The sequence below is a fragment of the Streptomyces sp. NPDC093546 genome, assembly GCF_044765045.1.
Taxonomy (GTDB): Bacteria; Actinomycetota; Actinomycetes; order Streptomycetales; family Streptomycetaceae; genus Streptomyces.
Window position 1 is genome coordinate 1 of sequence record NZ_JBIWJG010000015.1, and the last position, 115,343, is coordinate 115,343.

The window sequence follows — 115,343 nt, forward strand, 5'->3', positions numbered from 1 at the left end:
TCGAGGGGGTGTTTCGGGAGCGGACCGGTGGGCGTGGGGTGGATGTGGTGTTGAACGCGTTGGCTGGTGAGTTTGTGGATGCGTCGGCCCGGTTGTTGGTGCCGGGGGGCCGGTTTGTGGAGATGGGTAAGGCGGATGTGCGTGATCCCGGGTCCATGGACGGGTGTGTGTATCGGGCGTTTGATTTGGGGGAGGCGGGGCCGGATCGGATCGGGGAGATCCTGGATGAGGTGTTGAGGTTGTTCGCCCAGGGTGTGTTCGTGTTGCCGCCGGTGCGGGTGTTTGATGTGCGGCGGGTGGTGGATGCGTTTCGGTTTGTGAGTCAGGCGCGTCATGTGGGCAAGGTCGTGTTGTCGGTGCCGCGGGGGTGGGATCGGGCGGGCACGGTGCTGGTCACGGGAGGGACCGGCGCGCTCGGCGCCCTCACCGCCCGCCACCTCGTCCTCGAACACGGTGCGCGTCGGCTTCTCCTGCTGAGCCGCCGCGGCCCCGCTGCCCCCGGCGCCGCCGAGCTGGTGGCGGACCTGCGGGCGGCGGGAGCCGACGCCGAGATCGTGGCCTGCGACATCACCGACCCCGTGGCTCTGGCCGACGCGGTGCGCGGCCGGCGGATCTCCTCCGTGTTCCACGTCGCGGGCGTCCTGGACGACGGCGTGGCCACCGCCCTCACCCCCGACCGCGTCGCCCCCGTGCTCGCGGCCAAGGTCACCGCGGCCCGGCATCTGCACGAACTGCTTCCCGACGTCGAGGAGTTCGTCCTCTACTCGTCCGTCTCCGCGGCGCTGGGCAGTCCGGGACAAGGCAACTACGCGGCGGCCAACGCCTACCTGGACGCGCTCGCCCGCCACCGGCACGTCCGCGGTCTGCCCGCCCTCTCCCTCGCCTGGGGGCCGTGGGACGTGGGCGCCGGCATGACCGGCACCCTCGCCGACGGGGACCGGGACCGCGCAGCTCGTTCCGGCCTCCCGGTGACCACCGCCGAGGACGGGACGGCCCTGCTCGACGCGGCGCTGGCCGGGGCCGACCCCGCCGTGCTGCCGGGCGCCGTGGACATCACCGGGTTCACCGGCCGGCCGGACGTGCCGCACCTGCTGCGCGGCCTGGTGCGGGGGCCGCGGCGCACCGCGGCCGCCCCGGCCGGGGAGACCGGCTTCGCCGACCGGCTGCGGGCCCTGCCGGCGGACGAACGCGCCCGGGTGCTGCTGGAGCGGGTACGGGCGGAGGCGGCCGCCGTGCTCGGGTTCGCCGCGACGGCCGTGGAGTTGGACCGCCCCTTCAAGGACCTCGGCTTCGACTCGCTCACCGCGGTGGAACTGCGCAACCGGCTCGGTGCGGTCACCGGTGTCAGGCTGCCCGCCACCCTGATCTTCGATTACCCCACCCCCGAGGCGCTCGCCGAGCGGCTCGGCACCGAACTGGTGCCACCCGCACCGGGAGCGGCAGAGGCGCTGATGGCGGGCCTCGACGAGCTGGAGGCGTCGCCCCACGAGCTGTCCGCGGGCGACCGGTCCCGGCTGCGGGTCCGGCTGAGCGCCCTCCTCGCGCGGTGGGCCGACGATCACGCCGGCCCGGACCCGGACGACGACGAGGGCCAGGACGCCGACCTGCGGGCCGCCACCGAGGAGGACATCTTCGCCCTCATCGACAACGAACTGGAGAGCCCGTGACGGTTCTGCGAAGAGATCGCACCCGCGAACGCAACAACACCCCTAGAGGGGCGCGTTCCCGTGATTAGGGGGTGTTGACGACGGACCGGTGCGGGGACCATCGGAGGAGCCGGCCGAGCTGAGCCCCTCAGCATCCCCCACTCGGTACGCGCGCGGACGCAGACCGCCGTATTCCGGCCTGTCGAGTGAGCGAACTCGCCCGCCCGACAGGTTCGTTGGCAGGATGGCCAGCAGGACCGAGAGGCCCGCACCCCGATGGGCCGCCCTGTGTCTCACGTAGAAGGAATGCGGTGGACGACGTAACTCAGCACACGACCATGACGGACACGACCGGCAAGGACTCCGGGAGAGCCGAACCCGCGTTCCGCCTCGAGGGCCTGCACAAGGTGTTCGGGGACTACACAGCGGCGGATCACGTGAACATCACCGTGCGGCCCGGCTCCTTCTACGGACTCGTCGGACCGAACGGCGCGGGCAAGACCACCACCCTCTCGATGGCCGTCGGCCTCCTCAGGCCCGACGCCGGCACGGCCAAGGTCCACGGCGTCGACATCTGGGAGGAGCCGCTGAAGGCCCGCCGCCTGCTGGGCGTCCTGCCCGACGGGCTGGCCATGCCCGAGCGGCTCACCGGCCGTGAACTGCTGACGTATCTCGGCCAATTGCACGGACTCGACGCCGACGAGGTGGACCGCCGCGCCGACGAGCTGCTCGCCGTCATGGAGCTCGACGGTTCCGCCGAACGCACCCTGGTGGTGGACTACTCCACCGGTATGCGCAAGAAGGTCGGCCTGGCCACCGCCCTGCTGCACGCCCCCCGAATGCTGGTGCTCGACGAGCCCTTCGAGGCGGTCGACCCGGTCTCCGCCGCCACCATCAAGCAGATCCTGCGGCGGTTCGTCGACCGCGGCGGTTCGGTGCTGATCTCCAGCCACGTCATGGCACTGGTCGAAGAGCTGTGCGACACCGTCGGGGTGATGGCCCGGGGCCGCGTCGTCGCGGAGGGGCCGCTGGACGACGTGCGCGGCGGCCGCTCGCTCGAGGAGACCTTCGTCGACCTGGTCGGCGTGACCATCGGCGGCGGGGAGGGACTGTCGTGGTTGGCGTCCTGATCCGCATGAAACTGGCCGTGCTGCGCCACAGCACGTCCGACTCCAAAATGGCCCTCAGCGGCCTCGGGTGGGCCACCGGCATCTGCCTCGCCGTCACCACCGTCATCCTGGCCTTCCTCGACTTCTCCCAACCGCGGATGCTGATGGACGTGCTCGCGGTCACCTTCGCGCTGTGGGCGCTGGGCTGGATCGTCGGCCCCATCTTCGCGGGCGAACCCGCCCTCAACGGCGAGCACTTCCACCGCCAGCCCATCCCGCGCCGCACCCTGACCATGGGCCTGCTCGCCGCCGCGCTGGTCGCCGTCACCACCGCGATCACCGTGCTGGCGTTCGGCGCGATGATCGCCTTCGCGGCCCGCCTGAGCTGGCAGGCCGTCGTGGTGTCGGTCCCCGCCGTGGTGCTGCTCCTGCTGCTCGTGGTCCTGCTGTCCCGGGTGGTCACCCTGCTGTTCCGCGCCCTGGCCCGCTCCCGTATCGGCGGCGCCATCACCGCGACCGTCACCGCCGCGATCGTCTCGCTGTGCTCCTTCTCCTGGGTCCTGATGATCGGGATCTACCTGCTGCTGGAGTACGGCTTCCCGCCCGCCTTCTCCACCGTGGTGCGGTCGCTGCCCTCCAGCTGGGGACTGCTCGCCGTCGAGGCGGCGGGCCGCGGCGACTGGCTGTGGGCGGTGGGGCCGCTGGTCGCGCTGGCCGTGCTGGTGGCGGCGCTGTTCGCCGCGTGGAGCGCGCTCCTGGGGCCGCAGCGGCTGGCCCGCCCGGTCGTCCGCGGCTCCTCCGCACGCGAGGCCGTACGGCGTCGCCCGCTGTTCCGCGGCGACGTGGGGGCGATCTGCCTCAAGGAGCTGCGCACCTGGTGGCGCGACCCGATGCGTACGCAGAGCATCGTGCTCGGCCCGGCCTTCGCGGTCATCACCGCGCTGTTCCCGCTGATCTTCGACTTCACCGCCGCGTTCCCGTTCGTCGGCGCCGCCGGCGCGCTGATGGCCGCGGCGACCTGCGCCAACCTCTACGGGCAGGACGGCACCGCGCTCTGGCTGACCCTGACGGTGCCCGGGAAGGAGAAGGCCGACGTCCGCGCACGCCAGCTCGCCTGGCTGATCGTCTTCGGCCCGCTCACGCTGCTGCTGACGCTCGCCGGATCGCTCGTGCACGGCGACCCCGCCCTGGTGCCGTGGGCGCTCGCGGGCAACCTCGCGGCGCTCGGCGGCGGCTCCGGCCTGCTGATCTGGGCCTCCGTCGCGGTCCTGGTGCCCGGCCCCGACCCGCACAAGAGCAAGAACTCGCCGATGGACCACGGAGACGTCACGGGACAGTCGTTCCTGATGTTCTTCCTGGTCGCCCTGGCGATGTGCCCCGCGCTCGGGGTCGCCTGGGCCGGCCACGCGCTGGAGCAGCCCGCGCTGCTGTGGGCGAGCCTCCCGGTCGCCCTCCTCACGGGTGTGCTCAGCCATGTGCTGCTCGGCTCGGTGGCGGCGAAGAAGCTTCGGGACAAGGGCCCGGAACTGCTGCACCTGATGCGCTCGGGCGCCCCCACGTCGGCCAGTGCCGGCGAGGAGGAAGCCGGCAAGTCCCCGTTCGAAACGATGTCCGCCTCACGCCAGACCCTCATGTGGACGGCCATGGCCGTCGGCATCGTCGGCCTGCTCCCGCAAGGACTGGTGGCAATGGGCATCAAACTCAGCGGCTCCCCGGACAAGGTCTGGTTCCTCGCGCTGCACGTCTCCGACCCGTGGCAGTGGCCCGTGATCGCCGCCATGGTCATGATCGGCCTCGCGGGCTTCTGGTCCGCCTACTGGCTCTACCGCGCCGAGAAGAGCCGGCTCCAGGCCGCCGACGCGTGAGCCGCGCCGCCCGTGCCGCGCACCCCTGAGTCGGCCGTGCCGCCGCCCCCTGGCCAGGTGGTTTAGGGGCGGCGGCACGGAGGCTAGGGGTTGGCCGCCCGTCGGGCCCTGGCTAGCGTCCGGAGTGCTTCAGTCGAGGAAGCAGCCGGACCACACGGCGGACGCGTCCGCGCCCGCCCCGGCCGTCGGCCGGACTCGGTTCCGGTGAAACTCGCGACGTCGAGTGATTCGGGGCATTCATGTCGGATACGTACACCGGTGGTTCCGAGGCCGTGGCGATCATCGGGTACGCGTGCAGGCTGCCCGGCGCACCCGGACCGGCACCGCTGTGGGAGCTGCTCGCCGCGGGCGCCGACGCGATCACCGAGACCCCCGCCGACCGCGCGCGCGTCCCCGGAGTCCCGCGCGGCGGATTCGTCGAGCACGTCGCCGACTTCGACGCCGCCTTCTTCGGCATCTCCCCCCGCGAGGCCGCCGCCAACGACCCGCAGCAGCGCCTCGCCCTCGAACTCGCCTGGGAGGCCCTGGAGGACGCCCGGCGCGTCCCCGCCGGTCTGAGCGGCAGCCGCACCGGAGTCTTCCTCGGCGCGATCTGGGACGACTACGCGACCCTCCTGCACCGCGAGGGCGACGCCGGCATCGACCGGTACTCCATGCCCGGCCTGCAGCGCGGTGTCATCGCCAACCGCGTGTCGTACACGCTCGGCGTGCACGGCCCCAGCCTCACCGTGGACGCCGGCCAGTCCTCCTCCCTGGTCTCCGTCCACCTCGCCTGCGAAAGCCTGGCGCGCGGCGAGTCCGACCTCGCCCTCGCCGGCGGCGTCAGCCTCATCCTGGCCCCCGACAGCACCGTCGCCGCGCTGCGCTTCGGCGGACTCTCCCCGGACGGCCGCTGCTTCACCTTCGACGAACGCGCCAACGGATTCGTACGCGGCGAGGGCGGCGCCGTCGTCGTCCTCAAGCCGCTGGCCCGGGCCCTCGCCGACGGCGACCGCGTCCACGCGGTCATCCACGGCAGTGCCGTCAACAACGATGGCGGCGGCCCCAGCCTCACCGCGCCCAGCGCCGCGGCCCAGGAAGCCGTCCTGCGCACCGCCCACGCCCGCGCGGGGATCGCCCCGGACGCGCTCGGCTACGTCGAACTGCACGGCACCGGCACCCCGGTCGGCGACCCCGTCGAAGCCGCGGCCCTCGGCGCGGCCCTCGGCGCCGCGCGCACCGCGCCGCTGCCCGTCGGCTCGGTGAAGACCAACATCGGTCACCTGGAGGGCGCCGCCGGCATCGCGGGCCTGCTGAAGGCCGTGCTCGTGGTCGAGCGGGGCATCGTGCCGCCGAGCCTCAACTTCCGGTCCGCACCGGCCGGCATCCCCCTGGAGCGGCTGAACCTGCGGGTGCAGACCGAGACCGGCGCCCTGGGAGGCGAGGGCTTCGCCGGAGTCAGCTCGTTCGGCATGGGCGGCACCAACTGCCACCTGGTACTGGGCCCGGCGCCCGCCCCCACGGCCCGTACGACGGCCCGTACGGCCGACCCGGAGGCCCGTACGGCGGCCAGTACGGTGCCCGCCCCGGCTCCGGGCGCCGGCGGGAACGGGCTGCCCACGCCGGTCGTGGTCTCCGGCCACACCGCGCAGGCGCTGCGGGCTCAGGCCGCCCGGCTGCGGGACGCGGTGCAGGAAGCGGACCTGGCCGTGGCGGACGTGGCACACTCGCTGGCCACCACCCGCACCCGCTTCGCACGGACCGCCGTGCTCCTCGCCGAGGACCGCGAGCAGTTGCTCGCACAGCTCGGCGCGGTGGCCGCGGGACTGCCGGCGCCGGGCGTCAGCGAGGCCACCGCGCGCACCGGACGGCTGGCCATGCTCTTCTCGGGGCAGGGCTCCCAATGGCCCGCCATGGCCGCCGGACTCCTCGACGCCGACGAGGTGTTCACCCGTACCATCCACGCCTGCGAGGAGGCACTCGCCCCGCACACGGACTTCTCCCTGACGGACGTCCTGCGCGGCGCCGAGGGCGCCCCCACGCTGGAGCGGGTCGACGTGGTGCAGCCCGCGCTCTTCGCCGTGATGGTGGCCCTGGCCGAGACCTGGCGGTCGCTGGGTGTCGAGCCCGACGCCGTCGCCGGGCACTCCCAGGGCGAGATCGCCGCGGCCTGCGTGGCGGGCGCGTTGTCGCTGGAGGACGCGGCCGCGGTGGTCGCGCTGCGCAGCCGGGCCCTGCGCGCCCTGACCGGGCAGGGCGGGATGCTGTCCGTGCAGGCCGGGGCGGCCCGGGTCCGCCCGTGGCTGGACGAGGCGCCCACCCTCTCGCTCGCCGCCGACAACGGGCCGGCCGCGATCGTGGTGTCGGGGCCCGACGGCGCCCTCGACGACTTCGCGGCACGCTGCGCGTCACATGGCGTCGGGACCAGGCGGATACCGGTGGACTACGCCTCGCACTCGGCGCACGTCGAACGGATCCACGACGAGCTGATGACGGCACTGGCCGGCATCCGACCCCGCACGTCCGAGGTTCCGTTCCTGTCCACCGTCACCGGCGAGTGGACGGACACGGCCGGCCTGGACGCCGCGTACTGGTACCGGAACCTGCGCTCCACCGTCGAGTTCTCCGCCGCGGTCCGGCGCCTGGCCGAGGACGACTTCCGCTTCCTCGTCGAGGTCACCCCGCACCCGGTCCTGGTGCCCGCCGTACGTGACACCCTGGCCGAACTGGACGTACCCGGCACCGCGGTCGTCGGCTCCCTGCGGCGCGGCGAGGGGGGCCTGACCCGGCTGCTCGGCTCGGCCGCCGAACTGCTCGCCCACGGCCGCGACGTCCGCCTGCCCGCCCCGCCCGGCGAGGTCGTGGACCTGCCCACGTACTCCTTCCAGCGCGAACGCCACTGGCGGCCCGGCACGGCCGCCGCGCAGTGGAGCGGCTCCGGCGAGCCCGCTCCGAACACCGCGGCACCGGACACCGTCGGCCCGGAGACCGTCGCCGACCGGGACGACCCGCTCCGCCAGCACCTGCGCGCCGCCTCCCCGCAGTCCGCCCGCGGCACGGTGCTGGAACTCGTCCGGGCCCACGCCGCCGTGGTCGGCGGGTTCACCGCGGCCGCGGACGTGGACCCGGAACTGACCTTCAAGGCCCTGGGGCTCGCCTCCCTGACCCTGGTCGAACTGCGGGACCGGCTCGCCGCCGCCACCGGCCTCAGCCTGCCGCCCACGTACCTCTTCGACCGCCCCACCCCCGCCGCGGTCGCCCGTCACCTGTGCGACGCGCTGCGCGGTGAGGACACCGACGGTCCGCCGCTCGGCACGGCCCCCGCGGAGCACGCGCACCCCGGCGAACCCGTCGCCATCGTCGCCATGGCCTGCCGTTTCCCCGGCGGCATCGACTCGCCCGCGGCGCTGTGGGACGTGCTGAGCGAGGGCCGCGACGTGCTCGGCCCCCTCCCCGCGGACCGGGGCTGGCAGCCGTCCCTGGACGCACTGGACACCGAACTTCCCGCAGCCGGCGGGTTCCTGGACGACATCGCGGGCTTCGACGCCGGACTCTTCGGCATCTCGCCGCGCGAAGCCGTCGCCATGGACCCGCAGCAGCGGCTGCTCCTGGAGACCTCCTGGGAGGCCCTGGAGCGGCTCGGCACCGACCCGGCCGGGCTGCGCGGCAGCCGCACCGGCGTCTTCATCGGCGCCACCGCGCAGGACTACGGCCCCCGGATGCACGAGCCCGCCGAGGGCTCCGAGGGCTACCTGCTGACCGGCTCGACCGCGAGCGTCGCCTCCGGCCGCATCGCCTACACCTTCGGGTTCGACGGCCCGGCGGTGACCGTGGACACGGCGTGTTCGTCCTCCCTGGTGGCGCTGCACCTGGCCGCGCAGGCGCTGCGCGCGGGGGAGTGTTCCACGGCTCTCGCGGGCGGCGTCACCCTGATGGCCACGCCCGGCGTCCTCGCCGAGTTCGCACGGCAGGGCGGCCTCTCGCCCGACGGCCGCTGCAAGGCGTTCGGCGCGGAGGCCGACGGCACCGGCTGGTCCGAGGGCGCGGGCGTGCTGGTCCTGCGCCGCCTGTCCGACGCGCTGGCCGACGGGCAGCCCGTCCTGGCCGTGGTACGGGGCTCCGCGGTCAACTCCGACGGTGCGTCCAACGGGCTGACCGCCCCCAACGGCCTGGCGCAGCAACGCGTCATCCGGGCGGCGCTGACGTCCGCGGGGCTGGCGCCCTCCGACGTGGACCTGGTCGAGGCGCACGGCACGGGGACGCGGCTGGGCGACCCGATCGAGGCGCAGGCGCTGCTCGCGACGTACGGCCAGGGCAGGGACGCCGACAGCCCGCTGTGGCTGGGGTCGGTGAAGTCGAACATCGGGCACACCCAGGCCGCGGCCGGTGTCGCCGGCGTCATCAAGGCCGTCATGGCGCTGCGGCACGGCGTACTGCCCCGCACCCTGCACGCCGACGAGCCGTCACCGCACGTCGACTGGTCGTCAGGCGCGGTGCGGCTGCTCACCGAGAACGTCACCCTGCCCCCCGCGGACCGGCCGCACCGGGCCGCCGTGTCGTCGTTCGGGATCAGCGGCACCAACGCCCACGCGGTCCTCGAGGCGGCACCCGAACCGGCCGCCCGGGAGGAGGAGGGGCCGACACCCGGCCCGGAGCTCCCGGAGCTCCCCGTGCTCCTCTCCGGGCGCGGCGACGAGGCGCTGCGCGCCCAGGCCGCCCGGCTGCGGGCCTTCCTGGACGCCGACCCGTCCGTACCGGTGGCCGCGATCGCGCGGTCGTCGGCCACGACCCGTTTCTCCCTGGATCGCCGCGCGGCCGTGTTCGCCGCCGACCGTGAGGAACTGGCGGCCCGCCTCGACGCGCTGGCGGAGGGCCGCGACGCGGCGGGCGTGCTCCGTGGCGTTGCGGCGTCCGGCCGTACGGGATTCCTGTTCTCGGGTCAGGGTGCGCAGCGGGTGGGGATGGGCCGTGGGCTGTACGAGGTGTTCCCGGTGTTCGCGGAGGCGTTCGACGCGGTGTGTGCGCGGGTGGATCTGGAACGGCCGTTGAGGGAGGTGGTGTTCGGGGAGGACGCCGGGATTCTGGACCGGACCGTGTACGCGCAGCCTGCGCTGTTCGCGGTCGAGGTGGCGTTGTTCCGGCTGGTGGAGTCCTGGGGTGTGGTCCCGGATGTGCTGGTGGGTCACTCGATCGGTGAGCTGGCTGCCGCGCATGTGGCCGGGGTGCTGTCGCTGGACGACGCGTGTGCTCTGGTGTCGGCGCGTGGTCGGTTGATGGACGGGCTGCCGTCGGGTGGCGCGATGCTGGCCGTGGAGACGGCCGAGGGCGGGCTTGAGCTGCCCGAGGGCATGGACCTCGCGGCGGTCAACGGACCCACCTCCCTGACCCTTTCCGGTGATGCCGATGCGATCGCGGGCCTGGAGGAGCAGCTCCGTGCGGAGGGGCGCCGGGTCAAGCGGCTGGCCGTCTCGCATGCGTTCCATTCGCGTCTGATGGAGCCGATGCTGGCCGAGTTTGCGGCGGTCGCGAAGTCGTTGACGTACCACGCTCCGACCATCCCGGTGGTCACCACGGCGCCGGGGGAACTGGCGACCCCGGAGTACTGGGTGGGTCAGATCCGCGAGCCCGTCCGGTTCGCCGACGCGGTGTCCTCGCTCGCTGATGTGCGGGTCTTCCTCGAACTCGGCCCGGACGCCACCCTGTCCGCCCTCGTCCCGCACATCGTCGAGAACGCGACCGCCGTGCCGCTGCTCCGCCGCGACCAGGGCGATGCCGGGTCGGCGCTCACCGCCGCCGCCGCGCTGTGGACCTGGGGCGTGGCCCCGGACTGGGCAGCGGTCGCCGGCCAGGGCGGCCCCCGCCCCGTAGAGCTGCCCTCCTACGCCTTCCAGCGCACCCGCTACTGGACGTCTCAGACGCCCTCCACCACCGCACTGGCCGGCGCCGGTCTGGCCGTGGCCGGTCACCCGTTGCTGGGGGCCGTGGTGCCGCTCGCCGGCGACGGCGGGCAGATCTGGACCGGTGTCATCGGCCTCGCCACCCATCCCTGGCTGGCCGACCACGTCGTCCACGGCCGGGTTGTGCTACCCGGCACCGCCCTCGTCGATCTCGCCCTGCACGCGGGAAGCCGGACCGGGCTGCCGGGGCTCGCCGAGCTGATCGTCAGCGAGCCCCTGGTCCTGCCCGAACACGGCGGCACCCAGCTCCAGATGACGGTGGCCGGGCACACCGTCGAGATCCACAGCCGCCCCGACGGCGACACCGGGGCACCCTGGACCACCCACGCCGTCGGCACCCTGGAGCCCGTCCGCCCGACCCAGGCGACCACCGGAACCGGCGACACCTGGCCACCCGCGGGCACGGCCGCCTCACCGGAGTACGACGTCCTCGCGGCGTCCGGGCTCTCCTACGGTCCCGCCTTCCAGGGCCTGCGCGCAGCCTGGCGCGACGGCGACACCGTGCTCGCGGAGGTCGAGCTGCCCGAAGGGCCGCAGGCCACGCTGTACGACGCCGCGCTGCACGCGCTCGGTGCCGCCGGCCTGCTCCGCGAGGACGGCACCGCCCTTCTGCCGTTCGCCTGGTCCGGTGTGACCCGGCACGCCGACGGCGCCACCGCGCTGCGCGTCACGCTGACCCGGCGCGGTCCCGACGAGTACGCGGTGCGCCTCGCCGATCCCGCGGGCGCGCCCGTGCTGACGGTGCGGTCGCTCGCTTTCCGGCCCGTGACCGCCGACCGGTTGGGTGCCGGTGCCGCGCCCACGGGCGTCCTCTACGGAGTCGACTGGACCCCTGCCGGCGACGGGGAGCGCGACGTGCCGCTCGCGGCCGTACCCGTGGGCACCACCGAACTGTTCGACACGGTCACCGCGGTGACCGGCCTCCGCGGCCCGGACGCCCTGGCGGCGGCGGGAGCCGTGCCCGGCACCGTCCTCGCCTGCGTAGGCACCGGCCCGGAGCCGCTCGCGGCCGGCGCCGCCCTCGCGCGGCGCACGTACGACACGGTCACCGCCGTCCTCGGCCTGCTCCGCGACTGGGCGGACGACGCGCGTTCCGCCGACAGCCGGCTGGTCGTCGTCACCCGGAACGCCGTCGCCACCGGAGACGGCGAGACGGTCGACCCGGCCGCCGCCGCGGTCTGGGGCCTGGTGCGGTCCGCGCAGACCGAACACCCCGGCCGATTCGGCCTGGTGGACCTGGACGGTACGGCCGCGTCGGCCTCGGCGCTGGCCACGGGCCTGCCCGGTGACACCCCCCAGACCGCCTTCCGCTCCGGCACCCCGCTGGCCCCGCGCGCGACCCGGCTGCGGGCCGGCACCACCCCGCTGTGGGGCCCGCACGACACCGTACTGATCACCGGCGGCACCGGGGCGCTCGGCGCCCGCGTCGCGCGCCACCTGGCCGCCGCACACGGGGTCACGGGCCTCGTCCTGCTCAGCCGGCGCGGCCCCGAGGCGCCGGGCGCCACGGAGCTGGCCGCCGAACTGACCGCCCAGGGCGTCACCGTGGCGGTCGTCGCCGGTGACGCCGCCGACCGGCGCGACCTCGACCGGGTGTTCGCCGACCACCCCGTCACCTCCGTCGTCCACACCGCAGGCGTCCTCGACGACGGCCTGCTCACCTCGCTCACCCCCGAACGCGTGGCAGCGGTGCTGCGCCCCAAGGCCGAGGCGGCCGCTCTCCTCGACGAGGCGACCAGAGATCCCGGCCTGGCCTCCTTCGTGCTGTTCTCGTCCGTGGCCGCCTCCTTCGGCACCGCCGGCCAGGCGTCCTACGCCGCCGCCAACGCCTTCCTCGACGGCCTCGCCGCCCGCCGCCGTGCCGAGGGCCTGCCCGCCGTCGCCGTGGGCTGGGGGCTGTGGGGCGGAGCCGGGGGCATGGCCGACGGACTCGGAGCGGCGGACCGCGCACGCTTCGCCGCGCTGGGCGGCGCCCTCGACCCGGACCAGGGTGTACGGCTGCTCGACGCGGCCGCGACCACCGGGCCCGCGCACGTCCTGGCCATGGCCGCCGAGCCCACTCCCGAAGGGTCCGCGCCTCCGCTGCTGCGGCACCTGGCGCGCCCCGTGCTCCGCTCGGCCGCAGCCCGCGCGGCCGGCCTGGCTACGGCCGCCGACGGCCTCGCCGCGCTGCCGGAGCCCGAGCGGACGCGTGCCGTCGAGGAGTTGGTACGGACGACGGTCGCGGCCGTGCTGGGCCACTCCTCCGGTACGCGCGTGGATGCCGACCGGACCTTCAAGGACCTCGGATTCGACTCCCTCACCGGCGTCGAGCTGCGCAACCGGCTCGCCGCCGCCACCGGGCTGCGGCTGGCCGCCACCCTCGTCTTCTCCCACCCCAGCCCCGCCGCGCTCACGGCCCACCTCCGCGAGGAGCTGAGCGGAGCCGCCGACGTCACCGCCGCGCCGCGCCCCCGGCGTACCGCCGTGACGGACGAGCCGATCGCCGTCGTCGCGATGAGCTGCCGCTACCCGGGCGGTGTGGACAGCCCCGAGGAACTCTGGCGCATGGTCCGGGAGGGACGCGAGGGCATCACCGGCTTCCCCACCGATCGCGGCTGGGACCTCGCGCGCCTCCACGACCCCGACCCGTCCCGCCCCGGCACCACCTATGCGCGGCACGGTGGCTTCCTGCACGACGCCGCCGCCTTCGACGCCGGGCTCTTCGGCGTCTCCCCGCGCGAGGCCCTGGCCATGGACCCGCAGCAGCGGCTGATGCTGGAGCTGTCCTGGGAGGCCTTCGAGCGGGCCGGCATCGACCCGGCCCGTCTGCGCGGCAGTGACACCGGCGTCTTCGCCGGCGTCATGTACCACGACTACGCCGCTGCCGCCGAGACTCTGCCCGAAACCGAGGGCTACCGGGCCACCGGTGGCGCGGGGAGCGTGGTGTCCGGCCGGATCGCGTACACGTACGGGCTCGAGGGCCCGGCCGTCACCGTGGACACGGCGTGCTCGTCGTCCCTGGTCGCCCTGCACCTGGCCGCCCGGTCGCTGCGGGCGGGCGAGTGCTCGATGGCCCTCGTCGGAGGCGTCACCGTGATGTCCACACCCGGCGTCTTCGTGGACTTCAGCAAGCAGCGGGGGCTCGCGCCCGACGGCCGCTGCAAGTCCTTCTCGGCGGAAGCGGACGGCACGGGCTGGTCCGAGGGAGCCGGTGTGCTGCTGGTGGAGCGGCTCTCCGACGCCCGGCGCAACGGGCACAAGGTGCTGGCGGTCGTGCGCGGCAGCGCGGTCAACCAGGACGGCGCGTCCAACGGCCTCACCGCGCCCCACGGCCCCTCCCAGGAGCGCGTCATCAAGGCGGCGCTCGCCGATGCGGGCCTGCACCCCTCCGACGTGGACATGGTGGAGGCGCACGGTACGGGCACCAAGCTCGGCGACCCGGTCGAGGCGGAGGCGCTGCTGGCGACCTACGGTCGCGGCCGCGACCCTGAACTTCCACTGTGGCTGGGGTCGTTGAAGTCCAACATCGGGCACACCCAGGCGGCGGCCGGCGTAGGCGGCATCATCAAGACGGTGATGGCGCTGCGGCACGGCGTGCTGCCCCGCACCCTGCACGCGGGCGTGCCCTCGCCGCACGTGGACTGGTCGGCGGGCGCCGTGGAACTGCTCACCGAGGAGCGGCCCTGGCCGGCGACCGGGCGGCCCCGGCGCGCGGCGGTCTCGTCGTTCGGGATCAGCGGCACCAACGCGCACACCATGATCGAGCAGGCACCGGACGAGCCCGTCGCCGACCACCCGCTGCCCCAGGTGCCGGACACGCTCGTGCCCTGGGTGCTCAGCGGCGCCTCACCGGAGGGCCTGCGCGCCCAGGCGGCCCGACTGCGCGCCGCGGCGGCGGCCGAGAAGCCCGCTGACGTCGGGCTCTCGCTGGTGACCCGGCGTGCGGCGCTGGAGCACCGGGCGGTCGTCCTGGGGACGGGAAGCGAAGAACTCCTGCGGGAACTCGACGCGCTCGCGGCGGGGCGCGGAAACGCGCCGAGCGGCGTCGCGGCGTCCGGCCGTACGGGATTCCTGTTCTCGGGTCAGGGTGCGCAGCGGGTCGGGATGGGGCGTGAGCTGTACGAGGCGTTCCCGGTGTTCGCGGGGGCGTTCGACGCGGTGTGCACGCGGGTGGATCTCGAACGGCCGTTGCGGGACGTCGTGTTCGGCGAGGACGCGGAGCTTCTGGCGCGTACCGCGTACACGCAGCCTGCGCTGTTCGCGGTCGAGGTGGCGCTGTTCCGGCTGGTGGAGTCCTGGGGTGTGGTCCCGGATGTCCTGGTGGGTCACTCGATCGGTGAGCTGGCGGCCGCGCACTGCGCGGGTGTTCTGTCGCTGGACGACGCGTGTGCTCTGGTGTCGGCGCGTGGGCGGTTGATGGACGCGTTGCCGGCGGGTGGCGCGATGCTGGCCGTCGAAGCGGCTGAGGGTGAGCTGGAGCTGCCCGAGGGCGTGGACCTCGCGGCGGTCAACGGACCCATCTCGGTGACGGTTTCCGGTGATGCCGATGCGATCGCGGGCCTGGAGGAGCGGCTGCGCTCCGAGGGCGTACGGGTCAAGCGGCTCACGGTCTCGCATGCGTTCCACTCGCGTCTGATGGAGCCGATGCTGGCCGAGTTCGCGGCGGTCGCGAAGTCGTTGACGTACCACGCTCCGACCATCCCGGTGGTTACCACCGCGCCCGGGGACCTGGCGACCCCGGAGTACTGGGTGGGGCAGATCCGTGAACCCGTCCGGTTCGCCGAGGCGATCGCCTCCCTCACCGACACCCGGACCTTCCTAGAACTCGGCCCGGACGCCACCCTGTCCGCCCTCGTCCCGCACATCGTCGAGGACGCGACCGCCGTCCCCGCCCTGCGCCCCGGTCACGACGAGCACGGCACACTGCTGCGAGCCGTCGCCGCGACGTACGTACGCGGCACCGACGTCGCCTGGGAGAGGTACTTCGCGCCGCTCGGGGGCCGTCCTGTCGAGCTGCCGACGTACGCCTTCCAGCACGAGCGCTACTGGCCCGACGCCGTGGCCGACGTCGGCGTCACGGCCGCCCGCGACCAGGCCGAGGCCGGCTTCTGGACGGCCGTCGCCGGGCGGGACGTCGAGCGGCTCGCCGACACCCTGGGCCTGCCCGACGACGAGGCGCGGCGCGGCCTGGCCGGCCTGATGCCGCATCTCTCGTCCTGGCATGACCGCCGGCGAACCGAGGCGACCGTCGGTTCCTGGTACCACCGGACGGTCTGGCGGCCCGTCGCCCCGGCGCCCGCCGTACTCGACGGCGTATGGCTCCTCGTCGGCACGGAGGCCACGGAGGCCACGGACGTCACCAGGGACGGCACGGGCAGCACGGGCGGCATGCACGGCACGGGCGCGGAGATCGCCGACGCGCTGCGGCGCGGCGGAGCCACCGTCCTCGGCCTGCCGCACCCCGGCGACGACCGGGCCGCTCTCGCCGAGCGGCTGCGCTCGTACGGAGAACTGGCGGGCGTCGTCTCGTTGCTGGGAACGGACACGGAGGCCCTGCACGAGGGTGCCGCCCTCAGCCGCGGGCTCGCCGCCACGCTCCTGCTCACCCAGGCCTGCGCCGACGCCGACGTCCCACTGTGGGCCCTCACCCGGGGAGCGGTCTCGACCGGCCGTGCCGACGGCCCGCCCGACCCGGCCCAGGCGCAGATCTGGGGTTTCGGCCGGGTCGCCGCACTGGAACTGCCCCACGTCTGGGGCGGGCTGCTCGATCTGCCCGAGACCCTCGACGCCCGTGCCGGGAACCGGCTGTGCGCCGTACTCGCCGCCGGGAGGGCACGCGACGGGGGCGGCGACGTGGAGGACCAGGTGGCGGTCCGGGCCGACGGCGTCTACGCGCGCCGGCTCGTCACCGCCGTGCCGCCGCCCCTCGCCGTGGCCCCCGGGCCGCGCACCGGTGGCACCGTGCTGGTCACCGGCGGCACCGGCGCGCTCGGCGCCCAGGTGGCCCGTCTGCTCGCCGCGCGCGGCCACACCCGGCTGCTGCTCGTCGGCAGGCGGGGACCCGAGGCGCCCGGCGCCGCCGAGCTGGTCGCCGAACTGGCGGCAGCGGGCACCGCCGCGACGGCCGTGGCGTGCGACATCGCCGACCGCGACGCGCTCGCCGCGCTGCTCGCCGGCATGCCGGAACAGCATCCGCTCACCGCCGTCGTCCACGCGGCCGGTGTGCTGGACGACGGGGTGCTCGACGGCCTGACCCCGGACCGCTTCGAGCAGGTGCTCCGGTCCAAGACCCTGGCCGCCGAGAACCTCGACGCCCTCTCGCGTGGCCTGACGCTCGACGCCTTCGTCCTCTTCTCGTCCTTCACCGGCGCCGTCGGCACGGCGGGCCAGGCCAACTACGCCGCCGCCAACGCACACCTCGACGCCCTCGCCGAGCGCCGCCGTGCCCAGGGACTGCCCGCCACGTCGATCGGCTGGGGGCCGTGGGCCGAGACCGGCATGGCCGAGGACGAGGCCCTCACGCAGCGGCTGCGCCGCTCCGGCCTCACGCCCCTGTCCCCGGACCTCGCCGTCACCGTCCTCGGCCGGACGCTCGACGGCACGGACGCGGGCGGCGACGGGTCGGCCGGCGCCGCCGGCGCGGCCGTCGTCGTCGCGGACGTCGACTGGGAGCGGTTCGGGTCCGGGTTCACCGCGGCGCGACCGGGCCGGCTGCTCCGCGAACTCGTGCCCGCCGGACCGCCGGACGGCACCGAGGACCCGAACGGAGCGGGCGACCTCGCCGCACGCCTCGCCGCCGCCGGTGAGGGCGAGCGGCGCCGGATCACCGAGGACCTGGTGCGCACCCTGGCCGCCTTCGTGCTCGGCCACGGTACGGCGGCCACCGTCGCGCCCGACAAGGCCTTCCGCGACCTCGGCTTCGACTCGCTCACCGCCGTCGAACTGCGCAACGCCCTGCGGGCCGCCACCGGGCTCCCGCTCCCGGCGGGCCTGATCTTCGACCACCCGACACCGGCCGCCCTCGCCGCGCGGCTGCGCGCCGAACTGACCGGCGCGGCCGAGGCCGCCGCCCCCGCCGCGTCCGCTGTGTCCGCCGTTCCCTCCGCGTCCGTCGCGGCCGACGACCCCATCGCCATCGTCGCGATGGGCTGCCGGTTCCCCGGCGCGGCCACCCCGGAGGAATTCTGGGACCTGCTGGCCGACGGCCTCGACCTGGTGGGCGACTTCCCCGCGGACCGCGGCTGGGACTTGCGCGACGCCCCCGACTTCGCCCGCCGCGGCGCCTTCCTGCCCGACGCCGCCGATTTCGACGCGGACCTGTTCGGCGTCTCCCCGCGTGAGGCACTGGCGATGGACCCGCAGCAGAGGTTGATGCTGGAGACCTCCTGGGAGACCTTCGAGCGGGCCGGCCTCGACCCCGCCTCCCTCAAGGGCAGGCGCATCGGCGTCTTCGCGGGTACCAACGGACAGGACTACGCCGGTCTGTTCCCGGCCGTCGGGTCCGGCCTGGAGGGCCACGTGGCCACCGGCAGCGCCGCCAGCGTGCTGTCCGGCCGGGTCTCCTACACGTACGGTCTCGAGGGACCGGCGATCACGGTGGACACGGCGTGTTCGTCGTCGCTGGTCGCCCTGCACCTGGCGGCGCAGTCGCTGCGGTCGGGGGAGTGCTCGATGGCGCTCGCGGGCGGCGTCACGGTCATGGCCGGGCCCCTCGCGTTCCTCGAATTCGCCCACCAGCGAGGCCTGGCGGCCGACGGCCGCTGCAAGGCGTTCGGCGCGGAGGCCGACGGCACCGGCTGGGGCGAGGGCGTCGGCCTCGTGCTGCTGGAGCGGCTCTCGGAGGCGCGGGCCAACGGCCGCCGCGTGCTTGGCATCCTGCGGGGCAGCGCGGTCAACCAGGACGGCGCGTCCAACGGCCTCACCGCCCCCAACGGCCCCGCGCAGCAGAGGGTGATCCGCGCCGCGCTGGCCTCGGCCAGACTGTGGCCGTCGGAGGTGGACGCGGTCGAGGCGCACGGTACGGGCACCAAGCTCGGCGACCCGATCGAGGCGGAGGCGCTGCTCGCCACGTACGGCAAGGACCGTACCGAACCCCTCTACCTGGGCTCGGTGAAGTCCAACATCGGGCACACCCAGGCGGCGGCGGGCATCGCCGGCGTCATCAAGATGCTGCTGGCGATGCACCACGGCGTGCTGCCCCGTACGCTGCACGCGGCCGAGCCGTCACCGGCCGTCGACTGGAACACGGGCGGCCTGCGGCTGCTCACCGAGACGACCCCGTGGACGCCTCGGGCCGGCCGGCCGCGGCGGGCGGCCGTCTCCTCCTTCGGGATCAGCGGCACGAACGCCCACGTCGTCCTGGAGCAGGCCGAGCAGGCCGATGTCGCCGTGCCCCCGGCGCCCCCTCAGCGCTCCGTGCTGCCCTGGGCCTTCTCGGCCCACTCCGGCGCGGCACTGCGCGCTCGGGCGGAGGCGCTCAGGACGCTGTGCGAGACGCCCGGCGTACCCTCCGCCGCGACGGGCCGGGCGCTCGCCACCACGAGCCTCGGGCAGGCGCACCGCGCCGTCGTGCTCGCCGAGGACATCGCCGGCTACTCCGCCGGGCTGACGGCACTGACGGCGGACGAACCGGCCGCCGGGACCATCCGGGGGGCGGTACGCGAGGGGCGGACCGGGTTCCTGTTCTCGGGTCAGGGTGCGCAGCGGGTCGGGATGGGGCGTGAGCTGTACGACGCCTTCCCCGTCTTCGCGGACGCGTTCGACGACGTCTGCGCACGGGTGGATCTCGAACGGCCGTTGCGTGAGGTCGCGTTCGGCGAGGACGCCGGGCTTCTGGACCGGACCGTGTACGCGCAGGCCGGGTTGTTCGCGGTCGAGGTGGCGCTGTACCGGCTGGTGGAGTCCTGGGGTGTGGTCCCGGACGTGCTGGTGGGGCATTCGATCGGCGAGTTGGCGGCCGCGCACGTGGCCGGGGTGCTGTCGCTGGATGACGCCTGTGCGCTCGTTTCCGCACGCGGTCGGTTGATGGACGGGCTGCCGTCGGGCGGTGCGATGCTGGCCGTCGAGGCGGCCGAGGACGAGCTGGAGCTGCCCGAGGGCGTGGACCTCGCGGCCGTCAACGGGCCTGCTTCGGTGACCGTTTCCGGTGTCGCCGATGCGATCGGCGTACTGGAGGAGCGGCTGCGTTCCGAGGGCGTACGGGTCAAGCGGCTCACGGTCTCGCACGCCTTCCACTCGCACTTGATGGAGCCGATGCTGGCCGACTTCGCGGCGGTCGCGAAGTCGCTGACGTACCACTCTCCGACCATCCCCCTAGTCACCACCGCGCCGGGCGACCTGGCGACCCCGGAGTACTGGATCGGCCAGATCCGCGAGCCCGTCCGCTTCGCCGACGCGATCGCCTCCCTCACCACCGAGCACACCCGCTTCGTGGAACTCGGCCCCGACGGCACCCTCAGCGCGCTCGTCCCCGGTGCCGTACCCGTGCTGCGCCGCAGCCGCCCCGAGACGGAGTCCCTGTTCGCCGCCCTGGCCCGGCTGTGGGTCGAGGGCACGGCGGTGGACCTGGCGGCGGCGTTCCCCGAGGCACCGCCCGTCACCCTGCCGCCCTACCCCTTCCAGCGCACCCGCTTCTGGCCGCAGGCCGCACCGGCGGCACACCGCACCGCTTCCGGTGAGGTACGGGGCGAGGGACCGGGTGAGGGACGGTACGAGGTGACCTGGGTGTCCATGGCCGAAGGAACCGCCCGGCCGACCGGTACGTGGCTCCTGGTCACGCCGCCGGGCGGCGACGACCGCGGAGACGTGGACACCGACCCGGTGGGTCGTGCGCTGCAGCGTGCCGGCGCCCGTGTCGTCGCCGTCCCCGGCGGCACCGACCGTGCCGCCCTCGCGGCCCGGCTGCGCGCCGCGACGGAAGAGACCATGCCAGCCGGTGTGCTGGCCCTGCCGCCCGGCGCGGGCGGCCTGCCCTCCGTGGTGGCACTCGTGCAGGCGCTCGACGACGCCGGTGTGCCGGGTCCGCTGTGGTGCGCCACCCAGGGCGCGGTACGGGCCTCCACGGACGACCCCGGGCCCGACCCGGACCAGGCGGCCGTCTGGGGCTTCGGCCGGGTCGCGGCCCTGGAGACGCCCCGCACCTGGGGCGGGCTGGTCGACCTGCCCACCGAGTGGGACGACCGGACCGGCGTACGGCTGGCCGCGCTGCTCGGCGGCGACCGGTCCGAGGACCAGGTCGCGATCCGTCGGACCGGTGTCCTCGGCAGGCGCCTCGTCGAGGGCGCCCCCGGGCGCGGGGACCGTACGGCCGACGGATGGCGGCCGACGGGCACGGTGCTGGTCACCGGCGGCACCGGCGCCCTCGGAGCGCACACCGCCCGCCGGCTCGCCCGGCAAGGCGCCCCGCACGTGCTGCTCGTCGGGCGCCGGGGCCCGGACGCGCCCGGAGCCGGCGAACTGGCCGCCGAACTGACCGCGCTCGGCAGCCGTGTCACCCTCGCCGCCTGCGATGTCTCCGACCGCGCCGCGCTCGCGGAGCTGCTCGCGGGCATACCGGAGGAACTGCCGCTCACCGGCATAGTCCACGCTGCCGGGACGGTGGACGACGGCGTGATCGGCTCACTCAGCCCCGACGGGGTCGCCGAGCTGCTGCACACGCGCCTGGCCGCCGTCCGCCACCTCGACGAGCTGACCGTTGCTCAACCACTCGACCACTTCGTGCTGTTCACCTCCTTCGCCGGTGTCGTCGGCAACCTCGGGCAGGCCGCCTACGCCGCGGGCAACGCCGCGCTGGACGCCTTCGCCCAGCGGCGCCGCGCGGCCGGGCGCCCCACCACGGCCCTCGCGTGGGGCCCGTGGGCGGGAGCGGGCGTGGGCGCGGGCGCGGCGGCGGGCGAGCAGCAGCGGCGCACCGGAGTGACACCCCTGTCCCCGGATGCGGCCCTCCTGGCGTTCGACGAGGCCCTCGCCGAGGACCGGACGACGGTCTGCGTGGCCGGCATCGACTGGAGCCGCTTCGGTCCCGTGATCGAGGCCGGGCGCGGCGGGCGGCTGCTCGATCTGCTGCCCGCCGCACCCCGGCCCGCGCCGCCCGTCCCCGACGGGAACGAGAACCGGCGCGGGCCGGGGCAGGGGCCGGACCTGGCCGAACGGCTCGCCCGGGCGCCGCAGGCGGAACAGGAGCGCATCCTGCTCGACCTGGTCGTCTCCCGGACCGCCACCGCACTCGGCCACCGCACCCCGGCCGCCATCGACCCGGACCGGCAGTTCCGCGACCTGGGCACCGACTCGGTGATGGCCGTCGAGCTGCGCAACCTGCTCGACGCCGCCACCGGACAGTCCCTGCCCGCGACCCTGGCGTTCGACCACCCGACCCCCGCGGCCCTCGCCGCGCACCTGCGCGGGCTCCTCGTCGGCGGCCCGGACCCGGCCACCGACGCCGCGAGTACGGAGAGTGCGGTCGCCCGCCTGGAGAGGCTCGAGGCCGAGCTCGCCGCGACCCCACCCGACGCCGAGGAGACGGCCGTGCTGCTCGCCCGGCTGCGCGACCTCACCGACCGGCTCCGCACCGCGACGGCCGCACCCCCGGCCCACTCCGGGCCCAAGGGCGGGGACGGCGAGATCGATCTGGAGTCGGCGACCGCGTCCGACCTCTTCGACCTGATCCACAAAGAATTCGGCAAGTCCTGATGACACGTACGGTCCCGCCTGCTGGGAGTCACACTGATGGCGAATGAAGAGAAGCTGCTCGATCACCTGAAGTTCGTCACGGGTGAACTCCGGCAGGCGCACCAGCGACTGCGCGAACAGGAGGAGCGGGATTCCGAGCCCATCGCCATCGTGGCCATGGCCTGCCGGTTCCCCGGCGGCGTCCGCACCCCGGAACAGCTGTGGGAGCTGGTCACCGAGGGCCGTGACGCGATCGGACCCTTCCCGGCCGACCGGGGCTGGGACCTGGACGCGCTGCTCGACCCCGACCCCGAGCGGTCCGGCGGCAGCTACGCCCACGAGGGCGGATTCCTGCACGACGCGGCCGAGTTCGACGCCGGGCTGTTCGAGATCTCGCCGCGCGAGGCCGTCGCCATGGACCCGCAGCAGCGGCTGCTCCTGGAGACCTCCTGGGAGGTCTTCGAGCGCGCGGGCATCGACCCGAAGTCGCTGCGCGGCAGCCGGGTCGGCGTGTTCGCCGCCACCAACGGCCAGGACTACGCCACCGCGCTCGCCGCCGACCCGGCGGCAGCCGAGGGCTACCTCGCCACCGGCGCCGTCGCGAGCGTGCTGTCCGGCCGTCTCTCGTACGCCTTCGGCCTCGAAGGCCCCGCCCTCACCGTGGACACCGCGTGCTCGGCGTCCTTGGTGGCGCTGCACCTCGCGGTGCAGTCGCTGCGCAGGGGCGAGTGCACCATGGCGCTGGCGGGCGGCGTCACGGTGATGGCCACGCCTGCCGCCTTCGTCGAGTTCAGCCGTCAGCGGGGGCTGGCGGCCGACGGCCGGTGCAAGGCGTTCGGCGACGGCGCGGACGGCACCGGCTGGGGCGAGGGCGTCGGCGTGCTGCTGGTGGAACGGCTCTCGGACGCCGTGCGCAACGGCCACGACGTGCTGGCCGTGGTGCGCGGCTCGGCCGTCAACCAGGACGGCGCGTCCAACGGCCTGACCGCTCCCAACGGCCCCTCCCAGCAGCGGGTCATCCGCGATGCGCTGACCTCGGCGGGGCTGGCGCCCTCCGATGTGGACCTGGTCGAGGCGCACGGTACGGGGACGCGGCTGGGCGACCCGATCGAGGCGCAGGCGCTGCTCGCGACGTACGGCCAGGGCAGGGACGCCGACAGCCCGCTGTGGCTGGGGTCGGTGAAGTCGAACATCGGGCACACCCAGGCCGCGGCCGGTGTCGCCGGCGTCATCAAGGCCGTCATGGCGCTGCGGCACGGCGTACTGCCCCGCACCCTGCACGCCGACGAGCCCACCCGGCAGGTGGACTGGTCGGCCGGTGCCGTCCGGCTGCTCGCCGAGAACCGTCCCTGGTCCGGCCCCGACCGGACCAGGCGCGCCGCCGTCTCCTCGTTCGGGGTCAGCGGCACCAACGCGCACACGGTGCTGGAGCAGGCCCCCGAACCCGGCCCCGCGTCCGAGGAGGCCCCGGCCACGCCGTCGCCCACGGCCGCCGAACCGCCCCTGATCCCGCTCCCGCTCTCCGCCCGCACCCCGCGCGCCCTGCGCGAGCAGGCGGCTGGTCTCCGCGCGCACCTCACCGAGCAGCCCGAGGCACGCCTGGCCGACCTCGGCTACTCGCTGGCCACCACCCGCGCGTCGCTCGCCTCGCGGGCCGTGGTGCTGGCGGCGGGCCGTGACGACGCCCTGCGCGCCCTCGCCGGGCTCGCCGAGGGCACGGTCCCTCTGGAGGCGGAGTCCGGCATGGCGGCCCCTGGCCGTACGGCATTCCTGTTCTCCGGTCAGGGTGCGCAGCGGATCGGGATGGGGCGTGGGCTGTACGAGGCGTTCCCGGTGTTCGCGGAGGCGTTCGACGCGGTGTGTGCGCGGGTGGACCTCGAACGGCCGCTGCGCGACGTCGTGTTCGGGGAGGACGCCGGGATTCTGGACCGGACCGTGTACGCGCAGCCTGCGCTGTTCGCGGTCGAGGTGGCGTTGTTCCGGCTGGTGGAGTCCTGGGGTGTGGTCCCGGACGTGCTGGTGGGCCATTCGATCGGTGAGCTGGCTGCCGCGCATGTGGCCGGGGTGCTGTCGCTGGACGACGCGTGTGCTCTGGTGTCGGCGCGTGGTCGGTTGATGGACGGGCTGCCGTCGGGTGGTGCGATGCTGGCCGTGGAGGCGGCCGCGGAGGGGCTTGAGCTGCCCGAGGGCGTGGACCTCGCGGCGGTCAACGGGCCGACCTCCCTGACCGTTTCCGGTGACGCGGACGCGATAGCGGTACTGGAGGGGCGGCTCCGAGCCCGGGGCGTACGGGTGAAGCGGCTCACGGTCTCGCATGCGTTCCATTCGCGTCTGATGGAGCCGATGCTCGACGTGTTCGCGGCGGTCGCGGAGTCGTTGACGTACCACGCTCCGACCATCCCCGTCGTCACCACCGCGCCGGGGGAGATGACCACCCCCGCCTACTGGGTCGGCCAGATCCGTGAACCCGTCCGCTTCGCCGACGCCGTGCGCCGGGCCCACGATTCGGGTGTCACCCGCTTCCTCGAACTCGGCCCCGACGGCACCCTTTCCGCCCTCGTCACCGGCATCGTCGACGACGCGACGGCCCTCTCCACCCTGCGCTCCGGCCGGGACGAGGCCGCGTCGTTGCTGCACGGCATCGCGCGTGCCCACGTGCAGGGCGCCCCAGTCAACTGGGCGGCGCCGCTCGCCGCGGCGGGTGCCGGGCGCGTGGAACTGCCCACGTACCCGTTCGAGCGGCAGGCGTACTGGCCGAGCGCCCGGATCGGTTCCGGGGACCTGACGTCCGCCGGGCTCGGCGCGGCCGGTCACCCGCTGCTGGGCGCCGCCGTGTCACTGGCCGCAGGCGGAGGGGTACTGCTCACCGGTCGGCTCACCGCCGCCACGCACGGCTGGCTCACCGACCACACGATCCACGGCAGTGTGCTCGTGCCGGGCGCCGCGTTCGTCGAACTCGCCTGGCAGGCAGGGGAGTACGTCGGCTGCGGGACCGTGGAGGACCTCACCCTCTCCGTACCGCTCGTGCTGCCCGCACGCGGCGGTGTGCAGATCCAGGTCAGTGCCGGGGCGGAGAACGAGGACGGCACCCGCCGCCTGGAGATCCACTCGCGTATCGACGACGAGGAGGAGTGGACCCGCAACGCCGTCGGTGTTATCGCCGCCTCCGCCGCCGACCCGGTCGGCGCTGTGCAGGTGTGGCCGCCGGAGGCCGAGCCGGTGGACCTCGACGGCTTCTACGGGCGGGCCGCCGGGGCCGGATTCGCGTACGGTCCCGTCTTCCAGGGCCTGAAGGCCGCTTGGCGGGCGGGCGACGAGCTGTACGCCGAGGTGGAGTTGCCCGACATCGCCCACCGCGAGGCGGGCCGCTGCGGACTGCACCCCGCCCTGCTCGACGCGGCGCTGCACCTGACCGGCCTCGACCCGGAGCGGGCCGGGCTGCCCTTCGCGTGGGAGGGCGCCACCCTGCACGCGACCGGGGCCACCAGGGCCCGTGTCCACCTGGCACCCGCCGGGTCGGACGCCTGGACGCTGCGGGTCACCGACCCCGAGGGCGGCCCCGTCGCCACCGTCGAGTCGCTCACCCTGCGGGCCGCGACCGCCGTCGGCCCGCGCCACGATGACGCGCTCTTCACCCTCGACTGGACACTCGTACCCGTCGTACCTGTCGTACCCACGCCGGACCGGCGGCCCTCGCTCGCCACGGCCGCCGACGGACCCGGCACCTTCCTGGCCGGCTTCTCCGGCGCCGCACCCGACGTCGTCGCATGGCCCGTGGCCGGTGCGGACGGCGACACCGACACCGACACCGACACCGACGCCGACACCGCCGTCGCCGAGGTCCTGGCCGGCCTCCAGGCGTGGCTGGCCGACGAACGGTTCGCCGCGTCCCGTCTGGTGCTGGTCACCCGCTCCGCCGTGGCCGCCGCGACCGGTGACGACGTCACCGGTCTGTCCGGCGCGGCCGTCGGCGGACTCGTGCGCTCCGCGCAGGCCGAGCATCCCGACCGGTTCGTGCTCCTCGACATCGATACCGACATCGACACCGACACCGACACCGACAACGTCCTCGACGACGACCTGCTCGCCGTGCTCGCGAAGGGCGACGAGCCCTGGCTCGCCCTGCGCAACGGCACCCTGTACGCCCCCCGGCTGGCCCGCGCGTCGGCATCCGGCGCCCTCGCCGTGCCCGACGCGGAAGCCTGGCGGCTCACCGCCGACCGCGCCTCCGGTTCCCTGCGCGACCTGGCCCTCACCCCCGCTCCCGAGACGACCGCGGAACTGGCGCCGGGCGAGGTGAGGATCGCGGTCCGTGCGGCCGGGGTCAACTTCCGCGACGTACTGATCGCGCTCGGGCAGTACCCGGACCCCTCGGCGCTGATGGGGTCGGAGGGGGCCGGGGTCGTGGTCGAGGTCGGCTCCGACGTCGCGGACCTCGCGCCGGGCGACCGCGTCTTCGGCCTGTTCGCGGGCGGCTTCGGGCCGCTGGCGGTGGTGGACCGGCGGATGGTGGCGCCGATGCCGCGGGAGTGGACCTTCACGGACGCGGCCACGGTGCCGATGGCCTTCCTGACGGCGTACTACGCGCTGGTGGACCTGGCAGGACTGGCATCCGGCGAGTCGGTGCTGGTCCACGCCGCCGCCGGCGGCGTCGGCATGGCGGCCGTGCAGATCGCCCGGCACCTGGGCGCGGACGTGTACGGGACGGCCTCGCCCGCGAAGTGGGCGGCGACCGGCCTGGACGCCGCACATCTCGCCTCGTCGCGTGACCTGGGGTTCGAGGCGGCCTTCGCCGAGCGCACCGCAGGGCGGGGGGTGGACGTCGTCCTCAACGCGCTGGCCGCCGAGTTCGTCGACGCCTCGGCACGGCTGCTGGCCCCCGGCGGCCGTTTCGTGGAGATGGGCAAGGCGGACCTGCGCGACCCGGATGCGTTCGGCGACCGGACGTACCGCGCCTTCGACCTCGGCGAGGCGGGACCGGACCGGCTCCAGGAGATGCTGCGAGAGGTCCTGGAGCTGTTCCGCACGGGCACGCTCACACTGTTGCCCGCGCGGACCTGGGACGTCCGGCAGGCGCAAGAGGTCTTCCGGTACGTCGGCGCCGGCCGGCACGTCGGCAAGAACGTCCTGACGCTGCCGCGCGCCCTCGACCCGGACGGCACGGTCCTGGTCACCGGCGGCACCGGTGTGCTCGGACAGCGGCTGGCCCGTCACCTGGTCGAGCACCGGGGCGTACGGCACCTGGTGCTCGTGAGCCGCAGCGGCCCCGACGCGCCGGGTGCCCGGGACCTCGCGGAGCAACTGGGCGCGCTCGGCGCGCGGGTACGCATCGCGGCATGCGACGTCACCGACCGGGAGGCGCTCGCCGCGCTCCTGGACACCCTCCCCGCCCAGCATCCGCTGACCGGTGTCGTGCACGCCGCCGGCGTCGCCGACGACGGCGTCATCGAGGCACTGACGCCCGAGCGGATCACCGGCGTGCTGCGCCCCAAGGCCCGCGCCGCGCTCCACCTGCACGAGCTGACCGCCGGCCACGACCTGGCGCTGTTCACCCTCTACGCCTCGGCATCCTCGGCCTTCGGCTCCCCGGGCCAGGCCAACTACGCCGCAGCCAACGCCTTCCTGGAAGCGCTGGCCCAGCACCGCCGTACCCGGGGACTCGCCGCGACCGCGCTCGGCTGGGGCCTGTGGGCCGAGGAGAGCGCCATCAGCGGCGGCCTCGACGCCACCGGTGTCGCCCGCGCGACCCGCGTCGGCGGCGCCCTCTCCACCGACGAAGGGCTCGCCCTCTTCGACGCCGCCCACGGCACCGGTCTGCCGTACCTGCTCCCCCTGCGCTTCGACCTGTCCACCGCCCGGACGCTGCGGCCCGTGCCCGCCCTGCTGCGTGGCCTGGTACGCGCCCCCGCGCGCCGCATCGCCGGTACGGTCACCGGCGGTTCGGGGCTCGCCGAACGCCTCACCGCGCTCCCCGCAGCCGAACAGCACAGCCTGCTCACCGGCCTGGTGCGTGCCGAGGCGGCCGCCGTCCTCGGGCACTCCGGCGTCGATTCGGTGGCCCCCGACCGGGTGTTCAAGGAACTCGGCTTCGACTCGCTGACCTCCGTCGAACTGCGCAACCGTGTCAACGCGGCCACCGGGCTGCGCCTGCCCGCCGGCCTCGTCTTCGACTTCCCCACCCCGGCCGCCCTCGCCGCCCACCTGCGGGAACTGCTCGCCGGCGGTGGAGCCGCCCCCGTCGCCGCCACCGCGACCGCGGCTCCCGCCGACGAACCCATCGCCGTCGTCGGGATGGCCTGCCGCTTCCCCGGCGGTGTGCGCTCGCCCGAGGACCTGTGGCGGCTGGTCTCCGAAGGCGGCGACGCCACCGGGCCGTTCCCCACCGACCGGGGCTGGGAACTGGAGACGCTGTACGACCCGGACCCCGACCGCGTCGGCACCACCTACACCCGCACCGGCGGATTCCTGTCCGACGCCGCCGAGTTCGACGCGGGCCTCTTCGACATCTCGCCGCGCGAGGCGCTGGCGATGGACCCGCAGCAGCGGCTGCTCCTGGAGACCTCCTGGGAGACCTTCGAACACGCGGGCATCGATCCGCACGTGCTGCGCGGCAGCCAGGCGGGCGTCTTCGTCGGAGCCGCCTCGTCCGGCTACGGCGTGGGCGTACGCCTGCCCGAGGGCGTCGAGGGCCACTTCCTCACCGGCAGCTCCACCAGCGTCGCCTCCGGGCGCCTCGCGTACACGTACGGTCTTGAGGGCCCGGCCGTCACCGTCGACACGGCGTGCTCGTCGTCGCTGGTCGCCCTGCACCTGGCCGTGCAGTCGCTGCGCAGCGGCGAGTGCACCATGGCGCTGGCCGGCGGCGTGAGCCTGATGGCGACACCGGCGATCTTCACCGAATTCTCCCGCCAGCGCGGTCTGTCCGCCGACGGACGGTGCAAGTCCTTCTCGGCGGACGCGGACGGCACCGGCTGGTCCGAGGGCGTCGGCATGCTGCTCGTGGAGCGGCTCTCCGACGCCGTCCGCAACGGGCACAAGGTACTGGCCGTGGTGCGCGGCTCGGCCGTCAACCAGGACGGCGCGTCCAACGGCCTCACCGCTCCCAACGGCCCCTCCCAGCAGCGGGTCATCCGCGATGCGCTGACCTCGGCGGGGCTGGCGCCCTCCGACGTGGACGCGGTGGAGGCGCACGGTACGGGCACCCGGCTGGGCGACCCCATCGAGGCGGAGGCGCTGCTCGCCACGTACGGGCAGGGCCGGGACCCGGAACGGCCCCTGTGGATCGGCTCGTTGAAGTCCAACATCGGGCACACCCAGGCCGCCGCGGGCGTCGGCGGCATCATCAAGACGATCGAGGCGCTGCGTCACGGCGAACTGCCCCGGACCCTGCACGTGGACGAACCGACACCACACGTGGACTGGTCGCCCGGCACGGTCGCCCTGCTCACCGAGGCACACCCCTGGCCGTCGGCCGGGCGGCCCCGGCGCGCAGGCGTCTCCTCCTTCGGCGTGAGCGGCACCAACGCGCACGTCATCATCGAGCAGGCGCCCGACCGGCCGGAGCCGTCGGCACCGCCCGCCGTGCCCGATCCGGCGCACCCGGTGCCGGTGAGGGTGTCCGCGCGCTCCGTACCCGCACTCAGAGGCCAGGCGGCCCGGCTGCTCGACCTGCTGGAGCGCGACGAGACACTGCGCCCCGTCGACCTGGCCCGCTCCCTGGCCGTGTCCCGGCCCGCCCTGGACCACCGCGCCACGCTGGTGGCCGCCGACCGCGCGGAACTCGTCGCAGAGCTGACAGCGCTGGCTGCGGGCTGCGAGGCGCCGACGGACGCCGTACGCGGTGGACGCACGGGGTTCCTGTTCAGCGGGCAGGGTGCGCAGCGGGTCGGGATGGGGCGTGGGCTGTACGAGGCGTTCCCGGTGTTCGTGGAGGCGTTCGACGCGGTGTGTGCGCGGGTGGACCTGGAACGGCCGCTGCGAGATGTGGTGTTCGGGGAGGACGTAGAGCTTCTGGCGCGTACGGCGTACGCGCAGCCTGCGCTGTTCGCGGTCGAGGTGGCGCTGTTCCGGCTGGTGGAGTCCTGGGGTGTGGTCCCGGATGTCCTGGTGGGCCATTCGATCGGTGAGCTGGCTGCCGCGCACGTGGCGGGTGTTCTGTCGCTGGATGACGCCTGTGCTCTGGTGTCGGCGCGTGGTCGGTTGATGGACGCGTTGCCGTCGGGTGGTGCGATGCTGGCCGTGGAGGCGGCCGAGGAGGGGCTTGAGCTGCCCGAGGGCGTGGACCTCGCGGCCGTCAACGGGCCCACCTCCCTGACCGTTTCCGGTGACGCGGACGCGATAGCGGTACTGGAGGGGCGGCTCCGAGCCCGGGGCGTACGGGTGAAGCGGCTCACGGTCTCGCACGCGTTCCATTCGCGTCTGATGGAGCCGATGCTCGACGCGTTCGCGGCGGTCGCGAAGTCGTTGACGTACCACGCTCCGACCATCCCCGTCGTCACCACCGCGCCGGGGGAGCTGACCACCCCCGCCTACTGGGTCGGCCAGATCCGCGAGCCCGTCCGGTTCGCCGACGCGATCGCCTCCCTCACCACCGAGCACACCCGCTTCCTCGAACTCGGGCCCGACGGGGTGCTGTCCGCCCTCGTTCCGCACGTCGTCGAGGACGCGATCACCGTCCCGGCCCTGCGCTCCGGCCACGACGAGGCGGCGAGCCTGCTGCGCGCCGTCGCCCGACTGCACAGCCACGGTGCACCCGTCGACCTCACCTGCCTCACCGAAGGCGGGCGGCTGGTCGAGCTGCCCTCGTACGCCTTCCAGCGTGAGCGCTACTGGCTCGACGCCACGCCCGCCCGCGCCACGAGCGAGGCGACCGGCGAGGCGGAGGAGCGGTTCTGGGACGCGGTCGACGCGGCCGACCGGGGCGCGGTCGCCGCCGCGCTCGATCTGGACGACGACGACACGGGCCTCGACACCGTGCTGCCCGCCCTCACCGCCTGGCGCCGGGAGAGCCGCAAGCGCTCCGTGGTGGACTCCTGGCGGTACCGCACCGCCTGGACGCCGCTGGAGAGCGGGCCCGAGGCCGCGCTCACCGGAACCTGGCTGCTCGTCGGTGAGCCCCACCCCGACGTGGCCGACGCGCTGCGCGCCGCCGGCGCCGACGTCGTCGAGTGCGCGCCCTCCGACGTCCGTCCCGAGCTGCTCCTCGCGGACGACCTGGCCGGAATCCTAGCCCTGCGTCCCGAGCCGGGCGGCCTGCTCGCCCTGCTCCATGCCCTCGACCGGGCCGGCTCCACGGTGCGCTGCTGGGCCGCCACCCGGGGCGCCGTCTCCACCGGCCGCCTCGACCCGCTCACCGACCCCGCCGCCGCCCGGATCTGGGGACTGGGCCGGGCCGCCGCGCTGGAACACCCCGACCGCTGGGGCGGACTCCTCGACCTTCCCGAGACGCTGGACCGCCGGGCGGGCGCCCGGTTGGCCGCCGTCCTGGCCGGCATCGGCGCCGAGGACCAGCTCGCGATCCGCGACACCGGCGTCTTCGCCCGCCGACTGCGCCACGCCGCGCCCGAGCCCGCCGCCGCGCCCTGGCGGCCGGACGGCACCGTCCTCATCACCGGCGGCACCGGCGCCCTGGGCTCCCACCTCGCCCGTACGCTCGCGGCGCGCGGCACCCCGCACCTGATCCTGACCGGTCGCCGGGGGCCCGACGCCCCCGGCGCGGCCGACCTCGTGGAGGAGCTGACCCGGTCGGGCGCCACCGTCTCGGTGGTGGCCTGCGACGCCGCCGACCGTGACGCGCTCGCCGCCGTGCTCGCCGACGTACCCGCCGCTCACCCGCTCACCGCGGTGGTGCACGCGGCGGGCGTCGCCGACGACACGGCCCTCACGGAGCTGACCGAAGAGCGCCTCGACGCCGTGCTGCGCGCCAAGGCCGACGCCGCCGACGTCCTCGAGGACCTCACCAGCGGACTCGGCTCGCTCACCGCGTTCGTCACCTACGCGTCCATCGCCGGCGTCTGGGGCAGCGGCGGGCAGGCCGCGTACGCCGCGGCCAATGCCCACCTCGACGCGCTGGCCGAGCGCCGCCGCGCCGCCGGGCTGCCCGCCACCTCGGTGGCCTGGGGTCCCTGGGCCGAGGCCGGCATGGCCGCCGGCGACGAGGCGGTCGCCCACCTGCGCCGTCGCGGGCTGCGACCGCTCGACCCCGAGCTGGCCGTCACCGCCCTGGACCGGGCCGTCGCCTCAGGTGACGCGTGCGTGACCGTCGCCGACGTGGAGTGGGAGCGGTTCGCCGCCACCTTCACCGCCACCCGGCCGAGCTCCCTGCTGACGGAGCTCCCCGAGGTGGGGGACACCGCCACCGCTCCCGCGCCCGCGGCCGGTGCGGCCCTGCGCGACCGGCTCACCGCGCTGCCCGCCGCCGAGCGGGAGCGGGTCCTGCTCGACCTCGTGACCACGACCGTCGCCGGAGTCCTGGGGCACCGTGACCGCGCCGCGGTCGATCCGGCGGCGGCCTTCCGCGACCTCGGCCTCGACTCGCTGACCGCCGTCGAACTGCGCGACCGGCTCGCCGCGGCCACCGGCCTGCCGCTGCCCGCAGCCCTGGCCTTCGACCACCCCACCGCGCTGCTGCTCGCCGCCCACGTCCGTGGCGAGCTGCTCGGCGGCACGGACACGGCACCGGCCCACGGCACCACCGGGGCCGTCACCGTCACCACCGACGAGCCCCTCGCCATCGTCGCCATGGGCACCCGGCTGCCCGGCGGCGTCCGCTCGCCCGAGGACCTGTGGCAGCTGGTCGCCCAGGGCGGCGACGGCATCTCCGGTTTCCCGACCGACCGCGGCTGGCAGCTGGACGGCCTCGGCCACACGACCGAGGGCGGGTTCCTGTACGACGCCGCCGAGTTCGACGCCGAGCTCTTCGGCATCTCGCCGCGCGAGGCGCTGGCGATGGACCCGCAGCAGCGGCTGCTGCTGGAGACCTCGTGGGAGACGTTCGAACGGGCCGGCATCGACCCGACCTCGTTGCGCGGCAGCCGCGCCGGCGTCTTCGTCGGCGCCTCCCACAGCGGATACGGCACCGGCGCCGGAACCACCCCGCCCGAGGAGGTCGGCGGGCACCTGCTCACCGGCACCTCCAACAGCGTGCTCTCCGGGCGCCTCGCGTACACGTACGGGCTTGAGGGCCCGGCGCTCACCGTGGACACCGCCTGCTCGTCGTCGCTGGTCGCGCTCCACCTGGCCGCACGGGCACTGCGCACCGGCGAGTGCGACCTGGCCGTGGTGGGCGGCGTCGCCGTCATGCCCACACAGGCGGGCTTCAGCGAGTTCGCCAAGCAGGACGGCCTCGCGGCAGACGGGCGCTGCAAGTCCTTCGCGTCCGCGGCCGACGGCACCGGCTGGTCCGAGGGCGTCGCGGTCCTCCTGGTGGAGCGGCTCTCCGACGCCGTGCGCCACGGCCACGAGGTCCTGGCCCTGGTGCGCGGCTCGGCCGTCAACTCCGACGGCGCCTCCAACGGGCTCACCGCGCCCAACGGCCCCGCGCAGCAGCGGGTGATCCGGGCCGCGCTGGCGTCGGCGGGGCTGGCGCCCTCCGACGTGGACGCGGTGGAGGCGCACGGTACGGGCACCCGGCTCGGCGACCCCATCGAGGCGCAGGCGCTGCTCGCCACGTACGGGCAGGACCGGGATCCGGAACGGCCGCTGTGGCTGGGCTCGTTGAAGTCCAACATCGGGCACACCCAGGCCGCCGCCGGGCTGGCCGGCGTCGTCAAGATGGTCATGGCGCTGCGCCACGGCGAACTGCCCCGGACCCTGCACGTGGACGAGCCGACGCCACACGTGGACTGGTCGGCCGGCACGGTCGCCCTGCTCACCGAGCACAGCCCGTGGCCGCGGGCGGACCGGCCCCGCCGGGCGGGTGTGTCGTCGTTCGGCATCAGCGGCACCAACGCACACGTCGTCATCGAACAGACGCCGGAGGACGGGGTGCCGGGCCCTGTGCACGCGCCGGTCGCCGTCCCGCCGGTGCTCGCCTGGCCGGTGTCCGGCCGGACGGCCGACGCACTGCGCGCTCAGGCGGCCCGGCTGCGGCAGGCACTCGACGAGCGTCCCGAGGCCGACCTCGTCGGCCACGCCCGCGCCCTGGCCGCCGGTCGGGCGGCCCTCGATCAGCGTGCCGTCGTGGTCGGCTCCAACCGGGACGACCTCCTCGCGGGCCTCACCGCCCTCGTGGAGGACCGCACGACCCCGGCCGTCGTCCGAGGCGCGAACGCCTTCGGCCGTGCCGCCCTCCTGTTCTCGGGCCAGGGTGCGCAGCGGGTCGGGATGGGGCGTGAGCTGTACGAGGCGTTCCCGGTGTTCGCGGACGCGTTCGACGCGGTGTGCGCGCGGGTCGACCTGGAACGGCCTTTGCGCGAGGTCGTGTTCGGGGCGGACGCCGGGCGGCTGGACCGGACCGTGTACGCGCAGGCCGGGTTGTTCGCCTTCCAGGTGGCGCTGTTCCGGTTGGTGGAGTCCTGGGGTGTGACCCCGGACGTGCTGGTGGGTCACTCGATTGGTGAGCTTGCTGCCGCGCATGTGGCCGGGGTGCTGTCCCTGGACGACGCGTGTGCCCTCGTCTCGGCGCGTGGTCGGTTGATGGACGCGCTGCCGTCGGGCGGTGCGATGCTGGCCGTGGAGGCGGCCGAGGGCGGGCTTGAGCTGCCCGAGGGCGTAGATCTCGCGGCGGTCAACGGACCCACCTCGGTGACGGTTTCCGGTGACGCGGACGCGATCGGCATGCTGGAGGAGCGCCTGCGCTCCGAAGGCGTACGGGTCAAGCGGCTGGCCGTCTCGCACGCCTTCCATTCGCGTCTGATGGAGCCGATGCTCGACGCGTTCGCGGCGGTCGCGGAGTCGTTGACCTACCACGCCCCGACCATCCCGGTCGTCACCACCGCGCCCGGGGACATGGCGACCCCCGCCTACTGGGTGGGTCAGATCCGTGAGCCCGTCCGCTTCGCCGAGGCCGTACGCCAGGCCCACGACGCCGGCGCCGACGTCTTCCTGGAGCTCGGTCCCGACGGCACCCTCACCGGGGCGACCCTGCGCTGCCTCGACGGGCGTCCGGTCGCGGCCACGCCCGCACAGCGCGCCGAGAGCTCCGAGCCCGAGGCGCTGGTGCGCGCCGTGTCGGCGCTGCACGTCCACGGCGTGTCCGTGGACCTGTCCGCGCTCGTACCCGGCGGTGCCGTACGGGCCGACGGCCTGCCCACGTACGCGTTCCAGCGCCGCCGCTACTGGATCGACCCCGCCCCGCAACCCGCGGCCGGGGCTGGGGCCGATGCGGTGGAGAGCCGGTTCTGGGAGGCCATCGAGCGGCAGGACGCCGCCGCGGTCGCCCGGACCCTCGGCCTCGACGCCGACACCCTCGACGCCGTCCTGCCCGCGCTGTCCGCCTGGCGCGGCGGACGGCGCGAGCGGGCCGTGCTCGACTCGTGGCGCTACCGCGCCGTCTGGCAGCCGCTGCCCGAGCGGCCCGCCCTGCCCACCGGCACCTGGCTGGTCCTCACCGCCGACGGCTCGGTCCCCGACGACCTCGCCGAAGCCTTCTCCGGCCGCCTCGTCGGCGCCCGGCTCGACGCCGCTCTCGAGTCCTTCACCGATGTCGCGGGAGTGGTCTGCCTTCCGTCGGCGCCGGACGACCTTCTGCCCCTCTTCCGCGTCGAACTCCCCGCCCCGCTGTGGGTGCTGACGCGCGGCAGCGTCGCGGTGGGCCGTGCCGACCGGCTCACCGACCCCCCGGGTGCCCTGCTGTGGGGCCTGGGTCGCGTGGCCGCTCTCGAACGGCCCCGCCTCTGGGCGGGTCTGATCGACCTGCCCGCCGTGCTGGACCGCCGTGCCGCCGCCCGGCTCCTCGCCGTCCTCACCCACGCGTCCGGCGAGGACCAGGTGGCGATCCGGGAATCCGGCGTGCTGGCCCGGCGGCTGCGCCGGGCCCCGCTGAGCGGCTCCGCATCCGCATCCGCATCCGCATCCGCATCCGCATCCGTATCCGGCACCGCGTACGGCTCCGCGCCGGGCTCCACCGAGCCCTGGCGGCCGTCGGGGACCGTACTGGTCACCGGCGGTACCGGCGGTCTCGGCGCCCGGGTGGCCCACTGGCTGGCGGACCGCGGGGTCCGCGACCTGGTGCTGACGAGCCGCCGCGGACCCGGGGCGCCGGGCGCGGCCGACCTGGTCGCCGCGCTGGCCGAGCGCGGCGTACGGGCCGAGGCCGTGGCGTGCGACGTGGCCGACCGCGACGCCGTGGCCGCGCTGCTGGCCGCGCACCCGGTCACTGCGGTGATCCACACCGCGGGAGTGACCGGGACGCAGCCGCTGGAGACGGTCACCGGCGAGGAGTTCGCCGAGGTCCTGCGGGCCAAGGTGGCGGGCGCGACCCACCTGCACGAACTCCTCGCAGACGCCGACCTGGACGCGTTCGTGCTGTTCTCGTCGATCGCCGGAGTGTGGGGGAGCGGCGGCCAGCCGGCGTACGCGGCGGCCAACGCCTACCTGGACGCCCTGGCCGAACACCGCCACGGCAGGGGACTGCCCGCCACCTCGGTGGCCTGGGGCCCCTGGGCCGGATCCGGCATGCTGGTGGACACCGAATCCGAAGAGGCCCTGCGCCGGCGTGGCCTGAACGCCCTGGACCCCGACCGGGCGCTGGCCGCCCTCGGGGACGCCGTCGACGCGGGCGACACCTGCGTCACCGTCGCGGACGTCGACTGGAGCCGCTTCGGCGCCGCCTTCACCAGCGGGCGCCCGAGCCCGCTGCTGGAGGAGTTCGTCGCGGCCGCCGACCAGGAGACCGCCACGGGTGCCACGACCGGGTTCGCCGCCCGGCTGCGGGCCGCGCCGCCCGCCGAGCGGCTCCGGCAGCTGACCGACCTGGTCCGCGCCGAGGCCGCCGCCGCACTCGGCCACCGTTCCGCCGAGGACGTCGCCGCACAGCGGGCGTTCGCCGACCTGGGCTTCGACTCGCTGACCTCCGTCGAACTCCGCGACCGCGTCAACACGGCCACCGGGCTGCGTCTGCCCGCCGGCATCGCCTTCGACCACCCCACGGCCGCCTCCCTCGCCGCGCGCCTCGCCGAGCTGCTCGGCGAGCCCGCCGACCCGGCCCGGGCCCCGGCCGAGGAACGCGGCGTGGTCCCCGCCGCCGCGGACGACCCGGTGGTCATCGTGGCCATGGCCTGCCGCTTCCCCGGCGGGGTGACCGACCCCGAGACCATGTGGCAGCTGGTCACCGAAGGACGCGACGCGGTCCGAGCCTTCCCGACGGACCGGGGCTGGGACCTGGAAGCGCTCGCCGCCGGGGACGGCCCCGGCACCTCGTACGTCGACGAAGGCGCGTTCCTCGACGACGCGGGCCGCTTCGACGCCGCCCTGTTCGGTATCTCGCCGCGCGAGGCGCTCGCCATGGACCCCCAGCAGCGGCTCCTCCTGGAGACCTCCTGGGAGACCCTGGAACGCGCCGGCATCGACCCGCACGCGCTGCGCGGCAGCCGCACCGGCGTCTTCGCCGGCACCAACGGCCAGGACTACACCCGGCTCACCCTCGCCGACTCCGGCGGACTGGAGGGCCACGTCGCCACCGGCGGCTCCGCGAGCATCCTGTCCGGTCGCGTCGCCTACGCCTTCGGTCTCGAAGGCCCGGCGGTGACCGTGGACACCGCCTGCTCGTCGTCGCTGGTCGCCCTGCACCTGGCCGCTCAGTCGCTGCGCAACGGCGAATGCGACCTCGCGCTGGCCGGCGGCGTGACCGTGATGGCCACCCCCGGCGCCTTCGTGGAGTTCAGCCGCCAGCAGGGGCTGGCCGCCGACGGCCGCTGCAAGCCCTTCTCCGACGCGGCCGACGGCACCGGCTGGGGCGAGGGAATCGGCCTGCTGCTGGTGGAGCGGCTGTCCGACGCACGCCTCCACGGCCACCCGGTGCTCGCCGTGGTCGCCGGTTCCGCGACGAACTCGGACGGCGCGTCCAACGGTCTCACCGCCCCGAACGGCCCATCACAGCAGCGGGTCATCCGCGCCGCGCTGGCCTCGGCGGGGCTGGACCCCTCCGACGTGGACGCGGTGGAGGCACACGGTACGGGCACGCGGTTGGGTGACCCGATCGAGGCGGAGGCCCTGCTGGCCACGTACGGCCAGGGCCGGGACGCGGACCGTCCCCTGTACCTGGGGTCGGTGAAGTCCAACATCGGGCACACCCAGGCCGCTTCGGGCGTCGCGGGCGTCATCAAGATGGTCCAGGCGATGCGCCACGAACTGCTGCCCGCGTCCCTGCACGCCGACCGGCCCGCGTCGAGCGTCGACTGGTCGGCCGGAGCGGTGGAACTGCTCGACCGCGCCCGGCCGTGGTCCCGGTCCGGACGCCCGCGCCGGGTGGGCGTCTCGTCGTTCGGCATCAGCGGCACCAACGCCCACGTCGTCCTGTCGGAGCCGCCCGCCCCCGAGGAGCCGGAACAGGCAGTGACCGCCGCGGCCCCGCGGCCGGAGCCGACCGTCGTGCCGTGGCCGCTGTCCGGGCACACCGCCGATGCGCTCGCCGCGCAGGCCGGCCGACTGCTTGGCGCGCCCGCCGCGCGACCGGCGGACATCGGCCACACCCTGGCGACCGGCCGGGCCGCGCTCACCCACCGCGCTGTGGTGCTGGCGCACGACCCGGAGCAGGCGGCGCAGGCGCTGACCGCCCTCGCCGAAGGCCGCCCGGACCCGGCGGTCGTCACCGGCACCGCGCGCGAGGGCCGGACCGGATTCCTGTTCTCGGGTCAGGGTGCGCAGCGCGTGGGGATGGGGCGTGAGCTGTACGACGCCTTCCCGGCGTTCGCGGACGCGTTCGACGCGGTGTGTGCGCGGGTGGATCTGGACCGGCCGCTGCGGGACGTCGTGTTCGAGGACGGCGAGGCACTGGATCGGACCGTGTACGCGCAGGCCGGGTTGTTCGCGGTCGAGGTGGCGCTGTTCCGCTTGGTGGAGTCCTGGGGTGTGGCCCCGGATGTGCTGGTGGGCCATTCGATCGGTGAGCTTGCCGCCGCACATGTGGCCGGGGTGCTGTCCCTTGAGGACGCGTGTGCGCTCGTTTCCGCGCGTGGTCGGTTGATGGACGCGTTGCCGTCGGGTGGTGCGATGCTGGCCGTCGAAGCGGCCGAGGGCGGGCTTGAGTTGCCCGAGGGCGTGGACCTCGCGGCCGTCAACGGCCCTGCTGCCCTGACCGTTTCCGGTGATGCGGACGCGATCGCGGTTCTGGAGGAGCGTCTGCGTGCGCAGGGCGTACGGGTCAAGCGGCTCACGGTCTCCCATGCGTTCCACTCGCAGCTGATGGAGCCGATGCTCGACGAGTTCGCGGCGGTCGCGAAGTCGCTGACGTACCACGCTCCGATCATCCCTGTCGTCACCACGGCTCCCGGGGACATGACCACCGCCGACTACTGGGTGGGCCAGATCCGTGAGCCCGTCCGGTTCGCCGACGCGGTCGCCCCGCTCACCGATGTGCGGGTCTTCGTCGAACTCGGGCCCGAGGGGGTGCTGTCCGCCCTCGTCCCGTATCTGCACGACAGCACGCCCGCCGTCCCCCTCCTGCGCCGGGACCGGGACGACACCGAGTCCGTGTTCACCGCGCTCGCTCACGTTCATACCGCCGGCGTCACGCCCGACTGGGCCGCCGTGTACGCGCCCTGGGCTCCCCGGCGGATCGACCTGCCCACGTACGCCTTCCAGGGCGAGGACTACTGGCTGCGTCCCAGCCCCGGTGCCGGTGACCTGGGTGCCGCGGGGATGCGCGCCGGCGGGCACCCCCTGCTGAGGGCCGAGATGTCCCCGGCCGTCGGCGGCGGACTGCTGCTCTCCGGCCGCCTCTCCACCGCCGCCCAGCCCTGGCTCGCCGACCATGTCGTACACGGCAGCACCGTGCTGCCCGGCACCGCGTACGTCGAGCTGGCCCTGCACGCGGGCGCGTCCGCGGGGCTCGTACGGCTCGACGAACTGACCCTGCACACCCCGCTCGTCCTGCCCGAGCGCGGCGGAGTGCAGGTACAGGTGCGGGTCTCGGACGACGGTGCGGTCGACGTCCACGCGCGGCCCGAGTCCGACGAGGACGGCCCGTGGACCTGTCACGCGAGCGGCCTGCTCACCGCCGCGGAGCTCCCGCTCCCGGCCGATGACGGCGCCGAGCCGCCCGCCGACGCGGAGCCGGTCGTCCTCGACGCCCACTACTCCGCGCTGTCCGACGCCGGGCTGTCCTACGGCCCCGCCTTCCAGGGCCTGCGGGCCGCCTGGCGGTCCGGTGACACGCTGTACGCCGAGGTAGCGCTGCCCGGAAAGGGCGCGGCGGAGGGGTACGGCCTCCACCCGGCCCTGTTCGACGCCGCGCTCCAGGCGCTCGCCGCCGGGCCCCTCGGCGAGGACGGGGCGGCCCGGGTGCCGTTCGCGTTCAGCGGCGTCTCGCTGCACGCCCCGGGCGCCACGGTGCTGCGGGTCCGCCTGACCCCGGCGGGCGCGGACGCGGTGTCGGTGGCGGCCTTCGACGCGTCGGGCATGCCGGTGCTGACGGCCGACGCGCTGACCCTGCGTACCCTCGGCGCACCGACCGCGCCGGCTAACGCCCCGCTGTACGAGGTGGCGTGGACGCCGCTGGGCGCGGCGGAGACGCCTGCCGGGGACGCGGAACCCGCCTGCGCGGTGGTGGACGACCCGGCGGGGCCGGGCACGGCCGACGCGACCGGGCCGCTGGTGTGGCGGGCGCCTGCCGACGTGGTGGCGGTGCTGGCGGGTCTCCAGGACTGGCTGGCCCGTGCACCGGAGGGCACGCCCCTCGTGGTCCTCACCCGTGGTGCCGTCGCGGCCGCCGGCGGTGCCGAGATCACCGACCCACAGCGGGCGGCGACCTGGGGGCTGGTCCGCTCGGCCCAGTCCGAACACCCCGACCGGCTGATCCTGCTGGACGCGGACACCGAGGACGGCCTGACCCACGCCGTCGGGACGCTGCTCGACTCGGGCGAGCCGCAGGCGGCGCTGCGCGCGGGCCGCCTGCTGGTGCCCCGGCTCACCCGGCTGCGTACCCCGGGCGAGTCGCCCGAGCGGCGGACCGCCCCGGCCCTCGACCCCGACGGCACCGTGCTCATCACCGGCGGCACGGGCACACTCGGCTCGCTGCTCGCCCGGCACCTGGTGGAGCGGCACGGCGCCCGGCACCTGCTGCTGACCGGCAGACGCGGCGCCGAAGCCCCGGGCGCCGCCGAACTGGCCGCCGAGCTGGCGGCGTTGGGCGCCTCGGTGCGGTTCGCGGCCTGCGACGCCGGGGACCGGGACGACCTCGCGGCGCTGCTGGCCGGCGTCCCGGCGGAGCACCCGCTCACGGGTGTCGTGCACGCCGCGGGCGTGGTCGACGACGCAATGGCCGACGCCCTGACACCCGAGCGCCTGCGCGCGGTCCTCGCGCCCAAGGCGGACGCGGCGGTCGTGCTCGACGAGGCGACCCGGGACCTGGACCTGTCGTTCTTCGTCCTCTACTCGTCCGTGGCCGCCACCCTGGGCACCCCGGGGCAGGCCAACTACGCCGCGGCCAACGCCGTACTCGACGCCGTCGCGCAGCGCCGGGCGGCGCTGGGCCTGCCGGCCGTGTCGGTGGCCTGGGGCCTGTGGGCCCGTTCGAGCGCCATCAGCGGCCACCTCGACGCGCCCGCCCTCGCCCGCGCGAGCCGGCTCGGCGCACCCCTGTCCGACGCGCAGGGCTGCGCCCTCTTCGACGCGGCGCTCGACGCCGCCCGCCCGCACCTGGTGGCGGCCGTCGTGGACCGGGCCCGGCTGCGTGCGGCCACGGACGTCCCCGCGATCCTGCGCGGGCTGGCGGGCACCACCCGGAGCGCGGCCGGGCGGGCCGGCGGCAGGCGGGGCCGGGAGGGCCTCGCGGCAACCCTGGCCACCGCCGCCGACCCGGCGCGCCGACTCCTCGACCTGGTCCGGGCCGAGAGCGCCGCCGTGCTCGGTTTCGCGTCCGGCGACGAGGTGACGGCGGACCGCGCCTTCCGCGAGATGGGCTTCGACTCGCTCACCTCGGTCGAGCTGCGCAACCGCCTCAACACGGTCACCGGCCTCAGGCTGCCCGCCACCCTCGTCTTCGACTACGCCAACCCCACCGCCCTCGCGGAGCACCTGCTGGCCGAACTGGGCGGGCCCCGGCAGACTGCCGCGAAGCCCCGTGCGACGACGACCCCCGGCGACGAACCGATCGCCATCATCGGCATGGCCTGCCGGTACCCCGGCGGCGTCGCCTCGCCCGAGGACCTGTGGCGGCTCGTCATGGCCGGCGACAGCATCGCGATGCCCTTCCCCGAGGACCGGGGCTGGGACCTCGACGCGCTGTACGACCCCGACCCGACCCGCCGGGGCAGCTCCGACGTCCGGCTCGGCGGGTTCCTCGACGGCGCGGGCGACTTCGACGCCGACCTGTTCGGCATCTCGCCGCGCGAGGCGCTCGCCATGGACCCGCAGCAGCGGCTGCTCCTGGAGACCTCCTGGGAGGCGTTCGAGCGGGCCGGCATGAACCCCGCCGGGCTGCGCGGCACCCAGGCCGGTGTCTTCGTCGGGGCCACCAACGTCGGCTACGCCAGCGGCGCCAACCTCCCCGAAGAGGTGGACGGGCACCTGCTCACCGGCATGTCCGGCAGTGTCGTCTGCGGCCGGATCGCCTACACCTTCGGACTGGAGGGTCCCGCCGTCACCGTGGACACCGCCTGCTCGGCCTCGCTGGTCGCCCTGCACCTGGCGGTGCAGTCGCTGCGCAACGGCGAGTGCGACCTCGCCCTGGCGGGCGGCGCGACCGTCCTCGGGGCGCCGGACGTCTTCACGGAGCTGAGCAAGCAGAAGGGGCTCGCGCCCGACGGGCGCTGCAAGTCCTTCTCGGCGGACGCCGACGGCACCGGCTGGTCCGAGGGCGCCGGCGTGATCATCGTCGAGCGCCTCTCCGACGCGCGGCGCAACGGCCGCCGCATCCTGGCGGTGGTCCGCGGGTCCGCCGTCAACCAGGACGGCGCCTCCAACGGCCTCACCGCGCCCAGCGGCCCCGCCCAGCAGCGGGTCATCCGGGCCGCGCTGGACGCGGCGGGCCTCGCGCCCTCGGGCGTGGACGCGGTCGAGGCGCACGGCACCGGTACGCGGCTCGGCGACCCGATCGAGGCGCAGGCGCTGCTGGCGACGTACGGCCAGGAGCGCGAGGGCGACGAGCCGCTCTGGCTCGGCTCGCTGAAGTCGAACATCGGCCACACCCAGTGCGCGGCGGGCGTCGGCGGCGTCATCAAGATGGTGGAGGCGATGCGGCACGGCGTCCTGCCCCGGACCGTCAACGTCTCCGAGCCGACCGGGCAGGTGGACTGGTCCGCCGGCTCCGTCGCGCTGCTCACCGAGGCGCGGCCGTGGCACCGCGGGGACCGGCCGCGCCGGTCCGCGGTCTCCTCCTTCGGGATCGGCGGGACCAACGCGCACGTCATCCTCGAAGAGGCGCCGGCCCCCCGCGCGCTGCCGCCCGCGCGGCAGCCGCAGGCGGCACCGGATACCGACGCGCCGGCGCGTCCCGTCGCCTGGCCGGTCTCCGCCCGCACCGCCGAGGGCCTGCGCGCCCAAGCCGCCCGCCTGCGCGCGTACGCGGCCGAACACCCCGGTCCGGACGCGGCGCAGATCGCCCGCACCCTGGTCACCGGCCGGGCCGCGCTGGATCACCGGGCCGTGGTGGTCGGGCGCCACGACGACCTGGACGGCCTCCTCGCCGGGCTCGACGCGCTCGCGTCGGAGACCTCGGCGGCCTCCGTGGTCCGCGGCACCGCGGTGCAGGGACGCACCGCCTTCGTGTTCACGGGCCAGGGCTCCCAGTACGCCGGTATGGGGCGCGAACTCCATGCCGGCCACCCGGCGTTCGCGGAGGCGTTCGACGCGGTGGCGGCCCGGATCGACCTCGGGACGCCGCTCACCGAGCTGCTCTTCGGGGACGGGGACCTGCTGGAGCGGGCCGGCTACGCCCACGCCGGCACGTTCGCCCTCCAGGTGTCCCTAGCCCGGCTGCTGGAGTCCCGGGGCGTCACCCCCGACGTGGTCCTCGGCCACTCCACCGGCGAGCTGGCCGCCGCGCACATCGCGGGCATCCTCTCGCTCGACGACGCCTGCACCCTGGTGGAGGCGCGCGCCCGCCTGCTGCTCGGCCTGCGCGAGGACGGGAAGATGCTCGCCGTCGAGGCGCGCGAGGAAGACGTGCTGCCCCTGCCCGACGGCGTCGACCTCGCCGCGGTCAACGGGCCCGAGTCGCTGGTCGTCTCCGGCGACGCGGATGTGATCGACGCCCTCAGGGACGGCTGGCGGGCCGAGGGCCGGCGCGTGAAGGACATCTCCGTCTCCCTCGCCGCCCACTCCCACCACGTGGACCCGGCCCTCGGTGAACTCGCCGCCGTCGCGGCCGGCCTCACCCACCACGAGCCCGCCGTCCCCATGGCGCCCACCGGTCCCGGGCGGCTCGACACACCGGAGTACTGGGTCGAGCAGATGCGGCGGACCGTGCGCTTCGCCGACGCCGTGCGCGGACTGCGCGGCGTGCGGCGGTTCGTCGAGATCGGACCGAAGGGCGGGCTGTCGGCCATGGCCCAGCAGCTGGTGGACGACGCGGTCGCCGTGCCGACGCTGCGGTCCGGCGTCCCCGAGCCCGACGCCCTGCTGCAGACGCTGGCCGGGCTGCACGTGTCGGGCGCGAAAGTGGACTGGCCGCTGGACGCGGTCGAGGGCGCCGATCTGCCCACCTACGCCTTCGAGCACCGCCGGTACTGGGCGCTGCCCGCGTCCGGACCCGCCGACGTGGAGGGCGCCGGGCTGGCCGGTGTGGACCACCCGCTGCTGGGCGCGGCGGTGGCGTCGGTGACCGACGACGGCCTGGTGCTCACCGGGCGCCTGTCCACCTCGGCGCACCCGTGGCTCGCGGACCACCGGCTCCGCGGCACGGTCCTGGTCCCGGGCACCGCGCTGCTCGAACTCGCGCTGCAGGCCGCCCGCATGACCGGGGGCAGGCTCGTCGAGGAACTGACCCTGCACGCGCCGCTGGTCCTGCCGGAGCGGACGGCCGTGCGGTTCCAGGTCGTGGTCGGAGCCGAGGACGGCGCGTCCGGGGGCGGACGCGAGGTGGCGGTCTACGCCCGGCCCGAGTCCGGCACCGACGGGCCCTGGGTCCGGCACGCCGCGGGCGTCCTCGCACCGGACCTGCCCCCGGAGCCGGCGCCGCACCCGGTGTGGCCCCCGGCCGGCGCGGAACCTGTGGACCTGGCGGGGCACTACGCGCTGCTGGACGCCGCGGGCCTGGAGTACGGGCCGGCCTTCCGGGGACTGCGGGCCGCCTGGCGGTCCGGCGACGTGCTCCACGCCGAGGTCGCCCTGCCGGACCCGCAGCGCGGCGACGACTACGCCGCGCACCCCGCGCTGCTGGACGCCGCGCTGCACGCGCTGGCCCTGGCGGGCCCCGGGGACGACGGACCGCCGGCACCGCGGCTGCCGTTCTCGTGGTCGGGTGTCGCGCTGCACGCGGTCGGCGCGCGGACGCTGCGGGTACGCATCACGCCCGCCGGTCCGGACGCCGTGACGCTGGACGCCTTCGACGACGCGGGCCTGCCCGTGCTGTCGGTCGCGTCGCTGACGCTGCGGGAGGCGGCCGGGCGGACGGCCCCCGAGCCGTCGTCCGATTCCCTGTTCGAGGTGGTGTGGACCGAGCTGGACGGGTCGGACGGGACCGTCGCCGGCGCGGCGTGCGTGACCGTGGACGATCCCGACGGCCTCGCCGAGGTGCCGCCGGTGGCCCTGTGGCGGGCGCCGGCCGAACCGGCGGCGGCGCTCGCAGGGGTGCGGGCCTGGCTCGCCGACCCACGTACGGCCGACGCGCGCCTGGTGGTCCGTACCCGCGGCGCGGTCGCCGCCGTCCCCGGTGACGACGTCGCCGATCCGCTCGCCGCCGCCGTGTGGGGCCTGGTGCGCACGGCGCAGACCGAGCACCCCGGACGCTTCATCCTGCTCGACGCGGACACCGGCGGACTCGCCACCGATGAACTCGCCACCGATGAACTCGGCACCGGCGAGCTCGGCACCGGCGAAGAGGCGGCCGCCATCCTCGGCATGCTGTTCAGGGCGGACGAACCGCAGGCGGCGGTGCGCGACGGCCGGGTGCTGGTGCCCAGGCTGAGACGCTTCCGGCCCGACGGCACGGACAGCGCCGTACGGCTCGACCCCGACGGGACCGTGCTCGTCACCGGCGGCACCGGTGCGCTGGGCGCGATGCTGGCCCGCCACCTGGTGGCGCACCACGGCGTCAGGCACCTGTTGCTGACCGGCCGCCGTGGACCCGACGCCCCCGGCGCGCCGGAACTGGTCCGGGACCTGGCCGAGCAGGGCGCCGACGTCCGCGTCGTCGCCTGCGACGCAGCCGACCGCGAGGCGCTGGCCGCGCTGCTCGCGCAGATCCCGGCCGCACACCCCCTGACGGGGATCGTCCACACCGCAGGTGTCCTCGACGACGGAGTCCTGGAGGCGCAGACCCCCGAGCGGCTGGCCGCGGTGTTCGCGCCGAAGGCCGAGGCCGCCGTCCACCTGCACGAGCTGACCGCCGGTCAGGACCTGGCCATGTTCGTCATGTACTCCTCGCTCGCCGCGACCATCGGCGCCGCCGGACAGGCCAACTACGCGGCGGCCAACGCCGTGCTGGACGCCCTCGCCGCACACCGCAGGCACCGGGGCCTGCCCGCCGTCTCGCTGGGATGGGGGCTGTGGGCGCAGCCGGGCGCGATGTCCGAGCACCTCGACGGCACGGCCGTCGCCCGGCTCACCCGCCTCGGTGACGCCCTCGGCGCCGAGGAGGGCCTCGCCCTCTTCGACGCGTCGCTGGCCTCCGGGCGGGCCCACCTGGTGCCGACCCGCTTCGCCCCCGCCCCGGTCGGCGCGGCCCACGAAGTGCCGCCGCTGCTGCGCGCGCTGGTGCGCGTCCCGGCCCGGCTCCGCAAGGCCGGCGCGTCCGGCGCGGACCGGGGAAGCGGCCTGGCGCAGCGGCTGGCGGTGGCCGCCGACCCGGCCGGGCTGCTGCTCGACCTGGTCCGCGACGAGGTCGCCGCCGTGCTGATCCACGCGCCGGGTGAACGGGTCGCCCCGGACCGGGCCTTCCGCGAGATGGGCTTCGACTCGCTCACCTCGGTGGAACTGCGCAACCGGCTCTCGGCCGCCACCGGGCTCAAGCTGCCCGCGACCGTGGTCTTCGACCACCCGGCCCCCAGGGCCCTCGCGGACCACCTGCACGAGCGGCTCGCGGGCACGGCCGCGCGGACCACCGCGCCCGAGACCGCCCCCGCCCCGGCGGACCCCCCGCACGAGCGGCCCGCCGGAACGGTCCCCGCCGCGCGGACCACCGCGCCCCGGACCGCCCCGTCCCCGTCGGCGCAGCCACCGGCCGGCGAACCGATCGCCATCGTCGCGATGGCCTGCCGGTACCCGGGCGGGGTGGACTCGCCCGAGGACCTGTGGCGGCTGTTGGCCGAGGAACGGGACGTGGTCGGCCCGTTCCCGGCCGACCGTGGCTGGAACCTCGGTTCCCAGGGCCGCGCCGACGCCATCCGCGCTCGCGGCGGCGCGTTCGTCGACACCGCCGGCGACTTCGACGCGGCGCTCTTCGGCATCTCGCCGCGCGAGGCCCTCACCATGGACCCGCAGCAGCGGCTCCTGCTGGAGACCGCCTGGGAGACCTTCGAGCGCGCCGGTATCGACCCCGCGACGCTGCGCGGCAGCCGGACCGGCGTCTTCGCCGGCGCGATGGGATCCGGTTACGGGGTGGGGCTGCGGATGCCCGAGGACGCCGAGGGCCACCTGGTCACCGGCAGCGCGGGCAGCGTCACCTCCGGCCGGGTCTCCTACACCTTCGGCCTGGAGGGCCCGGCCGTGACCGTGGACACCGCCTGCTCGGCGTCGCTGGTCGCGCTGCACCTGGCGGCGCAGTCGCTGCGGGCCGGCGAGTGCACCATGGCGCTCGCCGGCGGCGTCACCGTCGTCGCGACGCCGGACGTGCTGATCGGCTTCAGCCGGCAGAACGGCCTGGCCGCCGACGGCCGTTGCAAGGCGTTCGCCGCCTCGGCCGACGGCACCGGCTGGGGCGAGGGCGTGGGCCTGCTCCTGCTGGAGCGGCTCTCCGACGCCCGCCGCAACGGCCACCCGGTGCTCGCGGTGGTCCGCGGCTCCGCCGTCAACCAGGACGGCGCGTCCAACGGCCTCACCGCGCCCAACGGCCCCTCCCAGCAGCGCGTCATGCGCGCCGCCCTGACCGCGGCCGGCCTGGAGCCGTCCGAGGTCGACGCGGTGGAGGCGCACGGCACGGGCACCCGGCTCGGCGACCCGATCGAGGCGCAGGCCCTGCTGGAGGTCTACGGCCAGGACCGCGACGAGCCGCTGCACCTGGGGTCGGTCAAGTCGAACCTCGGCCACACCCAGGCCGCCGCCGGCGTCGCCGGTGTCATCAAGACGGTCGAGTCGATACGGCGCGGCACGCTGCCGAAGACCCTGCACGTGGACGAGCCGACCCCGGAAGTCGACTGGTCGGCGGGCGCGGTGGAACTGCTCACCGAGGCCCGGCCCTGGCCGCGGACCGGCCGCCCGCGCCGGGCCGGCGTCTCCTCGTTCGGGATCAGCGGCACCAACGCCCACGTCCTCATCGAGGAGGCCCCGCACGAGCGGCGGGCGGAGCAGGCCGCACCGCAGGAGCCGGACACGGCGACCGCCGTGCTGCCCTGGCTGCTCTCCGCCGGCTCGGCCGCCGCCCTGCGCGCCCAGGCCGCGCGGCTGCTCGCCTTCGCCGACGCCCACCCGGACACCTCCGCCGTGGACATCGCCCGCGCCCTCACCGGCTCGCGCGCGCAACTCACCCACCGCGCGGCGCTGCTCGGCGCCGACCGCGCGGCGCTGCTCGCCGCCCTGCGCGCCTTCACCGAGGGCGCCCCGGGCGCCCCCACCGGCAGGGCGGACGCGTCGCGCACCGCGTTCCTCTTCGCGGGCCAGGGCGCGCAGCGCGCCGGCATGGGCCGTGAACTGTACGAAACGTACCCGGTGTTCGCCGGGGCCTTCGACGCCGTCTGCGCCCGCCTGAACCTCGGCCGGCCGCTGCGGGACGTGGTGTTCGGCACCGACGACGACGTCCTGGCCCGGACCGAGTACACCCAGCCCGCGCTGTTCGCCCTCGAAGTGGCGCTGTTCCGGCTGGTGGAGTCGTGGGGCGTACGACCGGACGTGCTGGTCGGCCACTCGATCGGCGAGCTGGCCGCCGCGCACGTCGCCGGCGTGCTGTCCCTGGACGACGCGTGCACCCTGGTGGCGGCCCGGTCCCGGCTGATGCAGGCGCTGCCAGCAGGGGGCGCCATGCTCGCGGTCGAGGCGGCCGAGGACGAGATCGCGCTGCCCGACGGCGTGGACCTCGCGGCGGTCAACGGCCCGAGGGCGCTGACCGTCTCGGGCGACGAGGAGGCCATCGCCGACTGCGAGGAGCGCTGGCGGGCGGAGGGCCGCAAGGTGCGGCGGCTCGTCGTCTCGCACGCCTTCCACTCGCACCGCATGCAGCCGATGCTCGACGCCTTCCGCGAGATCGCCGGGCAACTGACGTACCGCGCACCGGCCATCCCGCTGATCTGCACGGCACCGGGCGACCCGGCGACCCCCGAGTACTGGGTGCGCCAGGTCCGCGAGCCGGTCCGGTTCGCCGACGCCGTCGCCGAACTGTGGCGCCGGGACGTCGGCGCCTGCGTCGAGCTCGGCCCGGACGGCGTCCTCACCGCGCTGGCCGGCGCCACCGCCGGGCCGGACGTCGCCGCCGTACCCGCGCTGCGGCCCGGGCGCGCCGAGCCGGTCACGCTGCTGACCGCCGTGGCGACCGCCCACACCCGCGGCACCCGCGTGGACTGGCAGGCCGTACTCGGCACCGGCCCCCGGGCCGCACTGCCCACCTACGCGTTCGACCGGACCCGCTACTGGCCGGAGCCCCGCACGGCGGAACCCGGCCCGGCCGACACCGAGTTCTGGGACGCCGTCGACTCCGGCGACCTCGGCGCCCTGACCGGGATGGACCCCGCCACGGCCGCCGCGCTGGCCGAGGCCCTGCCCGCGCTCGCCTCCTGGCGCCGCGCCCGCGTGCTGCGCGAGGCCGCCGCCGACCGGCGGTACCGCGTCGCGTGGACGGACGTCCCGGCGGCCCGGCCCACCGGCGGGCACTGGCTGGTCGCCGCCGCCCGCGAGGACACCGACCGTGCCGCGGCCGTGGCCGCCGCGCTGCGCGACAGCGGCGCCGGGGCGACCGTCTGCACGCCGGACGAGCTGCCCGCGGCGGACCCCGTCGACGGGGTGCTGCTGCTCTCCGGCGACCCGGAGACCGTCCTGTCCGTGGTGCGCACCGGACTCGGCTCACCCCTGTGGTGCGTGACGACGTCGGCGGTCGGCGCCGGTGACACCGTGGCCGACCCCCGCGCCGCACAGGTGTGGGGCCTGGGCCGGGTCGCGGCCCTCGAACTCCCGCGCCGTTGGGGCGGGCTCATCGACCTGCCCGAGCAGCCCGGTGCGGACACCCTCGCCCTGATCCCGGCCGTCCTCGGCGGTACGGAGGACCAGGTGGCGCTCCGCGGCGGCCGCGTCCTGGCCCGCCGCCTGGACCGCGCACCGCTCGCGCCCGGCGGGGTGTGGACCCCGACGGGCACCACCCTCATCACCGGCGGCACCGGCGCCCTCGGCGGACACGTCGCCCGCCTGCTTGCCCGGCAGGGGGCCGACAAGCTGGTCCTCACCAGCAGGTCGGGACCCCGGGCACCGGGTGCCGCGGCCCTGGTGGCGGAACTCGCGGAGCTCGGCTGCACGGCCGTCGTGGCGGCGTGCGACGTCGCCGACCGCGACGCCCTCGCCGCGCTGCTGGCCGCCCACCCGGTCCGGGCCGTCGTCCACACCGCGGGCACCGACACCGCCCGCCCCCTCCAGGACCTCGACGCGGACACCTTCCGCGAGGTCGTCCGGGCCAAGGTGGACGGCGCCCGCAACCTCGACGAACTCCTCCCCGAGGCCGAGCAGTTCGTCCTCTTCTCGTCCATCGCCGGGGTGTGGGGCAGTGGGGAGCAGGCGGCGTACGCGGCCGGCAACGCCTACCTCGACGCGCTCGCCGAACGCCGCCGCGCCCAGGGCCGCCCGGCCCTCTCCCTCGCCTGGGGCCCCTGGGCCGGCACGGGCATGGCCGCGGCCGGACTCGGCGGAGCCGACGGCGACGCCGCCGCCTACCTCGCCCGGCGCGGCCTGACCGCGATGGCACCCGAGACGGCGCTGCGGGCCCTGGCCGACGCACTCGGCGCGCAGGACACCTGCGTCACCGTCGCCGAGGTGGACTGGAGCCGCTTCCTGCCCGCCTTCACGGCCGGCCGGCCCGCCCCGCTGTTCGCTCCGCTCACCGGCGGCGGCGCCGGGGAGGAGCAGGCGGCGGAGGAAGGACTCACCGCGTACGCCGTCGGACTGGCCGGCTTCTCCCCGGCCCGGCGCGAACGCGCCCTCCTCGACCTGGTGCGCCGTCAGGTCGCCGACGTACTCGGCCACCAGGGGATCGACGGCATCGCGGCGAGGAGCGGCTTCGCCGACCTCGGATTCGACTCGCTGACGGCCGTCGAGATCCGGGGGAGGATCGCCGCGGCCACCGGACTGGGGCTCTCCACCTCGATGATCTTCGACTACCCGACGCCCGCCGCACTCGCCGCCCATCTGTCGGACGAGATCGAGGCAGCGGCCGCTCCCACCGCGGACCCGGCCTCTGCCCCCGCCTCCACCGCCGTCTCCGCCGCCGGGGATATCCCCGAGGACGGCCCCGAGGAAGGGCCGTCGGAGAGCGACATCGACCTGATGGACATCGACGCCCTCATCCAGACCGCCCTGGAGGATCCGGAGGACTGAACCCCCTTTCCGCCTGCTCGAACACCCCCGCAAACCCCCTTGCCCGGCCCGGCCCCCTAAGGGGTCGGGCTAGGGGTTGTCCACGCCTCGGCGCCGTTCGTAGGCTCAGCGAGAGTTTCCGCACGGAATGCGCCTGCCGAAATTACCCATTCGGTGCCGGAGAAGCTCCAGGCGAAATTCTGTTGTCGCGCGGTATTTGGTAATCCAGCGAAATTCCGCCGCGAAAGTGTGCTGCGGGTCCGGAGAAGGTGGCATCGAGTGGCCGACGACCAGAAGTATCTCGACTATCTCAAGCGGCTCACCGCGGACCTGCGGCAGACCCGGCGTCGCCTGCGGATCGCCGAGGCGCGCGGGAGCGAGCCCGTGGCGGTCGTCGGCATGGCCTGCCGCTACCCCGGGGACGTGCGCTCCCCGGAAGACCTCTGGGACCTGGTCTCCTCGGGCCGCGACGGCATCTCCGCCTTCCCCGTGAACCGCGGCTGGGACACCACCGCCCTCTACGACGAAGCCCCGGACGCCGCCGGCACCACCTACGTGCGCGAGGGCGGATTCGTCCACGAGGCAGGCGAGTTCGACGCCGGCCTGTTCAACATCTCGCCGCGCGAGGCGCTCGCCATGGACCCGCAGCAGCGGCTGTTCCTGGAGACCTCGTGGGAGGCCCTGGAGCGCGCGGGCGTCGACCCGCTGTCCCTGCGCGGCAGCCGCACCGGCGTCTTCGTCGGCTCCTCCTCGTCCGCGTACGGCGCCGGGCTGCGCGCCCTGCCCCAGGGAGTGGAAGGGCACCTGCTGACCGGCAGCGCGCCCAGCGTCGTCTCCGGGCGGGTCGCCTACGTCCTGGGCCTGGAAGGCCCCGCGGTCACCGTGGACACCGCCTGCTCGTCGTCTCTGGTGGCGACCCACCTCGCCGTGCAGGCACTGCGGTCGGGCGAGTGCGACGCGGCCCTCGCGGGCGGCGTGACCGTGATGACCAGCCCGGGCATCTTCACCGAGTTCAGCCGGCAGCGGGGCCTCGCCTCCGACGGCCGCTGCAAGCCGTTCTCCGCGGACGCCGACGGCACCGGATGGGCCGAGGGCTCGGGTATGCTCGTCCTCCGGCGCCTGGCCGACGCGCAGCGGCGCGGCGACCGGATCCTCGCCGTGATCCGAGGCTCCGCCGTCAACCAGGACGGTGCGTCGAACGGACTGACCGCGCCCAACGGCCCCTCCCAGGAACGGGTCATCCTGGCGGCCCTGGAGAACGCCCGGCTCGACCCCGCCGACGTGGATGCGGTGGAGGCGCACGGCACCGGCACGACGCTGGGTGACCCGATCGAGGCGCAGGCACTCCTCGCCACGTACGGACAGGGAGCCCGCCGCGAGCCCCTGCTGCTGGGCTCCGTCAAGTCGAACATCGGGCACGCGCAGGCCGCTTCCGGCGTCGCCGGGCTCATCAAGATGGTGCTGGCCCTGGGCAACGAGGAGCTGCCGCGGACCCTCCACGTCAGCGAACCCACCCCGCACGTCGACTGGTCCCAGGGCCAGGTGCGGCTGCTCACCGCCCCGGTGGCCTGGCCCCAGGACCCGGAGCGCCCGCGCAGGGCGGGCGTCTCCTCCTTCAGCATCAGCGGTACCAACGTCCACATCATCCTGGAGGGCCCCGACGCGACGGCCGAACAGGCCGACGACGAGACCGACGGAACCGTGGCGACCGGCGCCGAGCCGGCGAAGACCGCCGACGTCGACCGACCGGCGCTCCCCGTGCTCCCGGTGGTCCCGTGGGTACTGTCCGGGCACACGGCCGAGGCCCTCGCGGCGCAGGCCGGCCGGCTCATCGGCATGGCCGAGGCCGACCCGGCGGGCGTGGGTCGCTCCCTGCTGTCGCGCGCGGTGCTGGAGCATCGTGCGGTGGTGTGGGGGGAGGACCGTGTCGGTGCGTTGCGTGCGTTGGCGCGGGGTGTGTCGCATGCGGGTGTGGTGCGGGGTGTGGCGCGTTCTGGTGGTGCTCCGGTGTTGGTGTTTCCGGGGCAGGGGTCGCAGTGGTTGGGGATGGGTCGGGAGTTGGCGGGTTGGTCGCCGGTGTTTCGGGAGGGGGTGGAGGAGTGTGCGGCGGCGTTGGAGCCGTTCGTGGACTGGTCGCTGTGGGAGGTGTTGGACAGCGGTGATGAGGTGTTGTGGGGTCGGGTGGATGTGGTCCAGCCGGTGTTGTGGGCGTTGATGGTGTCGTTGGCGCGGTTGTGGCGGTCGTGTGGTGTGGTGCCGTCTGCGGTGGTGGGTCATTCGCAGGGGGAGATCGCGGCTGCGGTGGTGGCTGGTGGGTTGTCGGTGGTGGACGGGGCGCGGGTGGTGGCGTTGCGTTCGCGTGCGCTAAGGGTGTTGGCGGGCCGGGGTGGGATGGTGTCGCTGGCGGCGGGGCCCGAGGCGGCCCGGGAGCTGGTGTCCGGTTTCGAGGGCCGGGTGTCGGTCGCGGCGGTGAACGGTCCGGGTTCGACGGTGGTGTCGGGTGAGCCGGGAGCGCTGGATGAGTTGATCGCGCTGTGTGTGGAGCGTGGGGTGCGGGCGCGTCGGGTGCCGGTGGATTACGCGTCGCATTCGGTGCAGGTGGAGGAGCTGCGCGAGCAGATCCTCGCCGATCTCGCTCCCGTAGCGCCCATGTCTTCCGCAGTACCGCTGTATTCGTCGGTGACGGGCGGTCGTATCGATACGGCGGTGATGGACGCGGGCTATTGGTATGAGAGTTTGCGGTCGTTGGTGCGGTTCGATGAGGCGACGGGTGCGTTGTTGGCGGACGGCCGGTCGGTGTTCCTGGAATGCAGCCCGCATCCCGTCCTGACCCCGGGCATCGAGGAGACGCTGGAAGCCGCCGAGCGTCCAGGGACCACGCTGTCCACGCTCCATCGAGATCACGGCGACGCGACGCGTTGGCTGACCGCCCTCGCCGAAGCGCATGTGGCCGGCGTCCAGGTCGACTGGACCACCGTCCTGGAGGACCGCACGGGCCGCGTGGTCGACCTGCCCACCTACGCCTTCCAGCGGGAACGTTTCTGGCCCGAGAAGCGGGCGCTGCCCGCCGACGTCTCCGCCGTGGGCCTCGGCCGCGCCGATCACCCGATGCTCGGCGCGTCGGTGCCCATGGCCGGCAGCGACGGCGTCCTGCTCACCGGGCGGATCGCCGCCGACACCCACCCGTGGATCGCCGACCACGTCCTGCTCGGCACCGTCCTGCTGCCCGGCACCGCCCTCGTCGAACTCGCCCTGAGAGCAGGGGAGTCGGCGGGCTTCCCGCACCTGGACGAACTGACCCTGGAAGTACCGCTCACCCTCCCCGGGGAGGGGGCGGTCGTCCTCCAGGTCGCCGTCGGCGACGGCACCTCCGTGGACGGCGGCCGTGCCGTCACCGTCTACTCCCGCTCCGAGGGCGACGGGGGTGCCTGGACCCGGCACGCCACCGGCACCCTGCGCGCCACCCCGGCCGGGATGACCCCGGAGCCGGTCCCGTGGCCGCCCCGGGACGCCGAGCCGGTCGACCCGGCCGGGTTCTACGCGGCCGTGGCCGAAGGCGGCTACGGATACGGGTCGGCCTTCCAGGGCCTGCGCGCCGTCTGGCGGCGGGCGGACGAGGTCTTCGCCGAGATCGCGCTTCCCCAGGAAGCCCGCACCGGCAGCGCCGGCTTCGGTCTGCATCCCGCGCTGTTCGACGCGGCCCTGCACGCCGCCGGGGCCGGCCGCCTGTTCCCCGACACCGGCGAGGTGCGGGTGCCGTTCGCGTGGCAGGGCGTCACCGTGCACGCCGCGGGCGCCACCGAACTGCGGGTCCGGATCAGCCGCTCCGCCGCGCGCGATTCCCTGCGCCTGGAGGCCGTGGACGCCTCGGGCGCACCCGTCGTCCAGGTGGAGACACTGGAGTTCCGTCCGGTCTCCGCCGCGCAGCTGGCCTCCGCGCAGGGACCGCGCGACGCGCTGTTCGCCGTCGAGTGGACGCCGGCCGCGGCAGGTCCGGCCCCCGTCTCGTGGGCCGTGGTCGGCGCCGACGCCCTCGGCGCCGCGGACCGGCTGGCGGAGGAGACCTACGCCGTCGAGTGGCACGCCGACACGGCCGCACTGACCGAGTCCATCGATGCGGGCATGACCGTGCCCGAGATCGTCCTGCTCTCCGGGCCGGCCGGGACCGACGCGACGCCCGCGGACGTGCACCACCGGGTCGCCGAGGTGCTCGGCGCCGCGCAGACCCTCCTCGCGGACCGGCGTTTCGACGGATCACGCATCGTCCTGCTCACCTCCGGAGCCGTCGCCGTCCACGAGGGCGAGGACATCACAGACCTGCCCGGCGCGGCCGCCCGGGGACTGCTGCGCACCGCGCACTCCGAGCACCCCGGCCGGTTCGCGACGCTCGACTCCGACGGCAGCCTCGGCGGACTGACCGAAGCGCTCCTCCCCGGCGAGCCGGAGACCGCCCTGCGCAAGGGCACCCCGCACGTGCCGCGGCTCGTACGCGTCCAGCCGGCCGACGCGCCCGCGTCGCCCGCACCGCCGTCCGGGACCGTTCTGGTCACCGGCGGAACCGGCGGTCTCGGCGCCCTGGTGGCCCGGCACCTCGCGACCACGCACGGCGTCACCGACCTGCTCCTGCTCAGCCGCTCAGGCCCGCAGGCGCCCGGGGTCGCCGCCCTCACCGACGACCTCGCCGCGCTCGGAGCCCGGGCGGAGGTCGTGGCCTGCGACGCCGCCGACCGGGACCGGCTCGCGCAGGTGCTCGCCGGCCGCCGGATCGGGACCGTCGTGCACGCGGCGGGAGTCCTCGACGACGGTGTCCTCACCTCGATGACCCCCGAGCGGCTCGCGACGGTGCTGCGCCCCAAGGCGGACGCGGCCCTCCACCTGGCCGAACTGGTCGAGGCCGAGACGTTCGTGTTCTTCTCCTCCGCCTCCGGCACCTTCGGCGCCGCCGGCCAGGCCAACTACGCCGCCGCCAACGCGGTGCTGGACGCCCTCGCCGCCTGCCTCCGCGCACAGGGCCGCACCGCGCTCTCCATCGGCTGGGGCATGTGGGCCACGGCCACCGGCATGACCGGTCACCTCTCGGACGACGTGCGCGGGCGCGCGACCGGCGACGGCACGGCCCTGTCCGACGCGGACGGCCTCGCCCTGTTCGACGCGGCCCTCACCTCCGGCCGGCCTCACCTCGTGGCGGCCCGCCTGGATCTGGCGACGCTCAGGGCACGTGCGGGCAGCGTCCCGGTGCCGCCGCTGTTGTACGCGCTCGTCCCGCAGCCCGCGCGGCGGGCGGCCGAGGCCGGAGAGGACGCCGCGTCGTTCACCGCCCGTCTGGCCGCCCTCGACCCGTCAGGGCGGCGGCAGGCCGTGCTCGACCTCGTACGCGGCCATGCCGCCACGGTGCTCGGGCACGCCTCGGCCGGGGCCGTGGACCCCGAACAGGGCTTCACCGACCTGGGGTTCAGCTCCCTCACCGCGGTCGAGATCCGCAACCGGCTCAACACGGCCACCGGGCTGCGGCTGCCCACCACGCTGGTCTTCGACCACCCGAACGTCGCGCGCCTCGCGGGCCACCTGCTGGAGCTCCTGGCCGTCGACGACACCGGGACCGGCTCCGCCGCGCTGCTGGCCGACCTCGACCGGCTCGACACCGCCCTCTCCGGCACCGGCCCCGGGGACGAGACACGCGTGCGCGTGGTCTCCCGCCTGCACGCACTGCTCGCCCGGTACGACGCCGGGGACGACGCGGGTGCGGCCGGCGCCGCCGCGGACTTCGACGCGGCAGGGGACGAGGAACTCTTCGCTTTCATCGACAACGAAACAGGAGCCTGAGGCGGTGCAGGACAAGACGACCGGCGCACGTGCCGTATCCACCGAGGACAAGCTGCGGGACTACCTGAAGCGGGCCACCGCGGACCTCGCCGCGGTGCGCCAGCGGCTCCGCGCCGCCGAATCGGCCGATCGCGAGCCGATCGCCATCATCGGCATGGCCTGTCGCTATCCCGGTGGTGTCGACTCGCCCGAGGCGCTGTGGCACGTGGTGCGGGACGGCGTCGACGCCGTCTCCGGCTTCCCCGTGGACCGGGGCTGGGACATGGCACCCTTCGACGCCGCTGCCGCCGCCGGTGTCGAGTTCACCCGCGAGGGCGGATTCCTCGACGCGGTCGCCGATTTCGACCCCTCGCTCTTCAACATCTCGCCGCGCGAGGCCCTCGCCATGGACCCGCAGCAGCGCCTGGTGCTGGAGACCTCCTGGGAGGCCGTGGAACGCGCCGGCATCGACCCGCTCTCCCTGCGCGGCAGCCGTACGGGTGTCTTCACCGGTGTCATGTACAACGAGTACGCCTCCCGTGCCCTGAACGTCCCCGAGGAGGTCGCCGGACACCTGGGCACCGGGAGCAGCGGCAGCGTCGTCTCCGGCCGCGTCTCCTACACCCTCGGTCTTGAGGGCCCCGCGCTGACGGTGGACACGGCGTGTTCGTCGTCGCTGGTGGCGCTGCACCTTGCGGTGCGGTCGCTGCGCAGCGGGGAGTGCTCGATGGCGCTCGCGGGCGGCGTCACCGTGATGATCACCCCCAACACCTTCATCGACTTCGGCATGTCCGGCGCGCTCTCCTCCGACGGCCGGTGCAGGGCCTTCTCGGCGGACTCCGACGGCACGGGCTGGGGCGAGGGCGTCGGTGTACTGCTGGTCGAGCGGCTCTCGGACGCGGTGCGCAACGGACACCGTGTGCTGGCGGTCGTACGCGGTTCGGCCGTCAACCAGGACGGCGCCTCCAGCGGTCTGACGGCACCCAACGGCCCGTCGCAGCAGCGGGTCATCCGTGCCGCGCTGGACGCCGCGCGCCTCACGGCGGCCGACGTGGACGTGGTGGAGGCGCACGGCACCGGCACCACGCTGGGCGACCCGATCGAGGCGCAGGCGCTGCTGGCGACGTACGGGCAGGGGCGGCCGGCCGGTCGGCCGGCGTACCTGGGGTCGTTGAAGTCGAACATCGGGCACACGCAGGCGGCTGCGGGCGTCGGTGGTGTGATCAAGATGGTGGAGGCGATGCGCCACGGCGTTCTGCCGGCCACCTTGCACGTGGGGGAACCGACGCCGCACGTCGACTGGTCGGCGGGGGCCGTCGAGCTGCTGACGGAGCCGCGTCCGTGGGACAAGGGCGAGGAGCCGCGTCGGGCCGGTGTGTCGTCGTTCGGTGTGAGCGGCACGAACGCGCACGTGATCCTCGAGGAGTACCGCCCCGCCGAGCCCGACGCCGACGCGCCGCCCGCTGCCCCGGCGGCGGAGGCCGGTGGGGTGGTGCCGTGGGTGGTGTCGGGGCGTACGGAGGAGGCGCTGCGGGGGCAGGCGGCACGTCTGCTGGCCCACGTCCGGGAGTGGGACGCGGACGCGGACGGCGGGCCGACGGTCGGTCAGGTGGGTTACTCCCTGGCGGGTACGCGTGCGGCTTTGGGCCATCGTGCGGTGGTGCTGGGTTCGGATCTGGCGGAGTTCCGGCGGGGCCTTGAGGCGCTGGCGGAGGGCCGTGAGGTGCCGGGCGTCGTTACGAGCGTGCGTGGTTCGGGTCAGGGCGCTCCGGTGTTGGTGTTTCCGGGGCAGGGGTCGCAGTGGTTGGGGATGGGGCGGGAGCTGGCGGCGTGGTCGCCGGTGTTTCGGGAGGGGTTGGAGGAGTGTGCGGCGGCGTTGGAGCCGTTCGTGGACTGGTCGCTGTGGGAGGTGTTGGACAGCGGGGATGAGGTGTTGTGGGGTCGGGTGGATGTGGTCCAGCCGGTGTTGTGGGCGTTGATGGTGTCGTTGGCGCGGTTGTGGCGGTCGTGTGGTGTGGTGCCGTCTGCGGTGGTGGGTCATTCGCAGGGGGAGATCGCGGCCGCGGTGGTGGCTGGTGGGTTGTCGGTGGTGGACGGGGCGCGGGTGGTGGCGTTGCGTTCGCGTGCGTTGCGGGTGTTGGCGGGCCGGGGCGGGATGGTGTCGCTGGCGGCGGGGCTTGAGGTGGCCCGGGGGCTGGTGTCCGGTTTCGAGGGCCGGGTGTCGGTCGCGGCGGTGAACGGTCCGGGTTCGACGGTGGTGTCGGGTGAGCCGGAGGCACTCGACGCTCTGATGGCTTTGTGTGTGGAGCGTGGGGTGCGGGTGCGTCGGGTGCCGGTGGATTACGCGTCGCATTCGGTGCAGGTGGAAGAACTGCGCGAGCACATCCTCGCCGATCTCGCTCCCGTAGCGCCCATGTCTTCCGCAGTACCGCTGTATTCGTCGGTGACGGGCGGTCGTATCGACACGGCGGTGATGGACGCGGGCTATTGGTATGAGAGTTTGCGGTCGTTGGTGCGGTTCGATGAGGCGACGGGCGCCTTGTTGGCGGACGGCCGGTCGGTGTTCCTGGAATGCAGCCCGCATCCCGTCCTGACCCCGGGCATCGAGCAGTCGTTGGAGGCGGCCGAGCGCCCAGGGGTCACGCTGTCCACGCTCCATCGAGATCACGGCGACGCGACGCGTTGGCTGACCGCCCTCGCCGAAGCGCATGTGGCCGGTGCCCCGATCGACTGGACCACCGTCCTCCCCGACGCCCGGCCCGTCGACCTCCCCACCTATCCCTTCTCGCGTGAGCGCTACTGGCCTGCCCCCGCCCCCGTCGGCCGCCCTGCTGCCGGACCGGAAGCCCCCGCGGGCACCGATCCGGCGGAGCAGGCGTTCTGGACCGGCGTCGAAAGCGGCGACACCGAGTCCGTCGCCAAGGCACTCGGCATCGACGCGCCGGACCTCGCCCAGGTGCTGCCCGCCCTCGCCGCCTGGCGGCAGGGCCGCCGCCAGGAGACCGCCGTCGCGTCCTGGCGCTACGACGTGGCGTGGAGCCCGCTGGTCGGACTGCCGTCCACCGCGCCGACGGGACGCTGGCTGCTGATCCTCCCGGCGTCCGGGGCGGACGCGGAACGCGCGGCCGTGCGTACCGCGCTCGCCCGGGCAGACCTCACCGAGGTCACCGTCCCCGCCGGGGCCGGGCGTGCCGAACTGGCCGCCGCGCTGCCGGAGCCGGACGGCCTCGCGGGCGTCGTCTCCCTGCTCGCGCTGGACGAGCGCCCGCATCCCGAGGGCGCGGCCCTGCCCACCGGGGCCGGTGACACCGTCACGCTGCTGCAGGCGCTCGGCGACGCGGGATCCGGCGCGCCCCTGTGGTGCGTCACGCGCGGCGCGGTCGCCGTGGGCCGTGCCGACGGAGAGGTGAGCCGCGCTCAGGCGATGCTGTGGGGCCTGGGGCGCAGCGCCGCCCTGGAGCACCCCGAGCGGTGGGGCGGCATGATCGACCTGTCCGCCACCGACACCCGGTCCGCGACCCGGCTGGGCGCGCTCCTGGCCGGGGCCGCCGAGAGCGAGGACCAACTGGCGGTACGGGCGTCCGGAGTCTTCGCCCGCCGCGTACGGCGTACCCACCCGGACTCGCATGCGGTCACGGAGCCGTGGACCCCCAGCGGTCCGGTGCTCGTCACCGGAGGGACCGGTGCGCTCGGCCGCGAGGTCGCCCGCTGGCTCGCCGGGCACGGGGTCACCGAGCTCCTGCTCGTGAGCCGCTCCGGTCCGCAGGCGCCCGGCGCCGCCGAACTGGTCGCCGAGCTGGCCGCGCTCGGGGCGACGGCCACCGTCGTCGCCTGCGACGTCGCCGACCGCGAGGCGCTGGCCGCGCTGCTCGCCGAGCACCCGGTCACCGGCGTCGTCCACACCGCCGGTGTCGCGGCCACCGTGCCGTTGGCCGTCACCTCCCCGGCCGAGATCGCCGAGGCGGCCCGCGCCAAGGTGCTCGGCGCGCTCCACCTGGACGCCCTGTTGGGGGAGAGGGCCGAGCTGTTCGTGCTGTTCTCCTCGATCGCCGGCGTCTGGGGCAGCGGCGGACAGGCCGCGTACTCCGCCGCCAACGCGGCCCTCGACGCACTCGCCGAACGACGCGGGGCCCGCGGCCTGGCCGCCACGTCCGTGGCGTGGGGCGCCTGGGGCGGCAGCGGCATGGCGGCCGACCGGGACGCCGGGGACTACCTGCGGGACCGCGGCATCACGGCCATGCCGCCGAGCCTGTGCCTGGCCGCGCTGTCCGCCGCCGTGGACTCCGGCCGTGTCACCGGCGTGGTCGCGGACGTCGACTGGGGCCGCTTCGCCCCCTCGTTCACCCTGCGCCGCCCGAGCCCGCTGCTGACCGACCTGCCGGAGGCGGTCGCCGCGCAGGCGGACGGCGCAACCCCCGCGACGGCCGACGACGGGGCCGCCGCCGACGGGGCCGGCCACGAGCTGCGCGCGCGGCTCATGGCCGCCGTCCCCGCCGACCGCACCCGCATCCTGCTCGACCTGGTGCGTACCGTCGTCGCCGGTGTGCTCGGCCACAGCGGCTCCGAAGCCGTCGACCCCGACGAGGTCTTCACGGGACTCGGCATCGACTCCCTCACCGCGCTCCGCGTCTGCGAAGGCCTGGCAGGGGCGACCGGGCTCCGGCTTCCGGCCACCCTGGTCTTCGACCACCCCACCGCCCGCCTGGCCGCCGCCGAACTGCTCGCGCGGCTCGGCGTCGCGGAGCCGGGCACCGCACCCGCGCAGGTACGGCCCACCGCCCTCGCCGAGACGGACGACCCGGTCGTCATCGTCTCGATGAGCTGCCGCTACCCCGGCGGCGCCGACTCCCCGGAGCACTTCTGGGAGCTGGTCGCGGCCGGGACCGACGCCATGTCGCCGTTCCCCGTGGACCGGGGCTGGGACCTGTCGGGAGCCGGCGGGTTCACCGCCGAAGGCGGCTTCGTGCACGACGCCACGGAGTTCGACGCGGACCTGTTCGGGATCTCGCCCCGCGAGGCCGTCGCCATGGACCCCCACCAGCGGGTGCTCCTCGAAGCCTCCTGGGAGCTGCTGGAGCGCGGGGGCATCGCGCCGACCTCCGTACGGGGCACGCGCGTCGGCGTCTTCGTCGGCGCCTCCGCCGCGGGCTACGCCATGGCCGGCGTCCTGCCGGAGGGCTCCGAGAGCCACGCCCTGACCGGCACCTCCAACAGCGTGCTGTCCGGCCGCATCTCCTACACCTTCGGGCTCGAGGGACCTGCGGTGACCGTGGACACGGCGTGTTCGTCGTCGTTGGTGGCGCTGCACCTGGCGGCGCAGTCGCTGCGTACCGGCGAGTGCTCCATGGCGCTCGCGGGCGGCGTCACCGTGATGCCCTCGCCCGCGGTGTTCGCCGAGTTCGGCCGCCAGGGCGGTCTGGCCTCGGACGGCCGGTGCAAGGCGTTCGCGGCTGCCGCGGACGGCACCGGCTGGGGCGAGGGTGTGGGCCTGCTGCTGCTGGAGCGGCTCTCGGACGCACGCCGCAACGGGCACGAGGTGCTCGGGGTGGTGCGGGGTTCGGCGGTGAATCAGGACGGTGCGTCGAACGGGTTGACGGCGCCGAACGGCCCCGCGCAGCAGCGGGTGATCCGGGCCGCGCTGGATGCCGCGCGACTCACGGCCTCCGAGGTCGACGCGGTGGAGGCGCACGGAACGGGCACGCGGCTCGGCGACCCGATCGAGGCGCAGGCGCTGCTGGCGACGTACGGACAGGACCGCGACGAACCCCTGTACCTGGGGTCGGTGAAGTCCAACATCGGTCATACGCAGGCGGCTTCGGGCGTCGCGGGTGTGATCAAGATGGTGGAGGCGATGCGCCACGGCGTACTGCCCGCCACCTTGCACGTGAACGAGCCGACGCCGCACGTCGACTGGTCGGCCGGCGCGGTGTCGCTCCTCACCGAGGACCGGCCCTGGCCGGAGACGGGACGCGCGCGCAGGGCGGGCGTCTCCTCGTTCGGGATCAGCGGCACGAACGCCCACGTCCTCATCGAGCAGGCCCCGCGTGAGCAGGCGCCGCAGGTGACCCCGCAGCCACCGGCCGACGAGCCGGGCACCGCCGCTCCGCTCGTGCTCTGGCCCGTCTCGGCCCGATCCGAGGACGCGCTGCGAGCCCAGGCCGACCGGCTCCGCTCACACCTCGACCGCACGGGCGCGGCGCTCGACCCGCACGCCGTCGCCCGCCAACTGGCCACCGCCCGGGCCGGCCTGGAACACCGGGCCGTCGTGCTGGCGCCCGACGCCGACGGGCTGCGCCGCGGGCTCGCCGGACTCGCCGGAAACACCGGACTCGCCGGAACCGCCGGTGTTGGCGCGGGAGCCGAGATCGTCCGCGGCGTGGCCGCGAGCGGCGACCTCGCCTTCGTCTTCTCCGGCCAGGGAGCGCAGCGCGCCGGCATGGGCCGCGAACTGTACGCGCACTACCCGGTGTTCGCCGACGCCTTCGACGCGGTCTGCGCCCACCTCGACCCGGACCTGGACCGCCCGCTGCGCGACGTCGTCCTCCATGACGCCGACGCGCTCGGCCGCACCGCCTGGACGCAGCTCGCCCTCTTCGCCTTCGAGGTGGCCCTCTTCCGGCTGCTGGAGTCCTGGAAGCTGACCCCCGACCGGCTGGCCGGGCACTCCGTGGGCGAACTCGCCGCCGCGCACGTAGCCGGCATCCTGTCGCTCGCCGACGCCTGCACCCTGGTGGCCGCCCGAGCCCGGCTGATGGGGGCGCTGCCCGAGGGCGGCGCGATGATGTCGGTGCGGATGCCCGAGGCCGAGGCGCTCGCCGCGCTCGCCGGGTACGAGTCCCGCGTGGCGATCGCCGCCGTCAACACCCGCGACGAGGTCGTCCTCTCCGGCGATGCCGCCGCCCTGGCGGAACTGGCCGAGGAAGGCAGGCGCACCGGGCGCAGGATCCGCTCCCTGGACGTCTCGCACGCCTTCCACTCCCCGCACATGGACCCCGTCCTCGACGACTTCGCCGCCGTGGCCGCGACGCTGGAGTACCGACCCGCCCGTATCCCGCTGGTGTCCACGGTCACCGGGCGGGGCGACGACGGCGCGATGTCCACCCCGGAGTACTGGGTCCGTCAGATACGCGCCACCGTCCGCTTCTCCGACGCCGTCGGCACCCTCCTCGGCCAGGGCGTGACCCGCTTCGCCGAGATCGGCCCCGGGGCCGCGCTCACCGTCCCGCTGGAGCGGACCCTGGAACGCGCCCGCGCGCTCGACGACACGACCGCCACCCTCGCCGTGGCGCTCCAGCGCTCCGGCAGGCAGGAGCCGGCCGCGCTGCTCACCGCCGTCGCCCGGCTGCACACGGCCGGCGTCCCCGTCGGCTGGGACACGCTCCTCGGGCCCGCCACCGGACCCCGCCCGGACCTGCCGACGTACGCCTTCCAGCGGCGCCGCTACTGGCCCGCACCGCACCCGGTCGCGGCGCGGGACGGCGGCGAGCGGACCGGCCGCCACCAGGTGACCTGGCGCCCGCTGCCCGAGCCGGCCCGGGCCGTGCCCCCCGGCACCTGGCTCGCGGCGGGCGCCGCGGACGGGAGCGCTGCCGGCCTGCTCGCGCACCTGCGCGAGCAGGGAATGCGGGTGACCGAGGTCCCCGACGCGGGGAACGACAGACAGGCATGGACCGAGGCGCTGCGCAGGGCCCACGACGAGGCTCCCGAGGTCGCCGGTGTGCTCTGCCTGGTCGAGGAACCCGCCACCGTCCTCATCCTCGCCCAGGCACTCGACGACATCGCGTCGGACGCCCGCCTGTGGTGCCTGACCACGGGCGCCGTCGCCACCGGCCCGGCCGACCCGCCCGCCGACCCCGCCGGCGCCGCCGTCTGGGAACGGGGCCGCACCCTGGGCCTGGAGGCCCCGCACCGCTGGGGCGGCCTTGTGGACCTGCCCGCGAGCCCGAATGCGAGCCGGGATGCGAGCCCGGACGCGAGGACCGCGGCGCGACTGGCCGCGCTGCTCGCCGCCGGTACGTCGGGCGAGGACCAGATCGCCCTGCGGGCCACTCCCATGGCCCGCCGGGTCACCACCACCACCGCCCCGCCGCCCGCCGCTCCGCGCACCCCGACACCGGACGCGGGCCCGGGTGCGGGAACCCGCCTCAGCGGGCCGGACCGGCACCGGGCGGCGCTCGACCTCGTCCGTACGACGGCCGCCGGAGTGCTCGGGCACACCGACACCTCGTCCGTCACCCCCGACCGCCGGTTCCTGGAGCTCGGCGTCGACTCGCTCGCCGCGCTGGAGATCCGCGACACGCTGGAGCAGGCCACCGGCCTGGTGCTGCCCGGCACCGTCGTCTTCGACCACCCCACGCCCGCCGCCCTCGCCCGCCACCTCACCGGCGGTACGGCCGCCGACGGCGACACCGCCCCGGCCGGGACGGCGCCCGCCCCCGTGCTCGGCATCTCGCCCACCGACCGCGACCCGGTCGGCCTGCTGGACTCCCTCTACCGGGAGGCCGTGCGCACCGGGCGGATCCAGGAGTTCCTCGAACTGGTCGGCGAAACAGCGAAGTTCCGGCCCATGGCCGACGACGTGGCCGAGGCGGGCGGACCGGCGGCGCTCACCCCCCTCGCCGACGGCCCCGCGCCCGAACTGCTGGTCTGCGTCAGCGGCCTGACGGCCGGCGGCGGCCCGCACGAGTTCGCGCGGCTGGCCGCACCCCTGCGCGGCGCACGCCGCGTGGCCGCGGTGCCCGTCCTCGGCTACGGCCGAGGAGAGCTGCTGCCCGCGACCCCCGAAGTCGCCCTGGACTGGCAGGCACAGGGCGTCCTCGCCCACGCCGAGGACACCCCGGTCGTCCTCTTCGGGCACTCCGGAGGCGCGCTGCTGGCCCACCGGCTGGCGGTGCGCATGGCCGAACTGGGCACCCCGCCCGCCGGGTTGGTACTGGCGGACGTCTACGCTCTGGACGACCCACTGATGGTGGAGTGGAACGCCGAGCTTTCCGAGGGGGTCTTCGACCGGGTCGAGCAGTTCGTCGCGATGGACGACAGCCGCCTCACCGCGATGGCCTGGTACGGCGGCCTGTTCTGGACGAACCCCAGCCCCGACACCCGTTTCCCGACTCTTCTGCTGCGTGCCTCACAACCGCTGCGCGAACCCGCCGACGGCCGCGACTGGCGCAGCGCGTGGAAAGCGGCCACCGACGTCGTCGACGTACCGGGCGACCACTTCACGATGATGGCCGAGCACGCCGGGACCACGGCCCGCGCAGTCCACCGGTGGATCGGGCAACTGCCCCGATGACCACCACGAACCCCACGACGGACCCCACCGCGAACCCCACCACACCGACAGCCCCGCCGGCCCAGCCGGGAGTGTGTGGAAGCGCCTGCTCCATGGAGGAACCTCGATGACCACCCAACCGCTGGCCCGTGCGATCGGGGTCACCCGGCGCTACGGCGAGACGACGGCCGTGAACGGCATATCCCTCGACATACCGCCGGGACAGCTGATCGGCCTGCTCGGCCCCAACGGCGCCGGCAAGAGCACGCTCATCAACCTCTTCACCGGCCTGCGCAGGCCCACGCAGGGCAGGATCGAGCTGTTCGGCCGCGACCCCCGGCACGTGGCGGCCCGCCGCCGGATGGGCATGACCCCGCAGGAGACCGGCCTTCCCGAGACCCTCAAGGCCACCGAGGTGATGGACTTCGTGGCGGCGCACTTCCCGCGCTCCGCCGACAAGAGGGAGCTCCAGGAGCGGTTCGGCATCACGGAGTTCGCCGACCGCCAGGTCGGCGGCCTTTCCGGCGGCCAGAAGCGCCGCCTGGCCATCGCGCTCGCCTTCGTCGGCGAACCCGACCTCGTGTTCCTGGACGAGCCGACCACCGGCCTCGACGTCGAGGCCCGCCGCACGCTGTGGGACGGCATCCGCGCCTTCCACGAGGGCGGCGGCACGGTGGTGCTGACCAGCCACTACCTCGACGAGGTGGAGGAACTCGCCGAACGCGTGGTCATCATCGACCAGGGCCGCTGCGTCGCCGACGACAGCGTCGCCTCGCTGCGCCGGGTGAGCGGCCTGCGCCGGGTCACCGTGCGGATGGCCGAGGTGCCCGACCTGCCCGGTCTCGTCGCCGTCGAGCGGGAGGGCGACCGGGTGCACCTGCTCTCCCAGGACTCCGACCAGATGGTGCGCTACCTGGTCGCCTCCGGCGTCCCCTTCGACGAACTCGCCGTCAGCGCCGGGTCCCTGGAGGACGCCTTCCTGGCACTGCTCGGCCGCAACCGGGACGAGGCCCCGGACGCCGGCGAACCCACCACGGCCGTCGCGGAGGCGATCGCACGATGAACACCACCCTCGCCTACGTGAAGTTCGAGATCCTGGAGGCCGTCCGCATCCCCGCGGTCTTCCTCGGACTGCTCTTCATGCCCGCCGGCGGCATGTTCGTGTTCGTCATCCCCACGCTGGGCTCCGACCCCGCGGCCGCGACCATGGGCACGGCCTCCATGTGCCTCTTCGCGGTGCTCATCATCTGCTCGGCGCAGTACGGCATGGGCATCGCCGACGCACGGATGAAACCCTGGGGAGGGTACGTCCGCACGCTGCCCGGCGGACCGGTACCGCGCATGGTCTCCATGGTGACGCTGAGCCTCCTGATGACCCTGCTCGGCGCGATCCCGCTGATCCTGGTCGCCGCCCTCGGCACCGAGGCCCGTGTCTCCCCGGGCCGGCTCCTGCTCGGACTGATGGCCCTGATGCTCGCGGTGGTGCCCTTCGCGCTCTTCATGCTGGCCATCGGGTACGCCGTCAACCCCTACCTGGTGGCCATGCTGATCAGCATCACCCCGCTGGTCCTCGTCGTCCTCGGCGGTCTGCTCGCCGACCCGTACGCGACGGACGGCTTCATCGCCACGATCGCCCCCTACACCCCGGTCCGCGGCGCGGCGGAGCTGGTGTGGGCAGCGGTGAGCGACTACACCCCGCGGCCCGCCTCGCTGATCGCGCAGGCCGTGTGGACCGTCGTCCTCGCGCTCGTCGCCTACCGCGCCTACCGCGCCGACGAGGGCCGCCGCTTCCGCTGAGCACCCGCCCCCGTACCGGGTGCACCCGCACCGCGTGCACCCGTCCGTCCAACCGTGAGGTCTGCCGTGTCCGAAGTCCCGTCCGCCACCGAGCCCGACACCGCCGTCACCGGCTCCATGTCCGTCCGCCCCCTGCGGGTGGCCGGCGCCTACGCCTTCACCCCGAAGGTCTTCCCGGACAGCCGGGGCGCCTTCCTCTCGCCCTACCAGGAGCCGGCGTTCACCGCCGCCGTCGGCCACCCGCTCTTCCCCGTCACCCAGACCAACCACAGCGTCTCCGCCCGCGACGTGGTGCGCGGCGTCCACTACACCCTCACGCCGCCCGGCGCGGCGAAGTACGTCTCCTGCGCGCGCGGCAGCGCCATCGACATCGTGGTGGACGTCCGCGTCGGCTCGCCCACCTTCGGCGCCTGGGACGCGGTGCTGCTCGATCAGACCGACCACCGCGCCGTGTACTTCCCGCTCGGCCTCGGCCACGCCTTCGTCTCCCTCGAGGACGACACGGTCATGTCGTACATGGTCTCCAGCAGCTATGTCCCCGAGCACGAGCTGGCCCTCACGGTCCTGGACCCCGCGCTCGGCCTGCCGCTGCCGGACCGCGACCGGATGATCCTCTCCGACCGCGACTCGGTCGCCCCCACCCTGGCCGAGGCGGCGGAGGCCGGGACACTGCCGGTGTACGAGCAGTGCCGGCGGATCGAGAAGGCGATGTACGCGTGACGGGCAGCCCCGGCGGCGGCAGCCGCCCGCTGGTCGTGGTGCTCGGCGCGTCCGGCTTCATCGGCTCGCCGCTCACCCGCGCCCTGGCCGCCAGGCCCGTCCGGCTGAGGCTGGTGGCCCGCCGCGAGACCCCCGTCCCGAACGGGGCGGTCGCCGAGACCGAGGTGCGCACCGCGGACCTCGCCGCCCCGGGCGCGATCGCCGAGGCCGTCGAGGGGGCCGACGCCGTCTTCCACCTGGTCGCGGCCACCGAGGCGGGCTGGCGGGTCACCGAGGACGACACCGCCGCCGAGCGGTTGAACGTCGGCCTGGTCCGCGACCTCGCCGCGGCGCTCGGCGCGGGGCGGCGGCCGGGGGCGCGACGGCCCGTGGTGGTCTTCCCCAGCACGACCACCCGCCTGGGCGGCGGCCCCGGCGGGGCGGTCGACCCGGGCGACGTGAAGAGCCCGTACGTACGGCAGAAACTGCTCGCCGAGAACGTGCTCGCGCACGCCGCCGCCGAGGGCGTCCTGCGCGGCGTCTCGCTCTGCCTGCCCACGGTCTTCGGCCACGGCCCCGCCACCACCGCCGCCGACCGCGGCGTGGTCGCCGCCATGACCCGCCGCGCCCTGGCCGGCGAGCCGCTCACCGTCTGGGGCGACGGCTCGGTCCGCCGCGACCTCGTCTACATCGACGACGTGGTCGAGGCCCTGCTGGCCGCCCACGACCACGCCGACCGGCTCTCGGGCACCTTCTGGGAGATCGGCACCGGCACCGGCGTCACCCTGCTCTCCCTCTTCACCGGCGTCGCCGAGGCCGTCGCCGCCCAGACCGGACGCCCGGCCGTCCCCGTCGTGACCGTGCCCCCGCCGGCTCACGCCGACCCGGCCGACAGCGAGGACGTGGTGGTCGACCCGGAGCCCTTCCGCGCGGTCACGGGCTGGCGCGCGAAGGTGGAACTGGAGGAGGCGCTGCGCCGCACCGCCGCCGCGCTGGCGCCCACGGCCGGGCACTGGGGTGGCGCAGGCCAGGGCTAGGGGGCGTAGGGGGTGTTCGGCGCGTACGGCCAGTCCCTATGTTCCTGCCGAGTACACCACTGCAGCGAAACCGGCAGCGAAACCGGCCCGTTCCCGTCAACGGTCCCGTCTGGAGGACGGCAATGCGCATTCTCTTCGCGGCACATGCGGAGAAGACGCACTTTTTCAGCATGGTGCCCCTGGCGTGGGCACTGCGCACGGCGGGCCACGAGGTCAGGGTCGCCACCCAGCCGGAGATGGCGGAGACCGTCACGAGAACCGGCCTGACGGCGGTGCCGCTCGGCGCCGACCACCGGTGGAAGCAGGTCATGGAAGCCAGCCAGGACGAAGGCTGGGGGTCCCGGGTCGCCGAAGCCGTCACGCACTCGGCGGACCTGGGCCACGAGGAGCTCTTCCGCTTCTTCGACGAGACCACCTCCCGCTACTTCCGCACCGTCAACAACGACGAGTTCACGGACGCGCTGGTCGCCCACGCCCGCTGGTGGCAGCCCGACCTGATCGTGTGGGAGCAGTTCACCTGGGCCGGAGCGGTCGCCGCCCAGGTCACCGGCGCGGCGCACGCCCGCATGCTGTGGGGGGCCGACGTGGTGACGCGCTCCCGCAACGACTTCCTGGACCGTCTCGCGGAGCTCCCCGAGGACCGGCGGACGGACCCGCTGCGCGACTGGCTCACCGAGTCGCTCGCCCGGCACGGCGCGGCCTACGACGAGACCGTCGCCAACGGGCAGTGGACGATCGACGTCAGCCCGCCCGGCCACCGCATCGACAACGGCCTGCCGGTGGTCGGCGTGCGCTACATCCCGTACAACGGTCAGGCGGAGCTGCCCGAATGGCTCGCCGCCGAGCCGGCCAAACCCCGCGTCGCCGTCACCGCCGGCATCTCCGTACGCGGCTACTTCGGCTTCGACATGTTCAGCATCGGCGCCCTCCAGGCCTTCGCCGGCCTCGACATCGAGCTGATCGCCACGCTGCTCCCGGCCCCGGGGGAGTCGGCGGACATGGCACCGGACAACGCCACCGTCCTGGACTTCGTCCCCATGCAGGGCCTGCTGCCGACCTGTTCGGCCGTGGTCCACATCGGCGGAGCGGGCGTGCAGTCCACCGCCGCCTACTACGGCGTCCCGCAGCTGATCCTGCCCGGCTTCTGGGACACGGTCGTACGCGCCGACCTCGTCGAGCGGTCCGGCGCGGGCATCTCGCTGCCGCCGGGACAGGTCACGCCCGAAGGCGTGCGCGAGTCCCTCGTGCGACTCCTCGAGGACCCGTCGTTCCGCACGGGGGCCGAGGCGCTGCGCAAGGACCTGCTGTCCGCGCCCTCGCCCAACGACGTCGTCCCGGTCCTCGAAGACCTCACCGCCCGCCACAAGAGCGCTGTCTGAGCAGCCCGAGGGGACCACAGCCGTGTACGGAGCAGAGTTCGCCGAGATCTACGACCTGATCCACCAGGGCCGGGGCAAGGACTACGCCAGCGAGGCGCGGTTCGTCGCCGGCCTCGCCCGCGAGAAGGCCCCGGCCGCCACCTCGCTGCTGGACGTGGCCTGCGCCACGGGCTCGCACCTGGGAGCCTTCGCCGAGATGTTCGAGACGGTCGCGGGCGTGGAGCTGTCCGCGCCCATGGTCGAGGTGGCCCGTCGCAAGCTGGGGGACACCGTCCACCAGGGCGACATGCGCGACTTCGACCTCGGCGCCCGGTTCTCCGTCGTCACCTGCATGTTCGGCTCCATAGGCCACGCGATGACGGAGCCCGAACTCGTCGCCACGCTGCGCCGGTTCGAGGCGCATCTCGAGGACGGCGGCGTCGTCGTCGTCGATCCGTGGTGGTTCGACGACACCTTCACCCCCGGCCATGTGGCGGCCGACGTGTGCACCGTGGACGGGCTCACCATGGCCCGCGTCTCGCACGCCACCCGCCAGGACGACAAGTCCCGCATGGAGGTCCACTACACCGTGGCCGGCCCGGACGACGGCATCCGGCACTTCGTCGAGACGTACCTGGCACGCCTCTACACCCGGGAGCAGTACGAGAAGGCCTTCGCCGAGGCCGGGCTGACCGCCGACTACCTGCCCGGGGTGCAGAACGGCCGCGGGCTGTTCCTCGCCGTACGCGCCTGACCGGCCGCCCGACATGACACAGGTGACCGAGCAGGCACCCGCGACGCGGTACACCGAGTCGGCACGGTTCGCCGAGTCGGCGCGGGCCGTCGACGGCGTCGTGACGGACGCGGCGGCCTTCGACGCCTGGCTCGCCGACTGCCGCGACCGCTTCCACACCACCGTCGAACTCCGCCCCCTGGACGCGCTGCGGGGCTGGTCCGTGGACCCGCGCACCGGGGACGTCGGACATTCCAGCGGGCGGTTCTTCGCCGTACACGGCCTCGACGTGCGGGTGCCGGGAGCCGCCGTGGAACACTGGCGGCAGCCCATCATCAGCCAGCCCGAGGCCGGCATCCTCGGCATCCTCGTCAAGGAGTTCGACGGGGTGCCGCACTGCCTGATGCAGGCCAAGGCCGAGCCCGGCAACGTCAACGGCGTCCAGCTCTCGCCGACCGTCCAGGCGACCCGGAGCAACTACAGCGGCGTGCACCGCGGCAAGGCCGTCCCCTACCTCGAGTACTTCCGCGACACGGCGCACCACCGGGTGCTCGCCGACGTCCTCCAGTCCGAGCAGGGCGCGTGGTTCCACCGCAAACGCAACCGCAACCTGATCGTCGAGGCCACCGGCCCGGTCGAGGTCCTCGACGGCTTCTGCTGGCTGACCCTCGGACAGCTCCACCAGCTGCTGCGCCAGGACGATCTGGTCAACATGGACACCCGCACGGTGATGTCCTGCCTCCCCGGCGCCGCCCCCACGACCGCGGAGTGGGGGCCCTCGTACGGAGAACTCCTGCGCTGGATCACCGAGGAACGCACCCGCCGCGAACGCCACGTGCGCCGGATCCCGCTGAACGCCGTCACCGGCTGGCAGCTCCGCGACGGCCGCGTCACCCACCGGGACGGACTCTTCTTCGACGTCGTCGGCGTCTCGGTGGAGGCGGCCGGCCGCGAGGTCGGCCGCTGGGACCAGCCGCTGCTCGCCCCGCACGGCACCGGACTGGTCGCGCTGCTGGTCCGCGAGATCGACGGAGTGCCGCACGCGCTGCTGCACGCCCGCGTCGAAGCCGGCCACCTCGACGTCCTCGAACTCGCCCCCACCGTGCAGTGCACCCCGCAGACCTACGCGCACCTGCCCCCCGAGGCCCGCCCCCGCTTCCTCGACACCGTGCTGACCGCGCCGGAGGAGAACGTGCTCTTCAGCGCCGTCCACTCCGAGGAGGGCGGACGCTTCCTGCACGCCCGCAACCGCTACGTGATCGTCGAGGCCGACGCCGGCCTCTCCCTCGCGGACTGCCCCGACTACCGGTGGACGGCGCTCCCCGACACGACCGCGCTGCTCCGCCACAGCCACTACCTGAACATCCAGGCCCGCTCCATCCTCGCCTGTCTCCACGGCCTGGCCGGCCGGGAGGGAAAAGAGACGTCATGACCCTGCGCGTATGGGACTACCTCGACGAGTACGAGGCGGAGCGCGAGGACATCCTCGACGCGGTGGACCAGGTCTTCCGCTCCGGACAACTGGTCCTCGGACCCTCCACCACCGGTTTCGAGCAGGAGTTCGCCGCCTACCACGGGCTGGCGCACGGCGTCGGCGTGGACAACGGCACCAACGCCCTCGTCCTCGCCCTGCGCGCCCTGGGCGTCGGACCGGGCGACGAGGTCGTCACGGTCTCCAACACCGCGGCGCCCACCGTCATCGCCATCGACCAGGTCGGCGCCACCCCCGTCTTCGTGGACGTGCGCGAGAGCGACTACCTGATGGACACCGCACAGGCCGAGGCCGCGGTCACCCCGCGCACCCGCTGCCTGCTGCCCGTCCACCTCTACGGCCAGTGCGTCGACCTCGCCCCCCTGGAGAAGCTCGCCGCCCGGCACGACCTGGCGCTCCTGGAGGACTGCGCCCAGTCGCACGGGGCCCGGCAGAACGGCCGCCTGGCCGGCACCACCGGCAGGGCCGCGGCGTTCTCCTTCTACCCGACGAAGGTCCTCGGCGCCTACGGCGACGCCGGCGCGGTGCTCACCGACGACGCGGCCACCGACGCCGCACTGCGCCGGTTGCGGTACTACGGCATGGAGAAGCGTTACTACGTCGAGCAGACCCCGGGCCACAACTCCCGCCTGGACGAGGTGCACGCCGAGATCCTGCGCCGCAAACTGCGCCGGCTCGACGGCTACATCGAGGCCCGGCGCCGCGTCGCGGCCCGCTACGCCGAGGCGCTCGCGGACACCGACCTCGTCCTGCCGCAGGTGGTCTCCGGCAACGACCACGTCTACTACCTCTACGTCGTCAGGCACCCGCGCCGCGACGCCATCATCGAGGCGCTGCGCCCGCACGGCGTCGAGCTCAACATCAGCTACCCCTGGCCGGTCCACACGATGACCGGCTTCGCCCACCTCGGGCAGCCCGCGGGCTCGCTGCCGGTCACCGAGGCGCTGGCCGGCGAGATCTTCTCCCTGCCGATGTACGCCTCGCTCTCCGAGGAACGCCAGGACAAGGTGATCGCCGCGCTGCGCGAGGTGCTGCGCACGCTGTGACGCCCGCGCTCGGCGCCGGCCGCCGCCGCGTTCAGTGCGTGAGACGCAGCGGCAGCTCCAGCAGCCCGTGCAGGTTGAAGTGCTTGTTGACCGGCAGGTCCTCGCGCAGCAGCTCGATCTTCGCGTACCGCTCCAGCAGACGGGAGAAGACGGTCGCGGCCTCCAGCCGCCCCAGCACCGCTCCCAGACAGAAGTGCGGCCCCGCACTGAACGCCAGCGTCTTCGGCTCGGTGCGGGCCAGGTCCAGCCGGTCCGGGGCCGGGTAGCGCTCCGGGTCCCGCCCGGCCGCGTCGAGCAGCCCCATGACGTGAGCCCCCTTCGGGACGAGCTTCCCCCCGATCTCCATGTCGGCGGTGGCGATCCGGGTGGCCAGCGTGACCGGCGGGTCGAAGCGGGACAGCTCGTCCACGGCCGTCGGCATCAGCGACGGGTCCGCCCGCAGCGCCTCCAGCGCCTCCGGCTGCCTCAGCAGCGCCAGCATGCCGTTGCCGATGAGGTTCACGGTGGTCTCGTGGCCGGCGTTGAAGATGAGCAGGATGTTGGCGACGATCTCGTCCTCGGTGAGCTGCTCGCCGTCCTCCGCCTGCATCAGCACCGACAGCAGGTCGTGCTCCGGGTCCGCGCCGCGCCGGGACGCCATCAGGTCCAGCAGGTACCTGCGGAACTCCGGCTCGGCCTTGTTCATGGCGATCCGCCGGCTGGGCGAGACGTCCGGGTCCAGGACGTACCCCACCTTGTCCGTCCAGTCCCGGCAGCGCGCGCGGTCCTCGACGGGGATGCCGAGCAGCTCGCCGACCACCGCGACCGGCATCGGCAGCGCCAGGTCGCGGATCAGGTCCACCTCGCCGTCGCCCATGGCGTCCAGCAGACCGTCCACGATCTCCGTGATGCGCGGCCGCAGCCGGTCGATGAAGCGCGGCGTGAACACCCGCGCGATCAGCTTGCGCAGCCGCCGGTGGTCCGCTCCGTCCTGCAGCAGCAGCCACTTGTCCACGCTGCGCATCACGGGGCAGGTCGGCCCGCCCCGGGTCATCGCCCAGCCCGGCTCCTTGGGGAAGGCGCTCGAGGAGTGCGGGGAGCGCAGCAGCGCGGACACGTCGTCGTAGCGGGTGAGCACCCAGTAGCCCAGCGGCGTACGGTGCACCGGATCGGCCTCCCGCAGCCGCCGGTAGTACGCGAACCGGTCCGCGGCCAGGGCGGGGTCGTTCAGGTCGTACAGCGCGCTCATGCCTTCGCTCCCTACGCGTCGGTGGACTGCCGGCTCAGCTCTGGGCGAGCGTGGTGCGGATCACGTCCAGCACCCGCGCGCTGTGGTCGAGCAGGAAGAAGTGCCCGCCGGGCAGGACCTCCAGCGTGAAGGAGCCGGTGGTGTGCGTGGCCCAGGCCTCGACCTCGAAGAGGTGCGCCTTCGGGTCGGCGTCGCCGATCAGCGCGGTGACCGGGCAGCTCAGCGGCTCGCCCGGCGTCCACGCGTACGTCTCGGCGGCACGGTAGTCGTTACGGACCGACGGGAGCGCCATCCGCATGATCTCCTCGTCCTGCAGCAGCCGGCTGTCCGTACCGGCGAGCGCGCGCACCTCGGCGAGCAGGCCGTCGTCGTCGCGCAGGTGCACGGTCTCGTGGCGCGTCGCCGAGGGCGCGCGGCGGCCGGAGACGAAGAGGTGGGCCGCGGGCCGCCGGGCCTCCATCAGCCGCGCCAGCTCGAAGGCGACGCTGGCACCCATGCTGTGCCCGAGCAGCGCCGTCGGCTTGTCGTCCAGCTCACCGAGCACCTCGTGCACGCGCAGGGCGAGTTCGGGAACGTTGTCGATGCACGGCTCGTGACGGCGGTCCTGGCGCCCCGGGTACTGGATCGCGACGACGTCCACCTGCGGGGACAGCGCCCTCGCGACCGGGAGCCAGAAGCTCGCCGATCCGCCGGCGTGCGGCAGGCACACCAGCCGGATCGGCGCGGCCGGCGCGGGCGCGTAGGCGCGTACCCAGGTCGAGGTGGTGTCGTGAGTCGTCATGTGGTCGTCCACTTCTCGGGTGCGGAAAGGCTGCCGTGATGCCAACACCTCGCGGGCGCGCGGACAAGGGGAACCCGCGGGAACAGGGGCAGCGGACGCCGGATGTCAGGGGGGCCACCGGCTCCGGCACGCCGCGGGCGCCCAGGACTGGGGTTCCGGTGGGCCAGTAGGGGGTGTCCAGGCCCCGGGGCGTTCAGTAGCGTCCCGCACCGCATGAGTGTCAACAAACGAGGCAGATCCGAATCGGACCGGCGCACGCGTGCGCCGGCGCCGGGTGAGGGGGCGACCGTGTCACAACCGCTGTACGAGCTGGGCGACCCCCCGCCGCTGGGCGTGATCCCGGAGCAGATGTACGCCAACGTGATCCGCCAGGACCGCTTCGGGCCGCCCGCGAAGGCGATGCAGACCGAGGTCATGCCGGTGCCCCGGCCCGGGCGCGGTGAGGTCCTCGTCTACGTGATGGCCGCGGGCATCAACTACAACAACGTGTGGGCCTCCCTCGGGGAGCCCATCGACGTGATCGCCATGCGGCAGAAACTGCACGGCGCCACCGAGGACTTCCACATCGGCGGCACCGACGCATCCGGCGTGGTCTGGGCCGTGGGCGAGGGCGTGACGCAGTTCGAGGTGGGCGACGAGGTCGTCACCTCCGGGGCGATCTGGGACGAGACCGCCGAGGACGTCCGCATGGGCATCGACCCCCTCGCGTCGAAGTCCCTGACCGCGTGGGGCTACGAGTCGAACTACGGCTCCTTCGCCCAGTTCACGCGCGTCAAGGAACAGCAGTGCCACCCGAAGCCCGCGAACCTCTCCTGGGAGCGGGCGGGCAGCTTCCTGGTGACCGGCGCCACGGCCTACCGCCAGCTGACCAGCTGGGCGCCGCACGACGTGCGGCCCGGAGACCCGGTGCTGATCTGGGGCGGCTCCGGCGGCATCGGCTCCGCCGCCATCCAGATCACGAACCTGCGCGGCGGCATCCCGATCGCCGTCGTCTCCAGCGAGGAGCGCGGGAAGTACGCCCTCGACCTGGGCGCCAAGGGCGTGATCGACCGCACCGAGTTCCACCACTGGGGGCGGCTGCCGGACCTCGACGACAAGGCCGCGGCGAAGGCGTGGACCGCCGAGGTCCGCCGCTTCGGCGCGAAGTTCTGGGAGGTGCTCGGCGAGCGCCGCAACCCGCGGATCGTCGTGGAACACCCCGGCGAGGAGACCCTGCCGACCTCGATGTTCGTCGTCGACAACGGGGGCATGGTCGTCATCTGCGGGGGCACCAGCGGCTACAACGGCGACCTGGACCTGCGCTACCTCTGGATGCGCAGCAAGCGGCTGCAGGGTTCGCACGGCTCGAACACCCGCGAGAACCGGGCCGTCATCCGGCTCATGTCCGAGGGCCGCCTCGACCCGTGCATCACATGGTGCGGCACCTTCGACGACATCGCCGAGGGCCACCAGAGGCTCTACGAGAACCGGCAGGGCACCGGCAACTTCGCCGTCCTCGTCAACGCCACGTCACACGGGCTGACCACGCTCTCTGGGGTCGGCTAGGGGTTGCCGGGCAAGGATCACCGCTTCCTACGATGGCGCGTCGTCGGTGCCGGCCGAGACCATCCCTGAGCGGTGGAGAACGCGATGAATGCTCGTGACGAGAAGGCCGTAGAAGCCCTCAGGGCCTCCCTGAAGGAGGTCGAACGCCTCCGCAGGCAGAACCGGGAGATGCGGGAAGCCGCCCGCGAACCGGTGGCGATCGTCGCGATGAGCTGCCGCCTCCCCGGCGGCGTCGGCGCGCCGGAAGAGCTGTGGCGGCTGGTCGCCGACGGCACCGACGCGATCGTGGACTTCCCCGCCGACCGCGGCTGGACGGAGACCGGGCCCGCCCCGGAGGGCTACGCCCGCCGGGGCGGATTCGTGCCGCACGCCACCGACTTCGACGCCGCGCTGTTCGGCATCAACCCCCGCGAGGCACTCGCGATGGACCCGCAGCAGCGCCTGCTGCTGGAGGCGTCGTGGGAAGTCCTGGAACGGGCGGGCATCGACCCGCACTCGCTGGCCGGCAGCGACACCGGGGTCTTCATCGGCGCCTCGCCGACCGGGTACGCCACGGTCGGCCGCATGCCGGAGAGCACCGTGGGCTACCAGCTGACCGGCAGCGCCCACAGCGTGCTGTCCGGCCGGCTCTCCTACGTCTACGGCCTGGAGGGCCCGGCGGTCACCGTGGACACCGCCTGCTCGTCGTCGCTGGCCGCGCTCCACCTGGCGGTGCAGGCGCTCCGCCAGGGCGAGTGCGGCCGGGCGCTCGTCGGCGGCGTCGCCGTGATCACCACCCCGACCGCCTTCAGCGAGTTCGGCAAGCAGGGCGGCATGTCCTCCGACGGGCGCTGCAAGTCCTTCTCGGCCGGGGCGGACGGCACCGGCTGGAGCGAGGGCGTCGCCGTCCTGCTGGTGGAACGGCTCTCCGACGCGCGCCGGCTCGGGCACGACGTGCTGGCCGTCGTCCGGGGCAGCGCCATGAACCAGGACGGCGCGTCCAACGGCCTCACCGCCCCCAACGGCCCGTCCCAGCAGCGCGTCATCCGCGCCGCGCTCGCCGCCGCCCGGCTCACCCCCGCCGACATCGACGCGGTGGAGGCGCACGGCACCGGCACCCGACTGGGCGACGCGATCGAACTGAAGGCCCTCCAGGACACCTACGGCCGCGACCGGGACGCCGCCCACCCGCTGTGGCTGGGCTCCCTCAAGTCGAACATCGGCCACACGCAGGCCACCGCCGGCGTCGCCGGCGTGATGAAGAGCGTGCTCGCGATGCACCACGACCAACTGCCGCGCACCCTGCACGTCGACGAAGAGACCCCGCACGCCGCCCGGCCGGACGGCGGCGTCCGCCTTCTCGGCGAGGCGCGGCCGTGGCCGCGAGGTGAGGCGCCCCGGCGGATCGGCGTCTCGGCCTTCGGCATCAGCGGCACCAACGTCCACGTGATCATCGAAGAGGCGCCGGCACCGGACGAGCCGCGGCACGCCCCTCCCACGGCGCCGGACGGGTCGCAGGCCGCATCGTCGCCCGGACCGGTCGTCTGGCCGGTGTCGGCACAGACCGCCACCGCGCTGCGCGCACAGGCCGAGCGGCTGGCCGGGCAGCTCCGGCAGCGGCCCGACGGCCCGGCCGACGTCGCCTGGTCGCTGGCGACGACCCGGGCCGACCTGACACACCGCGCGGTGGTGTCCGGCACCGGCCGTGAGGAACTTCTCGCCGGGCTCGGCGCGCTGGCGTCGGGCGGGCCCGCCGCGGGCGTGGTGTCGGGCGTGGTCGGCGAGGGCCGGACCGCGTTCCTCTTCACGGGCCAGGGCGCGCAGCGGAGGGGCATGGGCCGCGAACTGTACGACGCCCACCCCGCGTTCGCCGAGGCCTTCGACGCCGTGTGCGTCCGGATGGACCTCGAACGGCCGCTGCGGGACGTGGTGTTCGGCGACGCGGAAGCGCTCGGCCGGACCGTCTACGCCCAAGCCGGCCTGTTTGCGCTCGAAGTCGCGCTGTTCCGCCTCCTGGAGACGTGGGGCGTCTTCCCGGACGTCCTGCTGGGCCACTCGATCGGCGAGGTGGCCTGCGCACACGTCGCGGGGGTGCTGTCGCTGGACGACGCCTGTCGGCTGGTGTCGGCGCGCGGCCGGCTGATGGACGCGCTGCCGTCCGGCGGAGCGATGCTCGCCGTGGAGGCCGTCGAGGACGAGCTGGAACTGCCCGACGGAGTGGACCTCGCGGCCGTCAACGGGCCCGCCTCGGTGACGGTCTCCGGTGACGCCGACGCGATCGGTGAGCTGGAGGAGCGCCTCCGCGCGGAAGGCGTGCGGGCGAAGCGGCTGGCCGTTTCGCACGCGTTCCACTCGCGACTGATGGAGCCGATGCTCGACGCGTTCGCCGCCGTCGCGGAGTCGTTGACGTACCACACCCCCGAGATCCCCGTCGTCACCACCGCACCGGGCGACCTCGCCACCCCCGGCTACTGGGTCCGCCAGGTCCGGGAACCCGTCCGCTTCGCCGACGGCGTGACGCGGCTGCGCGCCGACGGCGTGACGCGCGCGGTCGAACTGGGGCCCGACGGGGTGCTGTGCGCCCTGGCGCAGCAGAGCGCCGCCGACCTCGCCTGCGCACCCCTGCTGCGCAAGGACCGGGGCGAGCAGCAGTCCGGCCTCGCCGCGCTCGGCCGCCTGTGGGTCTCCGGAGCCGACGTGGACTGGCCCGCGGTCCTGCCCGAGGGGCGCCGTGTCGAGCTGCCCACCTATCCGTTCGAGCGCGCGCGCTACTGGCCCGACCCGCTCACGGGCGACCCGGCAACCCCCGCTCCCACCCCCGCCGACGGAGACGAGGCCCGGTTCTGGGAGGCCGTCGAGCGGGAGGACCTCACCGAGCTCGCCGAGACCCTCGGCATGCGGGACCGCGCCGGGGCACTGGAGGAGGTCCTGCCCGCGCTCACCTCGTGGCGGCGCTCCCAGCACGAGGACGCCGTCCTCGACTCGTGGCGCTACCACGTCGAGTGGAAGCCGCTCGCGGATGGCCCGGACGGCTCCCTCACCGGCACCTGGCTCCTGCTCACCTCCGGGGACACCGGCCCCGCACAGGAGGTGGCGGACACGCTGCGCGCCGCCGGAGCCCAGGTCCGCGAGGTGCGGCTGACACCAGCCGACGACCGGTCCGCCATCACCGCGCGCGTGGCCGACGCCGCACCGGACGCGGTTGTGTACGTCACCGCGAGCTCGGACGGAAACCCGCCGCAGGCCGCGGCAGCCGAAGTCGCCACGCTGCTCAGGGTGTTCCAGGCGGTCAGCGACGCGGAGACCGACGCCCCCCTGTGGTGCCTGACCCGCGGCGCGGTGTCCACCTCGGACGGCGACCGCCCGACCCGCCCCGAACACGCACTGCTGTGGGGCCTGGGCCGGGTCGCCGCCCTCGAACGGCCGGCGGTGTGGGGCGGCCTGATCGACCTGCCGCCCACCGTGGACGGCACCACGGGGACCCTGCTGACCGCGCTTCTGGCCGGCGGCCGGGGCGAGGACCAGGTGGCCCTGCGCGACGGACGCGCCTACGGCCGCCGCGTCGTACGAGCCCCACGGGCCGAGGCCCCCACGCGTCGGTGGACGACCCACGGCACCGTACTCGTCACCGGCGGGACCGGCGCACTGGGCGCCGACGTCGCGCGGTGGCTCGCGGGACGAGGTGTACCGCACCTGCTCCTCGCGAGCCGCCGCGGCCCGGACGCACCCGGCGCCGGCGACCTGACGGCCGAACTGACCGCGCTCGGCGCCCGGGTGACGGTCACCGCCTGCGACGTCGCCGACCGGGGGTCGCTGGCCGCCCTGCTGGCCGCGGTTCCCGCCGAGCTGCCCCTCACCGGTGTCGTGCACACCGCCGGGGTCGGCGACGGCAGCCCGCTCCTGGAGACCGACGAGGCGGAACTCGCCGAGGTGATCGGCGGCAAGGTCACGGGCGCGGCACTGCTCGACGAACTCACCGACGGACTCGACCTGTTCGTCGTGTTCTCCTCCATCTCCGCGACCTGGGGCAGCGGCGGACAAGGCGCGTACGCCGCCGGGAACGCGTACCTCGACGCGCTGGTGGCCGACCGCCGGGCGCGCGGCCTGACCGGCACGGCGATCGCCTGGGGGCCGTGGGCCGAGATCGGCATGGCCACGGACGACGAGGTCGTGGAGGCGCTGCGGCGGCGCGGACTGGCCGCGCTGGACCGCACGCTCGCCCTCAGGGGACTCGCCGGCGCGGTGGACCGCGACGAGACGTGCGTGAGCATCGCGGACGTGGACTGGCAGCGGTTCGCGCCGGCCTTCCTCTCCGGCCGGCCCAGTCCGCTGCTCGCGGAACTCCCCGAGGCGGCAGAGGCGGCCGAAGCGGCCGGTGCTCCCGACACCGGCGCCGAGTCTTCGGACCTGCGCGACGCGCTGGCCGCCGCACCCGAGTCCGAGTGGCCGCGCCTGCTGCTGGAAGCCGTCCGCACCCACACCGCGAGGGTGCTCGGGCACGCCGGAGCGGGCGCCGTGGAACCCCGCCGGGCCTTCCGGGACGTCGGCTTCGACTCCCTGACCGCCGTGGAGCTGCGCAACGTCCTCACCGCCGAGACCGGCCTGCGGCTGCCCGCGACCCTCGTCTTCGACCACCCGACCCCCGTGGCACTGAGCGAGTACCTGCTCGGCGAATTGTCCGGCGGAACGCGGACGCCGACGGCGGCCCCGGCGGCACAGCTCCCCGTCCCCACCACGAACGACGACGACCCGGTCGTCATCGTGGGCATGAGCTGTCGGCTGCCGGGAGGCGTGGACGGCCCGCAGGCGCTGTGGGACGCGGTCGTGTCCGGCGCCGACGGAACCGGCCCCTTCCCCGCCGACCGCGGCTGGGAGGCCGACGTCGCCGCCGCGTCGTACGCGCTGCGCGGCGGCTTCGTCGACGCGGCCACGGACTTCGACGCGGGCCTGTTCACCATCTCGCCGCGCGAGGCGCTCGCCATGGACCCGCAGCAGCGCCTGCTGCTGGAGGCCTCCTGGGAGGCGCTCGAACACGCCGGAATCGACCCGCTCTCCCTGCACCGCACCTCCACCGGCGTGCTGGTCGGCGCCTCCTCGTCCGGCTACGGCATCGGCACCGACCTGGCCACGGGGACGGAAGGGCACGTCCTCGCGGGCGGCGCCAACAGTGTGATCTCGGGCCGGGTGGCGTACACCTTCGGCCTTGAGGGCCCCGCGGTGACGGTGGACACGGCGTGTTCGTCGTCGCTCGTGGCCATGCACCTGGCCGTGCGGGCGCTGCGCCAGGGAGAGTGCGAACTGGCACTGGCCGGCGGCATCACCGTCATGGCCGTGCCCAGCATTTTCGCCGAGTTCGAGCGGCAGGGCGGGCTCTCCTCCGACGGCCGCTGCAGGGCCTTCGCGGACGGGGCCGACGGCACCGGCTGGAGCGAGGGCGTCGGCCTGCTGGTGCTGGAGCGGCTCTCGGACGCCCGGCGCAACGGGCACGAGGTGCTGGCCGTGGTGCGGGGCTCGGCCGTCAACCAGGACGGTGCGTCGAACGGGCTCACGGCACCGAACGGCCCCTCCCAGGAGCGGGTCATCCGCCGGGCGCTGGCCGACGCGCGGCTCACGGCAGCCGACGTGGACGTGGTGGAGGCGCACGGAACGGGGACGCGGCTGGGCGACCCCATCGAGGCGCAGGCGTTGCTGGCGACGTACGGGCAGGACCGTGAAGAGCCCCTGTACCTGGGGTCGTTGAAGTCGAACATCGGGCACACCCAGGCGGCCTCGGGCGTCGCAGGCGTGATCAAGATGGTCATGGCTCTGCGGCACGGGGTGCTGCCGCCGACGCTGCACGTGGACGAGCCGTCGTCCCGGGTGGACTGGGAGGCGGGGGCCGTCGAGCTCCTGACGGAGGCCCGTGCGTGGCCGGAGGTCGGCCGTCCGCGCCGGGCCGGTGTGTCGTCGTTCGGAATGAGCGGCACGAACGCGCACGTGATCCTGGAAGCCGCGCCCCAACTGGTCGACGCGGTCGACGAGGAACCGCCGACTGCCGACCGGGTGGTGCCGTGGGTGGTGCCGTGGGTGGTGTCGGGGCGTACGGAGGAGGCGTTGCGGGGTCAGGCGGCGCGTCTGCTCTCCCACGTGCGGGAGTTGGACGCGGACGGCGGGCCGACGGCTGGTGAGATCGGTTTCTCCCTGGCGGCCACGCGTGCCGCCCTGGCCCATCGCGCGGTTTTGCTGGGCTCGGACCTGGCGGAGCTGCGTCTGGCGCTCGAAGCCCTGGCCGAGGGCCGCGAGGTCGCCGACGCGGTGACCGGTGCCGCGGGTTCCGCGCAGGCCGGTCCGGCGTTGGTGTTTCCGGGGCAGGGGTCGCAGTGGTTGGGGATGGGTCGGGAGTTGGCGGGTTGGTCGCCGGTGTTTCGGGAGGGGTTGGAGGAGTGTGCGGCGGCGTTGGAGCCGTTCGTGGACTGGTCGCTGTGGGAGGTGTTGGACAGCGGGGATGAGGTGTTGTGGGGTCGGGTGGATGTGGTCCAGCCGGTGTTGTGGGCGTTGATGGTGTCGTTGGCGCGGTTGTGGCGGTCGTGTGGTGTGGTGCCGTCTGCGGTGGTGGGTCATTCGCAGGGGGAGATCGCGGCTGCGGTGGTGGCTGGTGGGTTGTCGGTGGTGGACGGGGCGCGGGTGGTGGCGTTGCGTTCGCGTGCGCTAAGGGTGTTGGCGGGCCGGGGTGGGATGGTGTCGCTGGCGGCGGGGCCTGAGGTGGCCCGGGGGCTGGTGTCCGGTTTCGAGGGCCGGGTGTCGGTCGCGGCGGTGAACGGTCCGGGTTCGACGGTGGTGTCGGGTGAGCCGGAGGCACTCGACGCTCTGATGGCTTTGTGTGTGGAGCGTGGGGTGCGGGTGCGTCGGGTGCCGGTGGATTACGCGTCGCATTCGGTGCAGGTGGAGGAGTTGCGGGAACGGATCCTTGCGGATCTCGCTCCGGTGAAGCCGGTGTCGTCTTCTATTCCGTTGTATTCGTCGGTGACGGGTGGGCGGATCGATACGGCGGTGATGGACGCGGGCTATTGGTATGAGAGTTTGCGGTCGTTGGTGCGGTTCGATGAGGCGACGGGTGCGTTGTTGGCGGACGGCCGGTCGGTGTTCCTGGAATGCAGCCCCCATCCCGTCCTGACCCCGGGCATCGAGGAAACCCTCGAAGCCGCCGACACCGAGGGCACCGTCCTCGGCACCCTGCGGCGCGACGAAGGCGGGGCACAGCGCTTCCTCACCGCGCTGGCCCAGGCATGGACCGCCGGTGTGGACGTGGACTGGTCGGGCGTGCTGTCCACGGGCACGGGCCGCCGGATCGAGCTGCCCACGTACGCCTTCCAGCGCGAGCGCTACTGGCCGAAGCAGGCCCTCACCGGAGACGTGGCGGCCGTGGGCCAGTCAGGGCTTGCCCACCCCCTGCTGGGCGCGGTCGTCGCCCTCCCCGACGGCGGCGTGGTGCTGACGGGGCGGCTGTCACCGTCCGCCCCCGCGTGGCTGGCCGACCATGTCGTACTCGGCGCGCAACTCGTGCCCGGCACCGCGCTGGTGGAGATGGCGCTGAAAGCCGGCGACCAGGTCGGCTGCGGAGTGCTGCGCGAACTCGTGCTCCGGACACCGCTCGCCCCGGCGCCGAGCGGCGTGGCGATCCGGGTGGCGGTGGGCGCGGCCGACGACGACGGCGACCGCTCGGTGGAGATCTTCTCCCGTCCCGCCGAGGAAGCGGAATGGGTCTGCCATGCCGCGGGCCTGCTGGGCGTCCCGGAGACCCCTGCCCCAGCGGCACACGGCGCGACCGCCGAGGAGACATGGCCCCCGACCGGGGCGCGTCCGGTGGACACGGCCGGCTTCTACGACGGTCTGGCCGCCGCCGGATACGCGTACGGCCCCGCCTTCCGAGGACTGCGGGCCGCGTGGCGGCGGGGCGGGACGGTCTTCGCGGAGATCGCACTGGAACAGGAGTCCGACGCCGACGGGTTCGGGGTGCATCCCGCCCTGCTCGACGCCGCGCTGCACGCGGCGGGCCTGGTCACCGCGGCCGGAGACCAGGGGGCACGGCTGCCGTTCGCCTGGAAGGGAGTGTCCCTCCACGCCACGGGCGCCACGTTCCTGCGGGTGACGCTGACCGTCGGAGCGGACGGACTCGTCGTCCGGGCCACCGACCCGGCAGGTCTGCCGGTGGTGACCATCGACTCCCTCGTCCTGCGCGAGATCACCCGCGACGTCCTCTCCCAGGCGCTGACCCGGGCCCAGGACCACACCATTCGCACCACCCTCTTCGCCCTCGACTGGACGCTCCTGCCGGACACCGGGAACCCGGCGCCCGACACCACGGACTGGGTCACCACCGGTCTGTCCGCCTTCGGCCCGCACCCGGCCGACACGACCACGCCCGCACCCGTCACGGTGCTCGCCCTGCCGGACCCCGCACCGGGGACCGGCACGACCGACGTGGTCCGGCAGACCACAAACGACGTCCTGCGCGCCGTGCAGGGATGGCTCGCCGACGAACGGACCGCGCAGGCGCGCCTGGTGGTCCTCACGCGCGGCGCGGTCCCCGCGGCCCCCGGACAGGCCGTGACGGACCTCGCCGGTGCGGCGGTCTGGGGCCTGCTGCGCGCGGCGCAGACCGAGCACCCGGGCCGGATATTGCTGCTCGACCGCGACCCTGCGGGTGGCGACGACGAGACCTGGCCCGCCTGGGCCGTCGTCGACGACGAACCGCAGCTCGCCGTCCGCGACGGCCGGGCCTGGGTCCCCCGGCTCGCCCACCGCGACACCGACGGCGCGCTCGCGCTCCCCGCCGGGACGACCGCCTGGCGGCTGGACGTCACCGACGAGGGGACTCTTGAGAACCTCGCCCTCGTCGCCCACCCCGAAGCCGACGCCCCCCTGGCACCCGGCCAGGTCAGGGTCGCCGTGCGCGCCGCCGGAGTGAACTTCCGGGACGTCCTCATCGCCCTCGGCATGTACCCCGACCAGGCCCGGATGGGCGCGGAAGCGGCCGGCGTGGTGACCGATACCGGACCCGGTGTCACCGATCTCGCCGTGGGCGAGCGCGTGTTCGGCTTCTTCAGCGGCGGCATCGCCTCGCGCGCCGTCACCGACCGCCGCCTGCTGGCGCCCATCCCCACGGGCTGGTCCTTCGCCCAGGCGGCGACCGTCCCGGTCGCCTTCTCCACGGCGTACTACGGCCTGACCGACGTGGCGGACGCCCGCCCCGGAGAGTCCGTACTCGTGCACGCGGCGGCGGGCGGCGTCGGCATGGCGGCGGTTCAGCTCGCCCGCCACCTCGGCCTGGAGGTGTTCGGCACGGCGAGCCCCGGGAAGTGGGACACGCTGCGCTCCGCCGGCCTCGACGACGCGCACATCGGCTCGTCGCGCGACCTCGCCTTCGAGGACCGCTTCCGGTCCGGGACCGGCGGCCGCGGCGTGGACGTGGTGCTCAACTCGCTGGCGGGCGAGTTCGTCGACGCGTCGCTGCGGCTCCTCGCCGACGGCGGCCGGTTCGCCGACATGAGCCGCACCGACCTGCGCGACGCGGCGCAGGTGGCGGCCGACCACCCGGGAACGCACTACCGGGCGTTCAACCCCGCCGAAGCGGGAGCCGGCCGCATGCGGGAGATCCTCCGCGAGGTGATCGCCCTCTTCGACAGCGGCGCGCTCACCCTGCTGCCCACCACCGTGTGGGACGTACGGGACGCGGCCTCCGCGTTCCGCTTCATCAGCCAGGCACGTCATGTCGGAAAGAACGTCCTGACCGTGCCGGCACCGCTCGACCCCGACGGCACCGTCCTGATCACCGGCGGCACCGGGACGCTGGGCGGACTGCTCGCCCGGCACCTCGTCACCGAACACGGCGCCCGGAACCTCCTGCTGCTCAGCCGCCGGGGCACGCAGAGTGCGGGCGCGGCCGAGCTGCTCGCCGACCTGCACGCACGCGGAGCCCGGGCCGAGATCGTGGCCTGCGACGCCGCCGACCGGCAGGCGCTGGCGGACGTACTGGCGGCCGTCCCCGCCGAGCACCCGCTCACCGGCGTCGTGCACGCGGCAGGCACCCTCGACGACGGCGTGTTCGAGGCGATGACGCCCGCCCGCCTGGACGCCGTACTCCGACCGAAGGTGGACGCAGCCGTCCACCTGCACGAACTGACGGCGGACGCCGACCTCGCCCTCTTCGCGCTCTACTCGTCCGCCGCGGCCACCTTCGGCACCGGCGGTCAGTCCAACTACGCGGCGGCGAACGGCTTCCTCGACGGCCTCGCCTCCTGGCGCCGCTCCCACGGCCTGCCCGCGCAGTCCCTGGGCTGGGGCCTGTGGGAACGGGCCAGCGCGATGACCGGCCATGTGCTCGACCCCTCGGCGGCACCGTCCGCGAGCAGGAACGGGAGCAGGTCCGCGAGCAGGTCCGGGAGCAGGAAGGTCCCGACGCTGGACACCGAGCTGGGCCTGGCGCTCTTCGACGCCGCGTCCGCACTGCACCTCCCGCACGTGGTGCCCGTCGTCCTCGACCGCACGCGCGACGCGGCCGTCCCGGCGCTGCTGCGCGGGCTGATCCGCCCGTCGGCCCGGCGGGCGGCAGCCCGCGACTCGGACACCCACGCCACGCTCGCACGGCGGCTGCACGGGCTGTCCGCCACGGAACGCCGCGAGGCCGTCCTCGACGTCGTACGCGGCAACGCCGCGACGGTCCTCGGCCACGCCCACACCGATGCGATCGGTGCGCGCCAGGCCTTCCGCGCCCTCGGCTTCGACTCGCTGACGGCCGTGGAACTGCGCAACCGCCTGAACGCCGCGACCGGTCTCCGGCTCCCGGCCACACTGGTCTTCGACCACCCCACCCCGGCGGTGCTCACCGACCATCTCGTCGGCCTGCTGGGCGGCGAGGCCGCGCCGGAAGCCGCCGTACGACCGGAGCCGGTTGCCGCCGATCAGGCGGAGCCCGTCGCCATCGTCGGCATGGCCTGCCGGCTGCCCGGCGGGGTCGCCTCACCGGCGGACCTGTGGTCGCTCGTCAGCACCGGCGCGGACGCGATCGCCGGGTTCCCCGCGGACCGGGGATGGGCGGCCCGGGTCGTCGAGGGAGAGGCGGCACGCGGCGGTTTCGTGGACGGCGCTACGGAGTTCGACGCGGGGCTGTTCGGTATCTCGCCACGCGAGGCGCTGGCGATGGACCCGCAGCAGCGGTTGCTGCTCGAAGCGTCCTGGGAGGCGTTCGAGTCCGCGGGCATCCTCCCGTCCGACGCGCACGGGTCGGCCACCGGTGTGTTCGTCGGTGCCGCCCATGCTCAGTACGGCCTGGGAATGCATCTGCCGGACTCGGCGGCCGGGCACGTGATGACCGGCACCGCGACCAGCGTGGTCTCGGGCCGGGTGGCGTACGCCTTCGGGCTCGAAGGGCCCGCGGTGACGGTGGACACGGCGTGTTCGTCGTCGCTGGTGGCGCTGCACCTGGCGGTGCAGGCGCTGCGCAACGGCGAGTGCGACATGGCGCTGGCCGGCGGCGTGACGGTGATGTCCACCCCCGGTGTCATCACCGAGTTCGACCGGCAGCGCGGCCTGGCCTCGGACGGCCGGTGCAAGGCCTTCGCGGACGACGCGGACGGCACCGGTATGTCCGAGGGTGTGGGTGTGCTGTTGGTGGAGCGGCTGTCGGACGCTCTCGCGCGTGGCCATGAGGTGCTGGCCGTGGTGCGGGGTTCGGCGGTCAATCAGGACGGTGCGTCGAACGGTCTGACGGCGCCGAACGGCCCGTCGCAGGAGCGGGTGATCCGGCGGGCGCTGGCGAACGCGCGCTTGAGCCCTGCCGATATCGACGTGGTGGAGGCGCACGGTACGGGTACGAAGCTCGGTGACCCGATCGAGGCGCAGGCGCTGCTGGCGACGTACGGACAGGACCGTGAGGAACCCCTGTACTTGGGGTCGGTGAAGTCGAACATCGGTCACACGCAGGCGGCCGCGGGTGTGGCGGGTGTGATCAAGATGGTGGAGGCGCTGCGCCACGGCGTACTGCCGGCCACCTTGCACGTGGACGAGCCGTCGTCGCGGGTGGACTGGTCGGCGGGGGCCGTCGAGCTGCTGGCAGAGGCACGGGAGTGGCCGGAGGCCGGCCGTCCGCGCCGGGCGGGCGTGTCGTCGTTCGGCATCAGCGGCACCAACGCCCACATCATCCTCGAACAGGCCGGACCGAGCGCAGCTGCGGACCTGGTGGCCGAACCGGGAGCCCTGGGCTGGGTGGTCTCGGCCCACACGGCAGAGGGGCTGCGCGCCCAGGCGGAGCGCCTGACCCACGTGCCCGCGGAGCACGAGCTCGACGCGCGGGACGTGGCGTGGTCACTGGCCACGACCAGGGAGGCCCTGGACCACCGGGCGGTCATCGTGGGCAGCGCCCCGTCGGACCTCGCGGACGGCCTGTCCGCCCTGACCGCCGCCGAGCCCTCGAACCGGGTCGTCACCGGCACCGCGCGCGAGGGCCGGACCGGGTTCCTGTTCTCGGGTCAGGGTGCGCAGCGGATCGGGATGGGCCGTGAGTTGTACGAGGCGTTCCCGGTGTTCGCGGATGCGTTCGACGCGGTGTGTGAGCAGGTGGATCTCGAACGTCCCTTGCGTGACGTCGTGTTCGGGGACGACGCGGAGTTGCTGGCGCGTACCGCGTACACGCAGCCTGCGCTGTTCGCGGTCGAGGTGGCGTTGTTCCGTTTGGTGGAGTCCTGGGGTGTGACCCCGGACGTACTGGTGGGCCATTCGATTGGTGAACTGGCCGCCGCACATGTGGCCGGGGTGCTGTCCCTGGACGACGCGTGTGCTCTGGTCTCGGCACGCGGCCGGTTGATGGACGCGTTGCCGTCGGGCGGTGCGATGCTGGCCGTGGAGGCGGCCGAAGACGAGTTGGAGTTGCCCGAGGGCGTGGACCTCGCGGCGGTCAACGGGCCTGCTTCGGTGACCGTTTCCGGTGATGCCGATGCGATCGGCGTACTGGAGGAGCGACTGCGTTCCGAGGGCGTACGGGTGAAGCGGCTGACGGTGTCTCACGCGTTCCACTCGCACTTGATGGAGCCGATGCTGGCCGAGTTCGCGGCGGTCGCACAGTCGTTGACGTACCACGCCCCGACCATCCCGGTCGTCACCACGGCGCCGGGGGACATGGCCACCCCCGCCTACTGGGTCGGTCAGATCCGTCAGCCTGTCCGTTTCGCGGATGCGATCGCCTCGCTTCCCGAGCGCACCCGTTTCCTGGAGCTCGGCCCTGATGGTGTGCTCTGCACCTTGGCGCAGCAGATCGCCGGTGAGGGTGTGTTCGTTCCGTCCCTGCGCAGGGACCGGGATGAGCGTGAGTCGGTGCTGGCCGCGCTGGGACGTCTGTGGGTCTCGGGTGTCGAGGTGGACTGGTCGACGGTGTTGCCTGAGGGGCGTCGTGTCGCGCTTCCGACGTACGCGTTCCAGCGGGAGCGGTACTGGCCGGAGCCGTCCGCGGTCGGTGCGGAGACCGGTACTGCCGGTTACTCCGACGAGGTCGAGGCCCGGTTCTGGCAGGCCGTCGAGCAAGAGGACCTCGCCGGGCTGGCCGACACCATCGGACTTCCCGACACACCGGAGCACTTGGACTCCGTTCTCCCCGCCCTCTCCGCGTGGCGGCGCTCGCGCCGCGAGGAGTCGCTGACCGAGTCCTGGCGTTACCGCGTCACCTGGACCCCGCTCTCCGGTCTCGTGGAGACGGCCGGCGGGGCGGCCGTGCCGGCCGGCACCCTGTCCGGCACCTGGCTGCTCGTCGGCGAGCCCCGGTCCGCCGTCGCCGCCGCACTCCGCGACGCCGGGGCCGACGTATGCGTCGTGACCGGGGACGCCGAAAGCCTCGGCGCCGTCCCGCACGCCGTCACCGGCGTCGTCGTGGTGGTCCCGTCCGCCGCGGTGGTGACTACGTCCGTGGCCCTTCTGCGGCGGCTGGACGAAGCGAAGATCGACGCTCCTGTGTGGCTGGTCACGAGCGGGGCGGTGTCGGTCGGCCGCTCCGACCCGTTGCGCAGCCCCGAGCAGGCGCAGGCGTGGGGACTCGGCCGAGTGGCGGCCCTGGAACAGCCGCGCCGCTGGGGTGGGCTGATCGACCTCCCGGCCGAGCCCGACACCCGCGCGACCTGGCTCATGGTGTCCCTCCTCGCGGGCGGCACCGGCGAGGACCAAGTGGCGGTGCGCACCTCGGGTGCGTACGGCCGGCGCCTGGTCCGTACGACAGGGGGCGGCCCGGTCGCAGCACCCTGGACGCCCACCGGCACCATCCTGGTCACCGGAGGGGCTGGGGCGCTCGGCGGACACGTGGCGCGCTGGCTCGCGGGCCGCGGCGCGCCCCGCCTGGTCCTGCTCGGCCGCCGGGGCGCGGACACGCCCGGCACCGAGGCACTGGTGGCCGAACTGGCCGCTCTCGGCACCGAGGTGACCGTCGCCGCGTGCGACGTCACCGACCGGACCGCCGTCGCGGCGGTGCTGGACGCGATCCCGGACGCGCACCCGCTGACCGGCATCGTGCACGCGGCCGGAGCCGGACAGGCCGTGCCGCTCGCGGACACCGATGACCCGGAGATCGCCCGCGTCCTGGACGCGAAGGTGGCCGGCGCGGCGCATCTCGACGAACTGACCCGCGAACGGGGCCAGGAACTGGACCTGTTCGTCGTCTTCTCCTCCATCGCCGCCACCTGGGGCAGCGGCGGGCAGGCCGTCTACGCGGCCGCGAACGCCTACCTGGACGCGCTCGTCGAGCAGCGGCGGGCGCAAGGGAGCACGGGCACCTCGGTGGCGTGGGGACCGTGGGCCGGGCCCGGCATGGCCGAGGTGGGCGGGGCGGAGGGGCACCTGCACCGGCACGGCCTGGTCGCCCTGGACCCGCACCTCGCCGTCGTCGCCCTCGCCCGCGCCGTGGACCTGGGCGAGAGCTGCGTGACCGTGGCCGATGTCGACTGGGCGCGCTTCGCCCCCGCCTTCGTGTCGGGCCGCGACAGCGCGCTCCTCACCGGGCTGCCCGAGGCCGCTGCCGCACTCGCGCCCGTGCCGGCGACCGGCGCCAAGGTCTCGGGTTTCCGCGACGGTCTCGTCGCCGCGCCCGAGGGACGACGTCACGGGATGCTGCTCGACCTGATCCGGTCGCGAGCCGCCGTCTGCCTCAACCTGCCCTCCGCGGCGGCGGTCGAGGCCGACCGGTCCTTCCGCGATCTCGGCTTCGACTCGCTCACCGCCGTCGAACTGCGCGACCTGCTGGGCACGGAAACCGGGCTCGCGCTGCCCGCGACCCTCGTCTTCGACCACCCGAACCCCGACGCGCTGGCGGCCCATCTGGCCGGCGAACTGCTGGAGCACGCCGGGCCGCTCGCCTCGGCTGCCCCGGCCGCCCCGGGCACCGTCGCGGCCGGTGCGGACGAACCGATCGCGATCGTCGGCATGAGCGCCCGCTACCCCGGCGGGGTGCGTTCGGCCGATCAGATGTGGGACCTGGTCGTGCGCGAGGGCGACGGCGTCACCGGGTTCCCGGCCGACCGGGGATGGCCGGCCGGCGCCCTGGAAGGCGTGTCGGCCGCCGGTGGTTTCGTGGACGGTGCGACGGAGTTCGACGCCGGGTTGTTCGGGATCTCGCCGCGCGAGGCGCTGGCGATGGACCCGCAGCAGCGGTTGCTGCTCGAGGCGTCGTGGGAGGCGTTCGAGTCGGCGGGGATGAACCCGCGCGCGTTGCGTGGCCGGCCGGTCGGCGTGTTCGCGGGGGCCTCCTCGTCGGGGTACGCCGACGCCGGCGGCCTGGACGGAGCCGAGGGGTACCTTCTCGCGGGCACCGCCAACAGCGTGATCTCGGGCCGGGTGGCGTACGCCTTCGGGCTTGAGGGCCCGGCGGTGACGGTGGACACGGCGTGTTCGTCGTCGCTGGTGGCGCTGCACCTGGCGGCGCAGGCGCTGCGCAACGGCGAGTGCGACATGGCGCTGGCCGGTGGCGTGACGGTCATGACGACGCCGGGCGTGTTCGCGGAGTTCGAGCGTCAGGGTGGACTGGCGGCCGACGGTCGCTGCAAGGCGTTCGCGGACGCCGCCGACGGCACCGGCTGGGGCGAGGGCGTCGGCGTGCTGGTGCTGGAGCGGCTCTCGGACGCCCGGCGCAACGGGCACGAGGTGCTGGCGGTCGTACGGGGCTCGGCCGTCAACCAGGACGGCGCGTCCAACGGCCTGACCGCCCCCAACGGCCCCTCCCAGCAGCGGGTCATCCGCCAGGCACTGACAGCGGCGCGGCTGGCCCCGTCGGACGTGGACGCGGTCGAGGGACACGGTACGGGGACGCGGCTCGGCGACCCGATCGAGGCGCAGGCGCTGCTGGCGACGTACGGACAGGGCCGCGAAGAGCCCCTGTACCTGGGGTCGGTGAAGTCCAACATCGGTCACACCCAGGCGGCTTCGGGTGTCGCGGGCGTCATCAAGATGGTGCTGGCGATGCGCCACGGTATCCTTCCCGCGACGCTGCACGTGGACGAGCCGTCGTCGCAGGTGGACTGGTCGGCGGGCGCGGTGCGGCTGCTGACGGAGGCACGGGAGTGGCCGGAGGCGGACCGTCCGCGCCGGGCGGGCGTCTCGTCGTTCGGGATCAGCGGCACCAACGCCCACATCATTCTTGAACAAGCCGACCCCACCCCGCGGGCCGCCCTCCCGGCAGCCACGGCGAACACCCTGGGCTGGGTCGTCTCGGCCCACACCGCAGAGGGGCTGCGCGCCCAGGCGGAACGCCTGGTCCGCGTGCACACGGAGCTCGACGTCGCCTCGCGGGACGTGGCGTGGTCACTGGCCACGGGCCGTGCTGCGCTGCAGCACCGGGCGGTCGTGCTCGGCGACGACCGGGACGAACTGCTGGCCGGGCTGGGTGCCCTGGCCCAGGACAGGCCCGTGCCGTCCGTGGTCCGCGACGAGGCCGTGCACGGTGGGCTGGCTCTGCTGTTCACGGGCCAGGGCGCGCAGCGCGTGGGGATGGGGCGCGAGCTGTACGAGACGTACCCGATGTTCGCGGACGCGTTCGACGCGGTGTGCGCGCGTATGGACCTCGAACGGCCGCTGCGGGACGTCGTGTTCGAGGACGGCGAGGCACTGGACCGAACCGTGTACGCCCAGCCTGCGCTGTTCGCGGTCGAGGTGGCACTGTTCCGTCTGGTGGAGTCCTGGGGCCTGACCCCGGACGTACTGGTGGGTCACTCGATCGGCGAGCTGGCTGCCGCGCACTGCGCCGGGGTGCTGTCCCTGGACGACGCCTGCGCCCTGGTCTCGGCGCGCGGCCGGTTGATGGACGCGCTGCCGTCGGGCGGTGCGATGCTGGCCGTCGAAGCGGCCGAAGGTGAGCTGGAGCTGCCCGAGGGCGTGGACCTCGCGGCGGTCAACGGACCCACCTCGGTGACGGTTTCGGGCGAAGCGGACGCGATAAGGGCACTGGAAGAGCAACTCCGTGCGCAGGGCGTACGGGTCAAGCGGCTCACGGTCTCGCACGCGTTCCACTCGCGTCTGATGGAGCCGATGCTCGACGCCTTCGCGGCGGTCGCGCAGTCGTTGACGTACCACTCTCCGGCAATCCGCGTCGTCACCACCGCGCCCGGCGACATGGCCACCGCCGCCTACTGGGTCCGCCAGATCCGCGAGCCCGTCCGCTTCGCCGACGCCGTACGCCAGGCCCACGACGCCGGTGCCACCCGCTTCCTCGAACTCGGCCCTGACGGCGTGCTCAGCGCCCTTTCCCGGCAGACCCTCCCCGAGCACGCCGCCCCGGTGCCGTTGCTGCGGACGGACCGGGAGGAGACGGCCACCGTGCTCCGCGCGCTGGCGGCCCTCTGGGCTTCGGGTGTCGAGGTGGACTGGGCGGCGGTGCTGCCCGAGGGCCATCGCGTCACGCTGCCGACGTACGCGTTCCAGTGCGAACGGTACTGGCCGCAAGCCGCCTCCGCGGCCGCCGTGCCCGCCGCCGACGCGGTCGACACCCGCTTCTGGGACGCGGTCGAACGCGCCGACGTGGACCAGCTCGCCGGCCTCCTCGGCTCCGACGGTTCCCTGGACCTGCTCGCCCCGGCGCTTCCGGTGCTTTCCTCGTGGAGCCGCCGGCGGCGTCGCGAATCCGTGCTCGGATCATGGCGCTACCGCACGACGTGGCGCCCGGTCGCCGGTCTGCCCGCGACCGCGTCCCTGACCGGCCGCTGGCTGCTGGTCGTGCCCGAGACGCCCGCCGACGACGCCGTGTCCGCTCCGGCTGACGAGGTCGCCGCGGCCCTCGCCGCCGCCGGTGCCGAGCCGTTCCGGCTCGCGGTGCCCGCCGATACGGACCGGGCCGCGCTCGCCGCTCGGCTCGCCGCCGCGGGCCCGGTGCACGGAGTGGTCTCGCTCGCCGCCTGGGCGCAGCAGCCGGCACCGGGCTCGGCGGTGCCCGCCGGGCTCACCTTGAACCTGAACCTGTTCCAGGCACTCGGCGATGCCGGGATCACCGCTCGCTGCTGGGCGCTGACCTCCGGAGCTGTCTCCGTCGGGCGCGCGGACGCGCTGACCCACCCGGTGCAGGCGCAGACCTGGGGACTGGGACTGGTCGCCGCGCTGGAGCACCCGGACCGGTGGGGCGGCCTGGTCGATCTGCCGACCGTCCTGGACGCCCGGGGCGGGGCCCGGCTGGCCGCCGTACTCGGCGGAAGCACGGGCGAGGACCAAGTGGCCGTGCGGGACTCCGCGGCGTACGGACGGCGCCTGGTGCGCGCGGAATCCGGCGGCAGCGGCACGTCGTGGTCGCCGTCGCGGCCCGGTTCGGTCCTGGTGACCGGTGGGACCGGCGCGCTGGGCGCGGTGGTCGCCCGCCGGCTGGCCGACCGGGGCGTGCCGTGCGTGCTCCTGCTGAGCAGGCGCGGCGCACAGGCCCCCGGCGCGGCCGAACTCGTCGCGGAACTGGGCGAGCGGGGTACGCGGGTGATCGTGGCGACGGGCGACGTGAGCGACCGTGAGGCACTGACCGCGGCACTGGCTCAGCTCCCGGCGGACCTCCCGCTGACCGGAGTCGTCCATGCGGCGGGCGCGCTGGACGACGGCACACTCGACACGCTCACCCCCGAGCGCTTCGAGGCGGTACTGACGGCGAAGGCGTCCGGTCTGGTGCTGCTCGACGAACTGACCCGTCCGTACGACCTCGACTTCTTCGTGGCGTTCTCGTCGCTGGCCGGGACGGTCGGCAGCGCCGGGCAGGGCAACTACGCCGCGGCCAACGCCTTCGTCGACGCGTGGATGCGCGGGCGGCGCGACCGGGGGCTGCCCGGGGCGTCGATCGCCTGGGGACCGTGGGCGCGGAACGGCATGGCGGCCGAGGACCAGGCCGTGACCGGGCGACTGCGCCGCGGCGGCCTGTCGCCGATGGACCCGGACCTGGCCGTGACGGCGCTCGAACAGGCCATCGCGGGCGACGACGCCGAGCCGCAGCCGGCGGTGGCCGACATCGACTGGACGCTGTTCGCCGCCGGACTCACCGAGAGCCGGCCGAGCGTCCTGCTGTCCGAACTGCCCGAGGCGGCCTCGGCCCTCCGGACGCCGAGCGGTGACCTCGGCCCGGCCGAAGGGTTCAGGGCCGAGCTGGCGGCAGCGCCGGCGGGCCGCCGCGGCGGTCTCCTGCTGGACGCGGTCCGCGCGTGGGCGGCGGCGGTGCTCGGGCACCGCTCGGCGGACGCGGTGGGCACGGGCCAGGCGTTCCGCGACCTCGGCTTCGACTCGCTGGCAGCCGTGGAACTGCGCAACCTGGTCGCTGCCCGCACCGGTCTGACGCTGCCCGTCTCGCTGGTGTTCGACCGGCCGACTCCGGACGTCCTGGCGCGCTTCCTCGAACAGGAGATGTTCGGCGCGGAGCAGCCGGGGGAGCGGTCGGCGGAACCGGCGGCCGCCGGGCCCGTCACCGGCGCGGCCGAGGAGCCGGTGGTGATCGTCGGGATGAGCTGCCGGTTCCCCGGCAGCGTGGCGACGCCCGACGAACTGTGGCGACTGCTGACGGGCGGAGTCGACGCGATGACCGCGTTCCCGGTCGACCGCGGCTGGAACCTCGGCGCACGCAGCGCGACCTCCGAGCCGGAGGGCGCCTTCCTGCACGACGTGGCCGGGTTCGACGCGGGCCTGTTCGGGATCTCGCCGCGTGAGGCGCTGGCGATGGACCCGCAGCAGCGGTTGCTGCTCGAAGCGTCCTGGGAGGCGTTCGAGTCCGCCGGCGTGGATCCGCGCGGCGTGCGGGGAACCGCGGTCGGCGTCTTCGCCGGTACGAACGGCCAGGACTACCCCCAGGTGGTCGCCGCCTCGGGCGAACACATCGAAGGACATGTGGTCACCGGGAACGCCGCAGCGGTCCTCTCGGGCCGGGTGGCGTACGTCTTCGGGCTCGAAGGGCCCGCAGTGACGGTGGACACGGCGTGTTCGTCGTCGCTGGTGGCGCTGCACCTGGCGGCGCAGGCGCTGCGCAACGGCGAGTGCGACATGGCGCTGGCCGGCGGCGTGACGGTCATGTCCACGCCGACGGTGTTCGCGGAGTTCGAGCGTCAGGGCGGACTGGCGGCCGACGGTCGCTGCAAGGCGTTCGCGGATGCCGCCGACGGCACGGGCTGGGGCGAGGGCGTCGGCGTGCTGCTGGTGGAGCGGCTGTCGGACGCTCTCGCGCGTGGCCATGAGGTGCTGGCCGTGGTGCGGGGTTCGGCGGTCAATCAGGACGGTGCGTCGAACGGATTGACGGCGCCGAACGGCCCGTCGCAGGAGCGGGTGATCCGGCGGGCGCTGGCGAACGCTCGGTTGAGCCCCGCCGACGTGGACGTGGTGGAGGCGCACGGTACGGGTACGAAGCTCGGTGACCCGATCGAGGCGCAGGCGCTGCTGGCGACGTACGGACAGGACCGCGACGAGCCCCTGTACCTGGGGTCGGTGAAGTCGAACATCGGTCACACGCAGGCGGCCGCGGGTGCCGCGGGTGTGATCAAGATGGTGCTGGCGATGCGGCACGGGATCGTGCCGGCGACGCTGCACGTGGACGAGCCGTCGTCGCGGGTGGACTGGTCGGCGGGTGCGGTGCGGCTGGCGACGGAGGCACGGGAGTGGCCGGAGGCGGACCGTCCGCGCCGGGCGGGCGTGTCGTCGTTCGGCATCAGCGGCACCAACGCCCACATCATCCTCGAAGCCGCGCCCGCCGCCGAGGGCGACGCGTCCGGCTCGCGGGACGACTCGTCCGACCCTCGTGACGACGCCGCGGCGCCGTGGCTGCTGTCGGGCCGATCAGCCGAGGCGTTGGCCGCACAGGCCGACCGGCTGCGCGGGTTCCTCGCCGGAAGGCCGGACCTGGCAACCGGGACGGTGGCACGGACTCTGCTGTCGCGCGCCCGACTGGAGCACCGCGCGGTGGTGTCCGGTGCCGACCGGGACGAACTGCTGACCGGACTGCGCGCGCTCGCCAGCGGCGAGCATGCGCGGGGCGTGGTGCGTGACCAGGTCGGGTCCGGCGGGCTGGCGTTCCTGTTCTCGGGTCAGGGTGCGCAGCGGATCGGGATGGGCCGTGAGTTGTACGAGGCGTTCCCGGTGTTCGCGGACGCGTTCGACGCGGTGTGCGCGCGGGTGGATCTCGAACGTCCCTTGCGCGACGTCGTGTTCGGGGACGACGCGGAGTTGCTGGCGCGTACCGCGTACACGCAGCCTGCGCTGTTCGCGGTCGAGGTGGCGCTGTTCCGTTTGGTGGAGTCGTGGGGTGTGACCCCGGAGGTACTGGTGGGCCATTCGATTGGTGAACTGGCCGCCGCACATGTGGCCGGGGTGCTGTCCCTGGACGACGCCTGCGCTCTGGTCTCGGCACGCGGCCGGTTGATGGACGCGCTGCCGTCGGGCGGTGCGATGCTGGCCGTCGAAGCGGCCGAGGACGGCCTGGTACTACCCGAGGGCGTGGACCTCGCGGCGGTCAACGGACCTGCTTCCCTGACGGTTTCGGGCGACGCGAACGCGATCGCGGCACTGGAAGTGCAACTCCGCGCCCGCGGCGTACGGGTCAAGCGGCTGACGGTCTCGCACGCGTTCCACTCGCACTTGATGGAGCCGATGCTCGGCGACTTCGCGGCGGTCGCACAGTCGTTGACGTACCACGCCCCGACCATCCCGGTCGTCACCACGGCGCCGGGGGACATGGCCACCCCCGCCTACTGGGTCGGTCAGATCCGTGAGCCCGTCCGCTTCGCCGACGCCATCGCCTCCCTCACCACCGAGCGCACCCGTTTCCTCGAACTCGGCCCTGATGGTGTGCTCTGCGCCTTGGCGCAGCAGATCGCCGGTGAGGGTGTGTTCGTTCCGTCCCTGCGCAGGGACCGGGATGAGCGTGAGTCGGTGCTGGCCGGGCTGGGACGTCTGTGGGTCTCGGGTGTCGAGGTGGACTGGTCGGCGGTGCTGCCGGAGGGGCGTCGTGTCGCGCTTCCGACGTACGCGTTCCAGCGGGAGCGGTACTGGCCGGAGCCGTCCGCGGCCGGTGCGGAGGCCGGTACTGCCGGCTACTCCGACGAGGTCGAGGCCCGGTTCTGGCAGGCCGTCGAGCAAGAGGACCTCGCCGGGCTGGCCGACACCATCGGACTTCCCGACACCTCCGACGAGTTCGGGACCCTGCTCCCCGCCCTCTCCGCGTGGCGCAGGCGCTCCAGGGAGGACTCGGCGCTCGCCGGGTTGCGCTACCGGGTGGACTGGCGGCCCACCGTGGTGCCGGATGCCGCTCTCGACGGGACCTGGCTGCTCGTCATCGAGACGGGTGACGCGGACGACGACGCGGGCGTCGGTGACGCGCTGCGGTCCGCCGGTGCCGAGGTCGTCCGCCTGGCGGTGGATGCGGCCCGCCCCGACCGGCACGACCTGGCCGCACGCCTCCGCGCGGCCGCCGGCGCCGTCACGGGCGGCATCACCGGTGTCGTCCACGTGGCAGGACCGCACGCCGGCCTGCCGGTGGAACTCGCCCTCGTCCAGGCCCTCGGCGACGCCGAGCTGACCGCACCCCTGTGGTGCCTGACCCGCGGCGCCGTCGCGGTCAGCGCGGGGGACAGGGTCACCCGGCCCGAGCACGCGCAGCTGTGGGGCTTCGGGCAGGTCGCCGCGCTCGAAGACCCCAAGCGCTGGGGCGGCCTGATCGACCTGCCCGCCGACCAGGGCGCCTGGAACCCGGCCAGGCTGGTCGCCGTCCTCGCCGGCGTCACCGGCGAGGACCAGGTCGCCGTGCGCGGCGGTCGCGTCCTCGGCCGCCGCCTCCTCCGGGCCGGCCAGGCCGAGCAGGCCGCGCCGGCCTGGACCCCGTCGCGGCCGGGCACGGTTCTGGTCACCGGCGGAACCGGTGCGCTCGGGGCCGCCGTGGCCCGTTGGCTGGCGGGCCGGGGCGTCGCGCATCTGCTGCTCACCAGCCGCCGGGGCGCGCAGGCACCGGGCGCCGCGGAACTGGTCGCCGAGCTGACGGCCAAGGGCACCCGGGTGACCGTCGCGCAGTGCGACGTCTCCGACCGCGAAGCGGTGGCCGAACTCCTCGCCTCCGTACCGGCGGACCTGCCGCTGGCCGGTGTCGTCCACGCCGCGGGTGTCCCCCAGTCGGAGGCGGTGGAACGCACCGGGCCCGAGGCCATCGCGGAGGTGACCGACGGAAAGGTACGCGGGGCGGCCCACCTGCACGCGCTCACCACGGACGCCGACACGTACGCGGACCTCGAACTCTTCGTGGTCTTCTCGTCGATCGCCGCCACCTGGGGCAGTGGCGGGCAGGCCCTCTACGCGGCGGGCAACGCGTACCTGGAGGCGCTGGTCCGTGCGCGCAGGGACAGCGGACTGGCCGGCACCTCGGTGGCGTGGGGGCCGTGGGCGGGAACCGGCATGGCCGCGACGGGGGAGGCGGAGGAGTACCTGCACCGCCGAGGTCTCACCCCCCTCGATCCGCAGCTCGCCATCGCCGCGCTGGCGCAGGCGATCGACGGCGGAGAGTCCGCGCTGACGGTCGCCGACGTCGACTGGGCGCGGTTCACACCGGTGTTCACCTCCGGCAGGCCGAGCCCGCTGCTGGGCGAGCTGCCGGAGGCGGTCCGCGCGCTGACGGCGGAGGTACCGCACGACGGGGGAAACACCGGCCTGCGCGACCGGCTCGCCACCCTCGGAGGCGGCGAGCGGCTGGCCGAGCTGGGCCGGCTGATCCGGCACACCCTCACCGTCGTCCTCCACTACGCGCCGGACGCGCGCATCGACGACTCGCGGCCCTTCAGCGACCTGGGATTCGACTCCCTGACGGCGGTCGAGTTCCGGGACCTGCTGGCCCGGGAGTGCGGGCAGCCCCTCCCGGCGACGCTCGTCTTCGACCACCCCACGCCCGCCGCGCTCGCCGACCACCTGCACCGCACGCTGCCCGGCGCCGCGCCGGTCACGGACGTGGGGCCGCTGATCGGAGCGCTGGACGCGCTGGAGGCCATGGCGGCCGACAGCCCGCCGGACGAGCTGTCGAAGGCGCGGCTCACCGTCCGCCTTCAGTCCTTCCTCGACACGTGGACGGCGACCGGCCCGGCCGGCAGGAACACCAGGACGGTCCGGGGGGCCGATGCCGGCGACACCGCCGACGAGCCCGTGGCCGACCGGATCGCCGCCACCGATGACGACGACGAGCTGATCAACCTCATCCGTGAGCAGCTCGGCGACGGCCCGGCCGACTGATCCCGCCGCTCGACGCGGCGTGGCCCGGACCGGTTCCCCACCGGTCCGGGCCACGCTGCCGATGCCGAAAGGCCGCGGCTCAGCTCACCTTGTCCTGCACCTTCCCCGGCTGGTGGTCGTCCATCGCCAGCAGCCAGCTCGGCAGGTCGGTGCGCTGCCGTACGTTCAGCTTGCGATAGGTCCGGGTCAGATGCTGCTCCACCGTGCTCACGGTGATGAAGAGCGCGTCGGAGATCTGCCGGTTGGTCTGCCCCCGCGCGGCCAGCACCGCCACCCGCAGTTCGGCCTCGCTCAGCACGTCGTCCCGGTCACCGCCCTCCGCGGACGGCGGCTTGCCCGGGCCCGGCTGATCCTGCCGCTCCGGTGCCGGGCGCACCCAGGGCGCGGCGTCCGAACCCTGGCCCGCGTCGTCGGCACACAACAGGAAATGCCGGGCACGGCCCGGTTCCCCGGCCTGCCGCGGCACCCGGTCGGTGTCGGCCAGTGCCCGGGCGAGCCCTCGCCGGTCACCGCAGGACTGGAACAGCTCCACCGCCTTGGAGAGCAGCTTGCGCCGATGATCGGGCGCGGCGGTGGAGGCGAGCAGGTGCAGCGCCCGGCCGCGGGTCCGCTCGTCGAGGCCGTGCGGAACGTGCAACTGCTCCCGCAGAAGCTGCGCGGCGTGGGTACGGTTGCCGAGCCGGATCTGTACGCGCGCCAGCTCCAGTCGCCAGGGCACCAGTCCGGCGGCCTCCAGGTTCCAGCCGCGCATCATGGCACCGCAGCGCTGGAAGTCCGAGGAGGCGGCCTGGTGCCGCCCCATGCCCAGATGGTGGGCGCCCCGGGCGATCAGATAGTGCGCGCCCACCGGGGTGCGGAACATCCCCGGCGGTACGGGCTCGGCGAGCCAGCGCTCGGCCTCGGCAGGCCTGCCGGCCTCCGTCGCACAGGTGATCAGCGTGCCCAGCGGTCCGCCGACCGCCACTCCCCACGCGGGCGCGGGCAGGTCCTCCAGCGCGGTACGGGCACCCTGCTCCGCCTCGGCCAGATCGCCCAGGCGCAGCGCCGCCTCCGCGCGGATCGACTGCACGACGCCCCGCCACACAGGGGTGTGGCGGGCCTCGGGCCGGCCGAGCAGGGTGCCGCTCCACGCCACGACCCGGTCGGCGCGGCCCCCGTACAGCAGCGCCAGCAGGGGAGCGACGAGCAGTCCGCGGTTGCCCCGCTCGAGGTGGTGCCGCTGCAGGAACTGCTCGGCGGCGGCCGTGCTGTCCACCTCGTCCGACGGGAGCAGAGCGCTGCACAGCACGGAGACGGCCTGCAGAAGCGGACTGACCGAATGGGGTGCGGTGGCCGCCTGGCTCCAGAGGTCCTGCGACTTCCGCACCGACACCAGGAAGTCCGGGTGGGAGAGGGAGACCAGCAGCCGCATCACCTGCAGCCGTCCGGTCTCGGGGCCCGCCGTCTCGGCGGCCTTCGCCTCCGGACCCACGGCGACCGCTTCGGCGGCCTCCTCCGCCCGCCCCTGCCACAGCAGGTACGGAACCGCGGCGACGGCCGCCGAGACCGGGTGCCTGTCGGTCTTCGCCGACCGCACCAGCCTGTCGAGGTCACCGTTGGCCGCCAGCGGATTGACCTGCCAGCGTGCGCTGACCAGCATGCGCGCGAAGGCGTTGCGCCGTCCCTCGTCGGTGCCGGCCCCGCCCCCCAGCCGCAGGTAGGACACGGTCAGGTCGGGGCGGCCCGCGGACAGGGCGTGCTCGGCGGCATCCTGGAGGACAGGCGCCACCCACTCCTCGCCCGTCCACCCGGAGGCGACCAGGTGCCCGGCGACGACGCTCGACTCGGCGCCGTACTCGTGCAGCGTCTTCGCGGCCCGCTCGTGCAGCCACTGCCGTATCTCGGCCGGCGTGTCGGACAGGACGGAGTGCAGGATGCGCGCGTGCCGCAGCCGGTCGGTGTCGACGAGCCCCGAACTGTGCAGGACCCGCAGCGCCGACGCGACGGAGGCGGGCGGCAGGCCGAGGAGCTGGCCGAGCAGCTCCTGCGACGCGGGCCGGTCGAGCACCGCCAGCGCCCGCGCGACCTTCCTGGCGTCCGGCTCGTGGCGGTAGAGACTGTGGAGCACGGCCCGGCCGAACGCGTCCCCGACGCGCGGCGGCGGGACGGGCTCCCCTTCCTCCTCGCGCCAGGTGGGCTCACCCACCAGTGCGTGGAGGAGCAGCGGATTGCCACCGGTCATCTGCAGCAGGCGCCGCGCCTCCTGCAGCACCTCGCTGCTCCCCGCGCTCCCCGGCGCCGCGCCGCGCTCGAGCAGCAGCCGCCCGACGGAGTCCACGGTCAGTGGGGGCAGCGTGAGGTGGGACAGTCCCGGCCGGCTGCGCAGCTCCGCATGGAACAGGGGGTTCGCCGGGCGTAATGTCAGGGTTTCGGACAGCAGCACCATGATGGGGGCGTGGTGCAGTCGCCGGATCACGTACAGCAGGCAGTGCAGCGACGCCGCGTCCGCGTGCTGGAGGTCGTCCACCACGAGGACGAGCGGCCCCCGGTCGACCAGGTCGAGCAGCGACGCGAGGACGTCGCGTAACAGTGAAGGCCAGACGGGCCCTTCGGCCGGCAACTCGTCCGCCGCCTCCCGTCTGGCCTCGTCCGCGGTGATGGCGCCGGCGGCCTCGCGCATCAGCTCCTCGACCCGCGTGGTATCGCTCCCCGCGAGCCGGGCGCCGTGCAACAGCTGCCCAAGTACTCCGAAGGGCAGTCCCTGCTCCGCCCGGGACCCGGCGGCCGTCAGCACCCGGGCGCCGGTGGCGGCCGCCCAGTCCCCGAAGGTGTCCAGCAGCTGTGTCTTGCCACTGCCCACCGGCCCGCTCACGAGGGCCACGTGTCCCTTCCCGTGTTTCTCGCAAGCATGTACATCCCGGCGTAGCCGGGTGAGTTGCTCGCCTCGTTCGATCAGCACGACTGGTCCTGCCTCCCCGTCTGCGACCCCGGACCAGCAGTTTTGGCGCTGGCCGGCGCCGCTCCCCGTACCGCGTCACTGCGGCATGTCCCTTGTGTCCGTGCATGTCCCTGGCGGGATGAGTCCGAGCTGCTCAGGCGGTCAAATCGAAGCAATGTCGGAGTCAAATCTCCTTCACAGTTTCACGTGCGTCACAAGAGACGCAAGAGAAACGATCAAGTTTGAACTAGCGAAGCGTCCTGTCGACGGCGCGACGGCTTCCCCGCAGGGGAAAGGCGCGTGGCCGACCAGTCGAACCGCTCGATGCGGTCCCGAACTGCCCCTGACTCCAAGGGGGTTGAGCGCACGCACGGCAGAGGCCGTATCGGATCTTCCGATACGGCCTCGAGATCGATTCCGGGGGTGGGACACCGGCCCCGCAAGGGGCCCCGGCGGGTCAGACGCGGTCGGCCGCGATCAGGACGTACTGGAAGGAGCCGTCCTTGTACGACTCGATGAACGCTTCCTCGATTCCGGTGACCAGCGAGGACGTGGCCCGCAGCTCCCAGTAGGGCAGCGTGTCCGCGGTCAGGTCGATGACGGCCTGCGGCACCAGACGGTTGTCGGCCATCGCGCGGAGGTACTCGCGGCGCGAGTGGATGTTGCACTCGAAGTGGGCGTTGATCTGCGAGACCCACTTCGACGGCTGGCCGTAGCGCGGATTCCAGCAGCCGGTGATCGTCACGTAACGGCCACCGACCTTGAGGAAGCGGGAGTGCTCGGCGAAGAGGTCGTCCAGGTCGACGTACATGCTCGACTCGTTGTTCCAGGAGGCGGCGATGCTGCCCTTCTCGAACGGGGTGTCGAGCATGTTGCAGACGCGGGCGCGGACGCGGTCCTCGATGCCGAGCTCCTTCGCGCGCCGGTTGCCGAACTCGGCCTGCGTGGAGGAGAGGGTGACGCCCTCCACCGTGCAGCCAAAGCGCTGGTGGGCCATCACCATGGAGCCGCCGCGCCCACAGCCGGCGTCGACGAGGGTGTCGTCGCGTCCGATGGTTCCGAGGTGGTCGAGGAGGACCTGGGCCTGGGCCGACTCGAGCCGGTGCAGCTCGGCGATCAGCCTCTCCTCGTACGCGCCGTCCTCGGGGTCGCCGAGCGCTGCGTGGTCGACGGCGCCGATGCCGTAGTGGTGGTGGTAGAGCCCGTCCACATCACCGAGGCGCAGGTTGACGGGCCTGGCTTCGCTGTTCCAGTAGCGGGCGATGTCCCCCTGGTAGGGCGTCGCGGGACCCGGGATGGTCGCGGCGTCGGCGTCGGAGGAGGTGAGCTCGGTGGTCACAGAGGAATCCATTTCTTACCAGAAATCGGGCAGGCTGTAGCGGTAGGTGTTGGTCTGGTGCCAGTAGTGGTTGCCGTCCACCCAGGCGGCCACGCCCTTGAGGAAGCGGAGCACGGTGGGGGCCGGGCAGGCGGCGGCCAGATCGGCGGCGGCGGCCTCGAAGGCGTGCATGAGGTCGTTGTGGACCTCGACGGCCTTCAGGTACGCGTCACGCTCGGAGAGCTTCTCGCGCTCGGCGAGCACGACCGGCAGGTTGAGGTGCCGACCGGGGCTGGCGAGCTCCTTCGTGTACGAGTACAGGTCGTTGACGATGGTGGTCGCGTTCCCGGCGAGCGCGATCACCCGCTGCATGTCGGGCCGGGCGTGCAGGTCGGCCGGCAGTTCGTAGCCGCCGACGCTGTCGGTGATGGTCGGGCAGGGGCGGAAGTTGTTGAACTGGCGCATCGCCAGGTACTCCCACACCTCCGGCACGTAGTCGGTCTCGGCCCAGGCGGCCTCGGCCAGGTAGCCCATGTGCAGGCGGGCCATGTCGTGCCGGTAGCGGTCGGCCTGGGAGGGAGTGGAGGACCGGACGAAGTAGTCCATGGCGCTCCGGTACGCGCGCCGGGGCGCGTCCGAGCCGAGCGACTCCTCCCACGCCGGGGAATACTCCGGGGTGGTGTGGAGGTGGTCGAGGGCGGTGTGCGCGAGCAGGAGACGGCCGCCGAGGCCGACGGGCGAACCGCCGTGGTCCTCGCAGTAGCAGTCGTCGACCGCGTTCTCCGCGACCATCAGCCGCGTGGCGAGCATCAGGTGGTCGACCGTCGGGGCGTCGGGGTGGCAGGCCACCATGTAGCGCCCGACGGAGAAGCCGTCGAACTGGCCCTCCCACTCCTCGGGGTACAGCTGGATCTCGTCCAGGGCCCAGGCCTTGATGCGGCGGCTGACCTCGTCCACGCGGACGGGGTCGGGATCGGGGACGGGGTGGAAGTAGAGGCCGGGGATGGGTCGGCCCTCGGACTTCTCTCCCGCCGGCTCCGTGGCTGCGGCCGGGCCGCCGTTGCGTGGGGCGAGTCCGCGTGGGGCGAGGGCGAGGCCGGCCGTCCCGAGCCCGCTGGGTCCGCGCAGGATCCGCTCGAGCCCGGGCGCCGCCGGGGTGGCGGAGGAGGCGAGGCCGGCCGGGTCGCCCTGAGCGGTCACCGCCGTCTCCGCCGCCTCGACCGCCTTGGGCGCTGCGGCGACCAGCGGCTGACCGCCCGTCGGCAGGGCGAACGGCGCCTCGTCGGGGGTGCCCGCGTCGGCCGCCGCTCCGTCGACGTGAAGGCGGATCTGGGCGATGACGTCGGCCCCGAAGCGGGCCGCAGCGGCAGGGAGGCTCGACTGCAGAGGGGAGAGCCCAGGATCGGGCATCCGTGCTCCTTGGTGGTGGGTGGGGCTGTTCCGGGTCCAGAGGCGAGCGCGTCCCGCAGAAGCGGGCCCGGACCATGGGGGCCGCCAGGCGGTTCCGCTAGTCGCGCCTGCGAGCGATCTGCACGTTCTCCATCACGCCGAGCGCGTCGGGTACGAGGACGGCGGCGGAGTAGTACGTGGTGACCAGGTACGACATGATCGCCTGCTCGCTGATGCCCATGAAGCGGACCGACAGGCCCGGCTCGTACTCCTCCGGCAGACCGGTCTGGCGCAGACCGATGACGCCCTGGTTCCCCTCGCCGGTACGCATGGCGATGATGGAGCTGGTCTGCTCCTTGCTGATCGGAATCTTGTTGCAGGGAAGGATGGGGACCCCTCGCCACGCCGGGACGGACTGGCCGCCGAGGTCGACATGGTCCGGGTAGAGGCCGCGGGCGTTGAACTCGCGCCCGATCGCGGCGATCGTACGCGGGTGGGCGAGGAAGAGCTTGGTGCCACGCCGACGGCAGAGCAGCTCGTCCATGTCGTCCGGGGTGGGCGGGCCCGAGTGGGTCTGGATCCGCTGCTTGAAGTCGGCGTTGTGCAGGAGGCCGAACTCGCGGTTGTTGACGAGCTCGTACTCCTGGCGCTCGCGCAGCGCCTCGATGGTGAGCCGGAGCTGCTCCTCCGTCTGGTTCATCGGCCCGTTGTAGAGGTCGGCGACCCGGGTGTGGACCTTCAGGACGGTCTGCGCCACGGAGAGCTCGTACTCGCGCGGGTTGAGCTCGTAGTCGACGAAGGCGCCGGGCAGCACGGCCTCGCCCACATGGCCCGCCGACATGGCGATCTCGGCCTCGCCGTGCCGGTTCTGCGCCTGCCGCGGGAGCGAGGTGAACCGGGCGATGTGCTCCTGGAGGCTGGGCGCGGTGGCCATGATGGCGGCGAAGTCGGCCCGGGAGAGGGTGAGCAGGGTGCCGGACGTCTCGGCGGTCGCGGTGTAGTCGTACCGCGCGTCCTCGTCGAGGAGGGCGTTCTCGCCGAAGTGGGATCCGTCCGCGAGCACGGCGACGTTGAGCTCGTCCCCGTACGGGCCGACCGAGGTCTGACCGATGCGACCGTGGGCGATCAGGTGGATCCGGTCCGACGGGGTGTCGCGCTGGACGAGGACCTCGCCCGCCGAGAAGTCGCGCTGGACGCAGCGGTCGGCGATCGCGGAGAGGACCTCCACGTCGTCGTAGCCGCGCAACAGGGCCAGTTCGCCGAGCTCGCGCGGGATGACGCGGACGCTGGCGCCGTCCTGCACGAAATCGATGCGTCCGTCACCCACGGTGTAGCTGAGCCGGCGGTTGACCCGGTAGGCACCGCCCTTGGTCTCGACCCAGGGGAGCATCCGGAGCAGCCAGCGGGAGGTGATCTCCTGCATCTGCGGCGCGGACTTGGTCGTACTGGCGAGCTTGCGGGCGGCCGCGGTGCTGAGGGACTGCTGCGGGAGTGCCACCTGGGTGTCCGGCTGTGCTTCCGGACTGTCGACGGTCATCGGGACGCGTTCTCCTTACGAGGGTGGCGGACGGCGCACGGCGGCGCCGACCGGTCAAGGAGGGGTAAAGGAGGCAAAGGAGTGAATCTCTGACCATCCATCAAGATTTCGGGGAACGATAACGGCTCCTCAACCCGCCTCGCGCAGTCGATCCGAGGCATTACCTCGATGCGGTGATCTTGCTCGAGGTCTGGTTTGAGCTGCCGACCGTCGACATTCCGCCACCACGGGAAGAGCCCTTGTGGGTGACGGGCTGGTCGCGCCCCCAGAACGGTGCCGCCTCCGGCCGGACGGCACGGGATTCGGCCACGTTCGCGCCGTTCACCGCTGCTTGACAAACCGCGCCTCGGCGCGCCCGGCCTCGCGCGTACTGGTGGTCGCGGTCGGCGACCAGGTGAAGGTGCTGGAGTCCTGAAGGGCTCGCGGGTCAGGCCGGCGCGCCCCAGGCCGTCGTGAGGCCATCCAGCCATGCGGGCGGCAGTTCGGCGGCGTCCCACTCCTCCCGCAGCTCCGACGGCGCCGTGGCGAGCCGTTCCAGGACGGCGATGCTGGTGGGGGAGTGGACGAGGGAGTACCGGCCGTGGATCGCGATGGTGCTGCCCGGCCCGTACTCGGCGTACAGCCGCTCCAGACGTACGCGGTGGACCGAGGCGAACTCCGCCAGCTGTCCCGCGTACCCGGCCCGCTGCCGGGAGTTCATGGTGCCGAGGACCGCGGTGAGCACCTGCTCGGAGACCTCGGGGTCGAGGTCGGAGACGTCGGTGAAGGAGAGGTAGAGGGGCGTGACCGCCACCTTCGCCCGTTCCACCTGCATCTTCCTGACGGGAGGGCGGTCGTCCGGAGCGGAGGCCGACGGGCCGGAGGCGACCGCCTGGCGCAGCGCCCGTTCGGCGAGGTCGCCGAGGCCGTCCGTGACGGCCTGGGCGCCGTCGAGCCATCCCGATGCGTAGAGCTCCCCCTTCTCTCCGGGAACGCTCCGGCCGATCCCGCCGACCTCCCGGTACGCGACGGCGAGGGCCCCGGCCTCGACGAGCCCGATCAGCTCCTCGGCGTCGCCGGAGAAGACCCCCGCCCGGCCGAGCAGCTGGAAGAGCGTCTGCTTCGCGTTGTGGACGCTCGCCGCGTCCAACTGCTGCCGTCCTTCTTCGGCGGTGTCCATGAAGTCCTCCTCGTCCTCCTTATTACCCGAGTGGTGCGGCACTCCGACCCCATCCTCTCAAGCCCACCCCGGTAGCCCGGCGCTCCTTCAGCTCGGCGTCGACGGAGTCGCGGACACCTGCCGACCTACACGCCTCCTACGGTCGGCTCATGACCACTTTTCCGCAGAGTCCTGCTTCCCCTCTCCCCGGCGAGCGCGGTGAGCTGCTGCGCGCCCTCGCCGAGCAGCGCGAGCTGCTGCTCATCACGGTGCGCGGCATCACCGACGCGCAGGCCGGGCAGCGCACCACCGTCAGCGAGCTCACGCTGGGCGGGATCGTCAAGCACATGGCCCGTGGCGAGCAGGTGTGGACGCGGATCATGGCGAAGGGCGACGGGGAGCTCCCGGACGGCATGCTCGACACCGGGCAGTACCGCATGACCGAGGAGGACACGCTTCCGGCGCTGCTCGAGGCGTACGCGGCCGCGGCGCGGGCGCTCGAGGAGGCGGTGGGCGCCCTGCCCGACCTGGACAAGAGCGTCCCCCTTCCCCGGACGCCCTGGTCCCCGCCGGAGACCGTCCACTGGTCGGCGCGCCGGATCCTGCTGCACCTGATCCGCGAGACGGCCCACCACTCCGGCCACGCCGACATCATCCGGGAAGCGCTGGACGGGGCCAGCACCACCGAGCAGCGGTAAGCGCCCTCGGCTCCGGCCGGGTCCGCCTCGTCGGCCGCGCCTCAGGGCCGCGCCGGTGGTCCCGGTCGTGCCGGCCGCACCTCGAAGCCGCCGCGGCCGTCGAACCGCACTTCCCGTACGGCGTCGAACCCGTCCGACGGCGACGGCCTGCGCAGCCGCTTCAGCGTGGCCAGGACGCCGACCTCCGGGACGCGGTCGCGGCCCTCGCGGGCGGCGTTGCGCCCCAGCGAGCCCGCCACGTCCGGCGGGAACCAGTACGCCGTCACCGTCGCCCCCTCGGCGTGGGCCAGCTCCACCAGCGGCCGCCACTCCTGCGGCGACGGATTGGTGTTGTCCACCGCCACCGGCCGCCCGGCGGCCAGGTGCTCCCGCACCAGCAGCATCTGCCGCTCCTGCTTGCGACGGGCTTTCCGCGGCATCAGGTCCTTGCTCACGAGCGCGTACCGGTCCGACAGGCAGCGCTCGTAGAAGGTGGACTTCCCCGACGCCTGCAACCCGATCAGTACGGCGACGTCCTTGCCTGATGGCGAACCCATACGGCCACGATCGCACGCCCGCGCCCCGCCGTGAACATGACGCCCGCGCACTGCGTACTACCGGCTACCTGCGCCCTGCCAGGTGCGGCGACACGTCTCTGCCTCGACGACAGGCTCGACGACAGGAGCGACATGACCGATCGCAGTGAACCGATGATGCAAGGGCTCCCGGGCGGCGGCGCCGAGCTCTCCGTGGTGCTCAGCCTCGGCTGGGACGACGTCGCGGCCCTCGGCCGCGAGGCGAGCCGGCTGGCCGAGCAGCGCGGCGGGCCCGTGACCCTCGACGAGGCCGCCAGCCACCGCCTGCGCACCTGGTCCTCGGTGGCGAACGGACCCGACGACCGGCACAGGGCCGCACCGCCCCCGCCTTCCGAGACGGCGGCGGTCGACCGGACCCGCCCGCAGGTGACGCGGCTGAGCGAGACGGCGCAGGTCGCCACGCTCCCGCCGCACGCCCCCACCCCACAGCACGCCCAGGTCCGCCGCACCGGCTGACGGGCGAACCGGAAAGGTAACGAACGCATCGTGATAGTCAAGCGCACCACCCGCCGTACGGGCCGCCTCACCGCGCTCATCGCCCTGCCCGCCGCCCTCGCGCTCGCGGCGGCCGTCTCGCCCTCCGCCACGGCCGACGACCACGGCGGTGGCCGGCCCGCCGGACAGGCCGCCGGGCAGTCCGGCGAAGGGACGGCGTTCCAGATCGACCTGGACCCGCTGAACGACTCCGGCGCGAACGGCACGGTGATGCTCAGTCTCGACGGCACCCGGCTCACCGTGAAGATCGAGTCCGAGGGGCTCACGCCGGGACAGCCCCACGCGCAGCACATCCACGGCTCCACCGACGGCCACGACTTCCGCTGCCCGGACGCGAGCGCCGACAAGGACGGCGACGGGATCGTCACCACCAGCGAGGGCGTGCCGATCTACGGCGACATCAACATCTCGCTCACCACGGAGGGCGACACCTCGCCCGACAGCGGGCTCGCCGTGGACCGCATGCCGGTCGCCGACGCGGACGGCAAGCTGTCCTACGAGCGGACCATCAACGTCTCCCAGGACGTCGCCGACCACATCAAGGACCTGCACGTCGTGCAGCACGGCATCGACCCGAACGGCAACAAGGAGTACGACTTCGGCGTCGGCAAGAGCGACCTCGACCCCAAGCTCCCGCAGGAGGCCACCGCCCCCGCCGTCTGCGGCCTGGTGGAAGGCGCGGCCGTCGGGTCCATCCCGGTGGGCGGCGTCGAGACCGGCGGAGGCACCGCGGCCGGTCCGCGGACGCCCGCGGCGCTGCTCGGCGCCGGGGCGGCGGGCGTGGCGGCGGTGGCCGGCGCGCTCGTACGGTCCCGGGGACGCGGGCACGCCCGGTACGGCAGGAGCGGCGCGTGAGGGGCCGCGCCGCAGCGGCGGGCGTCGTGGCGGCGGCCCTCCTGGTCGCCGGATGCGCGGGCGGGGAGCAGGCGCCGCAGTCGGCCTCCGTACAGCAACCCGCACAGCGGCCACCGGGGCAGCAACCGGGTCAGGAACCGGGGAAGCAAGCGCAGCAGCAGCCCGCGGGGAGCGAGAAGCCCGCTCCCCGGAGCCTGTCCATCCCGTCCATCGGCGTCTCCTCCGGCCTGGAACGGCTCGGGCAGAAGAAGGACGGGACCATGGAGACCCCCCAGGACCCCGCCAAGGCGGGGTGGTACGTCCCCGGCCCCACGCCCGGGGACGAGGGACCGGCCGTGATCGCGGGCCATGTCACCTGGAACGGCGCGCCCTCCGTCTTCCACCGGCTCACCTCGCTCAAGGCCGGTGACGCCATCAAGGTCGAGCGCGAGGACGGCAAGACGGCGACGTTCGAGGTCGAGCGCGTCGCGCAGTACCCGAAGAACCGGTTCCCCACGGTCGAGGTCTACAAGAACATCGACCACGCGGGACTGCGCCTGATCACCTGTGGCGGTCAGTACGACGAGTCGCAGCGGTACTACTCCGACAACGTGGTGGTCTTCGCGCGGCTCAGCGGAACCGCCTAGCCGGCCCGCCCACACGAAGAGGCCGGCGTCCGTCCCCCGGACGCCGGCCTCTTCGCCGTACCCGTACCCGTATCAGTACCTACTGGATCGTGGTCATGTACGACGCCCACACCTCCACGGGCAGGTCCTCGCCGCCCGTCAGCGGAA

General features: G+C 74.4%; 30 protein-coding genes and 1 pseudogene (1 of these 31 running past the window's edge). 22 read left to right on the forward strand and 9 right to left on the reverse strand.

Annotated features, from left to right (window positions below; translation table 11 throughout):
• Positions 1-8 precede the first annotated feature (8 nt).
• From ACIRNI_RS26875 to ACIRNI_RS26950, 16 genes and pseudogenes are all read left to right on the forward strand, one after another.
• A pseudogene (locus tag ACIRNI_RS26875) lies at positions 9-341 on the forward strand (zinc-binding dehydrogenase); the annotation flags it as partial.
• Between the two features lie 45 nt (positions 342-386).
• The gene (locus tag ACIRNI_RS26880) at positions 387-1,667 is read left to right on the forward strand and encodes a beta-ketoacyl reductase (protein ID WP_403555274.1); all 1,281 of its coding nucleotides are present in this window, start codon (positions 387-389) and stop codon (positions 1,665-1,667) included.
• A gap of 317 nt (positions 1,668-1,984) precedes the next feature.
• Entirely contained in the window at positions 1,985-2,776 is a 792-nt protein-coding gene (locus tag ACIRNI_RS26885) for an ABC transporter ATP-binding protein (protein WP_403555145.1), read from the forward strand.
• Positions 2,761-4,620: a hypothetical protein gene (locus tag ACIRNI_RS26890; protein WP_403555147.1), complete on the forward strand. Its 1,860-nt coding sequence runs from the start codon at positions 2,761-2,763 to the stop codon at positions 4,618-4,620. The genes ACIRNI_RS26885 and ACIRNI_RS26890 overlap by 16 nt, the downstream gene beginning before the upstream one ends.
• A gap of 239 nt (positions 4,621-4,859) precedes the next feature.
• On the forward strand, positions 4,860-22,226 hold the full coding sequence (locus tag ACIRNI_RS26895; RefSeq protein ID WP_403555149.1) for a type I polyketide synthase: 17,367 nt from the start codon (positions 4,860-4,862) through the stop codon (positions 22,224-22,226).
• Positions 22,227-22,262: 36 nt separating this feature from the next.
• Positions 22,263-52,190, forward strand: a complete 29,928-nt coding sequence (locus tag ACIRNI_RS26900; RefSeq protein ID WP_403555151.1) for a type I polyketide synthase — start codon at positions 22,263-22,265, stop codon at positions 52,188-52,190.
• Between the two features lie 228 nt (positions 52,191-52,418).
• Positions 52,419-57,992: an SDR family NAD(P)-dependent oxidoreductase gene (locus ACIRNI_RS26905; RefSeq protein WP_403555153.1), complete on the forward strand. Its 5,574-nt coding sequence runs from the start codon at positions 52,419-52,421 to the stop codon at positions 57,990-57,992.
• Positions 57,993-57,996: 4 nt separating this feature from the next.
• Positions 57,997-67,263 (forward strand): type I polyketide synthase, encoded by a 9,267-nt coding sequence (locus tag ACIRNI_RS26910; RefSeq protein ID WP_403555155.1) that lies wholly within the window; start codon positions 57,997-57,999, stop codon positions 67,261-67,263.
• 106 nt (positions 67,264-67,369) lie between these two features.
• Positions 67,370-68,305, forward strand: a complete 936-nt coding sequence (locus tag ACIRNI_RS26915; RefSeq protein WP_403555157.1) for an ABC transporter ATP-binding protein — start codon at positions 67,370-67,372, stop codon at positions 68,303-68,305.
• Complete coding sequence (locus ACIRNI_RS26920; RefSeq protein ID WP_403555159.1) at positions 68,302-69,039, forward strand: ABC transporter permease; 738 nt, start codon at positions 68,302-68,304, stop codon at positions 69,037-69,039. Before ACIRNI_RS26915 ends, ACIRNI_RS26920 begins: the two co-directional genes overlap by 4 nt.
• A gap of 117 nt (positions 69,040-69,156) precedes the next feature.
• Positions 69,157-69,759 carry a dTDP-4-dehydrorhamnose 3,5-epimerase family protein gene (locus ACIRNI_RS26925; RefSeq protein WP_403555276.1) on the forward strand — a complete coding sequence of 201 codons (603 nt, stop codon included), beginning with the start codon at positions 69,157-69,159 and terminating at the stop codon, positions 69,757-69,759.
• Entirely contained in the window at positions 69,756-70,775 is a 1,020-nt protein-coding gene (locus ACIRNI_RS26930) for an NAD-dependent epimerase/dehydratase family protein (RefSeq protein ID WP_403555161.1), read from the forward strand. The genes ACIRNI_RS26925 and ACIRNI_RS26930 overlap by 4 nt, the downstream gene beginning before the upstream one ends.
• Before the next feature lie 122 nt (positions 70,776-70,897).
• Positions 70,898-72,154, forward strand: a complete 1,257-nt coding sequence (locus ACIRNI_RS26935) for an activator-dependent family glycosyltransferase (protein ID WP_403555163.1) — start codon at positions 70,898-70,900, stop codon at positions 72,152-72,154.
• Between the two features lie 22 nt (positions 72,155-72,176).
• Positions 72,177-72,887 (forward strand): class I SAM-dependent DNA methyltransferase, encoded by a 711-nt coding sequence (locus ACIRNI_RS26940; RefSeq protein ID WP_403555165.1) that lies wholly within the window; start codon positions 72,177-72,179, stop codon positions 72,885-72,887.
• A 13-nt stretch (positions 72,888-72,900) separates the two neighbouring features.
• The gene (locus ACIRNI_RS26945; RefSeq protein WP_403555167.1) at positions 72,901-74,298 is read left to right on the forward strand and encodes an NDP-hexose 2,3-dehydratase family protein; all 1,398 of its coding nucleotides are present in this window, start codon (positions 72,901-72,903) and stop codon (positions 74,296-74,298) included.
• Positions 74,295-75,404, forward strand: coding sequence for a DegT/DnrJ/EryC1/StrS family aminotransferase (locus ACIRNI_RS26950; RefSeq protein WP_403555169.1), 1,110 nt, complete (start codon positions 74,295-74,297; stop codon positions 75,402-75,404). Before ACIRNI_RS26945 ends, ACIRNI_RS26950 begins: the two co-directional genes overlap by 4 nt.
• Positions 75,405-75,435: 31 nt before the next feature.
• On the opposite strand, the gene ACIRNI_RS26955 is transcribed toward ACIRNI_RS26950, so the two are convergent.
• Positions 75,436-76,632 carry a cytochrome P450 gene (locus tag ACIRNI_RS26955; RefSeq protein ID WP_403555171.1) on the reverse strand — a complete coding sequence of 399 codons (1,197 nt, stop codon included), beginning with the start codon at positions 76,630-76,632 and terminating at the stop codon, positions 75,436-75,438.
• Positions 76,633-76,666: 34 nt separating this feature from the next.
• Positions 76,667-77,413: a thioesterase II family protein gene (locus ACIRNI_RS26960; RefSeq protein WP_403555173.1), complete on the reverse strand. Its 747-nt coding sequence runs from the start codon at positions 77,411-77,413 to the stop codon at positions 76,667-76,669.
• Between the two features lie 288 nt (positions 77,414-77,701).
• On the opposite strand from ACIRNI_RS26960, the gene ccrA reads away from it, so the two are divergent.
• Positions 77,702-78,958 carry a crotonyl-CoA carboxylase/reductase gene (gene ccrA, locus ACIRNI_RS26965; RefSeq protein WP_403555175.1) on the forward strand — a complete coding sequence of 419 codons (1,257 nt, stop codon included), beginning with the start codon at positions 77,702-77,704 and terminating at the stop codon, positions 78,956-78,958.
• A gap of 84 nt (positions 78,959-79,042) precedes the next feature.
• Entirely contained in the window at positions 79,043-103,648 is a 24,606-nt protein-coding gene (locus tag ACIRNI_RS26970; protein WP_403555177.1) for a type I polyketide synthase, read from the forward strand.
• A 79-nt stretch (positions 103,649-103,727) separates the two neighbouring features.
• On the opposite strand, the gene ACIRNI_RS26975 is transcribed toward ACIRNI_RS26970, so the two are convergent.
• The 5 genes from ACIRNI_RS26975 to ACIRNI_RS26995 form a co-directional block, all read right to left on the reverse strand.
• Positions 103,728-106,586, reverse strand: coding sequence for an AAA family ATPase (locus ACIRNI_RS26975; RefSeq protein ID WP_403555179.1), 2,859 nt, complete (start codon positions 106,584-106,586; stop codon positions 103,728-103,730).
• 436 nt (positions 106,587-107,022) lie between these two features.
• Positions 107,023-107,916, reverse strand: a complete 894-nt coding sequence (locus ACIRNI_RS26980; protein WP_403555181.1) for a geranyl diphosphate 2-C-methyltransferase — start codon at positions 107,914-107,916, stop codon at positions 107,023-107,025.
• Positions 107,917-107,919: 3 nt separating this feature from the next.
• A complete protein-coding gene (locus tag ACIRNI_RS26985) occupies positions 107,920-109,293 on the reverse strand; it encodes a family 2 encapsulin nanocompartment cargo protein terpene cyclase (RefSeq protein ID WP_403555183.1) in 1,374 nt (457 codons plus the stop codon).
• A 97-nt stretch (positions 109,294-109,390) separates the two neighbouring features.
• On the reverse strand, positions 109,391-110,809 hold the full coding sequence (locus tag ACIRNI_RS26990) for a family 2B encapsulin nanocompartment shell protein (RefSeq protein ID WP_403555185.1): 1,419 nt from the start codon (positions 110,807-110,809) through the stop codon (positions 109,391-109,393).
• A gap of 427 nt (positions 110,810-111,236) precedes the next feature.
• Complete coding sequence (locus ACIRNI_RS26995; RefSeq protein ID WP_403555278.1) at positions 111,237-111,968, reverse strand: hypothetical protein; 732 nt, start codon at positions 111,966-111,968, stop codon at positions 111,237-111,239.
• A gap of 149 nt (positions 111,969-112,117) precedes the next feature.
• Here ACIRNI_RS26995 and ACIRNI_RS27000 point away from each other — a divergent pair, with 149 nt between their 5' ends.
• The gene (locus ACIRNI_RS27000) at positions 112,118-112,645 is read left to right on the forward strand and encodes a DinB family protein (RefSeq protein ID WP_403555187.1); all 528 of its coding nucleotides are present in this window, start codon (positions 112,118-112,120) and stop codon (positions 112,643-112,645) included.
• Positions 112,646-112,686: 41 nt separating this feature from the next.
• Here the strand turns inward: ACIRNI_RS27000 and ACIRNI_RS27005 are convergent, their stop codons facing one another.
• Positions 112,687-113,181, reverse strand: coding sequence for an AAA family ATPase (locus ACIRNI_RS27005; protein WP_403555189.1), 495 nt, complete (start codon positions 113,179-113,181; stop codon positions 112,687-112,689).
• Positions 113,182-113,313: 132 nt separating this feature from the next.
• Here ACIRNI_RS27005 and ACIRNI_RS27010 point away from each other — a divergent pair, with 132 nt between their 5' ends.
• The 3 genes from ACIRNI_RS27010 to ACIRNI_RS27020 are packed head-to-tail and all read left to right on the forward strand — an operon-like array spanning position 113,314 to position 115,196.
• A complete protein-coding gene (locus tag ACIRNI_RS27010) occupies positions 113,314-113,676 on the forward strand; it encodes a hypothetical protein (protein WP_403555191.1) in 363 nt (120 codons plus the stop codon).
• Positions 113,677-113,706: 30 nt separating this feature from the next.
• Positions 113,707-114,570 (forward strand): hypothetical protein, encoded by an 864-nt coding sequence (locus tag ACIRNI_RS27015; protein ID WP_403555193.1) that lies wholly within the window; start codon positions 113,707-113,709, stop codon positions 114,568-114,570.
• On the forward strand, positions 114,567-115,196 hold the full coding sequence (locus ACIRNI_RS27020; protein WP_403555194.1) for a class F sortase: 630 nt from the start codon (positions 114,567-114,569) through the stop codon (positions 115,194-115,196). The genes ACIRNI_RS27015 and ACIRNI_RS27020 overlap by 4 nt, the downstream gene beginning before the upstream one ends.
• A gap of 79 nt (positions 115,197-115,275) precedes the next feature.
• On the opposite strand, the gene ACIRNI_RS27025 is transcribed toward ACIRNI_RS27020, so the two are convergent.
• On the reverse strand, positions 115,276-115,343 hold the end of the coding sequence (locus ACIRNI_RS27025; RefSeq protein WP_403555196.1) for a transglycosylase domain-containing protein. Its footprint extends 1,696 nt past the window's final position; only the last 68 of its 1,764 coding nucleotides appear in the window; its start codon lies off the right edge, out of view — the gene reads right to left on this strand; it ends in the stop codon at positions 115,276-115,278.

Excerpts from the sequence above, each read along its gene's own strand:
- ACIRNI_RS26885 (WP_403555145.1), top strand. The coding sequence starts at position 1,985 with ATGACGGACACGACCGGCAAGGACTCCGGGAGAGCCGAACCCGCGTTC.
- ACIRNI_RS26895 (WP_403555149.1), top strand. The coding sequence starts at position 4,860 with ATGTCGGATACGTACACCGGTGGTTCCGAGGCCGTGGCGATCATCGGG.
- ACIRNI_RS26900 (WP_403555151.1), top strand. The coding sequence starts at position 22,263 with ATGGCGAATGAAGAGAAGCTGCTCGATCACCTGAAGTTCGTCACGGGT.
- ACIRNI_RS26915 (WP_403555157.1), top strand. The coding sequence starts at position 67,370 with ATGACCACCCAACCGCTGGCCCGTGCGATCGGGGTCACCCGGCGCTAC.
- ACIRNI_RS26920 (WP_403555159.1), top strand. The coding sequence starts at position 68,302 with ATGAACACCACCCTCGCCTACGTGAAGTTCGAGATCCTGGAGGCCGTC.
- ACIRNI_RS26925 (WP_403555276.1), top strand. The coding sequence starts at position 69,157 with ATGTCCGTCCGCCCCCTGCGGGTGGCCGGCGCCTACGCCTTCACCCCG.
- ACIRNI_RS26935 (WP_403555163.1), top strand. The coding sequence starts at position 70,898 with ATGCGCATTCTCTTCGCGGCACATGCGGAGAAGACGCACTTTTTCAGC.
- ACIRNI_RS26945 (WP_403555167.1), top strand. The coding sequence starts at position 72,901 with ATGACACAGGTGACCGAGCAGGCACCCGCGACGCGGTACACCGAGTCG.
- ACIRNI_RS26950 (WP_403555169.1), top strand. The coding sequence starts at position 74,295 with ATGACCCTGCGCGTATGGGACTACCTCGACGAGTACGAGGCGGAGCGC.
- ACIRNI_RS26955 (WP_403555171.1), bottom strand. The coding sequence starts at position 76,632 with ATGAGCGCGCTGTACGACCTGAACGACCCCGCCCTGGCCGCGGACCGG.
- ACIRNI_RS26960 (WP_403555173.1), bottom strand. The coding sequence starts at position 77,413 with ATGACGACTCACGACACCACCTCGACCTGGGTACGCGCCTACGCGCCC.
- ACIRNI_RS26970 (WP_403555177.1), top strand. The coding sequence starts at position 79,043 with ATGAATGCTCGTGACGAGAAGGCCGTAGAAGCCCTCAGGGCCTCCCTG.
- ACIRNI_RS26980 (WP_403555181.1), bottom strand. The coding sequence starts at position 107,916 with ATGGATTCCTCTGTGACCACCGAGCTCACCTCCTCCGACGCCGACGCC.
- ACIRNI_RS26985 (WP_403555183.1), bottom strand. The coding sequence starts at position 109,293 with ATGCCCGATCCTGGGCTCTCCCCTCTGCAGTCGAGCCTCCCTGCCGCT.
- ACIRNI_RS26990 (WP_403555185.1), bottom strand. The coding sequence starts at position 110,809 with ATGACCGTCGACAGTCCGGAAGCACAGCCGGACACCCAGGTGGCACTC.
- ACIRNI_RS26995 (WP_403555278.1), bottom strand. The coding sequence starts at position 111,968 with ATGGACACCGCCGAAGAAGGACGGCAGCAGTTGGACGCGGCGAGCGTC.
- ACIRNI_RS27000 (WP_403555187.1), top strand. The coding sequence starts at position 112,118 with ATGACCACTTTTCCGCAGAGTCCTGCTTCCCCTCTCCCCGGCGAGCGC.
- ACIRNI_RS27005 (WP_403555189.1), bottom strand. The coding sequence starts at position 113,181 with ATGGGTTCGCCATCAGGCAAGGACGTCGCCGTACTGATCGGGTTGCAG.
- ACIRNI_RS27010 (WP_403555191.1), top strand. The coding sequence starts at position 113,314 with ATGACCGATCGCAGTGAACCGATGATGCAAGGGCTCCCGGGCGGCGGC.